This is a genomic window from Bacillus sp. MMSF_3328 (assembly GCF_030733525.1).
In the GTDB taxonomy this organism is placed as follows: Bacteria; Bacillota; Bacilli; order Bacillales; family Cytobacillaceae; genus Bacillus_AB; species Bacillus_AB infantis.
Map to the genome: position 1 here is coordinate 57,672 of NZ_JASHIV010000010.1, position 109,249 is coordinate 166,920.

The window sequence follows — 109,249 nt, forward strand, 5'->3', positions numbered from 1 at the left end:
CAGCTCTTCCATTGCCTGCTTCACGGCGGCCGTATCGATTGGTTCTTTTGGTGAATCTACTGTCAGGGATGCGGTTTTGCCGTTTTCAGTGAGAAATTGGATTTCCAGTGTTTTAGCCATCATCTCACCTCCTTTCCCGATTCATTTTTATTAGGCGATTACATCAAAGCTGTCGTTTCTTTGAACAGAGTTGACAGGATGTTCGCTTAGAGATCCGAACGCCTGGGCTGCCTGGTGAAGCTGGTCAGCGGTAGCTGAGTTTTTTACATTGGACAATGTCTTGGACTTGTAAATCGGATCGCCTTTTTCGTTCATTCCTGTTTCGAAGTAGATTCGAAGGCTGGTAGCTGTTGCAACTGTTTGTGCCATCGTGCATCACCTCCTTTCACCTTCTATATATAGATTTGCCGGCGAAAAGGACATGGGTGATGATAAATTTTTCAGAAAAAGTTCGTCTGTGATGTGTGTGAAAGAGAGTTTCAAACGCTTAAGAAGAGGGAATCTCAAAATTCAAAAATAATGATAGAGGCAGGCGTAATGGCCGGGGAAGCCGTCGAAGAAAATGAATTTGTCTGCGAGTCTAAAAAAATATAAGATATGTGAGATCGCTATCGAATTCTAGAAGCCCTGATGAATGGAGTGGAAGGCACGCAGACTCCTGCGGGATTGCAGCGGCAAAGCTGAGACCCCGCAGGAGGTACGACGAGGAGGCTCAGCGCCGCCCCGCGGAAAGCGAAGTGCCTGGAACGCAAATCAGCAGCCCCCTTTAATGAATATAACCCATTGCTATTTTGCACCTAAGCTGCTGGACGTTGATCAAGGATTGATCATTATACAAAAGACTTACAATTTATAAATTTTAAAACAAAAAAAGCCGGGCTACCGGCTTTTTAGGCAAATCTCGATTTTCTCAGCCTAGAATCCAAAACGAAATTGCCGAATGGGATAAAAGCTACAGCCAATGCACTTGCGACCCATATAAAGGACCAGCGGACCTTAAAGGTCACATAGGCGATGATGAACAGGTATGTAACAAACAAAAATCCATGCAGGGAACCTACTACAGTAACGGCTTCCGGAAATCCGGCAAAATACTTCAAAGGCATCGCGATAAACAGCAGGACCAGCAGCGAGCCTCCCTCAAGAAACCCCATGATGCGAAAGCGTCCTATCGGTGTGTTCATGGTCAATCCTCCCCTTTCCAATCAAGGTCAAAGCCCTTTCATTGCTATCATATAGGCTTGCTTACAAAAAATCCAGTGGCTCTTGAACCACTCCTGTTATTCTATGCTTTTCACCAGTTCGGAGCTTAAATGCCTGGCAAACACGCCTAGATGAGCAGGCTCTGATATATCATGATGAAACAGGGGAATATGGATATTCTTCATAGCAGAGAACACCTTTGTGATCTCATTAAGATGCTGATTTTCATTTTCTCTTCTCATCTTCATGAAACGGCCGTCTGCTTCTTCCGGTATCACTTTATTGACTATGACTGCCTCCGTATGAAGTCCATGGCCAGCCAGGACCTTGACCGCTTTTTCTGTTTCGAGGATTGGAAGGCGCTCGGCATTCAGCACAAACAGGCAGGCTGCCGACTGGCTGTCCAAGAGGATTTCCCGCACTTTGGCAAACTTATTTTTGCGGCTGAGAAGCTTTTCGTATATGGGATCCTCAACTGGTTCCCCGTCATTCATCCATTGGGCGAAGTTATCGTTATTTTTCTTTCTTCTTTGAAGCAGCCCATCTATCCAGGCACTCATCAGCTCAGGAAGTGTCAGCAGCCGGATTGTATGTCCTGTCGGGGCAGTATCAAACACAATGGTATCGTAGGCGGCCATTTCATCAAGCAGCAGGGAAGTGATCCGGTCGAATACGGCCGCTTCATCGGCGCCTGGAGAAGATGCGGCCAAATCGATCTGGCGGTATACCTCTTCAGCCATAGACGCTTTGACCAAGCCTTTGAGATTGCCTTTTACCTCTTCAATATATCTTTTAGCTTCTCTCTCAGAATTAATTTCAAGAATATCGAGGTTCTGGCTGACATTCATGATACCCTGACCCGGCTTAAGATGGAACAGGTCCCCAGTATTATGGGCAGGATCCGTTGAAACGAGCAGAACTTTTTTTCCTTTTTCTGAAAGCAGCAGGGCAAGCGCCGCAGAACAGGTGCTTTTCCCTACTCCCCCTTTTCCTCCGACAAAATAAACCTTCTTATCCAGTATCAGTTTCATAGCCTCCTTTTCAGCAGCAGCGGATTCCGTCAAGCGGGGACTTTTCCATCCCCATCCGGAGATGCCACTCATGGAATTTCTCGATGATATGCGGATAAAGCTCCAGCGTGTAATAAAAAGCTGGATTGGGCAGCCCCGCCATTTCCGAGAAGCATAAAAGAATGAATAAATCCTCTTCATCCCTGAGCTCCCTCACAATTTCGGCCCGATGTGGGAGCCTCAGCACCTCATCATAAAAAGCAGCAGCCTTTTTCAGCTGTGACAGCAAGTCCATCACTTTCGCCTCCTCTCAGTCAGAAAAAGCAATGGCCGGCAATGCCGGCCAGGCTTTAGAAATGATGGGTTGTGTCTGCTGGCGGGGCATCCCTCCTGAAAGCTGCAAATGCTTCCAGGATGATCCAGAAAACAAACACAAGGATCAGCCCTCCCAAAATAAACAGAAGCATATTGGCGTCTGCTGTACCTAATCCTGACCAGTCAAATACAACCTGCTTGATCATCGCCCACAGAGTCATAATGAATACAAAAACCATCGGTATAAAAGTAACGAGGAAATTCCTTCCCTGGCGCTTCAGCCAGATGCTGATCAGCAAAAGGCTGACTCCTGCCAGAAGCTGATTGCTTGTTCCGAAGAGCGGCCATAGCAGATACCCGCCTGAACCAAATCCATTCGGACCCTTAGGAAGCAGCACCAGCGCTGCACTTGCAACAACAGCTGCCGATGTGGCGACATGGGCTTTTGTGAGCGGCTTGAAATTGTATTCTTCGCCTATTTCCGCAATGATATAGCGCATCAGCCGGACTGATGTATCAAGCGTTGTCGCAGCAAAACTGACGACAATGACAGAAACAATCGTCTTTGCAATATCAGCAGGGATCCAGACGCCGGTTGCCAGCTGGGCCGCTCCATTGATGAATGACCCGAGCCCTCCTGAGCTTGCAGCGGCAAAGCTGCTGTAAGCAGCCGTGAAGTCACCCTGTGAGGCGAATAAGGTAATGACAGCGATGATGGAGATTAAGGCAAGTGCCCCTTCCCCTACTGCCCCAAGGTAGCCTACAAACCTGGCATCAGTTTCTTTATCAAGCTGCTTGGAAGAAGTACCGGAGGAAACTAGCCCGTGAAAGCCTGAAATCGCACCGCAGGCAATCGTGATGAATAATAGCGGCAGCCAGGAAGGGTCCGCAGCGCTCGCATTAATAGCAGGTGCTGTCACCTTCGGCTGCAGGAATACAAGTCCCGCATACATGATGACAAGGCCGACGACAAGCTGATGGGAGTTGATATAGTCCCGAGGCTGCAGCAGCTTCCATACCGGGAGAATTGAAGCGATATAGCAATACACCATTAAAATGACGATCCAGATAAAAAATGACATGGCAACGCCGTCAAGGCCAAAAAGGACCTCAGCTTCCGCTCCGCCAAAGTATTTCGGCAAATCGATCTGCAGGGCAGGCACCATGCTCGCAAGTACGGCGGTTCCGTACATGACAACGAGGGCAATGATGGAGGGAATAAGCATTTCTTTTTTCCGCTTGTATACGGCATACCCGATCCAGATGGCGAGGGGTATTTCGATGAACACTGGCAGGACGCTCGCAGGAAACTGGATGAACAGGTTTGAAATAACCCAGGCAAATACAGCATTCACCATAAGGACTAAAATTAAGATAATGAATAAGAACATCATTTTTGCTCTTTTGCCTATTAATTTGCTTGTGATGGTTCCAATTGACTGCCCTTTATTCCGGACAGAGAGTACGAGTGTGCCGAAATCGTGGATTCCTGCTGCAAAAACAGTCCCGAGAATGACCCACAAAAAGGCAGGCAGCCACCCCCAATATACTGCAATAGCGGGACCCACAATCGGGGCAGCCCCTGCAACTGATGTAAAATGATGGCCCCAAAGGACAAATTTATTGGTGGGCACAAAGTCAACCCCATCCTGGTATTGATGAGCAGGAGTGACATAGTTGGGATCAAGTCTGTAAATCTTTTCTGCCACCCATTTTGAGTAATACCTGTAGCCTGCCGCAAAAACAAGCATGCCGATAACAGCCAGCCAAATCGAATTCAATTCTATAACCTCCTTTTATCACCTGGTATCAATTACATCATAATGAAAGCGCCTTCTTATAGTCAATATATTCCGAATATTTTTATAGATTCACTCATTATTGATGCTTACGGCATACGGCAATAAAACAGGCAAAAAATCACAGCAGGCATAGGATGTACCATTAGCAGCATATCTTACCGGCATTCGCATACCATGAAGGAGGTGGCTATTTTGGACTTGCTTCAATTTCTGAACCAGAAATATATCATGCTTGTGCCGGCGCTATGGGTCATTGGATTGGCTTTGAAGCACACACCCTGGGTTCCTGACTGGACCATCATCTGGATTCTTTTGCTGCTGTCAGTCGGCTTTGGGGCGTTTGCCTTTGGCTTTTCCATCAACGGGATCCTGAACGGCGTTATTGCTGCAGGGGTCGCTGTGCTTGGACATCAAATGTACAAGCAGTCATTTCTCGGCAAACCTGCAAACAGGAAAAAAGACAAGCATAAAGACTAAGGGGAGGCTTGCTGTTTTTTAGATATGATCAGTGAATACCGGAGACATGCTGCTCTTTTGATTTCAAAAAAAAAACACCATAAAAGCATTCAGCTTTCATGGTGCCCGTCTATAAAGACGGCAGCTCAGCACCTGCAGCAGCAGATACTGAAATATACGGAGGAGATCTTCCCTAACAATATATTTCAATTCTTCGGAAAAAGTGTGGACAAATCATCTCAACGTTTTCATTAATTTTCGGTTGTTATTCAGCAAAACGGCTTATAATTAGAGAAATGGGGGTAAAAATGGAACAGCACCGTAGAGACATAAGAGGTGATGCTATGGAATGGAGAGGTTTATTCATCAATAACCCGGACAGGCAGATAGAAATATCCATTTACCCTGCAGGGAACACGAAAGATGGAGAGGAAGGGTATGTTGCCATGGCCAGGGAACAGATCCGGCAAATTACCGTCCAGGAGTTCTCAAAAAGCCGGCTGAAGGCTGTAAGGATGGCATTATCCCTTCTTGAAGATGAAATCCTATTGCATTTAAAATACGACCAGGACAATACTCCGCAATAATCAGGCAAGAAGAAGGGAAACAGGCTGCAGCGCTCTGATTCCCGCTTTTTGTTTTCAGTCCTCTTCCCCGTCTGTTTCCTTCAGCTCCAGGTGGAATTCCCCGATAGCATCTTCCTCGTACAGATTCGTTAAAGAGGTATAATATTTATCGATCATTCCCCGAAACTCCAATGCATCCTCAGGCACCGATACATCAAAATACAGATCATATAACAGGGTAGTGATATCATGATATTCCTGATGGCTCACTTTGAAGTCAAAAGAGAGATGAATGGCCTGCTCCCCTTTTTCAGCCAGTGTTTCCTCTTTATAGTTGTATACATCAATCCGGTTCCCATTCAGGATTACCTGCTTGGCCATGAACGAATTCCTCCTTTTTCTTATTCATCTTGAAACGGACAAGATTGGCTTATTTTTATTTAAGAATTCTTGGTTAAATGAATCGTACACCTTTATTTACAGGAATTCAAACAACTTGATTTCCAAAAAAAAAGAGCTCCAAAGGGGAAGCTCTTTCTCATTCGTCTTCTTCTGGCGTATTCATATGTTCTTCTTCATCTATCAGGTAAGTCCAGTCGCTTTTTATCATATTGTCCCAGAGTTTTTCAATGATTTTCATGGATGAATCCCTCTCTTCGGTGAATTGTTACTACATAATTACCCGATTTTTGGAAGAGATAACATCCAATTTATAGAAATAATCAAGTTCTCTTCTTAATGACATCTGCATACTGCTTGGAGGTCCGGACCTCAACGGTCAGCTGTCCGTTTGCCATGACAGTTTTCAGCAGGAACGGGGCCCCGGCTTTATTCTGAAATCGGAAATCCTTGCCGCCGTAGGAAACAGTGGCATCCCTGCCGACGGGCACATAACCGACCGTAACAGAATGATGGTGCTTCTCTACATAGTCTACCCCCACCTGATCGACTGCATTGAAGAGGGTTGACGAAGTCTGGCAGATTCCGCCGCCTATGCCCATGACCAGTTTTCCATTGATAGCCTCCTGAGCCGGCTGATAGCCATGTGCCTCATCGCTTGGCCCTACTGTTGTGTTAAAGGAGAAATAATCGTCGACGCCCACAATCACATTTTGAATTGCCTGGGCAGACAACTCGATATTCTTAGTCCTTCCTGCTACAGAACTATTAAACTTGGTTGTATAAGAGGCAACCACCACTTCGCTTAAATGGGCAGCGTCCTCCGGCTTATAGCCGCTTTCGGAAACGATGAGCGGCAGTTCAACATTTCCCCCCTCAGCAGAAGCCTCAATCACCTTTGCGGTCAGCTCCGCTTCTTCGAGGATCGTCCTTGGATTCCCTTTTACAATCCCACCGTTCGCATCGATCCGGTCAGGGAACATCCTTTTGTCATAGCCGGGACTTGCATCTGTCCCTCTTGCCAGGCCCTTCGCCCATTGGCTGATTTGCTGCTTATACTTTTCCAGATCATTTTCATAGCCCATTTCCTCGGGTTTAAACGTCTTAATGATTGCTTTCGTGTTCGGATCTATCACCTGGACCACTACCGGTTCTTTTGCTTCTTCAGCCAGTTTTTCCTGTTCCTGCTTTTCTTTCTCCTTCTGAAGCTGGCTTTCGGGTTCATTCACATTTTCCTTTAGGTTCTCCTCTTTGGATGCCTGGTCCGCACACCCGCCCAAAACTGCCAAACTGCCAATCAACAAAGCTGCCATCCATCTTCTGCTTTTTGTCATGAGTCCCCCAACCCTGTTTTTTATTTCCAAAAACCACAAACTTCTATCCTAAAAACAGCTTCCGCTTATCATCTTATTCTTCAATATTGAAGGTATTCCCGGTGCAGCTAGGAACTATCTACTATTTTACAATAAAATGGATTCTTTATAAAGAATTAGGGGAGTTGGGAATGAAAGGAAGCAGTTTAGCTGAACGAAAAACACTCCCCGGAGGAAGTGACCATTTTTACCTTAAGAGACCTTTTCCAATGCTTCTGCTGCTGAATTTCATTCTTAAATAGTCAGCACATCCTTCAATATCCGGTTCTTTTGTTCCTTCCATGAGAACCTGGATATACGGCTTTCGATCTTTAAGCAGCTTTGAGATCAGGCTATAGTTTAACAGGCCCTGTCCTGCCGGGACGATCTTCACCTGGTCCTCTTCGACAACGAAGTCTTTTGCATGGAAAATGACGATCTTTTCCCCAAGAAGTTCAATAGCTTCTGCTAACAGCTCATCCTGCCTATGATAGTTTTCAACCGTAATGAGGTTAGCGGGATCAAATATGACCTGGACATTATTTGAATCTACAAGGTCCAAGAGGCGTTTGAGCCTATCAGCTGAGTGGACTGGATGATTCACCCCTGCTTCTACACCGACAATTACACCGAATCTTTCAGCTTCAAGGGCGAGCTCGGCAACACTTTCCACTGCGTCCAAAAAGGGCTTTTCCTCAAAATTTCTTTCACTATAGCCCATTTCAGGAAGAACACTTCCAGTCTCGGTACCGACGATGCTGCAGCCAAAATCCCTTGCATACCGGATATGCTCTTTAAATTTCTCCAGTCCTTTTCGCCTCTCTGACAGGTCTGGGTGAATGAGATTAACATAACAGCCAAGTACGGCAATTTGGACGCCGGCATCTCCGAATGTCTTTGCGATGTAACGGGCAAGACCCGGCGAAAGGGTTCCCGGTGATGGATAAAGAGCAGGAAGTGATTTTCCCAGAGCAAGCTGAATACATGAAAACCCCTTGCGGCCAATTTCTTCTGCCAGCTCTTCCAATGAATCTTTTTCAATATCGTGGGCTCTGATTCCAAGGTTCATCTTAGTCTCCTCCTAATAAGAAAGCCGCACTCTTGTACGGCTTCTTTCATATATTCTCTTATCGTACGAGCCAGCCTCCATCCACCGCTAAAAGATGTCCGTTCATATAGCTGGAAGCGTCACTTGCCAGGAACACAACGGCCCCCATCAGGTCGGCAGCCTGCCCCCATTTCCCTGCAGGAATCCGTGAAAGAATTTCTGCATTCCTCTTTTCATCAGACCTGATTGCAGCTGTATTATCTGTCGCAATATAGCCAGGTGCAATCGCGTTTACCTGGATATTGGATTCTGCCAGCTCATTTGCAAACGCCTTTGTCAGACCTGCCACTGCATGCTTGCTTGCCGTATAGGAAGGGACGAATTTTCCTCCCTGGAAAGACAGCATGCTCGCAATATTAATGATTTTCCCGGATTTCTGTTCAGCCATTACTTTTGCTGCCTCCTGGCTGAGCAGATAAAGTGAATTCAAATTAACTTCCAATACAGCATCCCAGTCTTCTTCTTTATACTCAAGAAGCGGGGCACGGCGGATCGTACCTGCATTATTGACAAGGATATCAATTTTTCCGTATTCATTCAGACAGGCGTCTACTGCTTCTTTAATCTTTGTTCGATTGCTAAGGTCTGCCTGGAAGAATACCGCCTTCTGCCCTGTTTCTTCTATTAATTTCTCAGTTTCCTGCCAATCGCCGCTTCTGGAAATGACAAACAGGTCGGCCCCTGCCTTGGCAAGCGCTGCCGCATATGCCTGGCCAAGGCCTTTGTTTCCGCCTGTTACGATTGCAGTCTTGCCGGCAAGGCTGAACATATCCATTGAAAAAGAACTTAGTGCCTCTGTCATACGAAATCCTCCGTTTCTATCAGTCTCTTATCGCAATTCTTCCATTTTGACATGGTCCATATCGGTATAAGTGATATTCTCTCCGCACATTCCCCAGATGAAGGTATAATTGCTTGTTGCCGTGCCGGTATGGATGGACCAGCTCGGGGAGATGGCAGCCTGTTCGTTCTTCATAACAAGATGCCTTGTTTCATCAGGCCTTCCCATGAAGTGGAACACACGGGTATCTTCCTCCATATCGAAATAGAGATATACCTCCATTCTCCGCTCATGGGTATGGCACGGCATCGTATTCCAGACGCTTCCCGCAGACAGCATCGTTAAGCCCATCTGCAGCTGGCAGCTCTCACAGACATTTGGATGGACATACTGATAGATTTTCCGCTCATTCAAGGTGCCCGGCTCACCCATTTCCAGCGGCTTGATTTCATTGATATCAATTTTGACCGTCGGATACTGGTGATGGGCAGGGGTGGAGTTGATATAGAATTTGGCTGGCTGTGCGGCATTTTTGGAACGGAAAAGCACTTCCCTGGTCCCTTTTCCAACATATAATCCGTCCCTGGCCCGCATATCATATTCTGTGCCATCAAGGATGACCGTGCCGTCCCCGCCAATATTGATGATGCCGAGCTCACGCCGCTCCAGGAAATAATCGACGCCCAATTCCTTGTCCAGCTTGATGGTCAGTTCATTCTCGGAAGGTGTAACACCGCCAAAGATCATCCGGTCATTATGTGTATATGTCAGGCGGACCTGCCCTGATTCAAACAGTGTTTCCACCAGGAACTCTCTTCTTAAATCATCGGTCGTATACTTTTTCATATCCTTGGGATGAATCGCATAGCGTGTTTCCATTGTGCATTCTCCTTTTCAATCATTATTTTCAGCGGAGTATTTTTCCTGGTTCACTTCCCGCCAAAGCTAAAACTTCTTCCTTTGTAAATGAATTGCTGTCTCCATGGACTGTGTGTTTAAGGGCTGAAGCCGCTGTTGCGAAATCTGCCGTCATCTGAGAATCCCACCCCTCCAGCACACCAGCAAGAATCCCGGCCATAAAGGCATCTCCTCCGCCAACCCTGTCCACGATAGGCTCTATATGGTGGACTTTAGACTGAAAAAGCCGGCTTCCAGTGTACAGATTCCCCTGAAGCGTATTGCTTGTGGCTGATTTGATTTTCCGGAAGGTAGAGCAGATATACCGGATGCCGGGATATGAAGCAGCCAGTTTACGATAATAGGTTTGCACCCTTTCCGTTTGTGAAAGAGAGCTATCTGCAGGTTCCATCCCCAAGAGATGGATGCTGTCCAATTCCCCGCATGAACAGATGTCTGCATATGGAAGCAGTTTCTTTAAGGCTTCCCCGGCTTCTGACTGGCTCCAGAGCTTTCCGCGGTAATTGAAGTCAAGGCTTGTCAGCACTCCATATTCCTTAGCTTTCTTGAAAGCGAGGAGTGCAAGCTCCCTGAGCTCAGGAGATAGGGCAAGTGTGATTCCGCTTACATGAAAAAGTGTAGCTTCGCGCAGCATGCCGTCCAAGTCTACTTCTTCAGGCACCAGTTCTGAGAAGCTCGAATGCTTGCGGTCATAGGTGACCTTGGCGCTTCGTTCCCCTGTCCCTGATTCCAAATAGTAGGTGCCGAGGCGGTCTCCGCCTTTTAAAAGGAAGTCTGTCCGGACGCCATTTGCTTTTAAATGCCTTTCTGCCCCTTGGCCTAGAGGATTGTCAGGCACCTTGCCTGCAAAAAATGATTCATAGCCAAAGTTGGCCATAGAGACGGCCACATTGGCTTCTGCACCGCCATAGTGGACGGTAAGACCTGCTGCCTGGGAAAGCCTTACGCCATCTTCTGTTGAAAATCGCAGCATAATCTCTCCCAGCGTAACAATCTTCATCATTGCAGCCCCTCTTTCCTTGCTTCTTTGACAATTTTTATATATTCTGCAGACATTTCGGTAATTTTTTCATAGTTTCCTGTTTTGGCAGGCGCCGCCAGGTTCCCGCCAATCCCTACTGCCACACAGCCGTTTCTGATCCATTCCCCCGCATTTTCCAGGCTGACTCCACCGGTCGGCATGATATTAGCCTGAGGAAGCGGTGACTTGACCGCTTTAATGAAGTCCGGCCCAAAGGCATTGCCAGGGAATAGCTTGATAATATCTGCCCCGTATTCCAGCGCTTCCTTCATTTCTGTGATCGTCATGCAGCCGGGCATATAGGGCACCTGATAAAGGTTGCACAGTTTAGCAGTCTCTCTGTCAAAGGCAGGACTGACGATGAATTCAGCGCCGGCGAGCATGGCAATCCTCGCTGTCGCCGCATCCAGGACAGTTCCGGCCCCCAGAACGGCACGCGAGTCATCTGCAAAATATCCCGACAATTCCTTTAAAACAGCTTCAGCTCCATCAATGGTAAAAGTGATTTCAATCCCGGCAATTCCACCCTTTACACAGGCTTCTGAGATTTTAACGGCCTCTTCCCTTGAGTCGGCCCTGACAACCGCTACCACTCCGGAATCAATCAATCGATTCAATATGTTCAGCTTCTTCATAATTGCCTCCCCGGCAGAAATTGATCTGCATGTCCCGCCTATAAAGTGACTCCGCTCTTAAAAATCGAAATTTCCCTGAAATCGTTTTTCTCGTTATTGACCAATTCCCCGCTTGCCACACTGATGATATAGTTTGTGAACTGCTGCAGTACTTCATCAGCGGAAATTTCTTCTTCAAGGAGTGTGCCTGCATTGAAATCGATCCAATGTGGCTTTGTTTCATAAAGCTGGGTATTGGTCGAGATTTTCATCGTCGGTACAAAAGTTCCGAACGGGGTTCCCCTGCCTGTGGTGAACAGGACAATATGGCAGCCTGCTGCGGCCAGTGCAGTGGAAGCAATCAGATCATTCCCTGGCGCGCTGAGAAGGTTCAGCCCTTTTTTACGGAGAGTACCGCCGTATGGCAGGACATCAACCACCTTGGATGTTCCGGCTTTCTGGGTGCAGCCAAGAGACTTATCCTCAAGAGTGGTGATCCCTCCCGCTTTATTGCCTGGTGATGGATTCTCATAGACAGGCTGCTTATGTTCAAGGAAATAGCCTTTAAAATCATTGATCAGGCTGACCACCTTTTCAAAAACCTCTTCGTTTTCCGCCCTTTCCATAAGGATGGTCTCTGCACCGAACATTTCCGGCACTTCAGTCAATACGGTCGTACCGCCCTGGGCGATCAGATAATCAGAAAAGCGGCCGAGCAGAGGGTTGGCGGTTATGCCCGAGAACCCGTCAGATCCCCCGCACTTCAGGCCGATGTTCAATTCAGAGAGCGGAATATCCTCTCTTTTATCATCCTTGGCTGCTTCATAGATTTCTTTCACAAGGTGAAATCCAGCTTCAATCTCATCTGAAACTTCCTGGGATACGAGGAATTTAACCCGGCTTTCATCAACTGTTCCCAGAGATTTCCTGAATTCCTCCATCTCATTGTTCTCACAGCCAAGACCTAAAACGAGCACGCCGCCTGCATTGGGGTGATGGACCGCATCAAGAAGGATTTGCTTCGTATTTTCATGATCATCCCCCAGCTGGGAGCAGCCATAGCTGTGCTTTAGAACCAGGGCTTGGTCAAATGGATTTTGGTCACCGGCATGCTTTTCAAAGCGGCTGATGATTTTCTCAGCAATTCCATTCACACAGCCGACCGTCGGGACAATCCACAATTCATTGCGGATACCGGCTTTGCCGTTTTTGCGCCGGTAGCCCTTGAAGGTTCTTTGCTCATTACGGAAAGGGCTATCTGTAAAAGCCGGAGAATAGCTATATTCCTCCTGGCCAGATAGATTCGTTTTCGTATTATGAGTATGGACAAGCTCTCCCGGAAGGATGACTGCTGTTGCATGCCCGATTGGATAGCCGTACTTTACGATATTTTCATTCTCATTAATCCCGGCTGCTGCAATTTTGTGCCCGCGGCGGATATCCTCGCGCAAAATGATGGATTGGCCATCCACTGTTAATTCAGCGCCAGCTTTCAGGTCTTTTAGTGCGAGAATAATATTGTCTGCCGGATTGATTTTAAGAAAATCTCTCATTCTAGTTCCCCCCTAGCCAGGACAGGCTTTTCGATTACGCGCTGAAGCGCTTTCTCAATGCCTGTTTCTTCTATTTCCCTGAGATATCCAGCCACTGCTTCCTTAAGGCCTGCAATCCCGGTGAGATCCCTGCCCCAAAGCTTTTGTTCTTTCAGAAAGTTAGCCGACAGCTGCTCTATCCCAATCTGCTTTTTCTCAAAGCTTCGCCATTCCGATTGAAGGATTTCGAGTACCGTACTGCTGTCTTCCACATCCATTTTCTTGTATAAATACAATAGGCAACATAAGGAAAAGACGATTTTTGCCGGCAGTTTTCCTTCTTCTTTTATATAATCAAGCAGGGCCGGCAGGTTTCTGGCAGAAAATTTCGACACTGAGTTCAAGGAAATGCTCTTTAGGTAATGCTTGATATAAGGGTTGGCAAAACGGTTCATTACCTCTTCTGCATACTGCTCCAGCTCTTTTCTGTCCCCATCAAGTGCCGGAAGGATTTCCTCTTCGATCAGCTTTTTTATAAAAAGACCCACCTCAGGATGTTTCACAGATTCTTCAACTGTTTCAAGCCCGGAAAGGAGTGCCAGGGGCGTCATTGCCGTATGAGCACCGTTTAATATCCTTACTTTCCTTGTACGAAAAGGAGTGATGTCATCAGTGATGACAAGATTCAGTCCAGTCCCTTCAGCAGGCAGCTCATCTTTTAGCCAGGACGGCCCCTCTATAGCCCAGAGATGATAATGCTCCCCTGTTACAAGGAGTTCGTCTTCATAACCAAGCTCTTCTGTTTTCTCCTCCAGGCTATCCTTCGGGAAACCCGGGACAATCCGGTCCACCAGTGTTGAGCAGAACACATTGGCATGATCAATCCAGCTTTTGAAATCCTCGCTAAGATTCCATGAATCTGCGTATTGGAGAATAATTCCCTTCAATTTTCCGCCATTTTCTTCAACCAATTCACACGGAAGGATGATGCAACCATATTTTTCATCGCCCTTAAAGGCCAGGTAGCGATGGTATAAAAAACCTGCCAGCTTTCCGGTAAACCCCTTCTGCGGACGGTCCTCCAGCCTGTCATCGGGATCAAAGACCATTCCAGCCTCGGTTGCATTGCTGATGATGAATCTGAGCTCCTTCTGTCCGGCAAGCCTGATAAATTCCTCATAATCTGTTTGAAGATTGATTCCCCTGCTGATTGAATCGATCACCATATGTTCCTTTACAGGGACCCCTTCCTTCAGCCCTTCAAGATAAAGGGTGTACAGCCCATCCTGCCGGTTAAGCCGTTCAATTTTACTGGACCCTCGGGGCTGTACGACAACCGCACTTCCATTGAACCCTTTTTTCTCATTTAAAATTTGAATCTGCCAGTCTGCGAAACCCCTTAAAAAGTTCCCTTCGCCAAATTGAAGGATTCTTTCAGGGAATATCCTTTTGGCATGTGTTTTACTGCTCAGGCGCTCCATATCCTTCCTCCCTTATATTCAATCCTGCACACGTTAACATTTTTACCAGGAGCCCGCTGGCTTCGGGCTGTACTAGCTAATCCTTTTCACAGAGCTTCTAATGATGAGCTCAGTGTTAACAAATATTTTTTCCGCCTCAAGCCCTCCTTGAACAAGAGAGAGCATTTTTTTCGCACCCAGCAGGCTGATTTGCTCTACAGGCCTCTTCACGGTGGATAGCGGTGGAGTCGTGTATTGTGAATAACCGATATCATCAAAGCCGATAACAGATAGATCATCAGGCACTTTCAGACCTTTTTCAAATGCACAGTTCATGGCACCAATCGCCATATCATCATTAGAGCAGAAAACGGCAGTCGGCGGGTCCTTAAGGGATAAAAGCTGCTCCATGGCCAGAAAGCCGCTTTCCATATCATAATTGCCTTTCACTGCATAACTGCTTTTCACGGATATCCCGTGATCTATCAATGCCTGCAAATAGCCGTCCTTGCGCATTTGGGAGGATTTGAAACTTGAAGTTCCTTCAATAATTGCAATATCCCTATGGCCGTTTTCAATAAGGTATTCCACTGCCTGTTTGGAGCCTTCTGCATCATTAGAGCATATATTATATACACTTTCTTCTTCTATATCCCTGTTCAGTACAATAAGGGGGATCTCCTTTTGCAGCACATGGTAGATAAAAGGATTATCGCGGATACTTTGGCTCATAAGAATGATTCCATCAAACCGCTGCCTGTTGATGCTTGTAAAATCCTGATAATCATCGATCCCTCGAATGAACAGATTATAATCCTGTGAAATAGCTCCGTTAACTCCCTTGATTGTATCCGCAAGAAAGCTGGCCGACGTCCCAGTTATAAAGCTTGTCAGAAACAGACCGATTGTATGCGATTTCTGCATAACCAGGCTCTTGGCGTTTACATTCGGCGAATAGTTAAGCTGGGCAGCAATTTCGAGAATTTTCCTCTTTGTCGGCTCTTTGATCATAGGACTGTTGTTTAATGCACGCGATACTGTTGTATGCGATACATTGGCAATTCTTGCAATATCTTTAATTGTTACCATATATAAACCTTCCTTTTTAACCAATCAATGCTATTTATCCTTTTATTATAACCTGCCCTGCCCGCCGGCTCCAAGCCGGGACATGATCACGGCTTATTTAACAGCAGCTGCGTGCTGTTTTTCAGCCTCCTGGAATTGAAAATATTCTTCCGCATTATAATAGGAGATCCCTTTGATAATCCGGCTGAGCAGTTCCTTGTCATTTGGAATTTCACCATTTTCGACCCATTCACCGATCAGACTGCAGACAACCCTGCGGAAATATTCATGCCTGGTGTATGAAAGGAAGCTTCTTGAATCGGTAAGCATTCCGATGAACCTGCTGAAGAGCCCCATATTTGCCAAGGCTTTCATCTGATCGAGCATCCCATCCCTCGTATCATTGAACCACCAGGCAGTCCCAAATTGAATTTTCCCCGGTATGCTGCCGTCCTGGAAGCTGTTGATGATGCTGGCAAGAATATGGTTGTCACCCGGATTCAGTGAATACAGGATCGTTTTTGGCAGCCCTCCTGCCTGATCTAAAGAATCAAGCAGACTGACGAGCGGCTTTGCAATCTTGTCATCATTAATAGAGTCGTAGCCAGTATCAGGGCCCAGGGTCTGGAACATCTTCGTATTATTATTGCGGTGGGCATTCATATGGTATTGCATAGCCCATCCCAGGCTGGCATAAAGCTTGCCCAGATGAATAAGCGTATAGGTTTTATACTGCTTTTCCTCTTTCTCGGATACAGTGCCACCTGAAAGCTTTTTAGCAAAAATTTGTGAAACCTCTTCAAATGCTGCTTCTTCATATACAACCTGATCAAGCGCATGGTCGGAAACCCGGCCGCCGAGGGAGTGGAAGAAATGGACTCTTGAATCCAATGCTTCAAGAAGGCTTGCATAGCTGTCAACCGTAATCCCGCTCGCTGCCTCAAGCCGTTCTATCCATTCTTTGTAGCCATGGCGGTTGATTTCCAGACCTTTATCAGGCCTGAATCCTGGTACGACCAGTACCGGAAAGTCCTCCTCCTTTGAAAGAAGCTTGTGATATTCAAGCGAATCGGCCGGATCGTCGGTCGTGCAGATGACCCGGACATTTGATTTCCTGATGATCTCCCGTACTCTGAAATCATCTGTTGCGAGCTGCTTATTGACCTTATGCCAAATGTCTGGTGCAGACTTTTCATTTAAGATGTCATAGATGCCAAAAAAGCGCTGAAGCTCCAGGTGAGTCCAATTGTACAGCGGATTTCCTATTGTCATCGGCACTGTCCTCGCCCAGGCAAGAAACTTATCATAATCGTCTGCATCACCGGTTATATACTTTTCATCAATCCCATTGGCCCGCATTACCCTCCATTTGTAATGGTCCCCATACAGCCAGGCTTCTGTAATATTCTTGAACTTTTTATTTTCATAAATTTCCTTTGGGCTGATGTGGCAATGGTAATCGATGATCGGCAAATCCTTTGCTTGCTCATGATATAAAAATGCAGCCGTTTCATTTTTCAGGAGAAAATTCTCGCCCATAAACTTTTCCATATGAATCACCCTCCGTTATTTGTTAACGTTAACAATTTTCTATAAATTCAGTCTAACAAATTTAGAAAGTTCTGTAAACGACTTTTGTTAACGTTAACATTTTTTATTCTGCCAGCTCCTTTCCTTAATTAAAAAGATACTTTGTACTGGTAAACAGTCATTTAAACTATTTGTTTAGATTGTTGCCTGAAAAGCAACGCACTCTTTTTAAAAAAGGCTTTGTTAAACATTGTTGTAGCCCAAAATCAACAAGGTACACTCACACAGCCAAAAAAATAAAGAGCCCCGGTAATATTTATCCCCGGAACCCCCCATAAATTTAAATAGCAGAACAACAGCTATATTAATTGCCTTATTCTGCAGTAAGAATTTCTTCAATCTGCTGGAGGCTGTCTTCTTTCAGCTTTACGCCTGATGCCTTTACATTTTCCTCAAGCTGCTCAGGGCGGCTTGCCCCGACAAGGGCGCTTGCTACGTTTGGCTGTCTGAGGATCCAGGCAAGGGCGAGCTGGGATAAGGTAAGATCCTCTTGCTGCGCAATCTTTTCCAGGCTCTCTGCTTTTTCAAGATTACGATCGTTCAGGACACCGTAAAGAGTGCCCAGGTCCTTTTGAGAGGCACGGCTTCCTTCTGGAGGTGCTTCCCCTTTTTTATATTTGCCTGTCAGCACGCCTTGGGCAAGCGGTGAGAACACAACCTGGCCGATTCCATGCTTTTCGCTGACAGGTATGATTTCTTTTTCAATGTTCCGATGCAGCATGCTGTAATTCGGCTGGTTTACAACAATCCGGTCCCAAAGCCTTTTATCTGCAAGATGAACAGCTTCGGTCATCTGCTCTGCCGTCCATTCGCTTACACCTGCATACAAGATCTTTCCTTGCCTGATCAGATCATCAAGAGCTCGCAGGGTTTCTTCAAGAGGGGTTTCCGGGTGAAATCGGTGGCAATAATAAATGTCGATATAATCAAGCCCGAGCCGCTTCAGGCTTGCATCCGCCTGCTCCATGATATGCTTGCGCGAAAGCCCTGAATCATTGGGCCCGTCCCCCATCTTGCCAAAAACCTTCGTTGCAAGAACATAGGAACTCCTGTCATATTTGGCAAGTGTTTTTCCAACGACCTTTTCTGCCTCTCCGCGCATATACACATTCGCCGTATCAAAAAAATTGATGCCGAGCTCATATGCTTTATCTATAGAAGATGATGCCTTCTGCTCCTCTACATACCCTCCATAGGTGAGCCAGCTGCCGAGGCTGATCTCGCTGACCTTAAGGCCGGTATTTCCAAGACGCCGGTATTCCATGATCATTAGCTCCTTTATTTATGTATTGATAGAGTTTTTTGAAAACTCTATGTATTTTAGTCTATCACCCTTAAAGAAAATTTTCTTTTTAGATGCTCAGAAGATCTTTCATCTTATAGGATTGAGCTCAAAATGTGATTCTTCCAGCTTCATAACTTTGATTTCCGGATGCCTCTCCTTCACTTTCCCCGCAAGAGTCTCTACCCCCAAAATTTCTGTGAAGGTATGGCTGCCTACAAGGAGATTCATTCCGGAAAATTGTGCGTATTGAATGGTATATAAAGAAGCTTCGCCAGTAATATAAGTATCGCACCCGCCATCAAGAGCAAGCTTCAGGTAATCGGTAGAATGGCCGGCTCCTGTCATGATCCCCACCCTCTTGACTTCTTTGCAGTTATTTCTCCAGCGTCTCACCGGTTCATTCAATAGGCGGCTGAGCTTAAATGCCAATTCCTCAAAACCTAAAGGCTCCTTGAATTCACCGATGCCCGGAATGTCGCCATTATCAAAAATAGAATATTGGATGATCTCGTCAATGCCGATTTTCTCCATTAATGAGGTACATGTCCCAAAACGGATATAATCCAGGGGACCATGAATCCAGAAGTGGCTGATCTCATGCTTTTGCAATTTGTTCCTGCATTCTTCATTAAGCCCGTAAATGAAATCCCAGGCGTCATGATGGGTGATAATTAAATCAACCTGACTCCGGACGGCATGTTCGATGGTTTCCAATGATAGATTCGTAGCATAGCCAACGGTTCTGATTTCCTTATCTGTGCTGTTCGTGAAGCCATAATCGTCTTCAAAATTTTTTAAAAGCTCTTTGCCGAATAATTCTTCTATAGTCAAAGTAAACTGGTCGATATCCAATTTTATCCACCTCGTTTTTTCACATTTTAACACAAACCTTTACTGTATTATTAGAAATTTCAAGTATCCCATTACCCTGGGCTTCAATTACACCTTACTGCCTAACTGACAGTCTTATATCTATGCGTCTTAGAATGGAGCTTATAAATAGGAGCATTCACCACAATAAAAGGAAAAAGCAGAATAAAAACCACTATACTAAATAATGATTATTCTTCTACATTTATAATTACTATATAATTTAATTGCGGCAAGTGTATGTAACTGTTCTTTTACAAACGATTAATTTAGGAGGAATACCTTTTGATTTATTCATTGTGGACAGGAAAGATTCCTTTTCTGGAGTCTGGAGATGAGGATCGCAAGCCTGTTCTTGCTTTCTATCCTGCAAGTAATAATACAGGCAGAAGTTCAGTGATTGTATGTCCTGGAGGGGGGTATCACCATAGAGCTGATCATGAGGGAGAACCGGTTGCAAAATGGCTAAACTCTCTTGGCATTTCAGCATTTGTACTGCATTACCGAGTAGCTCCCTACAGGCATCCAGTTCCTTTAGCAGATGTGCAGCGGGCTATACGCTTTGTCAGGCACCACTCTGAAAAGTGGAATATCGATAAGCAAAAGATAGGAGTTCTGGGGTTTTCGGCTGGCGGACATTTAGCAGCCTGCGCCTCGACTTTGTCACATCTGCGTACAACAAAAGAAGAGGATAACATTGACTTAGAGAACTGCCATCCGGATTTAGCTATTTTAAGCTATCCGGTCATATCATTATTAGAGCATTATCATGAAGGATCGATGACTAATCTTCTGGGAGACGAGCCCAATGAGGAGATCAGGGCTTTATTATCCTGCGAACGTGAAGGTGCTAAAACTTTGCCGCCGCCAACCTTTATATGGCATACGTCTGATGATGCAGCTGTTCCTGTTGAAAACAGCCTATTATATGTCTCATTATTGAGCAAATTAAAAGTGCCATATGAGTTACATGTTTTTCCGCATGGGATGCATGGCCTAGGACTTGCCAGCGATAACCCTGCTGCAGGCAAATGGACTGAGCTTTGTGCTGTATGGCTCGCTCAGCGTGCATTCTGCCAATAATTTAATTCAACAGAGTGAAGACCGGTTTCTGGGGTTGCTTTCTAATTCTCCTTTTCAATGCACAGCATTTGTGTTTAAACATTCTATTAAAAAGGGGGCAGTCATTTTCAGACTGCACCCTTTTCTCTATTCCGGATTCCACCCTTTTAACACAGTCTCGATGTTGGCTGCTTCAGCTTCTTCATCTGTAAGCTGAGGCCTATCGGGATTTGAGCCAGGTCCTTCATTCATATATTCATAGAATCTTGCATCTTTGGCACTGAAGCCTGACATGTCAGTCCAGCCATCCGGATGAATGTGGGCACCCAAATAATTATTTTTAAATATGACGCTTGCTATGGCCTCCGGATCCCCGCCAGGGTGCCAGGGCCTTCCAAGATAGACCGTTCCTTTGGCCGCTGAGCTTGTAAATCGATTGTTTAAAAACAGGAATCCATATGGCTCATTTATATGGGTACTTGCAGCTGATATATATCCGTTTTCTGCAGAAGACCCTCTATTCAAAGAAAAGATCTCACATTCTTTGAAAACTGCTCTTGCCCCTCCAAAAATAAAATCAATATCACCTTCAATATAACACCGGCTAAAATACTGAGACCCCTCTTTTAGGTAAAGTGTATCTTGATTTCCCAGAAACCGCACCTGGTAAAATTCCATTCTCTCACCGCTGGCATAAACAGCTACCGCCTGTGTCTCTTCTTCCAAGCGTTTTGGATTGAATGAGTTTTCAAAGGTAAGGTTTCTGGCTGTAAAATCCCCCGCATAAAGGAATACACTTGCGCTATTGCGTGTTCCAATGATACCGCCATCGGGGGACATTATTTTTGCATGGTTATCATAAGTGAGGATTGTGTTCTCGACACTTTCTCCAATTAGCGTCACAAATGGTTTATTTGCCGGAACTACGATTCGTTCCTTATATACTCCGTTCTTAATAAAGATTTCCACTTTATTTTTATTATCAGCCGGTATAGCATCAATCGCTTCTTGAACGGTCTGATAAGCACCTTTCCCGTCTTTGGCTACAGTCATTTTTAATGGTTTAGTTACACTTTCTTTAAAAGTCATTATCTTACCACTCCCTTTCCTAAACGCTCCCATTCCGCATATTTAACGCCAATTTTCAGGAAGTAAATTTTAGGCCGTTGGATACCCAAATTAATACTTTGCAAAGCGAAATTCTTTATGATAGCTTCAGTTCTGGTCTTTTACTTAGTAATTTTGAGATTTACTTATGAAAATAAGAAAAAACACGAAATAACTGATCCCGCTGATACAGCCTAATATATTCATTTCTTTTCTAGTGCTTTGTAAGTGTCCTTAATCATTTTAATTAGACTTCTTTAGCCCGCAGTGCTGTAAGGCAGACCCAATTTTGGCCAGCCTTTCAAAGATCCAAAAATGTTCTCAAGCTTATACTCTTTAACTTGCTCATCTGTTAGAAATTTTGCCCAGCTTACCCGTTTGTCCATACAGCCGCCCGGGCCGCTGCTGTTATACTCAGCATAAAACGCTGTGTTCTCCGCTTGGGGTTTATCCCAATTATGCCAGCCTTCAGCTTTAATATGCTCACCCATCCATGTATTGATAAAGACTGTTTTGGCATAATCACGCCAAGGCCTGCCCAAGTAGACCGTACGGGCTGCCGCCTTACTTAATAAGGTGCAATTGATAAAAACATAGCCATATTCCTGGTCAAAAGGGGTGGATGCAGCTGTGATATAGCCATTTACATCTGTTCGGTTTAAATCTAAACTATGAATTTCGCAATCTTCAAAAACAGAAGTTGCAGAACCAAAAATGAAATCCACATCGCCCTCTATGCAGCAGTGCTTAAAATAGCTGCGGCAATGCCGTTTTTCCAATCCATCACGCGGCCCGCCGAACGAACTGCCTTCAATCGGCTTTGGCGGAAGAGGTGCAGTAAACACAGTATCCTGCCTGGCTAAAAAAGCACAATTGTGAAACTCAGTCTGATCAGCATCCACATACATGGCCACCGCCTGTCCAACCTCACTGCCTTTGCCTGCATTATTTTCGAAAGTGATATTTTCAGCCAAAAACCTATCACCGGTAACAATGCAGGAATAAGACCCGAATGTACCCATTTTTTTGCTGTCATCTTCCAATTTATTCGCATAATCATTAAAAGTGATTTTTACCAGATCCCGGTGTGTTCCGATCAGGGATACTGACGGCTTATTGATATCGAGCTTTTCCTTGTACACACCATCTTTTATATAAATATTTATCCGGCTGCTGTTACCTTTCGGAATACTGTCTATAGCTTCTTGAATCGTTAAAAATTGACCTGTTCCGTCTTGTGCAACAATCATTCGTATCACCCTATAAGTATTTTTAGAAAAGGCATTAAACAAAAAACAGGAACAGTCCTTCCTTCAGATAAAAGGAAGGACCGCATATTAAAGCTCGTTATCACTTGTTTGATTTTTCATAGGCTTCTTCGTATTCTTTCTTCATTTGGTCTCCGCCTGATTCTTTCCATCTTTTAACCTCAGCTTTAAATCCTTTGTCATCTATTTCACCCATGATGTATTTTATCGTAGCATCAATGATCAGCTTTTGAAGCTCAGTACCCCTCTCACTGGCAGTTGGTGACTCAAGTGGAACAGACGGGTCCATGACTGCAAATTCGTCATTTTCTGAAATCATTTCATTTACCAATTGCTTATCAGGATCAGCGTCAGTTAGTTTATAAGTAATTTCACTTGGTCGGGAGCCTGAAAAGCCTTGAACCTCTTTTTGCCACAGTTCATTATCCAAAATGGTATAGGCATCTTTATCATCAATTGTATAGTGGGTTTCCTTTATACCGCCCGTCATCAGCATGAAAACGTCTTCATTTATTAGATCGTTAACAAATTGGAGAACTGCTTTTAATTCCTCTTCTGTTTTCACTGCTGATTTAGGGAACGCCAGCAATCCGTTAACACCGTTACCTTCGGACCAGATTCTGTATTCACCGTCCGGGCCGGCAATTTTATTCTGGGGAACGATTGCCACATTATTATTGATTCCCTCAGCCAGGTTTTTTAACTGTGTAATACTTATAAGACCTGCATAAATACCTGCTTTGCCTTGTGCAAATTTCTGCAACTGGTCATCTTTTGAAGTTACGGCAAAGTCTTGATCAAGATAACCATTTTTGTATAGTTCTCTTGAATATTTCATCGTTTCCATATATTCATCTGTTTCATGCTCTGGTGTAAATTTTCCATTGTCGTCCACTGCCCAGCCATTTGGTACACCAAAGTAAGAAGCAAGTGTTTTAAAGCTGCCGTATCTCAGCTCATTCCGGTCACTCCAGCCAAAAGTATCCTTTTTGCCATTCCCATCAGGGTCATCCTCAGTAAACGCTCTCGCCACTTCAAACAACTCATCCAGGTTCTCAGGAACCTTCATGCCAAGATTATCAAGCCAGTCTTTTCGGATTAGCACACCGCCGCGGGCGAAATCCTTTTGAAATGGAACACCGTATAGATTTCCTTCGATAGAAGCTGCTGTTCGGCGATCCTCAGAGATTTTCTTTAAATTAGGATAATCATCGAGGTATTTGCTCACTTCCCAAAATACACCTGATTTCAACGCCTGTCTGACTGATGAATTTGTTACAAGAGTAGATGGCAAAGAAATGATATCGTCCAATTCCCCGGAAGCAATGGATGCAATCAGCCGCTCATCTTTAGTCGCATCTGGAATCCAATTAAATGTAAGATTGGTATTTGTAGCTTCTTCAATTTTCTTCTCTATCACATCGTTTGGAGCTGTTGCTACATAAAGGATCGGGCTCCAGCTGATATTAGCTTTTCCGTCCGCGTCAACAGCTGCTTTTGTACTGCTTGCCTCATCTTCCTTGCTGCAAGCACCCAGAATGAGTGATGAGGCCAATATCGTGCCCGCTGCTAAGACTTTTCCAAACTTTTTGGGTTTCACCATGTTTACATCCTCCTAGATAATATAAAATTTATTGGGAAAAGCAAAAGTTAATTTAATGGCTAAGTTTCTTGCTTAGAGAAGGCGCGTTAGCCTCACCACCTCCTTCAATGGGATTAGCATCTGCCTGCAATTCTATTCTCTTAAATACCTGAATTGCCATCCACATGATGGTGTATGCCCCTAAACTAATTCCGAAGAGAACAACCGTTATTGGAATAAACATTAAAAGAATAAAATAAATCACAGCGAGAGCAGCAAATAACATCAATGTATACTGCAGATATGATATGCCGAACAGCAGGGAACACTTCAGCTTCAGCGTGACACTCTTCCAATCATAGTGAACTAAAACAGGAAAGATGTAGGTTAATGAAATGAAGTAAAGTACACCGATTACAATCAGCAGACCTCTTAATACCTGCGACTCTACATACAGCAAGTCAACGTAAAGAATCAATCCTCCTGCTGTGTAAAGAAGGCCGATTGCTGAAGCTTCTTTAAAACCTGTCCTGTATGCGTGATAAAATGCCTTAAAAATGGAAAAATCCTTGTTTCCTCTAATCCATTGCCTTAGTACGGTAAACATTGCGTAAGAAGCAGGTCCAATCCCCAATACTACTAATCCCAGAAAGGTGAATAAAAACCATAGCATCTGGATATAAACCAGCTTGAGTAGAATGATGCAAAAGTTATTGAAGCGTTCTCCAATCCTGCTCATAAGCTCCTCGGGACCTCCCCTATGAATATTTTAATGTTAATACAGTCCTTCTTCGCCGAATTTTTTTGCTAACCGGTTCGCTCCAACAACGAGAATTAGACCGACAAGCCCTTTAAATAATCCTACAGCGGTACTGAAGCTTAACTGTCCGTTCTTCATGCCTGCTGTGTATACATAAGTATCGAATATTTCCATTGCTTCTCTGTTGATTGAATTTAATAGCAGGTAAACATGTTCAAACCCTAAATCCAAAGTTTGGCCAATTTTTAGGATCAGCATAATAATAATAATTGGCCGGATAGCAGGTAATGTAATGTGCCAAATTTGACGGAGCCGGCTCGCACCATCCATTTTGGCTGCTTCATATAAACCTGGATCCACTGCCGTTACAGCTGCTAAGTAAATGATGGTGGACCAGCCCATTTCTTTCCATATGATTTGAAGGATATAAATAATCCTTGACCATGTGCCATCAGTCAGAAAAGGTATTTTCTCTCCGCCCATACCAGCAATCAATGCATTGATTGCTCCGCCGTCCTGCGCTAAAAATACATAACAAATGGAAACTATGATAACCCAGCTCATAAAGTGCGGGATATAAATAATCGTTTGAACCCCGCTTTTTAAATATTTATTTTTCACCTCATTTAACATAAGAGCCAAAACGATTGGTATTGGAAAGAAAATGAATAAGTTTAATGCAAATAGCAATAGTGTATTCCCAAGCAGCATAAAGAATGTAGGTTCCGTAAATAACCGTTCAAAGTGTTTGAAGCCAACCCATGGACTATTAGCTATGCCTAAGAATGGCTGATAGTCCTGGAAGGCGATAATGATTCCTCCCATTGGAAGGTATTTGAAAATAATAAAGTATATGATACCGGGGATCATCATTAAATACAGCCACTTATTTCTCACAATAGCAGCGAAAGTCTTCTTCCTGGATTTTTTGACTGCTTTCTTATTGAGATCCGGTAAAATACTTTGCTGATCCTCTGCAACAGTAGCGGACTCTCTCATCGGAAATTCCTCCTTCATTAAATATTTTTTTATTAAGTTTTTATAGCTTTTGTGTTTCGGAGTACAATTTAAAGGTATAAAAAAACTGGTATAACGTCTACAATCATTCAGTTAGATTAAGCTCAGAGCCCTGATTTGAAAGCGCTTTCTGATATCAATCATATAAAATGATTATCTATTTATGTAAATGAGTATGTACTTTAGAATTCTTGAAGAGTGATAAAAGAACTCAATGTATGTACTTCCCCCCCATATTACCAGGTGGATGGAAAATGATTATGGACATACTATTTTTCAGGTTGATATAGTTAACTCAAGAAAATATTAACTTCATTATGGAGGGATTCTCAAATGCACGACAAATCTTTTGGGAATCGCATATTTGACTTTGTTAACCATGCGATCCTATTACTCATCGCCTTAGCCTGCCTTATTCCCTTTATTAACGTGATTGCCAGCTCGTTCGCAACGACAGAAGAGATGGTGGCTAAAGATTTCATCTTGTTCCCTACTACTTTTTCACTGAGTGCCTATGAGTATATCTTTTCAACACCAACGATTTTTAAAAGTATGACTGTATCGATCCTAGTAACATTAGTCGGAACATTTGTCAGTATGGTTTTAACAGCTTTTATGGCCTATTCATTGTCACGAAGGTATTTAACAGGAAGAAGTGCAATTAATTTTCTTGTAGTGTTTACAATGTTATTTAGCGGGGGGATGATTCCTACCTATCTAGTAGTAAAGAGCCTGGGTTTAATCGACTCTTACTGGTCTTTAATTTTGCCAATAGCGATTAATGCATTTAATCTTATTATCATGAGAAACTTTTTTTCAGCCATTCCAGATAGCCTGGAAGAATCAGCAAAAGTGGATGGATGCAACGACTTAATGATCTTCTTTAAAATCATGCTTCCATTATCGCTTCCCTCGATTGCCACCATTTCCCTGTTCTACGCGGTGGCGTATTGGAATCAGTATACAAATGCTATTCTTTATCTGACTGATTCTAATAAGTGGCCAGTTCAAGTTTTACTCCGACAAATTGTTATCGTATCAAGCGGTATGCAGGCAGACTCTTCTGCAGTAGATGTTGTCCCCCCTGCTCAAACCGTTAAGATGGCTGTTATAACTGTTGCAACAGTTCCAATGCTTATCGTTTATCCTTTCCTGCAGAAATATTTCGTTAAAGGAGCAATGGTTGGTTCTGTTAAGGCTTAAGAACTTTTCCATGGGGTTTCCTGAAATTTCCAATGAAATAAGAAGTATAAATACAAAAAAAGTAGCTGTTACAGTAACGGGTTCCGTTCTAGGGTGCTACCATTATAATTAGCAGTACATTTAGAGAGTGAAATCGCAAAGATTTTGCTCTCTTATTTTTGCTTTTGCATCCCGTTTAAAACAACGGGATCTAAATCTGAAGTTGGTACTCCGGCACAACGATTGGGTTTAACAGAGAAGGTTTTCACTTTAAAAGATATAATCTATTTGAGATGATTATTTTAGCAAAGACCCTGTTAAATAAAATGAGAGGTGCATTAATTTGGAAAGGAAAAATCTAAAGATATTCACCAAAATCTCATTCATAATAGCAATAGTTACAATTATTGTTATTCCTATATCCATATACACACCGATACCAAAAGTGTTTGGATTACTCGTATTTCTCATTTCCTTGATTGGCATCCCTTTTAGCATTATTTCAATGTTTAGCAGAGAAAAATTAGCTAAAAGAATTTTTGCTTTGATTGTAAATCTGTTACCAATAAGCCTTTTTATTTACGCTTTAATTATGGAATTTACAGATGAATTTCTTCGAACCGCACCTTAGACGAAATAAAGAAAACGGCAGCGTAATGGCTGCCGTTTTACTGTTTAAATAACCTGTTATTGTATTGTTTTTTTGACGCTTTATCTTTTTTTGCACCTCGTAGCGGAACCCGTTACAGTTTCAGCTGCTTTTTTTTGCTTTAATATTAATCTGGTTCATACATTCAGATTCCTCCAGCCAAACATAGGCCATTTCAATTTCAAGTGCCATATTAATAGGCTGGCGCTCTTCCGGGGCCAGCCTCCTGGGTTTATTCACGATTCTCTTTCAATACCTGCTGTGCATTTTTCTTTGAAACAAACCCAAGCTCTTTCCAGGCTGTTTCTGTAGACCAGGGTTTGTCCGCATTATCTGACACACCGTAATAGGTGCCATTTTTAACAGTCGACTGGATGGCGAGATCAAACAGCTGTACAGCATCTTCATGTGATAAAAGAGTTCTATGCAGCCTGTCATCTTCCTTTACGGCTTCCTTTTCATCTGGAAGAACGCTTCCGATCCTTAAATTGATCACTGAAAGGCGATTGTTTTCGTTCCGGGCCATGATTCGCCCGATGCCTTCAGATGCATATTTTAAAACACCGTACAACCCTATGGATATAGGAAAATCCTGCGGTGTGATCTCTCTGCCCAAAGAAGAATAGCCATCCTTTTCATAATAATCAGCTGCATGATTGCTGCTTGCAAATACGACTTTGGGAATTCCGAGAGAATCGGCAGCATGGAGGATATAAAATGAAGCGATAAAATGGATGCTGGTCATCATGTGGAATTCCTTTAGATTCTCCAGATCATTGTCTGTCTTGATTGTCAGCAGATTAACAAGCACATCCGTATCCTTTGGGATGTTTTCCACAAGGTCCTCATAATCGGCTGCATCTGTTTGAATAAACTCTGCTGTCTGTTCAGGTTTTTTTTTATCAAGAATGACGATATCGTATTTGGAGCTAAGACCGTTATATAAGACCGTGCCAATCGTACCCGAACCGCCAACAAGGGTGATTTTCTTTCTCATCATTTTCTCCTCCTGCTCATGTAAACGCTGTAATTTTTATTTAAATTACCCTTCCATACATTCGTTATTCCTATTTGCAGAAAATCTTTGCTAGCTTATGAGCGGGCAGAGAGGCGGATGCTGTACTAAAAGATTTGTAAAATAGAGAAACAGACAGTATGCTCCGGATGTTACTGGCAAAAAAAAGGCCGGAATAGTTTATTCCGATACCCTTTCTTTATAAGCCCTTCATACTCAGGCTGGCAAAGATCGATTGAACCAAGTCCGAAGTGTATGTCATTCTATTGAAATCGTTTTTTTATGTTCACAGATGATCTATTAAAAAAGCTTTCCATAATTCTCTCATTTCCTTCGTTTCCTGATGTCCACCTGTCAAAATCCGTCCTTCCCAATTCCCGGGAACCTGCCGCTTTTCATAAGAATCCTTAAGGCTGCTGTTCAAAAATACAGCTCCTTCCGCTGGACACAGGCGGTCGTCTTTGCCGATTACGCTAAGGCGCGATCTCGGTAAAATCAACTCCTGGACTGCTAAAGTTGAAAAATGCTTCAGCAGACCCGGAACATAATAATAGAAGCCATGATGATCAAGTCCGCGTTTTTCCATCAGTGTTTCGATATGCACCTGTGCTGCAATGTCAACTGAAACTTTGATCCTTTCGTCCAGTGCAGAGAGCCACCAGCTCATCAGTCCGCCCATCGACATCCCGATGGCGGCAAGGCGTTCTCCATCCACATCCGGGCGGCCCTGAAGATAATCAATCAGGGACATGCTGTCAAAGACCCTCATCCCCCACAATGTTTGGCCCTTCAGCAGCATCTCCTTGACCAATTCGCTTTCCTGCTTTCCTCTTCTTTCATTGAATCCCCACATATCTATGGCACAGACGGCAAATCCCAGCCCCGTGATCTCTTCAATAAAAGAGTGTTCAACCAGGTAAGGGCTGCCTGTCAGCAGCTCGTCTTTACCGTTCTCAAAATTCCCGCCATGAGAATGGCAGTAAATGACGGCAGGCAAAGGGGCAGAGGCATTAAGAGGCTTTGCAAAATAGGCCGGCACTGTTTCCAGGCCATTCAGGCTCAGCATCAATGTCTCCAGTACATAACCCTGCCTTTTCTCAATCATCAGCACCTGGTGCTCATGATTTTCTGGAACAGAGCGGTCACCCAGCAGGCTCAGAAGCTTCCGGCGTTTATCTGCAGCTGTCATTTTGCCGTCACTTCCCTGACCAGCTCTTCACCTTCCTTTGTGTTCCTTGATTTGCAGGAGATGACTTCAACATCCTCGCTGTGTTCTATATGGAAGGCTGACCCTTCATGATTTTCAATCGTCACCCGGCTGAACAGGACATCCTTCGCAAAGCCGACGTAAAAGCCGCGGTTCGCCATATCCTCAATCCCGGCCATCATGGCAGGCTTGCCGGGTACGGCATTTTTCGCAAGTGAAATATCAATCTGGCTGAAAGTAATATCGGTTGCATATTGTTCTGCCAGGCCGTAAATGTATCCGGCTGACGCCTGCACATTCCTCGCTGTAATATTGGCAAAATGGAGGCGGCGGAACATAGGGGTTTCAGCAGTAACGGGATATGGATTTTTGTCCCAAACATATTGATCTTTCCCGCGCGGTCCGCAGAAATAGTAGAGATTGATAATGAATGGGCAGATGACCCCCTCCATCACAATATTGTCGACACGGACATCCTCTACAACTCCGCCGCGGCCGCGCCTTGATTTAAAGCGGATTCCCCTGTCTGTATCCTGGAATACGCAGTTGCTGATTGTCACATTGCGGATATCCCCGCTCATTTCACTGCCGAATACGACAGCTCCATGGCCATGGACCATCGTACAATTGGTAATTGTGATATTTTCACAGGCGACTCTTTCTTCGGTATCCTCTGTGCCTGACTTTATGGCAATGCAGTCATCACCGACATCAATATGGCAATTGCTGATCCTCACATTTCTGCACGATTCCGGGTCTATTCCATCTGTATTTGGAGAGTCGGCTGGATTCAGGATTGAAACATTATCTACGGTTATGTCCTGGCAGCAGATTGGATTAACGGTCCAGCTTGGGGAGTTGATCAGGCGTACATCACGCAGTGTAATATGCTCACAGTGGTCAAAGCTGATCAGCTTCGGACGCGGATATTTCAGTTCCTCCCTGCGGTTCCTGAAAACATCCCACCACTCCATTCCATTACCGTCAATCGTGCCAAATCCTGTTACAGCAATATTCCTGGCTCCTTCTGCAAACAGGCACGATGCGTATACCTCACGCTTGACACCCTCCCAGCGCGATGTTACTACTGGATAATCCTCCTGCTTGTCGGAAAACTTTAAATGAGCGCCATTCTCCAGGTGAAGTTCAATATTATCTTTAAGGAATAATGGGCCAGTGAGGAACTCGCCGGCTGGAATCACCACCTTGCCGCCGCCATTCTGATAGGCTTCATCAATGGCCTTTTGGATGCCTTCGGTTGCAAGTCCAGCATTCCCTTTTAAATATTCGCTAATATGATAGACTGCCATGATCAACGCTCCTGTTCATCAAATATTCAAACTCAGCCGCCGCCTGCAAAAATGCCCCAAGCCCTTTCTGGTCGTTGCAGGTAACCGGCTCACTAATATAATAGGCGTATGTCCCGTCCCTCTTATCTGGTCCTCCGAGACCTGCCACCTGGCAGTTTTTGTTCAAATTTACCCAGCCTTCTTTTGTCAAAAGAACAAATTCATCCAGCAGACCTTGATGGGATTTTTGCAGCTGCGATTCCCACTTCTCCCTATGGAGGACCCCCTGCCGGATTCCCCGGGCAATTGCACAGACAATCATGCTGCTGCAGGATGATTCGAGATAGTTTCCTTTTTCATTTGGCTTATTGACAACCTGATGCCACACACCGCTTTCTTCATCCTGATAGTTGAGCAGCGCTTCAAGAGTATTTTCAAGCACTTTGACAAGAAAGCCCCTGCCTGGAGTGACCTCTGGAATCACCTCCAGTACATCAGTGAGCGCAAGCAGATACCAGCCCATGGAACGGCCCCAGAAATTGGCCGATAGACCCGTTTCTTTATCTGCCCAAGGCTGCTCCTTTTTCTCATCCCACGCGTGATAAAGCAGTCCGGTTTTTTCATCTAATAAATGGCTGAAGCTTATCTTGAATTGGCTGATGATATCTTCAAGCCCTTCTCCATCCATAAATGCCCTCTGGTATTCCGCATAAAAAGGGGCACCCATATATAATCCATCAAGCCATATTTGATAGGGATAGATCTTTTTATGCCAAAAAGCGCCTTCTGAGGTGCGCGGATGTGTTTCCAGCTGCCTGCGGAGTAGATCGGCTGCTTTTTTGTACTTCTCATTTCCAGTTTCACGATATAACACAAATAGCATCTTCCCGTTGTTGATATGGTCAATATTGTAATCTTCCATCTCATACCGGCTGATGGAGCCGTCTTCATTGATGAAGTGATCCATATTCTCTTTTATAAACTGAAAATACTTCCGGTCTCCGGTACTCTTCCATACGAGATGGAATCCTTTTAGAACCACACCATAATCATATGCCCATTTGCCATTATAGCCCTTGTCCTCGAACAATAAAGGAGTTCTTTCCATAATGGAATCGGCTGTCCTGACAGACCAATTTCTATCCTGCACTTGTAAAATCCCTCCACTTTCAATTTAAGTTTGAATTGGGAGAGAGGTTTTGAGCCTCCCATCCCCATTTTCCAACTGCGTTGCGGTTGCTTTTATTCATTTGATTACCTGCCAGGCAGCCTTTTTGGGAGAGTGCTCCCTTCTGGCTTAATGGCACTTAATGCTTTAAGGATACTAAAAACAAGAAAATTCCGTATATAATCATTTTGTGATTACGCTTACAAAGGCTGGTATATCGATGATTTAAGAAATAATAGCGTAAAAATGATACTTTTAAACTGGAAAACTGTTTATGTCTATCAGTTGGTATTAAAGGGGGATTTATATTCCTATAGGCAGACAGATTGGATTGCATATCCTTTTGTCCAGAATTTTTCTACAGTGATAAATGGTTAGCTTAGTAAGCATAGCTGTATAACAAAAGCTTCTTCACAGGGAAGAAGCTTTTGCATTGTTTCATTATTGGCGGTATTCTTTTCGATAGTCCCCGGGAGTCTTGCCCACTTTCTTTTTGAAGAAACGGATAAAATTCTGTGAGTTGCGGTATTGCAGCTTCTCGGCTATCTCTTTAATTGTCATGTCCGTTTCCTTCAGCCACATCTGCGCCATTTGGAGCCGGTAATTCATTAAATAATCCACAAAATTCTCCCCATATTCCTTCTTAAACACATTACTTAAATAATTCGGGTTGTAATGAAGCCTGTCAGCAATGATGTCGAGGGAGATTTCCTGATCAAATTCACTTTGGATAATATAGACAATTTTATCGGATATGTTTTTGAAGCCCTGTTCTGTATTGCTCTGCGTACTGATGATGACCGGCTGAATCAGCTGCTGGTAAAGCATGTCTTTGATTATTTGCGGATAATAGGCATGCATGGCAGTCTGGTAGAGCTTCTTAATATTTTCGAATATATTCGACTCTGCTCCAAGCAGCTGTCCTAATTGGACAAGATCATTAATCACCCTGATTAGAGTGACACCCAGACTGATCGGGTTTTTGTTCAGTCTGAAAATTTCATCGATAAGCAAACCTGTCAGATTCCGAACCTCTTCCTCCCTGCCTGAGCGGATTGCGCTCATCAATTCATTGTGCAATTCAATCGGAAATTTGGAAATCGAAGCATCATTCAGCATTGAGGAAATGTCGTGGTAAAATATGATGCTTTCAGGCCCGACATTTACACGGTAATGTAGCGATTCTTTTGCCAGATCCACTGCTTTTTTGCTGTCGATCAATGAATGATACACAGGGCTGACCCCAACGCTCACAACCAGATTGAGCGTTTCCTTTACTTTTTCCTGGATTTCCTCGTAATACATCATAATTCGCCTTTCGGCTTCCTGTTCATTGTCACAGGCAAAGATCATCGCTTGCATCTCATCATTAAGAACAATCGGGATCAGCCTTTCCTCCTTCGGGACGATCTCGCGGACTATATGATTGATTGCCAGCAGAAAGATATCTTTATCTGCATTCTGCTCGCCGTCCATTTGGTCAATTTGGATAAGGCCGGTATAAAAGACCTTGTCTGTTCCAAAATGGTAGTCAAACTGCTCAAGCCTGTGCTGGATATCCTTTTCAGCAATTCGCTTCCTAAACAGACTCAGAACAAATAACGTTTCAAGCTCCGGCTTTTGCTTTGATAAGCTTTCAGTGAGCAATTCATTCTGATCGACGATCCTATCAACAGAGGCAGCCAGGAAGGAAAGCTCATTTTGCTTACGGCTGATGCCGCCCTGCGACAATCTTTCCTGGATTTTTTTGATTGGCCTTGAATAAGAGTCTGCCAAAAGGTAGGATGTTCCGCCGACAAGAAGGATTAAGATGACAGAAGCAAGAATCAGCCCCATCCTAGTATTGTGGATGATGCTTCCGATTTCGTTTTCGTTGATTTCCACAAGGTACAGCCAATGGTTATAATCTGCCTCAAGGAAAACATAAGTTTTTCCGTTGTCAGCTTTAAAGACGTCCGCTTTCTCCTCTGCTGCTTCGGCAGCCGCTTTCACCTCATCAAAGCTTGTTTCCGTCAGGCTGCTCCCCTTGTTCACACTGGAATATAAGAGCTTATCCTGGCTGTTATAAATTTCAACCGCATTATCTTGTTCCCCGACAATTTGATCAATGCTCCTTCTCGGGATATTGGCAATTCCCAGGGCAAATTTCTCGCGCTGATAAAATGGTAGTGTCATGACCATTTCTATGCCTTCTTCCGTCGGCTTCCAGAAGAGATTCCGGTCATTTTCATTTATGTATTGTTCCTTATACGCGTTATATTCTTCAGGGGTCAGCTTCTTTAAAGATTCATTAACGATTCCCCATTTTTCCGCCAGGCTGATGAGCCTGTATTTGCTGCCCTCAATTCCCATCATCTCTATATAGCTCATTTCTTTGATGATATCCTGGTATACCTCAAAGTCCCTGCCTGAAAGCGGTCTTGTGAAAACTTCCTTAAAGCTTGCTGTAGAGCTGTAGGCGGTATAGCCATATTCAATGGTCCTGACCTTCTGCTCGACATTATGCAGAATTTGTTTGGTGTAGCTTTCCTTATCCTTTAGAAAGCTTTCCTCAACTGAATTGTAAGTCGAGTTATAGATAAAAATGCTGAAGCCTGCCACTAGACCTATCCCCAATAAAAAGAATGGGATAAACAGCTTGTAAAACACTCTGCCATTCCTCAAAATGTTCAACTCCTTGTTTTCCGCCATATCATAAATGAAAGCGTTATCAACAATCTATAAATGAATCAAACGAAATGATTAGATGCCTGCTTCAATTTGTTTGACTTTCTGATAGCCCTTTTTATATAATGTGAGCGTTAACATAAATATACAGAAATTTCGAACTTATCCGTCATTAAATAGATAATAGCATAATATGATCTATTAATATAGTGGCTTTTTCAACTTCCCTTAAAGATGTTAACGTTAACATAACGGCGGACAGATAAATTTACCTGAAAGAGAGTGCACAATTATGGACCCAAAAACCACCATATTTATCGCCGGCGACTCAACTGCCGCTGTCAAATTGCCTGAGAAGCGGCCGGAAACGGGCTGGGGAGAAGCATTTGTACAATACCTCAATCGTCATGCTGTGCTAGATAACCGGGCCATCAATGGCAGAAGCACAAAATCGTTTATCAAACAGGGCCACCTGACTTCTATTGAGAGCAGCATTATGCCTGGCGATTACCTGATCATCCAGTTTGGACATAACGACCAGAAAACAGAGGATCCTGAGCGCGGAACCCGCCCCTATGGGGACTATCAGGAATACCTTTTGGAGTATGTGGAAACTGCCAGAAGAAATCAAGCTCATCCTGTGCTCTTCACCCCTGTCACAAGAAGAAAGTTTGACGGAACCAATACCATTGATGAGCTTTCAGTCGGGGATTTCCCTGAAGCCATGAAGCAGTTTGCCGAAAAAAATCAGGTTCCGCTCCTGGACATTCACAAAGCTACACGAAACTTTTTTAACAGCATGGGACAGGACGAGTCAGCCTTATATTTCATGCATCTGGCTCCGGGTGAATCCCCAAATTATCCAGATGGCCTTGAAGATAATACCCATTTCAATGAAAAAGGCGCCGAGGCAGTAGCGCATTTAATTGCTGAAGAGATTAAAAAAAGCGATCTGCCGCTAAAAGACCTGCTGAATTAGCAGCTTTCATGGGGCATCAAGGAGAGGAATGCTTTGGAGGACTCATTTATACAAAATATTTATAAACAAAATCAGCAGAATTCACTGAAAGTGCTGATTGGTCTGTATAAAGGCCATGCGATAAAGCTGTTTTATTCTGCCGTCCTATTCACAATCAAGCATATCCCTGCCTGGGTCATGCCCATCGCCATTGCCAATGTCATCAATGCAGCAACCAATCACGGGGGAAACGGCATCCGCACCATCTATATCAATGCCATCGTGATGATCGTCCTTGTGCTGCAGAATATCCTATCAAACTATTATCATACAAAGCTGCACAGCTATGCGATCCGCAGCGTTGAATCCGGCCTGCGGGCTTCGCTCATCAAAAAACTGCAGGAACTCTCCATCCCCTACCAGAAGGAAATGCAGTCAGGCCGGCTGCAGTCGAAAATCATGCGGGACGTTGAAGCGGTCCAAACTCTTTCCTCCCAGGTTTTTGTGAGCCTGCTGAATATATTTATCAATCTAATCGTAGCTCTTGCCATCACGCTCTACAACAGCCCTGTTGTCTTCCTGTTTTTTATCCTTACTGTTCCAATTTCCGCACTTATCATTGTTATTTTCAGGAAAAAAATAAAACACTCGAATTCAGAATTCAGGCAGGAAATGGAAGAAACCTCTGCCCGGGTCATTGAAATGATTGAGCTTGTCCCGATTGCAAGGGCGCATGCCTTGGAGAAGCAGGAGGTCAATCGCCTTAACCACCGCTTTCAGCAGATTCTTTTAAAAGGCTTTCACCTGGATATCATCCAATCCTTATTCGGTTCAGTCAGCTGGGCTAGCTTTCAGATTTTCCAGATCATCTGCCTGGTGTTCACCGGCATCCTTGCCTATCGCGGCTCTATCACACCAGGAGAGGTCGTTATGTACCAGACCTATTTTACAACAGTGGTGAACTCGGTTTCCGGCATGATTACCTTGATCCCGACGATTGCTAAGGGGCTTGAGTCAGTCAAATCCATCGGCGAAATATTGACTGCAGGAGAGGTTGAAAACTATGAAAATAAACCAAAGCTAAAGAAGGTGCACGGCAGCTTTTCCATTCAGTCTGTGAGCTACAGGTACCCAGGCGCCTATGAAAATACCTTGCAGGACATCACGATTGAAGTCAAACCGGGTGAAACCATTGCCTTTGTAGGCGAATCCGGCTCCGGCAAATCAACGATTCTCAATCTGCTGATTGGCTTTATTCAGCCGAGCGAAGGAAAAATCCTTCTGGACGGTCATGATATGGCAGAGATTGATCTAAGGTCGTTCCGCAATCATCTCGCGGTTGTCCCGCAATCAACGATTCTTTTTTCAGGGACCATCAGGCAAAATGTGACTTACGGCAAGCTGTCTGTCACAGAAGATGAGCTGAAAAGAGTACTGATAGCCGCAAATCTGTGGGAGGTAGTAAAAAAACTCCCGGACGGATTGGACACCCGGATAGGCGAGCATGGGGATAAGCTCTCGGGCGGACAGCGGCAAAGGATCTCCATCGCCAGAGCACTGATCCGGAATCCTGAGGTCATCATTCTGGATGAAGCAACCTCTGCCCTTGACAGCCATTCCGAGAAAAAAATCCAGGAGGCATTGGACACCTTGACCAGAGGCCGCACTACTTTTATCGTGGCTCACCGATTCTCTACCATCCGAAACGCTGACAAAATCGCCGTCATCCAGGATGGCCGATGTATAGAATTTGGCACCTATGAGGAGCTGATGCATCAGCAAGGGAGCTTTTATGAGTTGAAGCAGCTGCAGATGTAAAATTTTTTATGGGAATAATGCTCTTAATACATGGGATGCTTTTTTAGTGATAGTCATGCATCAATTGGCTCTCTTTCTATACATGAGTGGCTTCTTTTGATGGCGGTCATGCATTGATTGGGCTTCTTTCTATACATGAGTAGCTTCTCTTGATTGCAGTCGTACATTGATTGGACCCTTTCTATACATGAACAGCTTCTTTTGTATGCCATCATGCACCGACTGCTCTCTTACTATCTATCAGAGTGACTCAGTGCAAATCTTACTGCCTTTGAAGCATGTATAAAGGTTGTGTCGAATAAAGGCAGCCGGCAGTCTTCCTGGCTGATCAACAGGGGAATCTCCGTGCATCCGAGTATGATTCCCTGGGCGCCTTTCTTTTCCAGACGATGAATGATATCGAGATAAGCAGCCTTTGAGTCTTCCTTGAATTTACCCCTGCATAATTCCTCAAAAATCACCTCATGAACCCGTTCCCGGTCACCTTCCTCTGGAACGAGAACCTCAATGCCATGTTCCTCAAGGATTTTTTTATAAAAAGTCTGCTCCATTGTGAATTTGGTGCCGAGCAGGCCAACTGCCTCTATGCCTTGCTTTTTAATCTCCTCAACCACGCATTCTACAATATGTATGACGGGAATCCTGCAGGCTTTTTGAAGATCTTCTGCCATCAGATGCATAGTATTGGTGCAAATAACGATGCAGTCTGCACCTCCCGTTTCAAGGAACCTTGCTGCTTCAATCATTTTTTCAGTTGCCTTTTCCCAGTTCCCGCTTCTTTGCAGGGCAGCAATTTCTTCAAAATCAAAAGAGTAAAGCAGGCAGCGGGCTGAATGGATCCCGCCCAGTTTTTCCTGGACAAGGCGGTTGATATATGAATAATACACGCTTGTCGATTCCCAGCTCATTCCCCCGATTAATCCAATTGTTTTCATTTCGATCATCCTCCTTATGGTACTGTAAAGATATCATGATATACTGGATGAAAATAGAGCCACAATTAGATGACTTTTATAGTACCAGTTGACAGATTGGAGAGAAGATTATGTGGTTTCAAATTGTTCGGGAAGGCCCAAAGTCGTTGACTCAGCAAATTTATGAGAAGCTGAGATCATATATTTTAAATGGGGAATTGCAGGAAGGCGAAAAGGTTCCGTCAACACGCGAGCTTTCAGCCTCTTTGCAGGTCTCCCGAAATATTACTCTGGAAGTCTATGACCAGCTGGCATCAGAAGGATACTTGGAGGTTCGGCCAAAGTCAGGGACATACATAGCTGCTGGTGCAGCCTTTCTCCGGCCAGAAATGGCCCATCGGCGGAAAGAAAAGGAGAAAGTGAACGATGCCTTAGAGAATATGATAGACTTCAAAGCTTCTACACCGGCCATGGATCATTTCCCCAGAAAAGTATGGGGCAAGCTGGCAAAGGATGTATGCTTAGATGCTGATGAACAGGCATTTGGCTATCTTGATTCTTCAGGTCTGCAGGAGCTTAGGGAAGAATTGTCCAGATACCTGTTTCATACACGCGGCGTGAACTGTACGGCAGACAATATTGTCATTACAAGCGGTGCAACACAAGGGCTCTCGCTTATAACCGGACTGCTGGTCAAAAATAAGCAATCGATAGCCGTTGAAGATCCTGTTACGGATGAAATGAGGAATATTTTCACCTATCATGGAGCCGTTTTGGACCCTATCCCTGTAGACGAAAAAGGCCTTAAGCCCGAACATCTTCCTGAGGATGAGCCTCCAGGCTTTATTTTTACACTTCCATCACATCAATTTCCGCTGGGCAGTACATTGACCATCCAAAGAAGGATCCAGCTGATCGAGTATGCGAGGAAACATAGCACTTATATAGTTGAAGATGATTATGACAGCGAGTTCACTTATGAAGGTTCTCAGGTCCACAGCATTCAGGGACTAGATCCTGAGAGGGTCATTTATGTCGGGACCTTCAGCAAGATCCTTTCGCCTGGACTCAGGATCGGCTATGCTGTCCTGCCCGCTGATTTACGGGCGGATTTTAAGAAGCTTAAATGGTATTCCGACCGCCATCACTCAGGTATAGAGCAACTGATCCTTGCGCGTTTTTTAAAAGACGGCCACTTTGACAAGCATATAAGGAAGATGAAAAGAATTTACAGGCAGCGGAGGCAGGCTTTGGTGGACAGCTTGAAAGAACACTTTCCTGACTGCCGTATCTGGGGGCATGCTGCTGGTATGCATCTGGTTGCTGAATTCCCTTCCACTGTTTTTGAAGGGGAACTGCTGGAATGGATCTTCAGTCATTCTGTTCGTGTGAATCCGGTAGAGCAGTACAGCATCATCAAAGGAAACCATAAGAATAAGATTGTGCTGGGGTATGGGAGCTTGACGCCTGATAGGATAGAAGAAGGGATTGCGAGGCTGAAAAAAGCAATTAGGAGCTTCCCGGAAAAGTGAAAAAAGGGGAGAGCAAACGATAAAGTCTGCTCCCCCCTTTTATTATGCTTTAAATCGTGAAATCATTTCCTGCAATTCCTCTGCCAATCGGGCAAGGGATTGTGTTGCATTTGATGCGTCTTCTGAATAAGCAAGCTGCTGCTGGCTTGCAGCTGCTGCGTTTTCAGAGCTTTCAAGCGTCTCTTGGGAGCCTGCCGCTATTCCTTCAATTGTATCGTGGACTCCTTCAAACTCGTCCGTCAAATACCTGGTGGCTGCAGCCGCCTCTTGAATTTGAGAGGTTACCTGCTCAATCTGCGCAAGAATCCTATTAAAATTAGAGACTGTTTCTTCCGAGAGGCTGATGCCTGCAGAGACATTTTCTTTTACCAGACGGATATCCCGAACCGTCCCGCTTGACTCGGCTTGAATCTTTGCCACCAGCTTATGGATCTGCTCGGCCGAAGCATTGGTCTCATCTGCCAGCTTTCTGACTTCTTCGGCAACGACCGCAAAACCTTTTCCTTGCTCGCCAGCCCTTGCCGCTTCAATCGCTGCATTAAGGGCTAAAAGGTTCGTCTGCCCCGAGATATCAGCAATCAGCGAGGAAATCTTTTGTATCTCCCCGGCGCTAGAAACCAGTGAAGATACCCCTTCCCCAGCCCGATCGACTGACTGGCTGATGGAGTTCATTTGCGATAGCATTTCTTTGACGGAAGAAGCCCCATCCTCCGCCTGCTCCCTTACTTCTGATGAAACCTCTGCTGCTTTATCTGTATTGGCAGCTACAGTTTTCAGGCCGCCAAGGGAATCTGCTACAGATTTTAGGCTGCTGGCAGTCATTTCCGTTTGTCTATGGTTATGAGTGGATATAGTCTGCATTGTTTCTGCTATATGCCCTGACGCCGCTTTTGACTGCTCCGCACTTGCAGAGAGCTCTTCAGATGCAGCAGCCACTTGTTCAGAGGACGAGCCTATGTGGGTAATCATCCCTCTAAGCGAACCTACAAAAGCATTAAAAGAGTGGGCAAGCTGGCCGAATTCATTCTTGCCCTTTACATCCACCGATTGTGTTAAGTCGGCATCTCCTGATGCAATATTATTTAATTGCCTGTTGAGTGCCCCTAATGGAATGAGTATGGACCGGAGCAGCATGAAGCTTAAAATGCCGCCTGCCACCGATGCTGCAACTGCCAGGAAGATAAGGATATCCTTACTTCCCTCAGAATTTTCTTCTTTAATTTTATTAATCTGTTCAAGTTCTTTATTCAGCACAGAAACAAGTTCATTCACAGCCGGGTCGAGCACATCCTTTCTGAGCATGCGTTCTTCTCCGAAATGAAGGTCCCTGGCTGCCTCCGGATCAGTCTCATAAAGCCCAATGACTTTTTGATTGATATCCCAAAACAGGTTGAAGCTGGACTCCATTTTCTCGACCTGCTCAAGATTCTTTTTTTCAAGCGCTTTGCCCTCTGCCTGCCTGATCAGGGACTGGACATCCTCAGCCTTCTCATTCATACTCACTGCATACTGCTTATCGCCCGTCATAATCAAAGCTCTTTCATCGTTTGAAATCCCGGCGAGGCGGTATTGGATTTTTATGATATCTTTTTGAAAATCCATTTTATCCTGAAGCAGGTCAGTTCTTTTTACCTGTGCGTTAATTACATAGATTGAAAAACTGCCAAGCAGGATAATTGACCCTACCAGGATTGAAATAGTTGTGATTAACCGCGTTTTAATTTTCACTAGTTTCCTCCAAATACATTATATTAAGGATAATTTCTTAACCTTAATATCGTCATTGGAACAAGGTTTTTTAGAGTGAACAGCCAAATAAAAACAAGGATATATTTGGAAATAAAAAATATAATCAGTATAAAACGCATCTTTAAAACTATTTTAAAATAATTTAATGCAACTCTTTTCTGAACCCCGTCAATCCCCGCCACTAATGCTCTTTTTCCTTTCAGGAAGGATCCAATTCATTCTCCCGAAAAATAAAAGCTCCCCCTAATTGGAGGAGCAAGTCTGCTAATTCCCGTACCAATATTTATTCGCTGCAATCTGTGAATTATGCTGGGAGTGCCAGTAGTCGACGGAATAAGAATAGTCGTAGTTCATGATGCAGCGTATCCCGCTTCCCTGTGCATCATGCCCGAGGCCAAAATTATGGGAGAATTCATGCTGTGCCGCTTTGGCAGTATTGGCTGTCCCTTGGTCCAGGTTCACACTGATCGCGCTGCCAGATGGAGCTGCCTGGTACACATAGGCGATTCCACCCGCATCAAATGCAGCATCTCTAGTAAAACCGGCAACGAAATCATAGCCTCTTCCATCCCAGTCCCTTTGAAGGTCGCTGAGGATCTGCGAGCTGTTTGATCCCTGCGAGCTCCAGCTTGCGACCGCCTGGACAACAAAATCAACGCCGTGGTCCCTATTAAAAGCATTATCCGCGGTTTCTATAATATTTTGGATCCGGGTCTGCCAATCGCTATAGGCGCTCCGGTATTCTTCATCTGCCACCGCAAGGACCGTCACTTTCCTGGCTCCCGTATCCTGAGGTGAGGCCTTTCCGTTCTGTGTATTTTTGTTAGACTTCATAATACCAGTCACAGTCCCCTTTTCATTGAGGATGCTGACTGAAGTATCTCTTTCAACAACGGCTTCATCTTCAAGATCCTTGAAATCCGCTGCTTTCGGCAAGGAATCGCCCATGTATTGTAAGGCGTCTGTCGGATGCTCATGATGGTGCTCCCCGGAACCGGCATAAGCACTAGAGCTGATTACAAGGGTGCTGAGCAATGATAATGATAAGACCTTCAACTGTTTTTTCATAGATATACCTCCTTGAATTTTAATACAAAGGAGATATTCTTCTATTTCTTCCAGTTTCCTCTCATTATTGAATTGGGAAATCAATGATAGGACAATGGAAAGAATACCTGCAGTTTTATAGTAGAAAGAATCGGTTTCTAAAAAAAGAGAAACAAAAAAATATTAGGATTTTACTAATTTTATGAAAGGTGTCATTAAAAAGTTGGGAAAACTCCTTTTTTTGAGGCTTTTTTGGTCAAAGATAAATTACTTGAGAATAAGAAGGAGGACTTTTTCACTGAAATAAAAATTGGCCTCCGGAAGGAAGAAATTCTTCCTCCAAAGACCTCTTCCTTAAAATGCCGTCCACCCGGCATCACCAGTATTGACAGTCCTATTCACAAAGCTGGAATCTTCCCATGTCAGGAACAGAGCAATTTGAGCCATTTCATCAGGCTTGCCTACACGCGGATTGACAGCCAATCCGGGATAAATCCGGCTCATTCCGAACGGACTGACATTGGTCATGGAGCTGCTGATATTGGTTTCAACGCTGCCCGGTGCAACCGCATTGCAGCGGATGCCTTCATTCGCATACATAATGCCTGTATTTTTTGTGATGCCAATGACTGCATGCAGTATAGGCTGCAATTTCCCACAGGCCGCCTGCTGAGGCTACATTGATGATGACGCCTGACTTTTTCTCCAAGAGACCTTATATGGCTTTAACAGGTTTGTTTTTTGATGGCGGAGAAATGAAAACCTTCCCTTAATCCAGAAACAATGCATCACCGACATCCACATACATTGCTTTCCCTGTAACAGCATCTATTGAACGGATATGGCCCACTGTTTCTGGGAATGAAGGCGTGTAAGAGAGGGAATAGACAGATTTCCCGGTTTCATCATAATCCCTCGTGAACATCTTTTCCATCTTGACAAATTCTCGGTATATATCTTTTGCTTCCTGAAGGCTGATGGCAGGTTCGGCCGGCAAATGCCTATATAGCTCATCAGGCAGACTATCAAGATGAAAATGAGTGACTTTCCCGGAAAACTTCCCGACTTCAATTACCGTCGCATGCTGCCCCGCCCTAATTCCCTTGTAATACAGGTGAAAATAAAAGGTGTAGGCAGGCTCCTGTTCAATAAAATCCTTATCCCGGCCATCCAGGTCTGTTTCTTCTCTCTCTTCTTCAAGGTTCTCCGGCTGATCCTCTTCCTCGTCTATGTTAACCTCCAGCCGGAATCTTTCATGGGCATCAGGATACAGCTTGAACATAAGCTCAACTGCCTTTTTCCTGGCAGCTTCCTGCCCGATCTCTTCCCCGCCGCCGGCATGCAGCTCCCCGCTTACAGCACTCAGAAGCATACCAGACATTTGTTCAAAGGATAGCTTCAGAACATGGTGATCTGCCTCTTCCATTTCAAAAGAATACGACCCGGCATCTTCCTTAGTCCAAACCTCGACCTTCTTGCCTTCATTCTCCCTTGTTTCCATGAGCTTGTAATCCTGGTTAATCCCGAACAAACCATAAATGGTTTCATTACTGTGCTCAACACTAGAGATCGCCATATCAGCAGCAGGCTCCGCCCAGATGGGATTATAATCAGATCCATCAATCGGGAGCTCCGTGAACGGCTCAATAATCTCATAGGCAAGATGGTATAGATGATCCCCATTCTTGAAAATCTCTTTGTCAAAATGCGCAATACAAAGCTCAAATTTTACTCCCTGGAGATATTTCTCCAATGCCTCTTTCTCGGAAACTGCTTCTTCTGAGTACTTGACTTCATACTCCTCCCCGCTGCAGTGAAAACGCATCACCTGGCCGGCAGTCGAAACGGAAACAGTAAATCCTGTACTATGTAAAAATAACCCGTACTTTTCATCTCTTTTTTCATAAACAGCCCAATAAGGATTTCCCAGATCGAGGACTGCAGAAAGCTCAAACTCCTTCTGATCCTGATAAATGGCTCCAATGAACCCTTCTGCAATATCTGCAATCTCTTCTTTGGAAAGATTCCCTGCACGAGGTTCCCCCTCTATTTCAAAATGGATAAGCTTGCCGTTTTCACCCAGTGAATAGCTCCCAATTATTTCTGAAGTAGCTGAATCCAGAAGATCATAAATCTGTTCCTCATTTTCCGCCAACCTATTGATTATGCCCGGCGGAACAAATGTCAGCAGTTTTTCCCATACTTCACTCACCCTTAACCCACCTTTCACGCTATTTATCTTCAAATATCATACCATCTAATAACCTTCAAAAATGTGGCAGAATAGGAAAAAGACCCATTGGATTTGTCAATGGATCCTGCTATTTTACACCTTAATGATGTCCCTCATGACTGCCGGAAGGCGCCTCTCCTTCCTTCATCAGCTCCTCCAGCTCGGCTTCGGTAAGCTCCCCGACAACAAATTGCTTTTGCGGCATGATGAGCGAGCCGGCGCTGCTGGCATGCACTTTAATTATATAGACGCCATCCTGTTCAAACTTTTTGGTAAGCTGATAAACACCTTCTCCTTCATCAGCAGCTTCTTCCATTGGAAAATGAACGCTGCCGTCCCGCTTCCAGATTTCAAAATGGACATAATCTGCACCTGCCACTTTTTCTCCGTTCTGTGTAAGCACTGCCCGGATTGGCACATCTTCACCTGCAGCAAATGAGTCAGGGAGCATGATTTCTGCCTGAAGCGGCTGCTCTATTTTATATAATTCCTCCGCATTATCATCAAGGGAGCAGCCGCCAAGCAGCACTCCCATTACGATTAAAAATAAAACTCTTTTCACAATAAGACTCCCTTATGCATTCATGAATTTTTTGACAGCTGGAATCCGCCTGATGATGAGCCAGTCCACAAGCCAGACCGCAATGAGCGACAGGCCGACAAGCGGAAAAATGATCCCCAGTGCAATCAATATAAGCAGGAACATCTTCATTTTTAATGCTGAAGGACCTGCAGGGGCGCCCATCCCTTTTTTCGGCTTCCGCTTCAGCCAGAGATACAGTCCGCTAGCGGCGACAAGAATGATGCCAAGACAAATGAACAGGCTCATCAGCTGATTGATCAGTCCAAACTGGGTGCCTTTATGGAGGGTGATCCCCCAGGCTACCAGCTTCCCGATAAAGCCGTAATTGTCATAACGGTAATCGGCAAGCACTGCACCAGAATACTGATCCAGATGGATGGTGGCTTCATCCTGGGCCTTTGCCGGAAATGCAGAGAGTGTAAAAACGCCTTCCTTCGTTGAAGGGAAAATGATTGTATAGCCCGGATCGATGCCTTCATACTGGGCAATCGTGACTGCATCATTGATGGAAAGCGGGATAAAGCCTTCCACTTCCGATTTTGGGACCTCGAGGTTCTCGGCTGCCCAAGGTACTTCTGCAATGTCTTTTGTCAATATTTCCGATTCAGGAGCACTCCCGGTCCAGACGGAAGGCGGGTATCCTTCCCCTGTGTTCGTGGCCCAGTTCTGGAAGTTCACTCCCCAGAAGCCTGACCAGGGCAGGCCGGTCATGATTAAGAAAAGCATTCCTGCTGTCACCCAAAATGCAGGCACAGCGTGCAGATCTCTTCTGAAAACTCTTTTTCCCTTATTCAAACGGGGTAGCAGCACGCCTGCCAGCCCTTTTGTTTTCCTCGGAAACCATAAATATAGGCCCGTAACAATCAGGACAACCGCCCAGCAGGCAGCCAATTCGACAACCCGGTCGCCAAGGGTTCCTGCCATCAATTCTCCATGGATTTCCTCAATTTTATCCATGATCCGGTCCTCATTGTTCAATGTTCCCAATGACTTTCCTGTATAAGGATCAATAAATACGGTAAGTGACTCTTCCCCATTCATGATGCTTACTTCACTGGAACGGGGGTCTCCCTCTCCAGGCCGGTATTTCGATATAAAAGCATCAGGATACAGCCTCTTAACTTCTTCAAGCTGTTCTGAAGGAAGAATGCGATCCCCCTGCGGCTGGACTTCATAATATTCCTTGTAGATCACCTGTTCAATCTGCGGCTTGAACAGGTAGACCGATCCTGTCACTGCCAGAATGATCAGGAACGGTGCAAAAATAATGCCGGCATAAAAATGCCATCGCCAAACCGTTTTATAGAGGGAGCCCTCCGGTTTCATTTTTTTCTCCATAGAAGCTGTATTCCTTTCATCTTGAAAATCTCTTAATCTGCTGCTCGAAAAATACTATAAAGGGCAAATGTGAGGGATGAATGAAGTTTTTGCAGTGAAAGAACTAAATTGGCCAATGAAATGTGAACATTTCCGCCTTTTGCCTGCTGAATTGGTACAAGCAGTTTTTAAAAGAGCGAATAACATATTCATAAGACATTGATTTAGGAGAGATAGCATGTGCACGAATATATCATTTCCACGGTCAGGAAAAAATTGCCCTCTGATTTCAGGCAGGACCTGGGATTGGGCTGAACGGTATCCCACAAAGGTAACCTTTGTCCCCAGAGGCCAATCTTTTCCTGCGATAGAAAGGCCTGAAGAAATAAAATGGGAAAACGAGCTTGCTTTTGTCGGGGTGAGCTATCAGCCTGCCGATGGCCGGATAGTCATATTTTATGATGGAATAAATGAGGCTGGCCTTTCAGCTTCAGGTTTATCGCTATTTTGCAGTGAATATCCAGAGCCGGAACCCGGCAAACAGCTGCTTTATAATAACAATCTGGTTTCCTATGTACTAAGCAGCTTCAGAACAGTAGAAGAAGCTGAAATCGGACTGTCACAGCTAAGCATCACAAGAGCAGTCCCTGATGTATCAAGAAACCTTCACTATATCATCAGTGACGCTTCAGGCAGCCATTTAGTTGTCGAATTTATTGATGGAAAAATGAAAACCTATACAACAAGTCTGGGCGTTTTGACGAATGACCCTCCGTATGAGTGGCATCTTGCCAATTTAAGTTTATATGAGCAACTGAGTCTGACGGATAAGCAGAATTCTCTCTGCGGCGTCGAACTGGGCGGAAGCGGCCAGCTTGGAATCCCGGGTGACCCTACCCCGCAATCCCGTTTTGTCCGGGCAGAATTCTTCAGCAAAACGAGGTTTTATCCAAGGAATATCCAGCAGAGTATTGGAGAAGCCAGGCAAATCTTACAGACTTTATCAGTACCAGCAGGGACTGTTTACCTGAGAGAATATCCCGGCATCTACAGCTGGACCCAATGGAGTGTGATACGAGACCATACGAACAGAAGCTATTATTTTTACACAGATTTCAACAGTAATCTATATGCTATCCATTTAAACGAGCTGGACCTGAATTCACAAGAGCTAAAACAGATTGATATCCGCCAGCCCGACTGGCATCAGGACCTTTCAGGGAAGCTCTGCTGATTTTTCGTTATGAAAAAAAGAGGCAGCCCCTGCTGTGAAAAAATCAGTCCAGGGCAGCCTCTTCATTTATGTTGATAGAGTTATATTGATCTGCCGCAGCATTTTTTGTACTTTTTCCCGCTTCCGCAAGGACAGGGGTCATTTCTGCCCACTTTTGCGTCGGCATTAGTGTCTTTATCGGCAGCCGGCAGCGGCTTTAACTGCTTTTTCTCCATGCTGCTAAGCTCCAGGGAGGTATAGCCTTTGAGGAACCATTCCCTTGTGCTGTTCATCAGTTCCACCACTATGTCCATCAGTGCCTGCAGTTTCTCAACACTGTCGAACTTAAACATGCTTGTTAAGTATTTCATCAGATCTTCAGGTGTATCGCCTACCCTTGTAGCAAAAACACACTCTTCGGCGACCTGGTCTGCATCTTCCTTCGAGATTTCGAAGTGCTGCGCCAGGAATTGGACGAGCTGCATATAGCTTTTATTTCTTTCCACAAAAGCAGGCTCACCAGCGGCCAGCAGCTGCTGTTTGGTAAAAGGATAGTATGATAGGCTCTTCCTTGCCTGATGCTCCTGGATCACTCGTTTAGCATCAAACACCCTTTTATTAGAATAGCCATCTTTGCTGCTCTGGAATTCTGTGCGATAGGAGTTGGCTTCGTCAATAATGCTCTTATAATCTTTGAACTGTATAGGATGTTTTAAGTATTTTTCGAGGAACTCTTTAAGCTGTAGAGCTGACAGTGTTCCGTAATAATACAGAAGCCCGCCTGTAAGCCTGATCCATTCTGTGTTTTTGCTGACGGCAGATCTGATATGTATATGGTTTTTTAATTCCGTTACTTTTTCAACCAATTCATGTGGCAAAGCAAGTACCGGCTCACCTTTAATAACGCCGCTGTAAATAAGGCCGGTTCCGCGGAAGTATTCAATCTGCTGCGCCTCAAGATCTGGAGCTGGCATCATTCCGCCTCTTTCGGCAATATCCAGCAGCAGTTGAAATCTTTCGCTGTCCCAGCTAAGAGGAATGCTTTCAAGGCTTTCAGCAATTTTCTCCTCGAGCAGGATAATCAGCTCAGCCTTTTTCAGGCTGCTCGCATTTTTTATGGACAGATTTCTTCTTATTTGATCAAGTTCACCCTTCGTGAAACTGCTCAGCCCTTTATTCAGTGTAAAAGGAACGCTGAGTTCACTCCAATGCTTCTTGAATTGTTTGATATCCTGGCTTTTCTTCAAATCTTTCAATCCGTCCAGGATATTATTTTTCTGTTTTTCAAGTACTGCATTTCCGCTCATGTATATGTACTCCTTTCTCTCTTATTCATTCACAATCAATCATCGATTTTTCATTCATGAATACATGTACATTTCCAATCTACTATTATACACATAAGAGCCGGCAGGGATAAAATGAATCAAAATAGAAAATAGTCCGTCAATAAGGATATTCCTTGATTTAGAGGGATATCAGGGATCATGCTGTCAAAAATTAACGTCTCGTATAGGCGGTAAGTAGAGAACGGTCCTCTTGTACCTGAATAAGGGAATCAGTGACAGGCTGAAAAAATAAGAGGAGAAACTCCCCCTATTTTCAAAAGAACTCTAAAAATAGCCAAAATAGACGGAGAAATTCCGGCTATCGACTCAAATAACAGGAAAATAGGTGACTTCGCTCCTCTTAACCGGAATTTCTCCGCTTATTTACACCCACTCGTGCCATATTCAGCAGCCTAACCGGAAAATCTCCGCTTATTTTAAGGCTTGCTGTTTTGGGTCGGTCTTCCATAACTTCTCTCCCAGGTTTGATGTATATGACATACTGACTTGCCGTGTTTGTGACATAAGAAAAAGGGTCTCCCCTCTATTTAAGGAAAGACCACATAACTTTTTAAATTAAATACTTTAAAGACACTTAATATCCTTAATTAGATAAAAAAATATCTGGTTATTCCGTTTTCTGTGCCATTAGCATGTATAGAGATGCTGCTGGAAAGGATTTCTCAGTTACTTTAAATCCTGCTTCTATCATTTCACGCTCCATTCCTTCCATGGAAATTCTCGGCGCTTTCCCAGAACTTTTCTTTGGTTCAAGTTCCAGACATATTAGATAACCTTCTTTTTTCAGTACATTTTTCATTTGCTGCAATAGCGGTGCAAGCGGCTCAATTTCATGCAGGACCAGAGAAGCGATAATGATATCAATAGAACTGTCTTTTAAAGGAAGTGCCTCCATACTCCCCAGTACCGGGACAATATTTGTCACCTTTTCCTCCAAAGCTTTCTCACTTATGATTTCCAGCATAGCCGCGTCGATATCCAGCGCATATACGCTGCCCTTAATCCTTTTCGCTGCAGGGATGGAAAAATAACCGGTACCGGCGCCAAAATCCAGCATGCTATCATTTTCCTTTAAAGGAATCATGTTCAGTAATTGTTCGGGAGATAATACCTTTCTCCGCTCGGGGCTTTCCAAATATGATACTTTTCCTTTCTCGTGCTTGCCATGCGAGTGATGGAACATATAAATCCTCCTATTTTTGACTTCTATTTTTCCTGGCTGTATCTCTCTTCTATAAGAGCTGCATTCACAGCAATGGCAGCCATACTGCCTTCCGCTGCCGCAATGATTAACTGGGAAGCACCGGCAATTCGCGTATCCCCGCAGGCATACAGCCCTTCTGTGTTCGTGCGCTGCCAACTGTCAGTTGTAATCCCTCCCTGCTCATTCAGTGTGTAGCCGAGTGAATCAAAAGAAGCAGCCTGTTTCCATTCCGAGGCAATAAACCCTCCTTCACGAAGCACTGAAGTTCCATCTTCAAGCTGGATTTTTTCCAGCAGGCCCTCTTTTCCAATGAGTGAGGAAATCTTCTTTTCGTTAATACCGATGCCATTATTTTTGAGTAATGCTTTTTCTTCGAGCGAAAGGACTTTCCTGCCGTTCGTAAAAATAATTAAATCATTCGTCCAGTTAGACACAACTTTAGCCATATGAAACGCCGCCTGCTGCTCTTCAGCGATCACTGCCAGCGGCCGATCTCTTAATTCCCAGCCATCACAGTAAGGACAGCCGAACAGGCTCTTGCCATAGAACTCTTTCGCCTTTGGAATATCTGGAAGATTTTCCTTAAAGCCTGTGGCGATTATAATTTTTTTGGCCCTATATACTTCCGCGTTTTCTGTCTCTATTTGAAACAAATTGTTTTCTTTATTTATACGATGCACCCGCTGCCGTTCAAGCCTCACGTTCGGGTACTTGCTTAATTCTCCTTGAGCAATCTTTTTGAATTCCTGCGGATGTATACCATCCCTTGTGATAAACCCATGGGACTTAGAAGTTACCGCATTTCTCGGTTTGTTGTCATCAAAAAGGATCGTTTTACGTCTTGATCTTCCGAGCACTAAAGCAGCATTCAACCCAGCCGGGCCTCCGCCAATCACCGCGCAGTCTAATACCATTTTGTTCACTCCCTCAATGAATTTAGATATTTTCTTATTTCCGTTGTGATTCTGCCTCTTTAGCGATATCGATTAGAAGCTTTGATGCCAGTTCACTTTTCATATTTTCCTCTGCCTGTCTCATGACGTTCTCAATCAAGCAGCCTTCATGGTGAATGGAGCAATCGAATAAGCTAGTCTCCCCTTCAATCGCGTGGATGACATCCAAAAAGGATATTTCATGTTTTTTTCTGGAAATTTTATAGCCTCCCTTTGCACCAGGAGTTGATTCGATCAAGCCCGCTTTCGCAAGTTTGGTTAAAACCTTAGAAAGGTACGTCGGGGAAAGGTGCTGCATTTCTGCTAATTCCTGTACTCCCACTGTGCCCTCCCCAGGCTCCAGCATTAGATGGACCATCGTATGAAGAGCATAGTTTGTCGCGTTTGAATATTTCATAATAACCTCCTTGAACAAAAAAGATATTAAAGACTCTTAATATCTTTAATTAAGTCGAGTTTATCACTTGAGGTAAAGGAAGTCAACGAGATGTTTTTAAAAATCCTAAAATTTAACCTGGTCATATCTATAGTTGCCGGGCGCATTCTTTACTAACCTGCGTGCTAACCATACATAAATTACATAAAGTGTTGAAAAATATTAGAACTAACATTTTGAGGTGAAAGATATATGTCATTCAAGGAAGGACTGACCCAGTCAGAAAAAGCTTACAATCAATTTTTATTTTGAGGACTTTAAATATTCTTATAGTAAGGAATAAGAAGTGATAAGAAACAGTTTTAGCTAATAACTCATTCTTTTTCTTTTATCTTATCAAAGCTATCCAGTTTTATAATGCTGTGTGCGGCATAATAAAGAAAAAGAAAAATAAAAAAGTCATACAAAGTTGACCAATTTTTGGGGTTATAGAAGTCAATGGCATTGAAAAGATTCATCCCTCCAAATGCAGCAAGCGCAGAAAAAATTACACCTTTTAGAAACGAGTTCATATTTGGCTTAATCTGCAATGTAAACATAATACCTACAGGTGCTAAAGAAAAGTGATAGGGTAAAAATAAAAAAGGAGCTAATGGGATGATGACCATCGGATAAGACCAAAGCCCGGTTGATAAAGCAGCGAGGTCGATTGTTAGTGACAAAATGATCGTCAATAATCCGCCTAAAAGCAAACGTCCAGTGCTTTCCCTTTTTCTTAGTAAAAACCAAAGTATCCATGGGATTATAAAGAGTCCGATACCGACCCACCATTGCCAAGTAAATAGTAAATCCTCCAGCAAAATCTCCGCAAAAAGGGAATTGCAAGACCAAATCATAAGCGATTTGGTCTGTTAAGTAATATGGCCTTTCAAATTTTTCTCCCTACCAACTACTTTATACTGGCCGGGAGCTGAAATTAATTAGGTTCTTTGCCGTTCATCACTATATCCTCTTGGCAGTCTGATGATAAAAGCTGTCCTTCCCGGGCTGCTCTTTGCTTCAATTGTTCCTCCATGCAGCTCAATGATGCTCTTTGTTATAGCCAAACCAAGCCCGGACCCTCCAGTAAAATGCGATCTGGATTTTTCTACCCGGAAAAACCTCTCAAAAATATGAGGCAGTTCAGCCCCCGGGATGGCAGGCCCATAATTGGCAACCTGTATCTCGACATTATGGCCTGTGCCTCCAAGGATGATATCCAGATACTTTCCTTCTCTGCCATACCGGACAGCGTTTTGGATCAGGTTCTCAAAGACCCGGATCAGCTTCCCTCCATCCCCTAGTACAATAGGGGTTTCATCTCCTTCAAGGAACTGCCTCCACTCCATCCCGGCGCCCTCCAGCTGCACACGGGATTGAACCGCAAGCTGATTCATCAATTCCTCCAAATCGATCGGATGCTTTTCAGAGAGTGCCTGCTGGTTCTGCATGTATGTGTATTCGAAAATGTCTTCTATCAAGGAATGCAAACCTGCTGTCTTATCAGTGATGACTTGAATATAATGGCGCAGCTCCACCTCATCCTGATACCGGTCTTCATTGATTAAATTTAAATAGCCGATGATTGAAGTGAGCGGAGAGCGCAGATCATGGGCCACATTTGTCACCAGCTCATTTTTCAGCTGTTCTGCTTTTCTTACTTCTACAATAGCCTGCTCCGACTTAGTGAAGATCTCCTGAATCCCTTCAGCCAGCCTGCTGAATTCGCCATTGCCGGATAATACAGCTGAGCCCTTTTCAAAAGCCAGCTGCTGCACCTCTTCTGTCAGCTTTTTCACATAATAGCTGAGGTACCTTTTTCTTTCGTACAGGTAAAAAAGCAGCAGGAACCCTATCATGAGGATTGCATAAAAAACGAGAAGCACCAATGACCTTCCGTAAGATAAAAGGAACAGCAGGCTTTCAGCAAATCTCGAATTGTCCTCGATATACCAGACAGCCGGCAATAGGAGGGCGGCAACAGCCAGTGCAAGGAAGAAAGAGAGGATGATATAGATCGCAATCTTCCATTTTGGAATGAACCTGAGGATATGCTTAAGATTATCTTTCAATTTTATACCCCACTCCCCATACCGTGTGAATGATTTTTTCGCCTGGTAAAGCTGCTTCAAGCTTTTCGCGCAGATTGCTTATATGGACCATAACTGTCTTATTGGACCCTTCACCTGGTTCATTCCATACACTTTCAAATATTTCTTCAGAAGAAAAAACACGGCCCTGGTTTCTTGCCAGCAGATAAAGGATCTCAAACTCAATGGAAGTCAGTTTTATGCTATTTCCTTCCGCCAGCACATGATGCTTTTGTTTATCGATTGCAAGCGGGCCGATTTGCAGAACAGCATTGCCCTTTTCTGGCTGGGAGTAGTTTGCTCTCCTGAGAAGAGCCTTCACTCTTGCTGTGAGCTCAAGCGGATTAAATGGCTTACTCATATAGTCATCGGCACCAGTCATCAGACCCACGATTTTGTCCATATCCTCTACCTTTGCACTCACCATCAGAATAGGCACCTGGCTGCTCTTCCTCACCTGCGTGCAAAAAGACAGCCCGTCCATCTCAGGCATCATAATATCCAGAATGATCAAATCCGGCTGGCTTTTGCCGAAGCTGTTCAATGCCTCAACCCCATTGCCAGCTTTACTGACCTCATACCCTTCATTCTTTAAGTACACCTCAATCAGCTCAGTAATATGCTGATCATCATCAACAATCAATATTCTCGTCAATGACTGACTCTCCCTTCTTTTCATGCAGCTGAAACTGCTTCAGCAGACCGCCAATAAAATTTATCTTGAACAAGCTTTTCACTATGAAAAATCCAACTATTGCTCCTGCTGTATTTGCCAGCAGATCATTTACATCCGTGCTTCTGCCGCTTCCAAGCGTAACCCTGATCAGCAGCTGAACCAATTCAAAAGCAAGACTCAATGCAAAGCCAAACTTTGCAGCGTCTTTTAAGGAAACCATTCTCCTGTTCAGGAACGGAAGGTACATCCCGAATGGCACAAGCATAAGTACATTCAGCATAAAAGTCGTTATATCAATTGTCAGCACAGGTATAAAGTTCACAGTCTGATACCACTTTGTCTGATTCGCATACTTTCCTATATTCACCTCTATCGGGAAAAACACAAGATGGATCACGCAAAGCAAGTATATTCCAAATGACAATAAAACAACGTATTGAGCTATGGTCACCTTCCTTTCTTTACGCTTTCCCCAGACCGCCAGGACCAGAAGCCCCATTAAATAGAGCGGGCCAAGCACATACCATGATTCAATAGCGAACATAATCGATTTTTCCATTATCTTTCCTCCTAATCATTCTCTTAACAAAACTCAGTATAGGAGGAAATGTTAAAGAAATTTTAAAGAAAGAATTAAGGATGACTAAATTATTCAGGATTTAATGGGTCTGTCTGCGGATTGCTTGCACATATAGAAAAGCCCCGCAATTTTGCAGGGTTTTTAAAAATCAGATACTCCTTCAGTTGGATGCCTGTATACAGATTACTCTTTCATTTTAATCCAGTACAGGCGTCTTCTTCCCCTCCGCCCAATCTTGAATAAACTCTTTCTGCCTTGGATTTAAATTGCCTGGCAGGCCGTTCTTCTCAAAATACCGATGCTCCCTGCTTTCGTCTCCCGTTTGCTTTAAGGTCCCGCTGAAAGAGCTGGTTTTGAATATAATCTGGACACTGAATACCCTGTCTTTATTGGGATATTCAACAAAGCATTTTTCCCCTGAGTAAATCCCGAACAGCTCAAGCTCCTGAACCTCAAGTCCTGTTTCTTCAAAGGTTTCTCTTTTAGCTGTCTTCTCAAATGTTTCGCCCAGCTCCATCACTCCGCCGGGTATGCACCAATTATCTTCGTCTGTACGGTGCTGAAGGAGGATTTTTCCCTCGTTCTCAATGATCATGCCGCAGCCGACAGTGAACAGCGTTTCGTGTCCAATCCATTTTCGCATTGTTTTTATATAATCCATTTCCCTTCCCACTTTCCTTCTCATTTAAATAGAAAAAAGAACCTCTAATCTTATCATGATTAAAGGTTCTAGTTGATTTTGAAGTTGACATAATAATTTTCTAGGAAACCAGTTCTTTTTTCCTTAAGCCAAGTGTCTCGGCTGTTGAAGTCTGGATCTCATGGAAAAGTGCTGGATTGCTGGCCAGCGACACACCGAATGACGGAATCATTTCTTTGATTTTCGGCTGCCATTTCTGCATATGCTCAGGGAAGCATTTCTCTAGCACTTCAAGCATGACCTGTACGGCAGTTGATGCACCTGGAGATGCGCCGAGCAAGGCAGCAACCGAGCCATCAGAGGCACTTACAACCTCTGTACCAAATTGCAGCGTTCCTTTGCCGCCTGCTTCTGTGTCCTTGATGACCTGAACACGCTGGCCGGCAACTACTGTATCCCAATCACCGCTCTTGGCATTCGGGATGAACTCGCGCAGTTCCTGGATCCGCTTTTCATGCGACAGCAGTACCTGCTCGATCAAATACTTCGTCAAAGGGAATTCCTTCATTCCTGCTGCCAGCATGGTAAAGACATTATTCGGTTTAACAGAACCAATTAGATCGAAATTGGAACCAGTTTTCAGGAACTTAGGCGAGAATCCGGCAAAAGGCCCGAACAGCAGGGACTTCTTGTTATCAATATACCTTGTATCAAGATGCGGAACCGACATTGGCGGCGCTCCGACCTTTGCTTTCCCGTATACCTTGGCATGGTGCCTGGCAATGACCTCCGGGTTATTGCAGACAAGGAAAAGTCCGCTGACAGGGAAGCCGCCAATACGCTTCGACTCAGGAATCCCGGTTTTCTGCAGCAGCGGCAGACTGCCGCCCCCGCCACCGATGAACACGAACTTGGCAGTATGGTGTTCCACAGCACCGCTCTCAAGATTCTTTACCTTCACGTCCCACAAGCCCTGGCTGTTGCGCTTGATATCCTTTACCGTATGCTTGTAATTCATTTTTACATTTTGCTTTTTTAAATAGTCGAACAGCATCCTTGTCAAAGCACCGAAGTTCACATCAGTACCGGAATCAATTTTCGTGGCGGCGATCGGTTCGGTTGATTTCCGGTCCTCCATGATAAGAGGAATCCATTCCTTCAATTTCCTTGGATCACTTGAGAATTCCATGCCCTGAAACAGCGGGACACCTGAAAGCGCTTTAAATCGTTTTTGCAGGAATTCTACATTTTTCTCACCTTCCACAAGGCTCATATGCGGTATAGGCATGATGAATTCCTGAGGATTGTGGATAAGGTCCTTTTTGACTAAATAAGACCAAAACTGGCGCGACAGCTGGAATTGTTCGTTAATATTAATCGCTTTCTTTATATCGATAGAGCCATCCGGCTTCTCTGGCGTATAATTCAGCTCGCACAAGGCAGCATGGCCTGTACCCGCATTATTCCACTCATTCGAGCTTTCTTCCCCTGCACCCGCAAGCTTCTCAAAAACCTTGATCTCCCACTCAGGAGCAAGCTCCTTCAGAAAAGAACCCAATGTTGCGCTCATGATCCCGGCACCAATTAAGATTACGTCTGTTGCTTTCTGTACGCTGCTCATAATACGTTCTTTGCCTCCTATATGTGAAAAAAGATTGTGCGCTATTTCACCTAGAAATTCACTTTTCCGTTTCAAATAAAACCCTTTCATATTCTATTATAATGATTTATTGGGTAATTTATCTACTATTATCTGATAATTATATATTATTTTTCGTTTGGAAAAAAGTGCAAAGGTTCACTTTATACTGGAAAAATCAAAAATTCTGTACTTTTATCATTATATCAGGATTGGAAATTTATATATATTATATTCCTATATTAAAATAAAAAGTAAGCGTTAACAAGTTCAGCGCATCAATAATAAAAAATAAAAAGCGTGATAAACAGCTTCTGCTGAGGCAGAATTTGTTCATACGCTCTCGAAAAGTTAAAAATAAATTAATCACGCCAATTAGGAATTCTGCTCCAAAAAATCCCTGACCAGTGTCAAGTATTTCTCATTCTCTTCATGTTGCGGAGAATGACCGCTATTTTCAAATATTTTAAGGTGGGAATTTGGAACTTCTTTTGCAATTAGTTCGGAACAAATGACAGGGGTGATCCAATCATGTCTACCGACGGTCACCAATGTAGGAACAATTATGTTTTGAAGATGTGGAACCAAGTTAAAATCTGGTTTATTGTACTGAAACGCAAAATTATGGGTTTCATACCGATAATAGATGGATTCCATTCTTTCTTTTACTGCTTCCTCATCAAATTCGACAGTGTAGAGCGGCTGGATTGCAGTGAACATTTCTTTTAGTTCCTTATTTGACTCGACTTTTCCATCAAATAAACGCCGAATTCCCTCTTCGTTTATCCCAGGCAGATCACTTTCAAGTGCCTGGTTTACGGATAGATGATCAAATTCACTATTTGCAGCTGTATCCCGCAGAAGCACATGTGTTACATTTTCTGGATACCGGATTGCATATTCAAGGGCGAGAAATCCACCGTAGGAACCCCCAAGTATTTTTATTGGTCCGCCAATCAACGTTTTTCTCATTTCTTCTATATCAGCAGTCCATTGCTCATGGGTAAAGGGCGGATTCCCCTCTGATCTCCCAGACCCCCTCATATCCATAAAAATCAATTTATATTTGTCTCCAAGCGGGGAAAAGGCTTTGATATCACCTCTGCAGTCCCCCAGTCCAGGTGCACCATGAATGAAGAAAATAGGGTCGCCTTCCCGGTTCCCATGAACCTCATAATATAACTCGTTTCCGTTTATATTCTTATACATATGCCTTTTCCTCCTATCGTTTTACATATTTTGGATCTAAGGCGTCACGAAGACCGTCTCCAAGAAAATTATAAGCCAGTACTACTATGGTAATCGCGGCCCCGGGTAAAATGCCAAGGACAGGAGCTGTCCAAATGTATTGCTGTGAATTCTGCAGCATGTTCCCCCAAGTCGGTGTTGGCGGCTGGATTCCCAGCCCCAAATAACTGATGGCGCTTTCGGTCAAGATTGCAGCAGCGATGGTTAACGTACCTGAAACAATGATTGATGGGATTATTTGCGGTATGATATATTTTGTCAGGATCCTTACAGGAGTTGCCCCCGATGCATTTGCTGCTTCAACAAATTCGTATTCCTTCCATTTAAGTGTCTCCCCATAGACCACTCTTGCAATTTCCATCCAGCTGCATAAAGCTATCACTACCACAACCATGACAGGCGTAGTCCCAAGGACAGTAAGTGCCACTAAAACAAAGAAGAAATTAGGGATAGCCATCATTGCCTCAGTTATTCTCATTAGGATTGCTTCTGCAGCCTTTCCGAAAAAACCTGCACACGCACCGACAAGTGTACCTATTATCAGTGCAAATAGCATGGCAGCCAATCCGACCAGCAGGGTCACCTGACCACCATGAAGCATACGGGAGAACACATCACGCCCCAAGTCATCTGTACCAAAGGGATGCATTATGGACCAGCTTGTCAAAGCCCCTGCTTCCTGTAATTCCTCAGGGTTTACAGGCCAAACAAATGGCCCTATGAAAACAAACAGATGGAGAATAATCAAAAACCATAAAGAGAAAAAAGCAACTTTATTTTGAAATATTCTGCTCAGAAGTGTTTGCTTTCTTTTTACTCCCTTTGTGCCCGCTGCTTTTGTGTACTCAGTCTGAGTAGATATTTCCACTTTATTTCACCTCCACCTTTATACATTGCTTACTCTCGGATCAACTTTTGAATAGACAAGGTCAACTATGAGATTACTTAAAATCACGATCAATGTAATTACAACTGTTACCCCCATAACCAATGGGTAATCTCTCCCTCTGGCAGCCTCCAGAATTAGTGTCCCGATTCCAGTCCATCCAAATATAGCTTCTGTGATAACTGCCCCGCTCAAGAGTCTTGGGATCAATACTCCAATTATCGTAATAACCGGAATCAGCGCATTTCTTAACGCATGAATATATAAAACAATTGATTCTTTCGCCCCTTTCGCCCGAACCGTGCGAATATAATTCTGGGAAATCACCTCAAGCATGGAAGATCTGGTGAAACGGACGATGTTTGGCAAGACAGTGGTGGTCAGAATCAGAACGGGCATAATCAGATGAGATATCCATCCCCATAAGTCAAAATCTGCACCTCTGGCACCTACTCCTGAAGATGGCAGCCATCCAAGCTTGATTGAGAGGAGCAGAATCAACATAAGGCCAAGCCAAAACGCCGGCACTGAAAGCCCTATTACACTCATAAAATTGATAACATGATCTTGAGCTTTTCCCCGTTTAATCGCTGATACCACCCCAAGCAATATTCCCAGGATTACGGAAATAATAATGGTGAATAATGTAAGCTCGAGTGTATATGGCAGGCGTTCTGCTATCCTTTTTAAGACCGGTTCACTGGATGTAAAAGAAATGCCTAAGTCACCCTGCAGAGCATCTTTGATCCATTCGAGATAGCGGATATGGACCGGCTGATCCAAACCTAATTTTACTGCCATTGCCTGTCGCTCTTCCTGGGTTGCTTCCATCCTCATTGTGCTTGCTGGTCCACCTGGTGCAAGGTTTATCAGAAAGAACGTTATAAGAGTTACTATCAGCAGCAGTATAAGACTTTGCCCAAAGCGATTGATCAAGAACCGCAGCATTTGCCCCTCCTCCTTTCAATATGGAATAGAAGTGTGCTAGTTATGCACACTTCTATTCTCAAGAATCCTATTCCTCAAGGTACCACTCATGGATATAATGAAGTGCATCACCAAAAGCCAGGTCCGGAACACCTTTCAGTTTGTCCATACGAACTTGGGCTTCTTGCGGGTACCATAGGAAGATATAAGGCAGCTCCTCTGCCATCAGCTTTTGTGCTTCGATATAAATCTTTTTGCGCTCTTCCACATTACTTGCCTCTGCACCGGCATCCAGGAGCTTATCCAACTCTTCATTTTGATAGGCTGGAATATTATTTCCTTTGATGTTAGCAGAATGCATATAGGCCGATAAATCAGGATCTGCCGGGTATCTCCACCAGTTCAGGCTCATCTCATAATCTCGATTTACCACTACATCCTGGATCATGGTGTTCCATTCCATGGCATTCAGCTTTACATCAAGGCCAATCTTAGTTAAGTACTGCTGGACCATTTGGGAAATCGATTCTAAATCTCCCTGAACCCCAATATCAAAGCTGATCGATAAAGGTTCACCTTCTTTATCCACTTTTCCATCGCCATCAGTATCTTTCCAGCCTGCTTCTGCAAGTAATTCTTTTGCTTTCTCAGGATCATACTCGTATCTTGTGACGTCATCTGTATAGTAATCTTTCAAAGCAGGAGCAATTCCAGCATCCGCGATTGTGCCATACCCCTTTAAGACTGTATCAATAATATTTTGACGGTCTATCCCATGAAGGATAGCCTGCCTTATTCGCTTATCCTGAAACTTCTCCAATTCCTGGTTCAGAATAATCCAGAAAAAACGGGGTGTTTCTCTTCCACTGACACTGACTCCCTCTGCTTTTTCAATCCTTTCAATAGCTGCAAGATCGTCAAGAGCAAAGATGGATAATTCGCCGCTTAATATCTGGGCGACATGAGTGTTTGCATCTGGCAGAACCTTATATTCAACTTCATCCAGAAGCGCTTGATCACCGTAGAAATCTTCATTTCGTTCCAAAACGATACTTTGCCCGGAGGTATAGCTTTTCAATTTGAACGCACCAGTTCCAACCGGTTTTTCTTTGTTGAAAGATGTTAAATCCCAGGGGTCTTCCCCTTCAAAGATATGCTTCGGAATAATTTCTGTATTAAAGCTTAAGTATGCCGGCAAAGCTGCTGCCGGGCTTTCAAGTAAAAACTTTACTGTATAGTCATCAACTGCCTGTACTTCTTTCAGCTTTTTAAAGTAAGAGGAATTATTAGCGCCTAATTCCTTATTCAGCACGATTTCATTGAAGGTGTAAGCAACATCCTCAGCCGTGAATTTTTCTCCATCATGCCAAAGCACATCGTCTCTTAAATGAAATGTCCACTCGAGCCCATCCTCAGATGTATCCCATTCCTTCGCTAGATCAGGAGAAGGTGACAAATCTTTTCCTGGCTGAGTCAACCCTGAAAATAAAACCCTGTTTACCACATTGGATTCCGCATAAGCGTTTGGATGCCAAGGGTTAAACGTTGGATCAGCAACAATGGGAATAGATACTTTGCCGCCTTTTTTTGGACCGCTCTCCGAATTGTCGGTATCTTTTCCTTTTTCGGTACCAGATGAAGCACTTTCTCCACCATAGGAGCATCCCGCCAGAAGAAAAAAGGAGAGCAAAAGGATAAATATAGATTTCCACTTCCTATTTCCCATATCATCAACCCCCTTAGAAAATATTATTTAGCCCATGTAGCTTCCAAGACTCTAAATATATTGCCTCCAGCAACTTTGCGAATGTCTTCCCTGTTGTAGCCTTTCTTCACAAGCCATCTAATGATGTTCGGGAAACACTCTGCAGGATTTTCAAGCCCCTTCACATATTCGACTTTTTTCATGTTGGGCATTTGAGCGCTTTTAATGGATAGTTGGCCGGATAAGAGATCGTGAGTTCCTACGTGGTCTCCGAATAAAGTATCAGGCCCAAATGCAACATGATCGATTCCTGCTAGATTAGCCGTATATTCAAAATGCTCCATAAAAGACTCGATATTATGTTCCGGATGGTTATGTGTAATAGTGGAATGTGGAGCAGCTTCAATCGCAATTACTCCGCCTTTTTCTGCGCAGGCCTTTATGACAGAATCAGGCTTAAGCCTTTTTGTATCCCAAAGAGCCCGAGCCCCGGCATGATTAATGGTGACTGGCTTCTCACTTGTTTCAATCGTATCTAGGGAAGTTTTATCTCCGGCATGTGAAACATCAATAGTAATGCCAAGTTTATTCATCCGGCGAACAGCCTGTTTCCCAAATACAGTCAGACCCCCGTCATTCGGCTCCCTCAATCCAGCGCCAAGCTGGTTTGCTTCTGAATATACAATCCCCATCGTCCGTATGCCAAAACCATAAAGAACATCTAATCTATCAAGCTCGTTCTCGATCATGGTTGAAGATTCAAGTGCTCCTACAAAAGCAATCTTGCCTTCCTTCTTCGCGCGGTATAGATCGGAGATGCTCTCAGCTTTTATGACCATATCCTGGTGGGCAATATCACTGAATCTTATTCCTAAGTCATGAATTACATCGGACCATTTCCAGCCAGCCTGCGATGTAATCATTGCAGTGCCATCCATGAAATTCTCAAAAATGACATCCAATCCTGACACACTTAAAGCTTGATACCCTGTCCAATCACGGCCCTGCCGTCTAAATTCATAGAATTCCTGCAGATTCTCAGGCATTACAAAAGTGTGTTCATGCATAGAAACAATATATTCTTCTTCAAGAATTTGCTGCACTTTCTCTTCTTCGTCTGGTGAAACCGGATAAACAAAGGGGTCCACCCGGTCATTTTCTTTTGAAAGTTTATACTCTTTGTAGTCGATACCTGGCTCTAAATATTGAAAAGATTTATAGCCATTATATACTTTTTTGTTTCCTTGCTTGATTATCTGGGACATGCAATCATACTCCTTTTGTTTTAATATTCTGAATTTAGTCTTTTTAGATCTCTAAGAATCTTCTGGATTTTGCAGTGTCAAGTGACTGGATTGCTTGTTTGAGTGTTTGACCGTTTTCTAAGGGGTAATGACAAGCGGCAAAATGGCTGTCTCTGACTTCTCGCAGTTGAGGAACTTCTTCGATGCATTTATTTGCTGCTAATGGACATCTTGTTCTAAAGCGGCATCCTGATGGCGGGTCAGCTGGGGACGGGACCTCTCCTTTTAAAACAATCCGTTCTTTCTTAAGATGCGGATCAGCTTCAGGGACGGTAGATAGCAATGCTGCGGTGTAGGGGTGTGCAGGGCTGTCAAAAATTTGGTCTGTCTCTGAAATTTCGACTAATTTCCCAAGATACATGACACCCACTCGGTCTGATATGTGTCGGACGACGTTTAGTCCATGTGCAATGAATAATAGTGTCAAGCCTAATTCTTTTTTTAGCTTCATTAACAGATTTAAAATTTGTGATTGAACAGAAACATCCAGGGCAGATACGGGTTCGTCCGCGACAACAAACTCAGGATTCAATGCAAGTGCCCGGGCAATACCAACTCTTTGGCGCTGGCCGCCTGAAAATTCATGGGGATAGCTGTGTATCCTGCTCGAATCAAGTCCGACCATATCAAGCATTTCCTTTACTTTCTGTTCTTTTTCTTTTCCTTTGGCTATTCCATGAATGTCATACATTTCCCCAATGATTTCCCCAATGGTAAACCTTGGATTTAAAGATCCAAACGGATCCTGATAAATGATCTGCATTTCTCTCCTAAGCTTTCTAAGTTCATGATTTTTATAGAGCAGAATATTTGAATCCTTAAAATACACTTGGCCATCGGTCGGCTCCTGCAGTCTAAGAATGTTTCTTCCGAGTGTGGATTTCCCACAGCCGGATTCTCCCACAAGACCTAAGGTTTCACCTTTGAAAATACTTAAGGATACGTCATCAACTGCCTTTAGGATCTTTTTGTTTTTGCTGAAATAACCACCACCTTTAATGTTAAAATGTTTTTTTAGATTTTCGATTCGAATAAGTTCCTTGCCGTTATTGCGGGGTTCCAATTTTAACACCTCCTTCTTCGGCTCCATTAAGCAATTTATTTTCAATCAGATAGTCTGTGTGCCAGCAGGCAACCTGCCTTCCACTTCTGTTTTCTAGCTCAGGCTCCTCATGATGGCATTTTTCTGTAGCAAAAGGGCATCTCGGTGCAAACCTGCAGCCAGGAGGAATTTCATTCAGGCTAGGAATCGAACCTTTGATTGAGTACAATTGGACACCCCGAGCCCCGTCCATTTTTGGTACAGAGTCGAGCAGTCCTTTTGAATAGGGATGAAGCGGCTGATTAAATAACTCCTTTGTTTCAGAGATTTCCATTATTTTTCCGGCATACATAATGATGATCCGGTTTGCCATTTCAGCCGCTACTCCAATATCATGTGTGATTAGCAATATGGACATATTTCTTTCTTTTCTCAACTTCCTAAGAAGCTCAAGGATTTGCGCTTCTATAGTAACATCCAAGGCTGTAGTCGGTTCATCTGCTATTAATAGCTCAGGTTCAGAAGCCAGCGCAATAGCAATCATGACCCTTTGCCTCATCCCGCCGGACAATTCATGGGAATATTGTTTTAACCTTGCCTTTGGATCCGAAATACCTACAAGCCTTATTAATTCTTCGGCTTTCTCCAGTGCTGCGTTTTTACTTACTGGCTGATGGAAAAGGATTGCTTCCGTTATTTGTCTCCCTATAGTGAACACGGGATTAAGTGCGGTAAGTGGTTCCTGGAAGATCATAGCGATTTTTGAACCTCTGATTTTTCTCATTTCTTCATTGCTTTTCTGTGTCAGCTCTTCTCCATAAAATTTTATTTGCCCATTCAGGATTTCTCCGTTTTCATACTCCACAAGGCGCATGATACTCATGGAAGTTACACTCTTACCACTGCCTGACTCACCGACGATGCAAATGGTTTCTCCAGGAAACATGTTAAACGAAACACCATCGACAGCCCGTACATATCCATTCTTCCCTTGGTAGCCAGTAACAAGATCCTTTACTTCTAGAATCTTATCCAAGATATCTCTCCTTTCAATCAAGTTAATTGTTTAATGATGCTGTTCCTTTTAGAAGGGAAGAAGATCTTGCTGAAAATAGATTCCATATTCGTGACATGCTCCCTCATAATTTGGAAGATGCTGTCTGCCTTATCTTCTGACAAACGATAGCTCGGCCCTGCAACTGATAGGGATCCGATTATCTGCCTTTTATTATCGAATAAGGGAACTGCTATTGCAGCCACTTCCTCAAAGGTTTCACCTGATGTATAAAACCAACCCTGCTCCTTGATGCTTTCCATCGTATGAAGAAAGGACTCCCTGCTGCCAATCTGCCTTGCTCCTGCCTTAACGCCTTTTTCTATAATTTCGTATTGGCTCTCAACCGGAAGATAGGCAAGAATTACTTTATGCGAAGCACCTATGTATAAAGGACTTCTTTTTCCCACCGATTCAGAAAACCTGACACTTTGTTCACTTTCAACAATTTTGACAAATAAACCCTGACTGTCATCAAGTATTGTCAAGACAACACTTTCTCCCGTCTCCAAAGCTAGCCTCTTCATAATTGGCTGGATCATTTCAGAAATTTTTATGTTTTCCTCCACCACATTGCCAAGCTCAATAAATTTGATCCCAAGCTCATATTTATGAGTTTCTGGATTATTAACAATAAAACCCTGTTCCTCAAATGTGCTCAAAATGCGATGTACGATTGTGTGGCTCATATTTAAATGCCTGGATAATTCTCTTAATCCCCATGCGGGGGTATCAAGAGAAAATGCACTAAGAATCTCCAGTGCTTTATTTACTGTCTTAGAACTCATTCAATTTCACAACCTTTTTTGGTTCTATTATAGAACCACTATATCATTTTTTGTAACTTTTTTAAATAATAATAACACGGCGAAAAATTTTGTAAAGTGATTTTTTTGTTATTTTTTTATTTTTCAGAAAATATAAAGCGGTTTATATTTAATACAACAGAAAAAACACACTACCTTGGCTAAACTTATGGCAGTGTGTTTTATGTCACAGTTGTTTATTAAATTTAAAAAACGTGGAAAATATCACCCGGAATAAACAGCCTCACAAGTCCCTGCCTTCGGTTCATAATAACAATGATTCTTGAACTGGCCGGCAAAAGGCTGATCATACCAAGTGGGAGGACAAGGGGCATACGGATTAAAATACCAGAGAGCATACTTCCCCGGATGCTGTCTCCAATAATCAAGGTTCTGCTTGGCTAATCTTCTCTCCGCTTCCCTTGCCCTTTGATAAAACACATTGCCCTTTTGAACGGCTTCAAAAGAATAATTTCCGCCCTGCACCTGAAAGATGACATCCCGAACAGATCTCAAATCCTTAAAATCCAAACAATTGGCTAAAAGACGGTTCACAATCACATTTCCCACATACAGCATCCCCTGCTTGCCTTCCCCTTCAGCCTCTGCCCGCATCATCCTGGCCATCAGATCCACGTCGGCACTTCGGTAATTCACTCGTGGCATATATCTCACCTCCATGACAGTGTATGATGGGGAGGCCTGTTTGAATGTTAGTGATTGTGGAATGGGGATGTCCTTTTTATAATCGGTACGAAAAAAAGCGAACAGCATCCATAAGCTGTTCGCTAAATATTTTATCCCCAAATTTCCTTAGAAATATCTACAATATACTTCAGCTTAGCCCACTGCTCTTCCTCTGTCAGGATATTGCCGTGATGGGTAGAAGCGAATCCGCATTGAGGGCTGATGCATAATTGCTCCAGCGGCAGATATTTGGTTGCTTCTTCTACACGTGCTTTAATGTTCTCCTTGTCTTCCAAAGTGCCATGCTTGGACGTGAATACACCCAGCACCACCAGCGGGCCGCCATTTGGAACGAACTCCAGAGGACCGAAATCGCCGGAACGGTCATCATCGTATTCCAGGAAAAATCCGTTCACCTTCTCTTTTGCAAACAATACAGGTGCAATCTTGGCATAGCTGCCTTCGAATGCCCATTTAGAGCGGTAATTCCCGCGGCAAAGGTGAGTGGTTACAGTCAGATCCTCCGGCTTATCCTCCAGCACACCGTTCACAACTCTTAATGCCAGGCTGATTAATTCCTCACGTGAATAGCCGCTGTCATTGAATGGAATTTCCGGTGCATTCAGGCCGGCGATGTACACATCATCAAATTGAAGGTAGCGGCAGCCTGCATCATAGAAGGCTTTGATGCTATCCTTGTAAGTCTGGATGATATCATTCGCATAATCTTCAACGTCCGGATAGATATCAAGGTTGCGGATGCCTGCGTTAAATAATTGGTTAGGGCTTGGGATGGTCTGCTTTGCAATCGCACGGTCACCGACAATTTCTTTAAATTCGATAAAGTCTTTAATATGCGGATGATCTTGGTTAAACGTAATTTTTCCTGTGACCCTCACATCATATCTTTCCGTTTCTTCCCCTTTGAAGGCAAAGCCATGATCCGGCACATAGCCCTCCACCCCATTCAAATGTTCAAGGAAATCGGTATGCCAGAACCGGCGGCGGAATTCCCCATCGGTGACAGCCTGAAGGCCGACCTCAATTTGCTTGTCCACAATCTTCTTGATTTCTTCTGTCTCAATAGCATGCAGCTCCTGGGCTGAAATCGTGCCTTCCTGGAACTCCTTCCTGCTCTTATGGATCCTCTCCGGGCGCAATAAGCTTCCTACATGATCTGCTCTGAATGGAGCTTTAACAAGTGTCTTAGTCATAATGAACTCCCTCTCCCCATATATCCAAGGCTTATAAAAATGCTGCCCTGGAACTTGGCTTGTTTTCATTAAAGTAAGTGTAGCACAGGGAAGTTCTTATAACGTAACACAATGTCGCTATGCTTTGTTATAGCTTAAAGCTATAACCCGCCAAGCTCTTCTTTTATGCTTTCTTTTAAATATTGAATATAAATATTCGCAAGCGGGCTGTTGGTCACATTTTTATGCGTGATATAACCCACATTAATCTTCTCATCCACCTTTAAGGGAATGGCTATGATATCCTTGCTGTTTAATTTATGGCTAATGACACCTGTTGAAATGGTATAGCCGTCCAGCCCGATCAGCAGATTAAACAGAGTGGCCCGATCCGTCACCCGGATATTCTTCGGCCTGGAAAGGGTGCTGAGAATCTCCTCGGAAAAATAGAAGGAATTATAGTCTCCCTGCTCATAAGAGAGATATGGATACGGATCCAAATCAGATAAAGTGACATAATCCCTTTCTGCAAGCGGATTTGTGGAGCTGATAAAAATATGGGGATCTGCCTCAAACAGCTCATGAAACTCCAGACTTCCTTCCCTCAGAAACTTATATATCACATTTCTATTGAATTCATTCACATACAAAATCCCGATCTCACTGCGCAGATTCTTCACATCGTCAATGATTTCATAGGTCTTCGTTTCCCGCAGGCTGAATTCATATTCCTCCGGATCATATTCTTTTAACAGGCGGACAAACGCACTGACCGCAAAGGCATAGTGCTGGGCAGAAACAGAAAAGTGCTGCTGCGGGGACCGTGCATTCGTATAACGGTTTTCAAGAAGCTCCGCCTGCTCAACCACCTGCCTGGCATAGCCAAGAAACTCTGATCCTTCAGGAGTGATGATAATCCCCTTATTGGACCGCGAAAAAATCGTGATTCCCACTTCCTCTTCCAGCTCTTTCAGTGCATTCGAAAGGCTGGGCTGGCTGATAAACAGCCTTTGTGCCGCTTTGTTAATCGAACGGCTTCTGGCTACTTCGATTACGTATTTTAGCTGTTGTAGTGTCATGGCTACTTCCTTTACGAAGAGTTTTTTTGCTTTAAAGCTGCTAAATAGTATATGTGGTGCAGAATTCTCCATAATTTCTAGCTGGTTTTGAGAAGATTATAAGGCAATCTACAGCAATAATCCATTAAATCCTTCTGGCGCTTACACACTTCTGATCCAGGTGTTGAAGCAAAAAGAAAGAATCCAGCCCCAGCAGCCAGATTCTTATGTATCCTATGCTTCTACCTTATTAAAAAACTGCGGCAAATGTTCTTTGTGGGCTTCAAGCATTTCGTCGACAATTTGCTTTGCCAGCTTGTCAGATGCAACTAAAGGATTGATCGTCAGTGCCAGGACAGCTTTATCATAATCTCCTGTGACAGCAGATTCTGCAGCGACTCGTTCAAAAGATTTGATCTGCTGGACCAATCCGCGGACCGGCACAGGGAGGTCACCCATGACAATAGGTCTAGGGCCGTCCTTTGTAATAATACAGCTTACCTCGACTGCTGAATCATCCGGAATGCTCGCTATCGCTCCGTTATTCACAGTATTCACAGGCTGGATATCGCGTTTATCATTGTTCATAGATGAAATCAAACGGACAGCTGCATCAGAATAGTATGCGCCTCCGCGTTTCTCAAGCTGCGGCGGCTTAATGTCCAGGTTGGGATTCTTATAAAGCTCAAAAAGCTCATTTTCGAGTTTTTGAACCACTTCTGCGCGAGTACCTTCCATTTCTGAATTTTTCAAGTCCTTTTCAACCATTTCTCTCGTTTTATAATAATACAAATGGTACGGGCATGGAAGAACGTTTAAGGCTTTGAGAAAAGATGGTTCCCATCCAATTCCCTGAACATTCTTTACAAAGCTGCTATTCTGCGGATCAGTGAGAAGGTCTATTACTTTTCCTTTTACACTCTCCCCATCCAGGTATACATCAAGGCCATATACCATGTGATTCAATCCGGCAAAATCGATACGGATACGGGAATGTTCCACATCAAGCAGTTTAGCGATTCCCATTTCCATTCCTATAGGTACATTGCAGAGGCCGACTACCTTTTTGATATTAGAATAGCGGAGCACCGCTTCCGTTACCATTCCAGCAGGATTTGTAAAGTTAATCAGCCAGGCATCAGGACACAATTCCTCCATATCTCTGCAAATATCCAAAATAACCGGTATAGTCCGCAAGCCCTTGAATAATCCACCAGGACCGTTTGTTTCTTGTCCCAGCACCCCATATTTTAAAGGGATTCTCTCATCCTTTGCCCGTGCATCCAATAAACCTACCCGAAATTGAGTCGTTACAAAATTGGCATCCTTCAAAGCTTGTTTACGATCAAGAGTCAGGTGAACCTCGATTGGGAGGCCTGCCTTCTGAACCATCCGTTTAGCGAGGTTCCCCACTATTTCAAGCTTCTCTTTCCCGGCTTCCACATCAACCAGCCAAAGTTCACTTACTGGCAGCTCATGATATCTCTTAATAAAGCCTTCAACTAACTCAGGGGTATAACTTGACCCCCCGCCAATGGTAGCTATTTTTAAACCTTTTTTCATGCATTCACACCTCCGGATAGATTTACGTGCTCATACAAGTCTACAAATTCGCCTGCCATGTCTTTTATCGTAATCGCATTCATAAGATGGTCTTGAGCATGCACCATTAACAAAGTAATCTCTGTACTTTCTCCTCTCACTTCCCTTTGGATCAGAGACGTTTGGATGAGATGCGCGCTATTCAGCTCATTAGCAGCTTCTTCAATTTTTTTTCTTGCCCCAGCTATATCCCCGCTCTTGGCAGCAGCAATTGCTTCCATGGCAGAGCTTTTCCCATTGCCGCCGTGAAGGATGATCTGAAAGATTGTCTCTTCGATGCCAGCCATAAAGAAAACATCCCTTTCTTCTATGATTTATTTATAAAAGACACGTTCTACCTATTTCATGTGCAAGAAGGGAACCTATGAAGCTATCCCTTTTGACCGTTGATCAGATCAATAGCTGCCTTTAAAACTTCCGGTCCATTGCACATTCCATAATGAACAGGATTAATAGAATCTACTGGTATATTTTTTTCCTCGCATAGCTTTTTCATTTGAGGCATCAAGTAACGCACCTGCGGACCAAGGAGCAATACATCTGCATTATCAATATGCCGTTTAACTGCATCTGCCCCTTCCGCCCAAATCTTTGCCTCAATGCCCTGGCTTTTAGCTGCTGTTTCCATTTTAGTCACCAATAAGCTTGTAGACATTCCTGCTGCGCAGCATAGCAAAATATTCATCCTCTTATTCCTCCCTGATTTGTTTATCTTGCAAAAAATGTCCTCCATAAAATTCATTAATTCTTTTTTTATCACTGAAATTCATCTAAACAGGTTCCGGACCATGCCAGTCCAGGAACCTGTTCATCCCTTTCAAACCACGGACTTAATAGAAACCTCCCTAAAGGATATAAGGTCTATGCCCTTGTCAGTAATGGCCGTTTGAACAGCAGGGTCGGTTAATATGGTTAGTTCTCTGACACGCTGCAAAGCATATGAACTGCCAGCATAGACCTGTTCATCAACAAAAGCAGGATGTGTCATTAACTCTGCAGTTTCATAAGGACGTGCTTTATCAAGCAGTTCGAGCAAATACTCTGTCGTCAGCTGATCTCCATAAAATTCATGATTAAAATATTGGACAGGCTGCAATGGGTTTGGATCTGAACTTACTTTTCTAATAGGCAATTGATTTTCCCTGGCTATTTTTTCTACAGCGGGATAAACATTTGGAAGTGAATGCACATGATGATGGCTGTCGATATGAGTGGGTATTATGCCAAAAGAAATGAACTTTTCAAATTGGCTTCTTAATTCAAGTTCAATTTCCTCTGGAATTCCATCCTCCTCTATTGCCGATATCCTGTTAAATTCTCCTTGGCTATTTACAAGCGAGGCCGCTTCATTGCTTACCGGCCTTCCGCAGGTCAACACGAAATGGATTCCCACTCCAAGGCCAGGGTTATTCTTCGCCAGGCCGGCAGCATGTTCTGCTCCAGGCATATTTGCCATTAATGTGGTTGAGGTAACCACACCATTTTGAAAGGCTTCAATGATTCCCAGATTAACTCCTTTTGAATAGCCGAAATCATCGGCATTGATGATTAACTTAGTCATTACTTCAGCTCCTTACATGCTTGCAACTTTTTTATTGGCATCGACTGGAGGCTGAAAACCGCCTTCTTCAACGAGCTTTTGTTTATCCCAGATGCGGAAGAAAGGATAATAGATGGTAAACGCTAAGGCAAAGTTTATTAATTGCAGGACAGCACCTGACATTTTTCCTCCTGCTGCCAAATATCCCCCGATAATCGGAGGCATTGTCCATGGAACCGCAATGCCTGCCGGTTTTGCGACCAGCCCTGTACTCATGCCAATATAGGTGGTTAAGACCATTACAAGCGGTGTTAGTACAAACGGAACGATCAAAATAGGGTTCATCACAATTGGCATTCCAAATACGACAGGTTCGTTAATATTGAATAGTCCCGGCCCGATAGCTAAACGGCCTAATTGCTTCATTTGCTTGCTTCGTGCCCTCAAAATCATCGCAAGCACCAATGCTAACGTTGCGCCGCTTCCTCCTATATATACAAAGATATCGAAAAATTGCTGTGTGAATATATTCGGCAAAGTTTCGCCCCCCTGGAACGCAAGGCGGTTGGCATCCATTGCTGAGAGCCAAATTGGCCCCATTACTCCTCCAACAATGGAAGCTCCATGTAATCCACAGGACCATAACAGCTGTACAAGAAATACTGCAACCAGGCTGCCAATCAAACTTCCGCCCAGAATGCCAAGTGGTTTTCCAAGCACTTCGCCAATGATATTATGCAAGCTCTGAAAATCCGTCTGCTCTACCAGCAGGCGAAGAACCCAAATGACCGTGATAACAATAAAACCTGGAATGAGTGCAACGAATGATTTGCTGACAGCAGGCGGTACGCCATCAGGCATTTTTATAATGATATTTTTTTGGATGATAAATCGGTATATTTCCGTTGAGAGCATGGCAATAAGCATCGCTACAAAAAGTCCCTTGCTTCCCATTAAAGCGGCCGGGATCGCTCCTCCTACAAGTACTGCTTCTGATGCTCCGTCTGGCGTAAAGGAGACCTGGTACGGTGTTGCCAAAAGAAATGCCGCAACAGAAATTGCACCTGCAGACAGCGCATCCACTCCATATTTTTCAGCAAGGCGGTAAGCTATGCCAAAGGCGGCAATCAAGGCCATAATATCGAAGGTCGCACCCACTGGATACATCAGCTTTGTCAGCCATTGATCACCGAATGTATTTGCCATGAAGTCGTCATAGCCGGGAATAGGCAAGAAACCCAGAATCAGGAATAATGAACCGACAATAATCAGCGGCATCGTCAGGATAATTCCATCACGGAGTGCCTGAAGATGGCGCTGGCCCGCTACCCTGCCTGCCACAGGCATCACCTTATTTTCAAGGAAATCATTCATTTTGCTCATTAAACTCACTCCCCCTATTTATTTACTAATTTTTCTGCAAAGCTTAATACTTCGGTCCCATTGCATGTGCCATAGTGAACGATATTAATTACGTCAACCGGGATCTTTTTTTCTTCACCCAGCTTCTTCAATTGAGGAAGCATAAAACGCACTTGAGGGCCTAGAAGCAGCACATCCGCCCTGTCAATATGATGGTGCACCGCATCACTTGAAACAGCCCAAATGGTATATTCTTTATCTTGTTCTCTTGCACTTTTCTCCATCTTTGTAACTAATAGACTTGTAGACATCCCGGCTGAACAGCACAGCAATATGTTCACTTTATCACCCCTCTTTTAAGTGGAATCTCCTTGCTCGTACCTTAATATTAAATTGAAAACGCTTCCATTAACACATACACTTTTTCCGTTGAGCAACGGAAATTTTTTATTAGACAATTCTGACTATTTCAGATTTCCTTCAGCTGAAGTAATTTTTTTAAACTTTATCTTCTTCGTCATTTCGTTTGTTTACAAACTTAAAAACACCATGCCAAGTTGACTGGCATGGTGGAACTGCATTTATTTTTTTTTGCTTAGAAAAACAGAGATAAACTCTTTATAGGTTTCACATTTCAATAAATGGTGTACCAGAGTGCTGTCCTCTACCACTTCTATCAGGAGCTTGTACATATTGACCAAGTCTTCTTTACTGTTTTTTCTTACACATAGCAAACAAACAAATTGAACCCGCTTATCATCCCAGTCGACAGGTTTCTGAAGTGTGCATATAGCCCAGAATGTTTCATCCGTTCGCGGCATAATCGGATGAGGTATGGCAACCAGGTTTCCAAAGCAAGTTGGAGAAACTTCCTCCCTTTCCAAAACAGCAGGCAAGAAGTGTTCATCAGTCAAACCCAGACCTGTTAACTCACTTGCTAAAAACTCTAATACTTCTTCCTTTGTTTCAAATTCCTTCTGCAGGAAAACCAGCTCTTTTCTTGTATAAGCGAAAGACTGTCCGGTATAATCATCCAGTACTCTTTCAATCTTTAATAAATCAGTTCCCCCAAGTATGGTGTTTACCTGAATGACCGGGACTGGAAGTTCTGAGGAAATGGGAACTGTACTGACAATAAAATCGATCGTGTCCAGCGGGATTTCATTTATTTTATAATATTCTGTTGTTCCTGCCAGCTCCAGCCTGGAACCAAATTGGGACTCCAGCTTGTGGTATAAAAGCCGGGCACTGCCGACTCCTGAAGCACAGACAATCAGACAGCGTTTGACTGAATGGTTTGCTTTGACTCTCTCCATCGCCGCACCAAAGTGAAGAGCCAGATAGGCGACCTCGCTTTCACCAATTTGGTATCCATATTCTTCTTTGATACAAATTCCAGCCAGGACGCCTGCCTGAAAGGCTACCGGATAGTTAGCTTTTATCGCATCCAGCATCGGGTTCCGGATATTCATGCCGAATCGGAACCGATTTAATGCGGGCTTAAGATGCAAACACATGCTAACAAACAATTCTTTATCATTTTTAATGCCCAGCTTTAGCTTTTGTTCAATCATAATCAGGATTTTTTTTGCCAGATTAAAGACTTCCTCATCAACAAGACTGCGTATTTCTGTTTCATTCAAATGAAAATGAGCAATCATTCTGATCCCCATTAAATGAATGGCTATATAGGCAATTTCCGACTCTGGAAACTCTACGAAAAGATGTTTATTTATTTCCTGGACTATTTCAGAAGCTACTATATACTCCTTTTGGTTTATGATTTCATGCATGTCTTTCGGGAATATCATTACATATTTTTCACATCGTATTCTGCAGCAGGCAATGGCAATATGAGTGATCAAATTATTCAGGCCCATGTCGGAAAGTGATATACCGCTTACCCTGACTTGATCAAGAATAATTTTTCGGATCAGCTGGACTTCTTCTTTTGGAAGAATGGACATGCGGCTTTCAAATAGGTCAAGGACCGTTTTTTCCCGATTGTAAATATACTGGGACATGCAAAAGCGAAGTTTAACTTCATCTCCCTTTAACTTGAGACCATAATTCGGCCGCTTCTCAACTGTAATAGCATACTGCTGTAAAATCCTTTTGGCCTCTCTTAAATCATTTTGAATGGAAGATTTGCTGATGAATAATTCTTCAGCCAGGTCATCCAGTTTCACATATTTATCAGCAAAAAGTAGCCGCTTGATCAGAAACTGGACACGATCTTCCGGAAGGTTCGGTATATGCCCGCTTTTTAATGAATCTTCTCCTGCAACTTGAGCCAGCAAATTTTGAAATTTGGCATCATCCCCAACAGTCAATTTATATCCAGTTCCGCGGACCGATTTAATTTCAGCGCCATTTTCAGCAAGCAGCATATTTAACTCTTTTATTGAATTCCTGATTGTACGGGAAGTAACCTGTATGATATTTGCCAAGTACTCGCTTGTGATTACATCATCTGTTTCTATTAAAGCTTTTAGAATACTGCTCATTCGGGTATTCAGCATTCTAATCTTCCCCCCACCAACAGTATTTTTTATCTATTTTGTAATTCTTTAGAACTATTGTTATAAGTAAACATCTGGAAGTTATTTTCCAGGATCCAAATACTTGTCATTAAAAATGCTTAGTTATCTAAATTATCAGAAATATATTAAGTTAATACCATTTTAATAGAAAAAAGTTTAATTTGGGCACTTTCACAAAAAAAATTGGGGTAAACAGACCATTAACCCGTCACCCGGCAAAATAAATAGGGAGCTGCTCAGAGCAGTCTCCCTATAAGTGCAATCAATCAAAACAATTTTAGTATTATGGCAAAAATGGCGCAAAATACACCAATAAATCCTGTTGCTTATTATAAGCAAAATATGTACACGGCTGCTGCCCAATTGGTGATGGAAAAATAACCTTCCCGCAAAGTGGGCAATTGCCTTTTAGTCTAAATTGATGTTTTACTCCTATTGGGAAAGGATGGCTATCATTGCCAAGCAGGAAAACAAAAGCCTTGCCATCCACTTCAAAATTGATTTCAAATCCCTTAAAACCAGATGATCTTGTGATATTGTAATTCGCTATTTCAAACTCCACTTATCTCATCCGCCCCCCTGAGAAGTACTTTTATCCATAACTTCCAGAAACTTTCGTTTCTAAGGGATTTTGAGTCCGGAAGTATAGTTATAGATCATTCAGGATTAATAATATGCTCTAACCTCAACTGTACACGTTCAGCAATCAGATAGTACTTTGAATAGTGGACAGGCAGATCCTGTTCACCATAAATCACTTTATCCACCAGGACAAGTAAATTGAAATTATTCACTTTTAAGTGTGTTTGCAATTCTTCGTCTGGATAGACAAATTCCAGGTTTTTGCGGACTCTTTTAAACTTAACAGCATACTCATCATGAATAATAGCAAAAGTAGAACTTTCTGGCGTTATTTTTTCTTCGATGCCTGGATAAAGATCAACAGGCAAATAGGCGTAATCTACGCTTAGCGCCTGGTCATTGCGGTAGACTTTCCGCACAAGTTCAATATACTCCTTATACCGGCTGTTAAAAATCTTGTCTAAATCCGGATTGCTTTTGATTTTCTGGATGGAAATGATATCTTTCGTTATCGTGTCATTTTCGGTTGTTAATCCTTCGGTAAAACCCTGCAGGTCCAATAAATGAATTTCTTTTCTTGGGGCACTTACAAAAGTGCCCTTGCCTCTGACAATTGTAAGTGTACCTTCGTCAACTAATTCCTTGATGGCGCGTCTGATAGATATGCGGCTGGCTTTGAATAAATCTCCCAATTCTTTCTCGGTGGGGATTCGATCTCCCTCTTTTAGTCCATGGCTTTTAATATAGTGCATCAGTCCGGTCATGATCTCTTCGTATAAATAAAGCTGATCTCGATTTAGATTGTCTTTTTCCATTGTCAACGCCTCAATATCTCAATTTTACAATAATTATACATGAATCCGCCCGTAAATAAAAAGAATCACATGTTTGCGGGATACCCAAATCCCCCATATTCCTGGCATGTCTTTTCAGCAGAACGGGTTCCTTTTTCAAGAGCCTTTTCTACATCGCCGCTCATGGCATATTCAGTCAGAAAGCCTGCAATCAAGCTGTCTCCTGCCCCCATTGTATCAACAACATTAATTTTCCTCAGTTTCTGCTTATAGATATTCTCTTGATGGACGAATACAGCCGGCTCTCCTCCCCTCGTCAGACCTATAATCTCAAAACCGAACGGGGCAAGTTCTGCAATAAATCCATTTAGTTCTGCTTCAGATAATTCTGCAGCTGAGAAAAAGGCATAAGTGATAGATGGAGCTATTGATGAAATATATTCCAGGTCTTTCCGGTTTGAAAAATCATACGAAACTTTAATCTCTTTAGCGATCTTTGCCAGTTCGCTTTCCATCGACGAATAGCAGCTCACATGGCAAACATCAAATTGCTTGATATAATCAATTTCCTCCGGAATCAGCTGAATTTTGAACCGGTGCTGGACAGTGTCTTTAGGCCCTCCCACAAACACCCGGTCATTGTCCTCCGTCAGCGCGACTTTGGGCTGGCCTGTGATGCCAATAGCATCCCTGGAAAACTGAAAGTCGACCCCCTCCTGCTGAAGTGCATGCTTTATATGCCGGGCAGGTTCATCTGTTGCAAATATCCCAATATAGCCGACACGGCTAGCACCGTTCCGCTTGGCATTTACAGCGACATTCACACAATTGCCGCCAGGAAAATATTCGTTCCGGTCCAAATAGCAGTCTACAACATTGTCACCCACAGCCATTAATTTCATCGTCATTATCCTTTCACCGAGCCTTCTGCAAGGCCTCGTACTAAATATTTTTGGAGAGCAATCAATAATAGAACCATTGGGACTGATGCTATGACCATGCCTGATAACAGGACACCCCAATCCGTTCGCAATGCATCCCGGAAGACCATCAGCCCTGATGGAATCGTCTTCAGTTCGCTGGAATTAATAAATACTGTTGCAAATAAGAACTCGTTCCAAGCATAAAAGGCGTTAATAATAACAGAAGTTATCACAATCGGAATGGACAGCGGCAAGTATATCCTCCAATAGATTCCAACCTCACTGCAGCCATCGATCAAGGCAGATTCTGACAGCTCATGAGGTATGGTAATGAAGAAAGCGCGGATCAGTATAATGGTAAGGGGCAATCGATAAGCGACATACGTCAGGATTAAAGCCCATCTTGTATCGATTAGATTAAACAGGGATAAAATCTCAAATAAAGGAATGAGAGCCACCTGTGGATTCATCATTAAACCGCCAATGATGAATAGAAGAGCTGCATCTATCCAGCGGCTGCGGTATCTGGCCAGAACAAAGGCTGCCATTGTACCTGTCATAACTGTAAGCAGAATGGAAAAGCCAGTAACATAAGCACTGTTCAAAAAGTAATTTTGAATCCCTTTTTCCCATGCTAATGCATAATTTTCAAAGTGCCATTCGCTGGGGAGCGCCCAAACATTTGAATAAATCTCCTTATAGCTTTTAAATGAAGAGATCACCATCCAAAAAAGCGGGTAGAGGATCATGATGGCGAAAATGAGTAATCCCAGGAAAACCAAATTTCTGGAAAGCCGCGTTTTACGAGTCAGCTGCCTTTTTTTTACGGCCGGGAAAGTTAACTCTTGGGTTTGAAGATTTACTATTTTCATCATCAATCTTCCTTTCCTGTTTTAGACACTTTAATCTGAATTAAAGCAAAGATTGCCGACAGCAGAAACATGGTTGTGGCGATTGAAGAAGCATAGCCCATATTGTCTTTGAAGAATCCATTCTGATACATATGAACCGCCAATGTCATCGAGCTGTTCCCTGGCCCCCCATTAGTCAGGATATAGGGCTCATTAAAGACCAGGATGGAGCCAGTAACGGTAATCAGCAGATTGACAAACATCGTTTCCTTAACCTGGGGAAGAGTAATGTGAAAAAACTGGCGTATTTTTCCTGCGCCATCTATATGGGATGCCTCATATAAGTCATGAGGGATCTTTTGAATGGCTACAATGAAAAGCATTGTAATTAAACCGATACTCTGCCATTGGGACATGGCAATAACGCTATAAATAGCCGTTGTCGAATTGCCAAGCCATGGTTTTCCAAGATCGCCGAGTCCAATTAACTCGAGGAAGCTATTTAACAATCCAATTTGCGGATTATATACAAAACCAAACAGCAGGGCGATAACAGAAATGGAGATCATCACAGGGATAAAGTAGATGATTCTGAGGGCTGGAGCGACTCTGCGAAACAACTTATCTTCAAGAATACTTGCCAGGATGAAGGCAAAGAATATTTGAAAAATCACTGAAATAACTCCATATTTCACATTGTTCCATAATGCGATTCCGACTACTTCATCTTCAAATAATTGCTTTATATGACTCATGCCCACAAAGGATTTTGAATCTGAAAATACGTTGAAATCAAAGAAGCTGTTATAAAAGTTCTGAATGAGTGGTATGTAGATGAAAATGCCCAGGAATAGTACAGTTGGCAAAAGAAAGAGAATTGGCGTCAAAGACATTTTTCTTAATTTCATACTTATTACCCACTTTCCCGATAATTAGAAAGCCCTGACACCCGAATGTCAGGGCCATCCTCTGTTACTCGCTCTTTTTCGCTGCTTCTTTTTGAACCTCTTTCATAATATCTTCCGGCGTTTTTTGTTTCGTAGCCAGTTCCTGGCCGCCGCGCATAAAGATGTCGGCAATCGTAATATCAACGGCATTGTCAAACCATGGTACTGTCGATGCTGCATCCAGCACTATTTGATAGGCTTCATAGCTGGTAGGACTTGTGTTTTCCTCAGTCACGCCATTCTTTACAGCATTCAGCTGGCCATCTGTTTTCGTAAATTCCTGAGCCGTTTCCTCGGAAGTCAGGAATTTCAAAAATTCAACCGCTTCTTTAGGAGCATCCTTGCTAAGCATCCAGCCTTCAGGCGCACCAGTCAGCGAATCAGCCCGTCCTGCCCCATCCGTAACTTCCGGAAAGTTGAAAAATCCAATGTCTACATCGCCAATGTCCTGAACCAATCCTACTTCAGCAAATTGCATATACAAAATTGGCACTTCTCCAGCAGCAAACATATTTCTGGCAGCTTCATGGTCAATAGCGGTAGATACATCTCCCATAAAACCAGTCAGCTCCTGGAATATTTCTAAACCGCGGATATATCCTTCATCTGTGTATGGTGTATCACTTTCCAGATTATAGTCTGCCTCCCGCACTTCAGGATCTACTACTCTATCAAAAATGGTACCCAAGTAGTGTGAGATAGCCCAGGCATTCGTCAGCCCTTCGACAACAGGCGTTTCATAACCCGCAGACTTTAATTGCTCTAATACATCCACCAGTTCATCGTATGTTTTTGGAACCTTAATATTATTTTCCTCAAAGATCTCCTTATTGTAGAAGAAGGCTTTTCCATCTACTGTAAAAGGAATGCCGTATGTGCTGTCATCAAAAGTAAATCCGGCATATTGGGACTCAAGAATACTGCCGCTCCACTCTGTGTCTTCATTCATGATGTCATTAAGTTCCTTAATCCGGCCGGAACTTACCAGATTTTCAGCGAAAGAGTCTGACCAGGAAGAGAAAATATCCGGAAGGCCATCATTTGATACTAAAACCCGTATCTTTTCTTTATAAGAATCATTCAAGACAGAATCTACATTAATAGTGACACCTGGATGCGATTCCTCAAACTCTTTGATTTTTTGATCATAGAATGATTTTCTTGGTTCATTTGGCCAGCGGTGGAAGAAATCAATAACTACATCATCGCCATTCGATTTTGAGCCTGAGTCAACAGATGAGTTACATCCTGCCATAATACCGGCCGCGATAATGCCGACTAAAAGAATGCTGAACATTTTTTTCATATGATCGCCTCATTGATATAGTTATTTTTAAAGATTTTACACCAATTCCAATAGAATTAATACTCCATTTTCCACATGTATCTTCTTACTGAAAGAGGATGTCCTGTATGTTCTGCCAGGCCATCAGCATAAAGCCTCATGACGGGACCTGTTAAGGCCGGGCCAAAGTACTCCTTCAAATCCTCATCGACTCCGCTGTAATCAAATTTAGAAGCATCTACTACTTCTACTTTCTCACTGTACTTAGTTACGAAATCCAGTGCCCGCTCATCCAGTGGCCTGCTTGGGCCTTCACCCGCGATCAGAAGGAATGGAACATCAAAGTCTGTAATTTCAAATGGGCCATGGAAATACTCTCCGGAATGAATAGCATTTGAATGAATCCACAGCATTTCCATCAGCAGGCAGCTGGTGAAGGAATAGGCATGGTGGATATAAGCCCCGCTTGCCATCGTATAGATGGTCTTCTCCCTCTTATTGCGTTTGCCGAATTCAAAAGCGGCTTCTTTAAACAGCTGCTGGTTCTTCTCGATCAAATCTCCCAGATTGCTTAACTGTTCAATTCCTCTATCATACTTTTCGTCACCAGTAAATGTCTTTAACAGCTTGAAAATAAATGTGTAATAAATACCGATTTCACCGTCAATGGCATCTGATCCATCTTTGTAATTGTAGTGAAGGACATATTCTGCTTCTTTGCAGAGCGGAGATTCAACTTCCATAGAGATGGCGACAGTCAGTGCGCCTTTACCCCGGGCATATGTAGCTGCTTTAACTGTTTCTGGCGTAGTCCCTGAATGTGAGCGCAGGATAACCAGGCTGTTTTCATTTAGTGCTTTAGGATTTAAATGGACAAATTCATTAGAAGTATAAACAAAGCTCGGTTTCCCCGTATCTTTTGTGATGAAATAATCTCCAAAAGATAGAGACGCCATCGATCCGCCGCAGGCTACGAAAAATACATTCTGAATATTTTTGTTCTCAATGGCTTCAATGGCTAATTGGATTTGATTAGTATGTTCCTGTTTCATTACTCCCCCCTCCTTACTATTGTTTTTGATTGGCGATTTAGAAACTGATTGTGTCATACTAGCACCTCCGGTTTTTTATGATGTCCTATAACATCATATTGATAATTATAGTACGTCATATGATGTTATGGGTCAACTGTATATTTGAAATTTTCTGTATACTTTTATATACAAATTACGACAAGCTTTTTATCATATTGTAGGATTTTTATTGATTATGTCATTAATTGAAAAAAAGATGCCTGCCGCTTCCCTTTTGTCATAGTCGACAAAACGGGAAGCGGCAGACACCATGTCATGAGGTTCTATATAGCTATTCTTCTAATAGCTTATCCATGAATTCATATGCTTCTTCACATTCAATTGAATCGCCATCATATTTCCCAACTCTTGTGCCTCTGGAAAAATACCCTGATTTTCCGTTCCGGCTGGGACATTCATCAAGTGTCTCTAACATTCTGTTCCTATATTCCTCTTCAGTTTCCTGTTCCCAGAAGAAATAATAGTATATTTTTGTACCTAGCCCGATTAAAGCCAGGAAAACCAGCATCAAGACGAGATTTTTTTGCATCCTTCAAACCCTTCTCTGCGCATTTCTAGAGATGTCATTTCTTTTTCATCCGTCGAAAATTTTCCTCTGGATTCATCTCAGTAAATTTCACGTGATGACTCCTGAGCTCCACCGGAAAAAAACAAGACCTCAACATCAGTTGAAGTCTCAGCCTGTTTAGGTGCTGCTGATGAAATGAACCTGTACTCCCCAGTCACTTTGTTTCATATGCTTAAATCTTTTATTCTATCGTCCCCTCAAACCCATCAAGCAGCGTTCGCACATCTTCCGTAGTATCTGTGTTCATCAATTGATTCCTTAATTCACCCGCACCCCGGAACCCTTTCACATAAATCTTGAAAAAGCGGTGAAGAGCCCTGAACGGACGTGCTTCCAGTTCTTTCGAATATTTATCATGAAGATCCAGGTGCAATCTCAAGAGATCAAGCAGTTCCTTAGGAGTATGATCTTTCGGCTCTTTTTCAAAGGCAAATGGATTTTTAAAAATACCGCGCCCAATCATCACACCATCCACACCATATTGATCAACCAGCTGCTGGCCGGCTTGACGGTCAAGAATATCCCCGTTGATGGTCAAAAGAGTATCCGGAGCCACACGGTCACGAAGCTTCTTGATTTCCGGGATCAGCTCCCAGTGTGCATCTACTTCACTCATTTCCTTGCGAGTTCGAAGATGGATCGAAAGATTAGCGATATCCTGTTCCAGTATGTGTGTGAGCCAGTCCTGCCACTCGTCCACCTCTGTGTAGCCAAGCCTTGTCTTCACACTGACAGGCAAGCCGCCCGCTTTTGCTGCCTGCACAATCTCTGCAGCCACATCAGGACGGAGAATCAGGCCGCTGCCCTTTCCTCTCTGGGCTACATTAGGGACCGGACATCCCATGTTGATATCAATGCCGCGGAAACCCTGCTCCGCCACACCAATACTCGTCTGCCGGAAAAACTCTGGCTTGTCTCCCCAAATATGAGCAACCATCGGCTGCTCATCTTCGGTAAAAGTCAACCGCCCGCGCACGCTCTGGTTTCCCTCCGGATGGCAATAGCTTTCTGTATTCGTAAACTCGGTAAAAAACACATCAGGCCGAGCGGCTTCGCTCACGACATGGCGGAACACAACATCCGTCACATCTTCCATTGGTGCAAGTATAAAAAATGGCCGTGGCAATTCACGCCAGAAATTGTTGGTCATGTTGACATTCAAATCCTTTCATTATGGGATATTCTATCATACTTTCATCCCAGAACTTAGGCAAAAGTTTTTGCTCCATATACACTTATAGCATGATTGGGCAAGGTATATCAAACTAAAGTAAATTTTGAATATTTCCAACTAGGCTAAGTTGAAGCAAAAAAGGAGATTGGCCCCTTATATTGGCCAATCCCCAACCAAAAATTAATACTTATTATAGCGCCTCATCATCAACCGTATCCAAATAAGCCTCAATCTCACCAATCACCGACTTCACACACCCATCTTCAAACGGAGAAATCAAGTTCGCCTCTTTGACAAGTCCTGTGAATGACTGGCTTCCGCCCTGCTTGCATAAGTGCAGGTAATCCTTCCAGGCTTCTTCGATATTTTCCTGCGTACGCTTCCAGAATTGCAGTGCACAGATTTGTGCCAGTGTGTAATCAATATAATAGAAAGGAACTTTGTAAATATGTCCCTGCTGCTGCCAGAAGCCGCCATTTTCCAAGAAGTCATTTCCTTCATAGTCGCGATGCGGCAGGTACTTCTTCTCGATTTCTCTCCAAGCCTGCTTGCGCTGGGCTGGAGTTGCCTCCGGGTTGCTATACACAAAATGCTGGAATTCATCGACTGCTACACCATAAGGAATAAACAGAACCGCTTCGCTTAAATGAGAGAACTTGTATTTATCCGTATCTTCCCCGAAGAAGAGGTCCATCCATGGCCAGGCAAAGAATTCCATGCTCATGGAGTGGATTTCACATGCCTCCAGCGTAGGGAACCCGTACTCTGGCACTTCAAATCCCCGGCTTTCAAATACCTGGAAAGCATGCCCCACTTCATGCTTTAATACACGAACATCGCCTTTGGTTCCGTTAAAGTTCGTGAAAATATATGGTGACTTATGCTGGCTGATATAGGTGCAGTATCCGCCGCCAGCTTTACCAGCTTTGCTTAACAGGTCCATCAGGTTGTTTTCCACCATATAAGTGTAAAACTCGTTCGTTTCCGGGGACATTTCCTCGTACATTTTCTTCGCCTGATCGACAATCCACTCCGCATCTCCCTTAGGATCAGGATTTCCTGTCTTAAAGCTGAAGCTGTCATCGTAATACCTGAATGTATCGACGCCGATACGTTCCTGCTGCCTTTGTTTGAGTTTGGTGGCTAATGGAACGATATACTCTTTCACCTGGTCACGGAACTTTGCCACCATTTCAGCATCATAATCAGTACGGGAAAGCCTGGCATAAGCTAACTCTGTAAAAGAAGAGAATCCCAGCTTCTTGGCAATACGGGTACGCACTTTTACAAGCTTGTCGTATAAATCATCCAACTGATCCGCATGCTCAATGAAGAAGCTGTACTTCGCTTCATTGGATTCCTTCCTCACGCTCCGGTCAGGTGACTGGTGGTAAGGAACTAACTGGGCAAGATTTTTCACTTCCCCATCAAACGGAATCTTAGCCGAAGCAAGCAGATCCACATACTCACTAACCAGCCTGTTTTCTTCCTGCATCTCCTTCAGCACATCAGGAGAAAACGTCTTTAACTGACTGTCCGCCAATAGGAATAACTGTTTCCCCCACTTATCCTCCAGCTGAGAGCGGAATTTTGAAGCTGTAAGGGCCTCATAAAAATTTGTGATTAGACCCTTGTAGGCTGGTCCCACTTCATTGAAAAAATCCTTTTCTTTCTTATAAAACTCATCTGTTGTATCAATCGTCTGACGGATCTGCACAATCTGCCTCATGCTGTCAAACTCAGAACGCAGCTCATTGATTTCTTTCATTACGGCGTCCTGGACTTCAAAGGACTCCGCAGATTGGAACTTCTCTAATAATTGATTAAAATTTCTTTCTGCCTCTTCCATATTAGGTCTTGTGTATGGGTAGTCATTAAAATTCATCAAAGATCCTCCTTATGTAGTAAAAATATCATACGTACATATTTCGGCAGAATGAGACAAATTCCTTTTAAATCCGAAAAAAACTTTCGCTTTTCGAAATATAATTTCGCTGCTGTTGTTCCAAACCATCAAGAATGGCTAAGGAAGCGGGATTTAAGCCATCTTCAAAAGAAATGCGCACTTTTGCCATTATTATTTTTTGCCTCTTCTAACCTTCACCGAGCAGAAGTTCTCCAGTATAGACATAATCAGCTGTACCTTCTTAATTCTTCTCAGACTCCTTAATCTGAACATCATTTACCTTAGCGGATTTGTTTGTTGAGCCAAGGGACCTGACCCCTTGGCTCTTTTTAACATGATTCATAAATAAGAGAATACGATAGATATGAGCACAAAGAAAAGCGAAATAGGAATTGGGGGATTGTATGATCCAGATATCAGGGGTACCTTTTCAAATTCAAGAAAATGGCCAGCTTGGAAGTGTTGAGAAGACGATCCTGCAGCAGATGCAGTCTGCACCAGGTTTGTATTCTTTTAATTCCGAGTATGAATTATTTTTTGAGCTTACAGTGCGGAAGAACATCATTCAAAGCGCGAAAGAAATGGACAAAAGTCAGGCTGTGTTTGCAAGCTTTGAATATGCCCGCTGCAATCCCAGGTACTGGCAATTAACAAGAGCAGGCGGATTTCTTTTAAGGCCTGATGTGCGGCCGGCTGATGCAATTATAGATATTTTTCGAGAGGGTTCATTCTATGCATTTGAATGCGCGACAGCTATTCCAATCATCTATTACCACGCCATATTGAATAGTATCGGCAGCAAAGGGTTTAATTCACTGTTTCAGAATCTGTATCTTTACAGCTGGCATACAGATACAGACCTGGGCATCATCACCTTTTACTCTGATCAATTTATACCTGGAGACGTCCTGTACGTAAATAATCCTGACTTTGATCGAAAAACACCGCATTTCAGGGGTGTTAATGCTGTGCTCCTTGAGGATGGCAGGCTGTTTGGACACGGATTTAATATTAGAACATCAGAAGAAATGATTCGGCTCCTTAATGAGACGAGAAAACCGGACAGTCAGCAATCAGCATATATAACAAAATTGGTGACCAGGCCTTCTTTCAAATATTTATTAAGAGCGGCAGGCTGGCAGAGGAACAGCGCAGCGTACAAACCACAGCGTCCAATCGTGCATCATAACAAAAGCTCCATTTCATATGTACACTATCTTTATTATTCAATCTAATAGCCGGTCAGATCAAATCACCCGGACATTCGCCCATTTTTTTATAGACGGGCTCCAAACTCACCTTCGAGAGTACTATATAGAGAAATTCATTACTCGAGGGAGGTATGATAAATGTATTCAAATCTAAACGCCCCGCCTGCTCTTAGTGCAAATGTTCCTCCAAACGTTGCTCCAAATGCCGCTCCAATGCCTGCCTATACATCCCCAGCATATGATTATGGAGCTCCATATCCTGCATATAGCTACAGCTGCCCTAGTCACCGGAACGATTTTTTCTTAATTGTAGTTCTGTTTATTTTACTTATCATTGTGGGGGCAAGCTTTTACTGCGATAAAAAATGCTAACTTCAGTGCTTATTGCAAAGAATAAGTGAAAATAATGATCAACCTAGGGACTTGGGGAACTCCTCAAGCCTTATTTTTATATAAGAAAAACATTAAACTCATATTCTATTAGGCGTTCATCGTTCTTACTATCAAAATAACAAAATAAATCGCCATTGCCTGCGTCTGAAAGATTATCAAATGGATATAAATATCTCTATAATCTTTAAAATTTCTATAAAATAGACTGTCCTTAGTAATTTGGTAAGCTAGCCAAACCAAAGGACAATTCCAGTTGTCAAACAAACCATTTGTTTCATTAAATAAGGCAGTTAATTCTTCTGGTAATTCAACATTTAATTCTTATTGAATTTGAGCAATCTCAAATTTCGATCCGTCTTTTTACTATTCTGCCGGTAATATGGGGCTGTTAATTTCCGTTCCAGGCACTTCGCTTTCCGCGGGGCGACGCTGAGCCTCCTCCCGCTGCGCGCTGCGGGGTCTCAGCATTGCCGCTGCTTTCCCACAGGAGTCTACGTGCCTTGCACTTCAATTAACAGGATTTTTTTAACTTTGTGTGAGTTTAACATGAGTTATGTTGATGTGGGGTCAGGCACCTATTTTTTGTTTTCTTCCTGCATTTCCTACAGGACATCAGGAGAAAAACGTCTTTAATTGACTGTCCGCCAATAAGAAAATCTGTTTCCCCACTTATCCTTCAACTGAGAGCAAAATTTAGAAGCTGTAAGGGCCTCATAAAAGTTTGTGATTAGACCCTTGTAGGCTGGCCTCACTTCATTGAAAAATCCCCTTTCTTTCTAATAAAACTCATCCGTTGTATCAATCGTCTGGCGGATTTGAACAATCTGCCTCATGCTGTCAAACTCAAAACGCAGCTCCTTGATTTCTTTCATTACGGCGTCTTGGACTTCAAAGGACTCAGCAGATTGAAACATCTTGTATTTTAAAAAATGGCACTACGTATGGAACTTTAGCCAATAAAAAAACCGATTCCCCCACAATAATTGGAAATCGGCTGCGCTTTACTAGATTTCGGAAATTTAGCTTTCTTTTATGAATGAGTAGATTCTCCGCCGTCCACATGCAGCACTTGGCCGGTGACAAAGCGTGAATCATCGGATGCCAAATATACATATGTTGGAGCTAATTCAAATGGATGGGCCACACGCTGCATAGGATTAAAGGCTCCGTATACCGCCACTTGGTCTGACGAAAAGCTCGCAGCGATAAGCGGCGTCCAGATCCGTCCGGGCGCTACTGCATTAACGCGGATTCCCTTTTTCACTACGTTTTTGGCCAGTGCCCGGGTAAATCCTACGTTGGCGCCTTTTGTAGCAGTATAATCAATCATTTGTTTTTCGCCAACATAAGTCACAACAGATGAAGTTTGGATGATCGAGCTTCCCGGTTTCATATATGGAAGCGCTGCTCTTGTTGTATAGAAGTGAGAATAGATATTTACCTTAAATGTGTCATCGAATTGCTGGTCCGTAATGTCAGTCAAGCTCTTCTGCTGGAACTGGATCCCCACATGGTTACAGAGTATATCCAGGCGGCCGAATGTCCTTACCGTTTGCTCTACAATGGCGACACATTGCCGTTTATCCCGCAAGTCGCCAGGCATTAATAAACAGCGCTGGCCAAGTTGTTCAACCCTCATTCTGGTGCGGTTTGCATCCTCATGTTCATTTAAATAAGCAATGGCTACGTCAGCACCTTCCTTGGCAAACGCAATCGCTACCGCAGCCCCAATACCGCTGTCACCCCCAGTAATGAGCGCAACCTTCCCCTTTAATTTTCCGCTTCCCTTATAATTGGGATTTTCAATGATCGGCCGGGGCACCATTAACCCTTCCACACCAGGATGGAAAAGCTGGCGTTGTTCAGGTAAATTTAATGGTATTTCCTCATATTGAATGATTTTTCCATAATTAGGATACATCGGGTATGGGTGTTCCACTTTATTGGCATCAAATGCTTGCTGCAGCTGCTGGATCTCCTGCAGCTTCTTTTGCTCCTTCAGGCCCATCATGTTACTCTGCTGATATTTCCCCATCATATCTCCGTATTGATATTGCCCTATCCCATTACCAGCATGCTGGCCCATTTGCGGCATAACATATTGGGGCATTTGATTGGTTTGCTGCATTGGAGGCATTGGGTACTGTGGCATCTGATTGGTTTGCTGCATCTGATACATTTGAGGTTGATACATTTGAGGTTGATACATTTGCGATTGATTCATTTCCGGCATTTGATCCATCATATCCATTTGATCCGTGAATTCGATGTCTTGCATCTGATCCACTTGCGGCATTTCGCGATTCTGATTTTCTTGACTCATAGGAAACCTCCTGGTTTTAAAACTTTATGTTTAACCTATGTTGGGCGTCTGAACGAAGTGCCTGTTTTCCAATAAAGTAAAATCCTCTTTCTATCGGCTCAGGTGTTTGTTCATGACCGTTTTAAGAAAGTGGTACATGCTCCATATCCAATTAGTATGAATAAGGTAAAAAGTAAGAAAAAATGTTAAGGAGGCAGCCATTTGAATTTCGAGTTTAGTCCTGAAGTAAAATTATTGCTGGTCAATCATTCAGATCAAAAAGTAAGGATGGATTATATTAACCATTCCTGGCCAATGCCGGAAATAGGTTGGAGACCGCCTTATTATACTAATCCCTGGTATGGTTTTAACTACTCTATTATCTAATATTCAAATTTGGGCGTCATAACGTTTCATTAAAAGAAAATGCCTGTATCTTCAATTAGATTCATGGATACAGGCTTTTTTTAATAGCTATTTTTTCTTTTCTATTTACTGAAAACAGACTTTTTACTTCACTACATAAAATTGAAGAAAAATACAATATATTCATCATTGGGAATATTCAAATAAAGATACTGAATTCATCATTATCCCCCTCGCTTTTTTGCTTATTCTAATAAATACTGTGCATTTCATTTCTCCTTAAATCTTCTTTTTTCCTCCTGCACTTTTAACTAAAAAATTCCCTAAAAAAATCGGGATAATTTGCTGTAAATTTTGAAACTATATCTTTGTACAAGTCAATAAGGAGGCAACCAGAATGGACGTTCAAAAATTAGCCGATCATGAGTCATTGGATCTGCATGAAGTTATTAACTTTAAAACCCTTTGCTTAGCGAAATCAAAGCTAATGCAAGGTCTGGTATTTGATCAGGATTTGAGGGAATTAATGAAAAAAGATGTTGAACAATCTATCCAATCGCTTGGAGAATTACAGGCGATTTATCAGCGTGCACCTTTTGAGGCTCCTGTTCCCCAAAACCGGCCCACACCAATAGTAAATTGAAAAGGAGGCAACTTCATTGAATAATGACTATTTAGACCCTATAAACTCATTACATGTACCTGAGCTGGCTGATACCACATTTGCCATGGACTTCCTCCTTCGTGCTAAAGAAGGGGTGCGTAATATTGCTGTCGCATTAACAGAGTCGGCATCACCTGATGTTAGAACCCTCTTACGAAACCAATTAATGCAAGGTATTACCATGCACCAGGAAATTACAGACCTGATGGTTAGCAAAAAATGGTTCCACCCACACGAACTAAGTGAACAGTATAAACTAGATCAGCTCTCTGCCAACAATACACTGATGATTGGCAAAATGAATCTGTTCCCTGTTGAAACCAATAGAAAAGGTATGTTTGACCGGACACCTGATGAACAATAACACTGGAGGCTGTATAACATGAAGGCAGTAACATATCAGGGCATTAAAAATGTTGTAGTCAAAGAAGTTCCAGATCCAAAGATCGAAAAACCAGATGATATGATAATTAAAGTAACGAGTACAGCAATATGCGGATCTGATTTACATTTGATTCATGGAATGATTCCAAACATGCAGGAAGACTATATTATCGGTCATGAACCAATGGGAATTGTTGAAGAGGTTGGACCAAATGTGACGAAAGTAAAAAAAGGGGATCGTGTTATCATTCCTTTTAACATTGCCTGCGGGGAATGTATGTATTGTAAAAACCATTTGGAAAGCCAATGTGACAATTCTAATGATAATGGCGATATGGGTGCGTATTTCGGATATTCTGGTACAACTGGCGGCTATCCAGGCGGACAAGCAGAGTATTTAAGAGTGCCGTTTGCCAACTTTACTCATTTCAAAATTCCTGAGACTTGTGAAGAACCAGATGAAAAGTTATCCGTTATTGCCGATGCGATGACTACTGGTTTTTGGAGCGTCGACAATGCAGGCGTAAAAAGTGGAGATACAGTTATTGTATTAGGATGCGGTCCGGTTGGTCTTTTTGCTCAAAAATTCTGCTGGTTAAAAGGTGCAAAGCGTGTCATTGCGGTAGATTATGTCGACTATCGTCTGCAGCATGCCAAACGTACCAACAAAGTTGAAATTGTTAATTTTGAACAATTTGAAAATGCGGGAATGCATTTGAAAGAAATGACAAAGGGCGGCGCTGATGTTGTCATTGATGCAGTTGGTATGGACGGTAAAATGACTGATATGGAATTCCTTGCGAGTGGAATGAAGCTTCAAGGGGGAGCATTAAGTGCGTTTATCATGGCTTCACAAGCAGTGCGTAAAGGCGGGACCATTCAAGTTACGGGCGTTTACGGCGGCAGATATAATGGTTTCCCTTTTGGAGATATTATGCAGCGAAATATCAATATCCGCTCCGGACAGGCTCCTGTCATCCACTATATGCCATACATGTTTGAATTGGTCTCGACTGGCAAGATTGACCCAAGCGATGTAGTAAGTCATGTCCTTCCTCTCAGCGAAGCAAAACATGGATATGAGATATTTGACACAAAAATGGATGAATGTATTAAAGTAGTGCTGAAACCTTAAGGGAGGAGGAATAAAAATGAACTACGCCTTGCATGAAGTTCTTGAGGTTCATGAGATGGCTGCATTTAAGACCAATTGCCTAACAAAGTCCAAAACGATGAAAGCGTTGGTTACAGACCCTCAATTAAAAAATATTATGCTGCAGGACATTGATGTATCTACGAGACAATTACAAGAATATGCTTCTATCCTTTCGAATGCTAAGCAGTAAATTAGGAGGTGGATGAAAATGAATCCAATCATTGAAAATTTAACTGGCATGAATGCATTATCAGATCAAGTGGTTGCAATGGATCTGCTCATTTCAGCTAAAAGCGGAGTGAGAAATTATGCCATGGCAGTTACGGAGTCAGGAACACCGGAAATTAAAGAAATACTCACCCGCCATTTAGTGGAAGCTCTTGATATGCATGAACAAATATCCACTTATATGGCAGCAAAAGGATGGTATCATGCTTATGATACAAACGAACAGATCAGTTTGGATTTAACTAATATTGATACTGCATTGAACTTACCGACATTATAAAAAATTCAGGGAACAGTTTAACACTTTTGACAGGCCAAGTATTTTTGAAAACATTGCCTGGTGACATCATAAGGGTATACAAAGAAGAAGCCTTCCCACTTTAAAATATTCATGAACATAAAAACCGGCCATTTCTATTAAGAATGGCCGGTTTAATTTTGTTTGTTTATCTTGTCTGGGAGATTTCATTAACTATTTCAGTTAATGCCTCTTTGACAGGTGTGGCAGGACGTCCCAGAACCTTTTCGAAATCGTTGCTTTCAACTTCCAGAGAGCCGCTGCGAATGCTTTCCTGAATGCCTACCAGGAGCGGGATGATGAATTCAGGGAGACCTGCATCTTTCATGATAGCCGCATAGGCAGTGTCATCCACCTGCTGCACATTGACATCTTTCCCAAGGACATTCCCCAGTTCGGATACAAGTTCTTCCTGGGTCAATAATTTCCCTGACAGTTCGTAGATTGTGTTTTCGTGACCACTACCAGAGAGGACTGCAGCAGCAGCTTCTGCATAATCCTGCTGCGTTGCCCAGCCTACTCTGCCATTACCTGCTGATGTAACCCATGGTGCCCCAGCCAAAACAGCCTGGATGGTTGGAATTTCATTCTCGAGGTACCAGTTATTGCGGAGAAATGAATAAGGGATCCCTGTTTTCTTGATGGCTGCTTCAGTGGCAACATGAGGCGGAGCCATTAGATTGGTGCTTTCAGAAGCTTTGGCTATACTTGTATAAGCTATAAATTTAACACCGGCGCGCTCCGCAGCAGCGACCGCGTTTCCATGCTGGCGGATTCTTGTTTCATTGTCCCCATCAGCAGAAATGATTAACAAGCGGTCAATCCCGGCAAAAGCTGTATCCAATGTTTCCGGGCTGTCAAAATCACCCTTACGGACGTCTACTCCGCGAGCTTCTAATCCTGCAGCTTTTTCAGGATTACGGACACTGACAGCCACTTGCTCAGCTGGAACAGTTTTTAATAAAGAATCCACAATTTTTGTTCCAAGTTTTCCTGTGGCGCCTGTCACTAATAATTTCATAATAAAGTCCTCCTAGTTTCACTTTACGGTTGTAACCAATTTAATTACCTGTAATCATTATAATTACAAGAGAGTGTCAAGTCAACATAAACGGTTTGCCCTTTGTTATTCTTCATGATTTTAAGGTATAATAAACCTGTAATCGAATTAATTACAAACGGAAGGGATGCTTTATGTCCATCAGCAGTAGATTTTCTGTAGGAATTCATATATTGTCGTTGATTGAGTTTAATAAGGACGGGATTAGCTCTTCCGATTTTCTGGCCTCTAGCGTTAACACGAACCCTGCTGTAATCAGGAAACTTATGGGGATGTTAAAGAAAGCAGGATTGGTAGAGGTGCACCCAGGAATCGCAGGAGCCAAGCTTGCCAGGGAAATGTCGGAAATTACACTCCTTGACGTATACAAGGCTGTTAATGTTGTACAAGATAATGAGTTGTTTGGAATGCATGAAAATCCTAATCCCGACTGTCCGGTGGGAAGGCACATCCAAAACACAATTGAGCCGATATTTTCAGCTGCACAGTTAGCAATGGAGAAAGTATTGGGTAACGTGCTGCTCGAGGATGTTGTTAAGGATATTGGTGAAAAATCAAATATCGACTGTTAATATAAAGGCATTCATATAGAATGTCTTTTAATTTTTTCCCAAGTTTGGCCGAAAGTAAGTGAACGAAAAAGCACTTTGTCCATTTGGTCCTGCAGCTGAATCACTCCTCACTAAGTTAAGGGAGAATGGCAGATAGGAGAAAAAAAGTGCCTGCCGCTTCCCAGCCTTGCAAGGAACTTACAGACACTCATCCTGCCGAATCGACATTTCTTCTTTTGCGTTATCTAATGGAATCAACAAGCTGCCTCATGGAGTTTATCTGAGAAGAAAGTTCTATAAACCATTCCTCGTCTCCTGTAGAAAGCGCCAAATCAATCAGAAAACGAATTTGCTCTTTGTTTGATACTTTCGTTTCCGGCAATTTCTTCACATCTTTGCTCTGCATTAGAATAGTTTTCCCAACAGCCATATCATTATCAGATGTAACGGCTGTTACTTTCAGAGCCCCACCCTGGGCAGCAAGAGATTCTATATAACCCATTAGCAGCTCCCCATCGATTGACTTTCCCTTTACCCAATCCCCTGCTTTTAAAATGGGATCTTTATGTGCAGTCATTCTTTATTCACCTCTCTAAATTTTTCGGCTAAACCGCGAGTAACTATAACTTTTAGGCTTGATTGCTGATGTCCTCCTTTTTACCTTTCGCTATGTGTGATTTCTGCCAGAAGCTCGTATGATCGCAGGCGGGCTTTGTGATCGTACACTTGGGCAATGGTCATGATTTCATCTGCCTGGCTCTCTTCCAAAAATGTATGCAGCTTTTCCTTTACCGTCTGCCTGCTGCCGACAATCGATGAGCCTAATTGCTGCTCGAGTGCCTTTAACTGGTAGCTGCCGGCCACTTCGGATATGTCATCTACCGGTGGTTGAAGCGGTATAAGACTGCCGCTCATCAGATTCAAAAATTGCTGCTGTATGGTGGTAAAAAGGCGCTTTGCCTCTTTATCGGTTTCTGCTGTAATGATATTCAATGCCACTATCGCATACGGCTTATCGAGAACATTCGAAGGCTTAAACGCTTTGCGATAGATCTGCAGTGCACCCAGAGTGTTAAGCGGCGAAAAATGGGCGGCAAACGCGAATGGCAAACCCAGTTCTCCGGCCAGCTGCGCACTGAAGCCGCTTGAACCCAGCAGCCAGATTGGAATATTCAAACCTTCACCCGGAATAGCTTTTATAGGGTTCCCTTGTGCCAGGGATGGATCAAAGTAACCTCGGAGTTCCGCTAATTGCTCAGGAAAGTCATCTCCTGTGCTTCTCAAGTCGCGTCTCAATGCGCGAGCGGTCCCCTGATCTGTACCAGGTGCCCGTCCCAGACCAAGGTCAATTCGCCCCGGGTATAATGATTCAAGAGTGCCAAACTGCTCAGCAATTACCAGCGGGGCATGATTCGGAAGCATGATTCCACCTGAACCAATCCTGATTTTTGATGTACCGGCTGCCACATGGGACATCACAACAGAAGTGGCGGAGCTGGCTATAAACGGCATATTATGGTGTTCTGCCAGCCAAAAACGGTTGTAGCCAAGTTTCTCAGCAAGCTGTGCGAGTTCCAATGTATGGCGGAAAGAGTCAGCAGGAGTACTTCCGGCTGTTATCGGCGAAAGATCAAGCACAGAGAATGGAATTTCGTTTAGTTTATTTGCATGTTTAGACATAAGTTCATCTTCTTTCCTTATCAAATATTTTTAAAAACTAATCTATTACTGGAATTTCATGAGTCGGAAAGTAAGGCAGCACAAACTCTCCAAGCTCCTGGATGACTTCCTCGGGAGGGCGCCTTGAAAAATACAATACAAAAGCCAGGTGATTGACACCAATGGATTGAAATTGATACAGAATTTCCAATAAGTGCTTGCGCCCTGCACGAAATCCTAACGGAATCGGAACAGGAGATAAATCGGGATTTTCCGATAAATCGATAAATAAAGTCTGGGTGAAAGGCTTAAACACTCCAGGGGCGTGAATTTCCGACAACTCGCGATAATCTTTAATCAATTGAGTTTGCTGTGGCATGTTCCTCGAGTATTGGATCCAGCCGTCCCCATTCTGTGCGATCCATTCAATCGATTGATTTGTAAATCCTGTCACCATGGTCGGAATCGCTGAAAAAGGTTTGGGAAACATTCTCATATCGGTTCCATCGATCATGCCTGAATCACTGCTGATGGTCGGATTCTCCTCCTTTAACAGCCGTTCAAGGAATGCATAATTCTTTTTAAACAGATTTCCACTTTCGAGCTTGGAGATTCCTAGGGCTGTGAAATCTTTATCCCTGTCTCCTGAGGCCACTCCCATGATCAGGCGTTCGGGAAACAGCCGGTCAATAGATGAGGCTTCCTTTGCCACCCGGACAGGATGGCGCAGCGGGAGGACCACACTCGCCGTCCCAAGTGCAATATTCCTGGTATGGGCCGCAAGATAGGTCAAATAAATCCATATATCATACATTTGCCCATTATCATCAATATTCAAATTCTGAATCGTAACGTCCCGAAGCCACAATGCCGCGAAACCATGGTTTTCAATTTTGCGGGCAAGCGGCAGCTGATTTTCCATAATCGGATATTTCGACATCCTTGCCGTCGGAATCGTGAAACCAAGCGTCATTTTATCCTGCTGGTACAATCTGTTAAATGCTCGATGCTGTAATAAACTCACTTCAATTCTCCTTAAATTTTTGTACCAATGTATTTTTCGAACTTTTTAATTGTCTCCTCATTACGGCGATAATATGTCCATTGTCCAATTCGCTTCATTTCAACCAGTCCGCTTTGCAGCAGAATCGATAAATACTGTGAAGTTGTGGATTGCGAAATCCCGGCCTTACTTCTGATATCCCCTACGCAAACCCCGCCTTTAAATCCTTCATCAGCAATAATATGGGCTTGCAGTGAAAAATGACTCTCGGGATCTTTTAACATTTGAAGAATGCTCACCCTCGTCTGGTTTGACAATGCCTTAAAAATTTCAACGGCTTGTTCATCATTTAAGCGTTCCAATTCCTGCTTCAATGTCATTTGCCTCTTTCTATATTGATTATCACTATCTCAATGGAAGCTGGATAGAGATCTGAAAGCGTCACGCCAAATCGGCAATTCGCGATATTCATATATTACCTATCTGTTCTGCGCAAAGCAAAAGATTTGTTTCGAAGGAGCTACGGAAAAAATCTCCTATCTTAAAATAAGACAACAAAAAAACCTGCAAATAACAGGTTTTTCCGACGGTTTCGCCACTCCATCTTAGTTGATACAGGTCTAAAATATGGTTCCTGTATTCCTAATAATGCTGAATAGCATCTAAATGACCTGCTGCCTGTGAAAGAAGTAGACCCTCATGGTTAAAAGGCTGGAGCAGATAATTCCTCAATATACATCCGAAGTAAACTATAAGGTTTTTCCCGTAAATCTCTTCCATAATGAAATCTGGCCTGCCGATGCAATTGGTTTACAATGACATATAAGTATCCATCAGGGCCAATTGAAAAAGTATCCGGCCATAATATTCTTGGATCATGTGCGATGGTTTCTATTGCTCCATTCGGAAATATCTTACGGATACTGTTATTTTCATAGTCCCCGGCATAAACGATTCCTTTTGCATCGGTAATCATTCCATCAGATGCCCCTTTTTCACCCAAATATTCCACATGATAAGGTAAATCCGTGTCCGGCAGCGTTCTGTCCCTGAGGGCTTCTGTTGAGATCGAGAACAAATGACGGCTGCTTAGAGGAGCAAAATATACTATCTTTCCATCGGGAGAAATCGCAAGACTATCAGACGCCAATCTAAATGGTGAAGTTGAACCGTCTTTGTTTCGGTTCATTAAGATTTGGCCTTCTACTTTCGGTATAAAATAGGGATCAGGCGAAGTTGAATGGGCTCCATTTAACCGTCTAAATGCGTTTCCATTTGCTAAATCTACGACGATAATAGCTCCTGGCCCTCTTGATGAAGAATCCGTTATATAGGCATAACCTGCTTTTCCAACACGAAAATCAAATCGTACATCATTCAGATAAGTCGTTGGCAGGACAACATCATCTGTAAAGGTATATACCCTTCTAATCGTATTGGTTTTTAAATCAACAGCCACTAATTTTGCCCCGCCTTTAATGGGTACAGAAAAATTAGGTGCTCCTGTATCCAGTACCCAAAGTGTGCCCAAACCATCCGCAACTACACTTTGGACACTGATGAAAGTCATTGTGACATTCCCGGGGTTAACCAAATTGGTTTGTAAATTAGGATAAGGCTGCAATTGATCCCCAACAATTTCAGCCACCGTAAATTCAACATCGTCTCCCCATTTCGGAAAGCAAACGAAAATACGGCCATTTTCTGAAACCGTAACACCTGTAGGCATAGGCCCATAAAATGCATACACCAATTCTAAATTACCGAAATATTTTTCACTGGGTAATATAGGTTTCATAATATCCTCCTCAGACCTCAAACGGGATATAACCTATATATGATGTAATTCTTTTCTAGTGCATGTTTCTTGGTAAGTATCTATATGTAAGGCGGTTTAATTGATTGTTAAAAAATTTCCAGTTTCGGGGCAAAAAGAATTCAATGAGCAGGAAGCAAGAGTATTTCGGAAAGCCCCGGACATACGCTATATTATAGGCGCCTTCCTATGCTTAACCCTTTCCTTCTGAACAAACCCCTGGAGAATTAAGTAAAATGAAAACAGCAGCAAGAGGTATGCAGCTAGCGGAAAAAGGATGACCCAGGGAGAATAATAGAAAGCCGATCTAAATTGGCCAATGAGCCCGGCCCATTCCTTTGTCATAGAGATATAGATAACTGGATCTATCCGGACAAATGTCCCGCCGAGAAATATACTGAATATGCCCAGTTGCCCAATTAAATAAAGGACCAGTATTACTTCATTCACAAAGATAATCATGAGCTGGCCTTTCAGTGCAGGTAGAATATGAGTTTTAGCAATGTGCCACCGGCTCCCGCCTATCGTTTGAGATGCTAAAACATAAAGATTGGTTTTTAATTCTGCTGTTTTGGCAAATACGACATTGTACACTCCATTAATTCCAAGAATCACTATAAGGGTCCCAGTGAGAAGGATTAAGGAGTTTTCGCCCAATACTGGAACAAAATTCAAGCGGATGAGAACAAAATAGACAAAAATAAAGACAGGAAATCCGCTTAAAAGATTGGGAATCTTTTTCCTTTCTTTCCTGCCAGTAAACGACCTGCTGCTGACAGCAAAATAAAGCCCAAACGCACCACCTATTATGGAACGCAAAAAAGCACAGATTAATACAGTGAAAAAAGTATACTTGGCTCCATATAAAAGGAGGGATAAAATGTCATAGCCCCATTGATCTGTGCCAAACAGGTGATTTTCGGATGGAGGATATGGAGGTGCTATTAATTTATTTCCTGATTCTGTTTTTACGTACTGAACATCGGAAAGCTCGTCTACTCCATAGGGGGTCATATAAGGACCTATTAATGAAAGGATGAAGAAGAAGATAAGCAGCAGTATGCCTGCTTTTAATTTCAGATTCCATTTACCCACGCAATAACACCTTCTCTATTCCGAAAATAATGAACTTCATCGTAAATAGCACAGCGATATAAAGGATAAAAAAAGAAAGCAGGGAAATGACTACAAGGTTATACTGGTAGCCAAAGTTCACCGGATATTCGAATAGGATTTCAGTTAACCCCCTTGTATTATAAAGATGCTCGATAATAAAAAGATTGGCTGTCGTTATCCCCACAATCTTATAGATATCAGCCTTTAAAAAAGGAAGTACGTTGCTGGTCACATGGTAGAGATAAATCTGTCTTTTCGTAAGTCCCTTGGAAACAGCTGTTAGTATGTAATCTTCAGAAGCCACCTCAAAAGTGCGGTCGTTTAAGGAACGGACTAAATACAAAAGGGGCAGGATCGTTAACGTCAAAACGGGCAGTAAAATGGCCGGTTCCTCGAGCGATAACGAAGCAACCTTTGCAACGCGCATACCAGTTTGTTTATAAATATAGGTAACAGAAAGCTGAAGCATTAAAACTAAAATGAAATCCGGTATAAACCCCACAAATCCTAATATTGAGTTTACCCACTTTTCACTTTTCTTCCATAGCCATATACCAAAAATAAAGGAAAATACAATAACAATAGCTAATGAGACTGAGACATAGACATATGAGACAATAAAAAAGCTCAATAGGTCAAAAAGCAAAAATCTCCTTCTGTCCCCCTGCATGTAATAGTAGGACTCACCTGTAAATAGACCTTTTATGAAAGCAAGTACCTCGCCTGGAATATTTGAAGGAAGAAAAATGACCTTCCCATCCAAGTTATATAGATATAATGGCAGTGCAGCAACCAGCAACAGAACAAGGAATCCTGCAATTTGTGTTAGTATGCTTCTAATATAATACATGGATTATCCTTCCTTTAGCTTGCTTAATTTTGCAGGTGAGTTAACGGCGGTCAGTGCCGATTAATTTCTTATTAGTATGAAAGATAAGACCGTTTGAGGGTACCCTGATAATCTTCTTTCTTTTCAACTGAGATTTATAAAAATTTACAAGGGTGGCGGTATCATGGGGCTGTTCATTTCCGTTCCAGGCACTTCGCTTTCCGCGGGCGACGCTAAGCCTCCTCCCGCTGCGCGCTGCGGGGTCTCAGCATTGCCGCTGCTTTCCCGCTGGAGTCTGCGTGCCTTGCACTCCAATAAACAGGGTTTTTTATACTTTGTGTGAGTTTAAATTCGGTTATGTAAATCACTTGTTGATTAAGATTATAACGCTTCATACGGGAGGAATGAACTACTTAATCATTTTCCCAATACCAAAAATAGTAAATTTAAAGTAAGATTGGTTAGCAGGAAAAAAAATCCACGATAATAATGGAGAATTTCAACTAGGCTGGTGATTGTATTTGGGAGAACAATATAAGTTCAATGTATTATCCAACTCAATGTTGGAGCTTAATGGAGTATATGAAACAAGGTGTAAAGACGTATGAATAAGAGAGTAAGCATAATAGTAATTGCTTTAGGGACTCAGTCCTTGCAATCGAGCATTGTTTTCTTAACACTGGCTTGGTATTTCACTAATATAACGAATTCTCCTTTGGTATTCGGATCACTCATGGCTTTCCGTTACATACCGGGCATATTATTAACTACTTTAAGCGGAATTGCCATTGATCGTATGAAGAAGATACCTTTAGGACTGTGGTCAAGCATCTGGCACCTTTTTTCTCTTTTGCTTTTGCTGGTGGTGGGATGGTTAAAAATTGATCCATCCGGGGCTAATTATTGGATATATGCAGGAGTCGTCATATTCATAGGGATCTCATCCGCTGTTCTCACTCCCCTAGAAAGAACTCTGGTACCGATATTATGCAATCCTGGAGAATTAAAGTCCGTTAATAGTGTGATAACTGTTGTCACACAAGTGTCCAATTTATTGGGAACCAGCGCGGCCGGGATACTTCTGCTGACAGGCGGTTTTTCCCTATCCATGATTGTGGCTGTTATCCTGTCATTTTTTTCTGTCCTTTGCTATATCGTTCTGTTAGTTAAAGTAAAGATTCCTCACACTTCTAATCAAAATAAGAGTGTGATGACTGCCTTTAAGACAACTGTCAGAGATCTGAAAGAGCAAAAATGGATTTTCATTGCTATTTCTTCAGCTGTATTTACCAATATGTCATTCGTTATGATCATGGATGTTCTTTTGCCAATTCTATTTTCTTATTTGAAAATTAATGGCTCAGCTGCTCTAGGAATGTGCTTCACTGCCATTGGCGCTGGCACCTTAATAGGGGCAGCTTTAACCTACAAATTCAAACAGATAAATTTTAATACCTCTATATTTTTATACATAGGATCAGCACTAGCGGCCATTATGGGCGGCTATTTCTTAGATTCAATCGTATTCAGTTTAATAGCTTTTGGCTTATTCGGATTGCTCGCTGCACCAATAACGATTATTTTCCAAACAACTCTGCAGGAAGCGATACCGGTTAACATTTTAGGAAGCGCAATGGGGGTATTATCTTCAGGAGCCACTATAGCGCAGCCAATTGGTGTTTTATTGGGAGGAGTTCTTTTATTAAAGCTTGATGGAGCTACTGTACTTACATTAACATGCGCATTTTCCATTATTGCGGTTTTAATCGGATGGTGGAGGTTAAGATTGCAGCAGATTCAATCGCAAAATAGTTTTGAGCATGACATACAGAAAGTGAACTCGCCTTCAGCGTAGGCGGGTTTATTTATTTTTAGATTGCATTCAGTAAAGGACAAATCAATTAAGAGCAACAGTGTATTTGTCAATGTGTAATGATGCAGGGTAACGTATTTCGCTCTGTTCCTTCACTGCTAGTCCATAAATGCTGTCAGCTGCTCAGTCGAATATAGCCGCTTACAGATCCCGTTCAATTCCTGTCAACTCCATTGTATCTGGTAAAAGTCTTTGCCTCTCATAATCCATGAAGCGGTCAGCAACAGCAGCGATTTTTGCTCTCAGGACTTCTTAAGAGATGCTGTTGTTGTTGTTTTTATTCTTTCTATTCTTTCTTTATTTCTTTTCTCTATTGTGTATTCAGGTTCGATTCACGAGTCCTTCATGACCGATTCACTTTCGGGCGAAAAAAAAATTCTGGTCTGTTTTAGGCTGTACCTCGGCAGCACTTGCCTCTTCCATTTCAGCCAGCTTTCGACCATTTTTATACTTCCCCACCCCAAAAACCGTAAACAAAAAACCATGCGGAAACAGCTCCGCCGTTTTCAGACCGAGCTTTTTCAGCCGCTTTATTGAACGCTGAATCTGCGAATGACTATTATAATCCCTCTTCTTCACGTAAAAAAACCATATGCCCTCCCGCAGTAAATGAATAGAATTGACACACTGCCCCGTAATCAGCATAATCTTCCCACACGGCACCCCCTCCTTCAACTTCGCATCACTCTTCAGCAGCAAATATAACCACAAGCCCTCCACATGATGTAAAACAACACTCCACCGAACCAGACTTTTAAACTGAGTCCACCCTTTGATCTGCATATGCATTCCTAATCACTCCTATATGTTTGTTCATCTCTTATATATGGATTTGAAGAGGAAATGGACATGGTGTGAGAAAAAATTTTCTTGCTCCACAGAGGCAGGTCACCTAGCTAATCTCTATTTTAGGTTCATACTCACTTAAAATCTCGTAAATAATTTCTGACGTAGCAAACATATGATGCTGAATATGCGGGTACTCCTTACTTCCTGGACCAGGTAAGGTATCATACCACTGCAAAAAGTCGGAGTTCTCCACCGCTTTATACAATGACCAAGGAGATGTGCGGGAACCTAATCCCCTTTCTCTTGCATCTGCAGTAAGATGAGAAATATCCCCTCTTATAAAATCATCAGTAAAGCGGCTTGCCCAAACAACACTTCCATTAATATTTTTATCGTATATAAACTTTATTTTAGTTCCTTTGATGTCCTCAAAGATTAATGTAAGATTATTAGATAAAATTATTTCGACGTACTCCATTTCACCCATTATCTTATTATGAGGTCTCCATACTTCAAGTTTCATTTCTTTCAAGTTTATCACTCCAAATATCTAATTTTATCTTTGCCACGCCGTCGCGGTCTCCAACCATTTCTTGCCCGGACAAATTTGTCCCTTCTACTAAGCTCTGATGCAGGAATGGTGCCTGATCCCACACACTTAAAGCTTTAATAAATGTGGGGTCAGGTACCTATTTTTTTAATGGGTGGGTGGGGTATCAAATAACTGATTCCCTTTCATTTGCAGTAAATCCGTCAATTTTAGGACAACTAGCACCGTCAATTTCCTGATAAAGTAGAACGTCATTAACACTTTAAACTATAAAGAACAGGGGATATAAACGGCAAGAAAAATAAGTGGGAGTTATCCATATTAATACAGTTATTAATCACTATCGGGTTAATACTTTTAAATTAATCCCCGTAGATAGGTGGTATTCTCTACCCAGAACTGACCATTTAGTAAGATAAAATTCCTTACCAGTTTTATCATTCTTTGGTAAGATTTATATAGTTATAATAAAAAATTTTAAGGGTGATAAATTTGGGGAAATATAATTTAGATAGTGGAGAAGTAAAATATATTCCAATATCCGAACCAATTAAAGTGACTTTTCATGGAGCTAATATTGAATTATGGGAAATCGCACTTGTAAATTTGAGTTTACATAGAATGATAAACAAAGTAGCTATTGACCTTATTGAAAAAGAATATGGCATAGAGTTTTTTTCAGAGAGAATAAATCCTGAATATGCTAACAAACATATTCTCACACACAAAATACCGAGGGTAATAAAAACAAAAGTTGAAAGGGTAGATAATGGATCGTTAATTCAATATATTCAATTGTTAGTAATAGATTTGAATGATTTTGCAACAAACCAACCCTTTAATGCTAGTGTTTTGGCATCACTTACAGCCACATTTATTTCTTCGCTTGGTAATGTCGTTTACAAAAGATATAAAGGTTCTAAAATTACTCCGAGTAAAAAATTAGAAAAAGAGACAATTATTGATGTTGGACCTAATATAAGGACTTTAGGAAATGATTTAGCAAAAACAGGCGAACCATTTACAATAGACGTTGAGAAACGTAATGATTCTGAATATAGAGTTACTATTGAATATGGAAAGAAAGAAGGACCAGAAGGGAAAAAAGAAGACTAATAATATTAGTATAGGTGAAGTTTTATTAATTCAGGTAATAAAGTAATCAATATCTTAATGTTGCTTTTTTTATTTAATAAGATACGGTTCCTCGATTTACATGGAATTTTTCAGCAATGGAAAGGAAAGTGAAGCCCTCATTACGTAGTTCAATCATTGTAGTAAAAGTTCATTGTTAACTTTCCAAGAAGGTACTTGACCCCATACACTTTAAAGCTTTAATAAACGTGGGGTCAGGCACCTATTTTTTAAATATCTAATTAAAGAATGGTTCCTGACCCCAAACACTTTACAGAAAGGGGGGGCAAATATTTTTTTGAATATAAAAGAAAACCTTCCTTCTTAGTAATAGTTGTTTCTTGATCGATTCAACTAATTAAACAAATTGTAGGAGGGTTTTCTTTTTTTATGTCTTTTTACAATTTTCAGGAGTTTGTTCAGCGGCCTATGACCGTCCCCCTGGCTCTAATTAATTTGGTTATTGCATGTTGAGCACGTTACTGTATGTTTTTGTCTTGTGGTTAAATGACTGTTCGCCCCCCTCTAAAATGGTAAGGATGTGCCGAATAATCACTCGATCACCTGGATATCCCTTTTTCACCAACCACCCATTTGTGTTATTTGATTCTAATATTATTACTTGTTCAGCATCAGCATTAGTTACAATAGTAGAGCTATGAGTAGAAATGATTACCTGTCTAGCGTTCTTTATCTTTTTTAAACTTTCTACTAAATTCTTATAAATATATTGATTGTCTAGATTATCCTCAGGTTGATCTATTACAAGTGGAGTACTATCTTGAGACATTTCACCAAAATTAAACAGGAAAGTAAGTATTGCTACTACTTTTTGTCCAAGCGACAATGTTTCAATCTCCATCATTTGAACGCTGTTTGATTGAACCGATTCTTTTGAATTGATATTAAATTGTAATGTGTAATCATCTTGTAAGTTCAAAAATCTGGATAAACTCACAATCATTTTATCTATATCTCTGAATACTCTTGCCTCAATACTGTTATAAACTTTCCTTAGATTATTACTACTGATTTCTTCATATCCTCCCATACTTCTGGTTGAAACGAAACTACTTATCTTTAAAACCTCTTCAAGCGCATTATGTTTTTTGTTTAGCAGTAAATCAATGAACTGTAAATAATTCATTTTTTTCACTATTGTATAAAGATATTTTTCAATATCGTCCCATCTTAAATAAGTATTAGCCACATGTGATTTACCACTTATATCCAGAATATTTAAATATTCAGCTGGATCCAAACTTGTTGTAGAACTAGTAACTTGAATCAATTTTGTGTTTATTTTATTAAACTCTTCAATAACAGTGTAAACTTGTTTGTTTCTTTCAGCTAAATCTTTAATGATATTATTAATCTCAAGTCTTAATATCTTTCTAAAATTATTTTTGTTAGATTGTTCTAGTCTAGATATATATTTATTTATTGAATTAAACTTACTACCATTTAATATTATTTCCCTTATAAAATCACTTACTTTACCAGAATTAATTTGTTCTATTATATTATTAATAGAAAAACTCTTTTTATACACTTCACTCAGTAAGTTATCTGTGTAATCCTGATTGAGCTTCGCAAACTTGATTTCTTCCTTACCCAAATTTGTTACTTTATACAAATCGACCCAATGCGGTGCTAAACTAATACCTTTTTCTGTTTCAACACCTTCTTTAAATGCCTTTTCTAAGAAAAATGACTCAGTGTAACCAGTCATACCAATTTGGGGAATAAATTGTAAAATATAATCGTCGCCTTTGTAATAAAATAAAACATAGATAATTTTATTCCTAGAAATGAATTTAAGTTTATTCCTATCTTTAACTTCTAAGGTGAATACTGTCTCTAAAATATTTAAAACGGTACTTTTACCAACACCACGGCCACCAATTATACAATTTAAATCTCTAGAGAAATCCACTATAAATGGTGCACTTGGATCATCCTTACCACTTAGAAATCCACCTTCTTCCCCAGGCACTATATAAAGACCTTTTATAAATCTATCGTTATAAATTGGTTTATCTCTATATACACATACCTTGTGATCAATAAAAGCTTTTTTTAAAGAGTTATAATTAATAGAATTAAATTTTATCCATGAGTTCCGAGTGCCAACTTGGCTTAGCTCATGTGAGTCACCTTCATTAATAAAACAAAACTTATTTGCTGCATTTGAACAAAAGGCTTCAATCCTTTGTATTGTTTTTGTATTGCTATCAGAATTAGTTAAACCAATAACAAATAACATGTCAGAACCAAATAATGACCTTTTATATAGGTCCGTACCTAATAATTGATTTGAGTTAATATGAGCAATGTAAGCTATACCATTGGTGTCGCTTACTCTTTTAATCATATCTAAACAGGAAATATATGTACCATCTTCTTCAGAATGAATATATTTATCAACAAACTGTTGGACTATTAAATAATTATCCTCATTAAATATCGCAACTAAGTGTAACTGCTAGACTAAAGTGAACAGTTTTTGCTCGACAAAAATGAACACTTTTTCACCCATAATAACCTCCGTTA

At 42.7% G+C, this 109,249-nt stretch carries 103 protein-coding genes and 2 pseudogenes (1 of these 105 running past the window's edge); 19 read left to right on the plus strand and 86 right to left on the minus strand.

Annotation, left to right across the window (positions count from 1 at the left end):
* From RBB45_RS16330 to RBB45_RS16355, 6 genes are all read right to left on the minus strand, one after another.
* A protein-coding gene (locus RBB45_RS16330) for a DUF2922 domain-containing protein (protein ID WP_094767324.1) crosses the window boundary here: on the minus strand, positions 1–120 show its 5' portion. 99 nt of this gene lie to the left of the window's left edge; the window shows 120 of its 219 coding nt (coding positions 1–120); the start codon lies at positions 118–120; the stop codon falls past the left edge of the window.
* A 30-nt stretch (positions 121–150) separates the two neighbouring features.
* Positions 151–369, minus strand: a complete 219-nt coding sequence (locus RBB45_RS16335; RefSeq protein WP_094767325.1) for a DUF1659 domain-containing protein — start codon at positions 367–369, stop codon at positions 151–153.
* A 521-nt stretch (positions 370–890) separates the two neighbouring features.
* Complete coding sequence (locus tag RBB45_RS16340) at positions 891–1,184, minus strand: DUF3817 domain-containing protein (RefSeq protein WP_022543779.1); 294 nt, start codon at positions 1,182–1,184, stop codon at positions 891–893.
* A 96-nt stretch (positions 1,185–1,280) separates the two neighbouring features.
* Positions 1,281–2,234: an ArsA family ATPase gene (locus tag RBB45_RS16345; RefSeq protein ID WP_306009962.1), complete on the minus strand. Its 954-nt coding sequence runs from the start codon at positions 2,232–2,234 to the stop codon at positions 1,281–1,283.
* 10 nt (positions 2,235–2,244) lie between these two features.
* Positions 2,245–2,508, minus strand: a complete 264-nt coding sequence (locus RBB45_RS16350; protein ID WP_009791053.1) for a cory-CC-star protein — start codon at positions 2,506–2,508, stop codon at positions 2,245–2,247.
* Positions 2,509–2,563: 55 nt separating this feature from the next.
* The gene (locus tag RBB45_RS16355; protein WP_224951807.1) at positions 2,564–4,309 is read right to left on the minus strand and encodes a carbon starvation CstA family protein; all 1,746 of its coding nucleotides are present in this window, start codon (positions 4,307–4,309) and stop codon (positions 2,564–2,566) included.
* Positions 4,310–4,513: 204 nt separating this feature from the next.
* On the opposite strand from RBB45_RS16355, the gene RBB45_RS16360 reads away from it, so the two are divergent.
* Positions 4,514–4,807: a phage holin family protein gene (locus tag RBB45_RS16360; protein WP_371931605.1), complete on the plus strand. Its 294-nt coding sequence runs from the start codon at positions 4,514–4,516 to the stop codon at positions 4,805–4,807.
* A 323-nt stretch (positions 4,808–5,130) separates the two neighbouring features.
* On the plus strand, positions 5,131–5,373 hold the full coding sequence (locus tag RBB45_RS16365) for a hypothetical protein (RefSeq protein WP_094767328.1): 243 nt from the start codon (positions 5,131–5,133) through the stop codon (positions 5,371–5,373).
* A gap of 54 nt (positions 5,374–5,427) precedes the next feature.
* Here the strand turns inward: RBB45_RS16365 and RBB45_RS16370 are convergent, their stop codons facing one another.
* The 13 genes from RBB45_RS16370 to RBB45_RS16430 all read right to left on the minus strand — a co-directional run bounded on the left by RBB45_RS16370 (position 5,428) and on the right by RBB45_RS16430 (position 19,332).
* Positions 5,428–5,733, minus strand: a complete 306-nt coding sequence (locus RBB45_RS16370) for a DUF3219 family protein (protein ID WP_101547593.1) — start codon at positions 5,731–5,733, stop codon at positions 5,428–5,430.
* A gap of 341 nt (positions 5,734–6,074) precedes the next feature.
* Positions 6,075–7,085 carry a VanW family protein gene (locus RBB45_RS16375; protein WP_224951806.1) on the minus strand — a complete coding sequence of 337 codons (1,011 nt, stop codon included), beginning with the start codon at positions 7,083–7,085 and terminating at the stop codon, positions 6,075–6,077.
* A 226-nt stretch (positions 7,086–7,311) separates the two neighbouring features.
* Positions 7,312–8,172 carry a sugar phosphate isomerase/epimerase family protein gene (locus tag RBB45_RS16380; RefSeq protein WP_224951805.1) on the minus strand — a complete coding sequence of 287 codons (861 nt, stop codon included), beginning with the start codon at positions 8,170–8,172 and terminating at the stop codon, positions 7,312–7,314.
* Between the two features lie 58 nt (positions 8,173–8,230).
* Positions 8,231–9,013: a 2-dehydro-3-deoxy-D-gluconate 5-dehydrogenase KduD gene (kduD, locus tag RBB45_RS16385; RefSeq protein WP_022543774.1), complete on the minus strand. Its 783-nt coding sequence runs from the start codon at positions 9,011–9,013 to the stop codon at positions 8,231–8,233.
* 27 nt (positions 9,014–9,040) lie between these two features.
* Complete coding sequence (gene kduI / locus RBB45_RS16390; protein ID WP_306009963.1) at positions 9,041–9,871, minus strand: 5-dehydro-4-deoxy-D-glucuronate isomerase; 831 nt, start codon at positions 9,869–9,871, stop codon at positions 9,041–9,043.
* A 28-nt stretch (positions 9,872–9,899) separates the two neighbouring features.
* Entirely contained in the window at positions 9,900–10,913 is a 1,014-nt protein-coding gene (locus RBB45_RS16395) for a sugar kinase (RefSeq protein ID WP_009791041.1), read from the minus strand.
* Positions 10,910–11,566 (minus strand): bifunctional 4-hydroxy-2-oxoglutarate aldolase/2-dehydro-3-deoxy-phosphogluconate aldolase, encoded by a 657-nt coding sequence (locus tag RBB45_RS16400; RefSeq protein WP_306009964.1) that lies wholly within the window; start codon positions 11,564–11,566, stop codon positions 10,910–10,912. Before RBB45_RS16400 ends, RBB45_RS16395 begins: the two co-directional genes overlap by 4 nt.
* A 38-nt stretch (positions 11,567–11,604) precedes the next feature.
* A complete protein-coding gene (locus tag RBB45_RS16405) occupies positions 11,605–13,098 on the minus strand; it encodes a UxaA family hydrolase (RefSeq protein ID WP_306009965.1) in 1,494 nt (497 codons plus the stop codon).
* Complete coding sequence (locus RBB45_RS16410; protein WP_306009966.1) at positions 13,095–14,558, minus strand: tagaturonate reductase; 1,464 nt, start codon at positions 14,556–14,558, stop codon at positions 13,095–13,097. The genes RBB45_RS16405 and RBB45_RS16410 overlap by 4 nt, the downstream gene beginning before the upstream one ends.
* A 72-nt stretch (positions 14,559–14,630) precedes the next feature.
* Positions 14,631–15,626: a LacI family DNA-binding transcriptional regulator gene (locus RBB45_RS16415; RefSeq protein WP_224951798.1), complete on the minus strand. Its 996-nt coding sequence runs from the start codon at positions 15,624–15,626 to the stop codon at positions 14,631–14,633.
* Between the two features lie 93 nt (positions 15,627–15,719).
* Positions 15,720–17,156 carry a glucuronate isomerase gene (gene uxaC / locus RBB45_RS16420; protein WP_306009967.1) on the minus strand — a complete coding sequence of 479 codons (1,437 nt, stop codon included), beginning with the start codon at positions 17,154–17,156 and terminating at the stop codon, positions 15,720–15,722.
* 352 nt (positions 17,157–17,508) lie between these two features.
* Positions 17,509–18,459, minus strand: coding sequence for an aldo/keto reductase family protein (locus RBB45_RS16425; protein ID WP_022543771.1), 951 nt, complete (start codon positions 18,457–18,459; stop codon positions 17,509–17,511).
* 108 nt (positions 18,460–18,567) lie between these two features.
* A complete protein-coding gene (locus RBB45_RS16430; protein ID WP_306009968.1) occupies positions 18,568–19,332 on the minus strand; it encodes a Nif3-like dinuclear metal center hexameric protein in 765 nt (254 codons plus the stop codon).
* Between the two features lie 303 nt (positions 19,333–19,635).
* On the opposite strand from RBB45_RS16430, the gene RBB45_RS16435 reads away from it, so the two are divergent.
* Complete coding sequence (locus RBB45_RS16435; RefSeq protein ID WP_224951793.1) at positions 19,636–20,433, plus strand: alpha/beta hydrolase; 798 nt, start codon at positions 19,636–19,638, stop codon at positions 20,431–20,433.
* A 126-nt stretch (positions 20,434–20,559) separates the two neighbouring features.
* Here RBB45_RS16435 and RBB45_RS16440 read toward each other — a convergent pair whose 3' ends face one another.
* The 5 genes from RBB45_RS16440 to RBB45_RS16460 all read right to left on the minus strand — a co-directional run bounded on the left by RBB45_RS16440 (position 20,560) and on the right by RBB45_RS16460 (position 26,128).
* Complete coding sequence (locus RBB45_RS16440; RefSeq protein WP_022543769.1) at positions 20,560–21,501, minus strand: pectinesterase family protein; 942 nt, start codon at positions 21,499–21,501, stop codon at positions 20,560–20,562.
* A 275-nt stretch (positions 21,502–21,776) separates the two neighbouring features.
* Entirely contained in the window at positions 21,777–22,769 is a 993-nt protein-coding gene (locus RBB45_RS16445; RefSeq protein WP_224951791.1) for a pectinesterase family protein, read from the minus strand.
* A gap of 100 nt (positions 22,770–22,869) precedes the next feature.
* Positions 22,870–24,390: an extracellular solute-binding protein gene (locus RBB45_RS16450; protein ID WP_224951789.1), complete on the minus strand. Its 1,521-nt coding sequence runs from the start codon at positions 24,388–24,390 to the stop codon at positions 22,870–22,872.
* A 52-nt stretch (positions 24,391–24,442) separates the two neighbouring features.
* Positions 24,443–25,108, minus strand: coding sequence for a YesL family protein (locus RBB45_RS16455; RefSeq protein WP_224951787.1), 666 nt, complete (start codon positions 25,106–25,108; stop codon positions 24,443–24,445).
* A gap of 36 nt (positions 25,109–25,144) precedes the next feature.
* Entirely contained in the window at positions 25,145–26,128 is a 984-nt protein-coding gene (locus tag RBB45_RS16460; protein ID WP_022543768.1) for an ABC transporter permease, read from the minus strand.
* A 351-nt stretch (positions 26,129–26,479) separates the two neighbouring features.
* On the opposite strand from RBB45_RS16460, the gene RBB45_RS16465 reads away from it, so the two are divergent.
* Complete coding sequence (locus tag RBB45_RS16465) at positions 26,480–27,349, plus strand: carbohydrate ABC transporter permease (RefSeq protein ID WP_009791026.1); 870 nt, start codon at positions 26,480–26,482, stop codon at positions 27,347–27,349.
* Between the two features lie 322 nt (positions 27,350–27,671).
* The gene (locus RBB45_RS26360; protein WP_022543767.1) at positions 27,672–27,959 is read left to right on the plus strand and encodes a hypothetical protein; all 288 of its coding nucleotides are present in this window, start codon (positions 27,672–27,674) and stop codon (positions 27,957–27,959) included.
* A gap of 250 nt (positions 27,960–28,209) precedes the next feature.
* Here the strand turns inward: RBB45_RS26360 and RBB45_RS16470 are convergent, their stop codons facing one another.
* From RBB45_RS16470 to RBB45_RS16490, 5 genes are all read right to left on the minus strand, one after another.
* Positions 28,210–28,977: an NAD-dependent epimerase/dehydratase family protein gene (locus RBB45_RS16470; protein ID WP_224951785.1), complete on the minus strand. Its 768-nt coding sequence runs from the start codon at positions 28,975–28,977 to the stop codon at positions 28,210–28,212.
* 301 nt (positions 28,978–29,278) lie between these two features.
* A complete protein-coding gene (locus RBB45_RS16475) occupies positions 29,279–30,181 on the minus strand; it encodes a dienelactone hydrolase family protein (RefSeq protein ID WP_224951783.1) in 903 nt (300 codons plus the stop codon).
* On the minus strand, positions 30,178–31,509 hold the full coding sequence (locus tag RBB45_RS16480; RefSeq protein ID WP_306009969.1) for a glycoside hydrolase family 28 protein: 1,332 nt from the start codon (positions 31,507–31,509) through the stop codon (positions 30,178–30,180). Before RBB45_RS16480 ends, RBB45_RS16475 begins: the two co-directional genes overlap by 4 nt.
* Positions 31,490–32,638, minus strand: coding sequence for a glycoside hydrolase family 88/105 protein (locus RBB45_RS16485; RefSeq protein ID WP_022543765.1), 1,149 nt, complete (start codon positions 32,636–32,638; stop codon positions 31,490–31,492). The genes RBB45_RS16480 and RBB45_RS16485 overlap by 20 nt, the downstream gene beginning before the upstream one ends.
* Before the next feature lie 459 nt (positions 32,639–33,097).
* On the minus strand, positions 33,098–35,320 hold the full coding sequence (locus RBB45_RS16490; protein ID WP_306009970.1) for a helix-turn-helix transcriptional regulator: 2,223 nt from the start codon (positions 35,318–35,320) through the stop codon (positions 33,098–33,100).
* Between the two features lie 295 nt (positions 35,321–35,615).
* Between RBB45_RS16490 and RBB45_RS16495 the strand changes: the two genes are divergently transcribed.
* The gene (locus RBB45_RS16495; protein ID WP_009791017.1) at positions 35,616–36,302 is read left to right on the plus strand and encodes a rhamnogalacturonan acetylesterase; all 687 of its coding nucleotides are present in this window, start codon (positions 35,616–35,618) and stop codon (positions 36,300–36,302) included.
* 33 nt (positions 36,303–36,335) lie between these two features.
* Positions 36,336–38,099 carry an ABC transporter ATP-binding protein gene (locus RBB45_RS16500; protein ID WP_224951778.1) on the plus strand — a complete coding sequence of 588 codons (1,764 nt, stop codon included), beginning with the start codon at positions 36,336–36,338 and terminating at the stop codon, positions 38,097–38,099.
* A gap of 233 nt (positions 38,100–38,332) precedes the next feature.
* Here the strand turns inward: RBB45_RS16500 and RBB45_RS16505 are convergent, their stop codons facing one another.
* Positions 38,333–39,034 carry an aspartate/glutamate racemase family protein gene (locus RBB45_RS16505; protein WP_224951776.1) on the minus strand — a complete coding sequence of 234 codons (702 nt, stop codon included), beginning with the start codon at positions 39,032–39,034 and terminating at the stop codon, positions 38,333–38,335.
* A 107-nt stretch (positions 39,035–39,141) separates the two neighbouring features.
* Between RBB45_RS16505 and pdxR the strand changes: the two genes are divergently transcribed.
* Positions 39,142–40,545, plus strand: a complete 1,404-nt coding sequence (gene pdxR / locus RBB45_RS16510) for a MocR-like pyridoxine biosynthesis transcription factor PdxR (RefSeq protein ID WP_371931606.1) — start codon at positions 39,142–39,144, stop codon at positions 40,543–40,545.
* Positions 40,546–40,587: 42 nt separating this feature from the next.
* On the opposite strand, the gene RBB45_RS16515 is transcribed toward pdxR, so the two are convergent.
* The 6 genes and pseudogenes from RBB45_RS16515 to RBB45_RS16540 all read right to left on the minus strand — a co-directional run bounded on the left by RBB45_RS16515 (position 40,588) and on the right by RBB45_RS16540 (position 47,483).
* Positions 40,588–42,273, minus strand: coding sequence for a methyl-accepting chemotaxis protein (locus RBB45_RS16515; RefSeq protein WP_306009972.1), 1,686 nt, complete (start codon positions 42,271–42,273; stop codon positions 40,588–40,590).
* A gap of 285 nt (positions 42,274–42,558) precedes the next feature.
* Positions 42,559–43,362, minus strand: a complete 804-nt coding sequence (locus RBB45_RS16520) for a zinc-dependent metalloprotease (protein ID WP_022543762.1) — start codon at positions 43,360–43,362, stop codon at positions 42,559–42,561.
* A gap of 333 nt (positions 43,363–43,695) precedes the next feature.
* Positions 43,696–44,050, minus strand: a pseudogene (locus RBB45_RS16525) (SDR family oxidoreductase); the annotation flags it as partial.
* Between the two features lie 60 nt (positions 44,051–44,110).
* The gene (locus RBB45_RS16530; RefSeq protein WP_224951773.1) at positions 44,111–45,553 is read right to left on the minus strand and encodes a YcdB/YcdC domain-containing protein; all 1,443 of its coding nucleotides are present in this window, start codon (positions 45,551–45,553) and stop codon (positions 44,111–44,113) included.
* A 121-nt stretch (positions 45,554–45,674) separates the two neighbouring features.
* Positions 45,675–46,136: a FixH family protein gene (locus RBB45_RS16535; protein ID WP_306009973.1), complete on the minus strand. Its 462-nt coding sequence runs from the start codon at positions 46,134–46,136 to the stop codon at positions 45,675–45,677.
* 12 nt (positions 46,137–46,148) lie between these two features.
* The gene (locus RBB45_RS16540) at positions 46,149–47,483 is read right to left on the minus strand and encodes a PepSY-associated TM helix domain-containing protein (protein ID WP_224951771.1); all 1,335 of its coding nucleotides are present in this window, start codon (positions 47,481–47,483) and stop codon (positions 46,149–46,151) included.
* A 229-nt stretch (positions 47,484–47,712) separates the two neighbouring features.
* On the opposite strand from RBB45_RS16540, the gene RBB45_RS16545 reads away from it, so the two are divergent.
* On the plus strand, positions 47,713–48,708 hold the full coding sequence (locus tag RBB45_RS16545) for a linear amide C-N hydrolase (RefSeq protein ID WP_224951770.1): 996 nt from the start codon (positions 47,713–47,715) through the stop codon (positions 48,706–48,708).
* Positions 48,709–48,788: 80 nt separating this feature from the next.
* Here RBB45_RS16545 and RBB45_RS16550 read toward each other — a convergent pair whose 3' ends face one another.
* The 38 genes from RBB45_RS16550 to RBB45_RS16735 all read right to left on the minus strand — a co-directional run bounded on the left by RBB45_RS16550 (position 48,789) and on the right by RBB45_RS16735 (position 87,293).
* Entirely contained in the window at positions 48,789–49,994 is a 1,206-nt protein-coding gene (locus tag RBB45_RS16550) for a YecA family protein (RefSeq protein WP_094767339.1), read from the minus strand.
* A 649-nt stretch (positions 49,995–50,643) separates the two neighbouring features.
* On the minus strand, positions 50,644–51,219 hold the full coding sequence (locus RBB45_RS16555; RefSeq protein ID WP_306009974.1) for a class I SAM-dependent methyltransferase: 576 nt from the start codon (positions 51,217–51,219) through the stop codon (positions 50,644–50,646).
* A 23-nt stretch (positions 51,220–51,242) separates the two neighbouring features.
* Positions 51,243–52,154 carry an NAD(P)/FAD-dependent oxidoreductase gene (locus tag RBB45_RS16560; RefSeq protein ID WP_224951768.1) on the minus strand — a complete coding sequence of 304 codons (912 nt, stop codon included), beginning with the start codon at positions 52,152–52,154 and terminating at the stop codon, positions 51,243–51,245.
* 34 nt (positions 52,155–52,188) lie between these two features.
* The gene (locus tag RBB45_RS16565; RefSeq protein ID WP_009791002.1) at positions 52,189–52,590 is read right to left on the minus strand and encodes an Rrf2 family transcriptional regulator; all 402 of its coding nucleotides are present in this window, start codon (positions 52,588–52,590) and stop codon (positions 52,189–52,191) included.
* A 353-nt stretch (positions 52,591–52,943) separates the two neighbouring features.
* A complete protein-coding gene (locus RBB45_RS16570; RefSeq protein WP_306009975.1) occupies positions 52,944–53,429 on the minus strand; it encodes a CBO0543 family protein in 486 nt (161 codons plus the stop codon).
* Positions 53,430–53,549: 120 nt separating this feature from the next.
* Positions 53,550–54,680 (minus strand): sensor histidine kinase, encoded by a 1,131-nt coding sequence (locus RBB45_RS16575; RefSeq protein WP_224951764.1) that lies wholly within the window; start codon positions 54,678–54,680, stop codon positions 53,550–53,552.
* Positions 54,670–55,353, minus strand: a complete 684-nt coding sequence (locus RBB45_RS16580; protein ID WP_306009976.1) for a response regulator transcription factor — start codon at positions 55,351–55,353, stop codon at positions 54,670–54,672. Before RBB45_RS16580 ends, RBB45_RS16575 begins: the two co-directional genes overlap by 11 nt.
* Positions 55,331–55,933, minus strand: coding sequence for a VanZ family protein (locus tag RBB45_RS16585; protein ID WP_224951762.1), 603 nt, complete (start codon positions 55,931–55,933; stop codon positions 55,331–55,333). Before RBB45_RS16585 ends, RBB45_RS16580 begins: the two co-directional genes overlap by 23 nt.
* Positions 55,934–56,150: 217 nt before the next feature.
* A complete protein-coding gene (locus RBB45_RS16590) occupies positions 56,151–56,615 on the minus strand; it encodes an NUDIX hydrolase (RefSeq protein WP_187445454.1) in 465 nt (154 codons plus the stop codon).
* 100 nt (positions 56,616–56,715) lie between these two features.
* Positions 56,716–58,305 (minus strand): malate:quinone oxidoreductase, encoded by a 1,590-nt coding sequence (locus RBB45_RS16595; protein WP_263625680.1) that lies wholly within the window; start codon positions 58,303–58,305, stop codon positions 56,716–56,718.
* 303 nt (positions 58,306–58,608) lie between these two features.
* On the minus strand, positions 58,609–59,442 hold the full coding sequence (locus RBB45_RS16600; RefSeq protein ID WP_224951758.1) for an alpha/beta fold hydrolase: 834 nt from the start codon (positions 59,440–59,442) through the stop codon (positions 58,609–58,611).
* Positions 59,443–59,455: 13 nt separating this feature from the next.
* Entirely contained in the window at positions 59,456–60,349 is an 894-nt protein-coding gene (locus tag RBB45_RS16605) for an ABC transporter permease (RefSeq protein ID WP_224951756.1), read from the minus strand.
* Between the two features lie 18 nt (positions 60,350–60,367).
* Positions 60,368–61,315, minus strand: coding sequence for an ABC transporter permease (locus RBB45_RS16610; RefSeq protein ID WP_224951754.1), 948 nt, complete (start codon positions 61,313–61,315; stop codon positions 60,368–60,370).
* Between the two features lie 67 nt (positions 61,316–61,382).
* The gene (locus RBB45_RS16615; RefSeq protein ID WP_306009977.1) at positions 61,383–63,020 is read right to left on the minus strand and encodes an ABC transporter substrate-binding protein; all 1,638 of its coding nucleotides are present in this window, start codon (positions 63,018–63,020) and stop codon (positions 61,383–61,385) included.
* Between the two features lie 23 nt (positions 63,021–63,043).
* Positions 63,044–64,264 carry a dipeptidase gene (locus tag RBB45_RS16620; protein ID WP_224951750.1) on the minus strand — a complete coding sequence of 407 codons (1,221 nt, stop codon included), beginning with the start codon at positions 64,262–64,264 and terminating at the stop codon, positions 63,044–63,046.
* Positions 64,265–64,307: 43 nt separating this feature from the next.
* Positions 64,308–65,393 (minus strand): ABC transporter ATP-binding protein, encoded by a 1,086-nt coding sequence (locus RBB45_RS16625; protein WP_224951748.1) that lies wholly within the window; start codon positions 65,391–65,393, stop codon positions 64,308–64,310.
* Positions 65,350–66,381, minus strand: coding sequence for an ABC transporter ATP-binding protein (locus RBB45_RS16630; RefSeq protein WP_306009978.1), 1,032 nt, complete (start codon positions 66,379–66,381; stop codon positions 65,350–65,352). The genes RBB45_RS16625 and RBB45_RS16630 overlap by 44 nt, the downstream gene beginning before the upstream one ends.
* A gap of 17 nt (positions 66,382–66,398) precedes the next feature.
* Complete coding sequence (locus RBB45_RS16635) at positions 66,399–67,187, minus strand: IclR family transcriptional regulator (RefSeq protein WP_224951744.1); 789 nt, start codon at positions 67,185–67,187, stop codon at positions 66,399–66,401.
* A 243-nt stretch (positions 67,188–67,430) separates the two neighbouring features.
* Complete coding sequence (locus tag RBB45_RS16640; protein ID WP_022543758.1) at positions 67,431–67,871, minus strand: cell wall hydrolase; 441 nt, start codon at positions 67,869–67,871, stop codon at positions 67,431–67,433.
* A 131-nt stretch (positions 67,872–68,002) separates the two neighbouring features.
* Positions 68,003–69,106, minus strand: a complete 1,104-nt coding sequence (locus RBB45_RS16645; protein ID WP_129612328.1) for a 5-methyltetrahydropteroyltriglutamate--homocysteine S-methyltransferase — start codon at positions 69,104–69,106, stop codon at positions 68,003–68,005.
* Positions 69,107–69,246: 140 nt separating this feature from the next.
* Positions 69,247–70,164 carry a LysR family transcriptional regulator gene (locus RBB45_RS16650; RefSeq protein WP_101547562.1) on the minus strand — a complete coding sequence of 306 codons (918 nt, stop codon included), beginning with the start codon at positions 70,162–70,164 and terminating at the stop codon, positions 69,247–69,249.
* Positions 70,165–70,377: 213 nt separating this feature from the next.
* Entirely contained in the window at positions 70,378–71,706 is a 1,329-nt protein-coding gene (locus RBB45_RS16655) for a 6-phospho-beta-glucosidase (protein ID WP_306009979.1), read from the minus strand.
* The gene (locus tag RBB45_RS16660) at positions 71,703–72,032 is read right to left on the minus strand and encodes a PTS sugar transporter subunit IIA (protein ID WP_101547560.1); all 330 of its coding nucleotides are present in this window, start codon (positions 72,030–72,032) and stop codon (positions 71,703–71,705) included. The genes RBB45_RS16655 and RBB45_RS16660 overlap by 4 nt, the downstream gene beginning before the upstream one ends.
* A gap of 83 nt (positions 72,033–72,115) precedes the next feature.
* Entirely contained in the window at positions 72,116–72,430 is a 315-nt protein-coding gene (locus RBB45_RS16665; protein ID WP_022543756.1) for a PTS sugar transporter subunit IIB, read from the minus strand.
* 132 nt (positions 72,431–72,562) lie between these two features.
* A complete protein-coding gene (gene chbG / locus RBB45_RS16670; RefSeq protein ID WP_148950305.1) occupies positions 72,563–73,306 on the minus strand; it encodes a chitin disaccharide deacetylase in 744 nt (247 codons plus the stop codon).
* A gap of 12 nt (positions 73,307–73,318) precedes the next feature.
* Positions 73,319–74,668, minus strand: coding sequence for a PTS cellobiose transporter subunit IIC (gene celB / locus RBB45_RS16675; protein WP_009790987.1), 1,350 nt, complete (start codon positions 74,666–74,668; stop codon positions 73,319–73,321).
* A gap of 14 nt (positions 74,669–74,682) precedes the next feature.
* Positions 74,683–74,988 (minus strand): PTS sugar transporter subunit IIB, encoded by a 306-nt coding sequence (locus tag RBB45_RS16680; protein WP_022543755.1) that lies wholly within the window; start codon positions 74,986–74,988, stop codon positions 74,683–74,685.
* A 240-nt stretch (positions 74,989–75,228) separates the two neighbouring features.
* Positions 75,229–77,169, minus strand: coding sequence for a BglG family transcription antiterminator (locus tag RBB45_RS16685; protein WP_306009980.1), 1,941 nt, complete (start codon positions 77,167–77,169; stop codon positions 75,229–75,231).
* A 304-nt stretch (positions 77,170–77,473) separates the two neighbouring features.
* The gene (locus tag RBB45_RS16690; RefSeq protein ID WP_141195006.1) at positions 77,474–77,752 is read right to left on the minus strand and encodes a hypothetical protein; all 279 of its coding nucleotides are present in this window, start codon (positions 77,750–77,752) and stop codon (positions 77,474–77,476) included.
* A gap of 94 nt (positions 77,753–77,846) precedes the next feature.
* Complete coding sequence (locus RBB45_RS16695) at positions 77,847–78,587, minus strand: GntR family transcriptional regulator (protein WP_094767352.1); 741 nt, start codon at positions 78,585–78,587, stop codon at positions 77,847–77,849.
* 65 nt (positions 78,588–78,652) lie between these two features.
* Positions 78,653–79,474, minus strand: coding sequence for a PfkB family carbohydrate kinase (locus RBB45_RS16700; RefSeq protein WP_148950302.1), 822 nt, complete (start codon positions 79,472–79,474; stop codon positions 78,653–78,655).
* Positions 79,474–80,364 (minus strand): carbohydrate ABC transporter permease, encoded by an 891-nt coding sequence (locus tag RBB45_RS16705; RefSeq protein ID WP_306009981.1) that lies wholly within the window; start codon positions 80,362–80,364, stop codon positions 79,474–79,476. The genes RBB45_RS16700 and RBB45_RS16705 overlap by 1 nt, the downstream gene beginning before the upstream one ends.
* Positions 80,364–81,248, minus strand: coding sequence for a carbohydrate ABC transporter permease (locus tag RBB45_RS16710; RefSeq protein ID WP_248138001.1), 885 nt, complete (start codon positions 81,246–81,248; stop codon positions 80,364–80,366). Before RBB45_RS16710 ends, RBB45_RS16705 begins: the two co-directional genes overlap by 1 nt.
* Before the next feature lie 64 nt (positions 81,249–81,312).
* On the minus strand, positions 81,313–82,593 hold the full coding sequence (locus RBB45_RS16715; protein ID WP_306009982.1) for an ABC transporter substrate-binding protein: 1,281 nt from the start codon (positions 82,591–82,593) through the stop codon (positions 81,313–81,315).
* Between the two features lie 56 nt (positions 82,594–82,649).
* Entirely contained in the window at positions 82,650–83,624 is a 975-nt protein-coding gene (locus tag RBB45_RS16720; protein ID WP_094767357.1) for an SIS domain-containing protein, read from the minus strand.
* A 313-nt stretch (positions 83,625–83,937) separates the two neighbouring features.
* Positions 83,938–84,195: a hypothetical protein gene (locus RBB45_RS16725; protein ID WP_009790976.1), complete on the minus strand. Its 258-nt coding sequence runs from the start codon at positions 84,193–84,195 to the stop codon at positions 83,938–83,940.
* 220 nt (positions 84,196–84,415) lie between these two features.
* Positions 84,416–85,384 (minus strand): tRNA dihydrouridine synthase, encoded by a 969-nt coding sequence (locus RBB45_RS16730; RefSeq protein WP_101547552.1) that lies wholly within the window; start codon positions 85,382–85,384, stop codon positions 84,416–84,418.
* A 214-nt stretch (positions 85,385–85,598) separates the two neighbouring features.
* A complete protein-coding gene (locus RBB45_RS16735) occupies positions 85,599–87,293 on the minus strand; it encodes a M3 family oligoendopeptidase (protein WP_306009984.1) in 1,695 nt (564 codons plus the stop codon).
* 425 nt (positions 87,294–87,718) lie between these two features.
* On the opposite strand from RBB45_RS16735, the gene RBB45_RS16740 reads away from it, so the two are divergent.
* Both RBB45_RS16740 and RBB45_RS16745 read left to right on the plus strand, forming a co-directional pair.
* The gene (locus tag RBB45_RS16740; protein ID WP_306009985.1) at positions 87,719–88,549 is read left to right on the plus strand and encodes a protein-glutamine gamma-glutamyltransferase; all 831 of its coding nucleotides are present in this window, start codon (positions 87,719–87,721) and stop codon (positions 88,547–88,549) included.
* A 189-nt stretch (positions 88,550–88,738) separates the two neighbouring features.
* The gene (locus RBB45_RS16745; RefSeq protein WP_148950342.1) at positions 88,739–88,897 is read left to right on the plus strand and encodes a YjcZ family sporulation protein; all 159 of its coding nucleotides are present in this window, start codon (positions 88,739–88,741) and stop codon (positions 88,895–88,897) included.
* A gap of 1,051 nt (positions 88,898–89,948) precedes the next feature.
* Here the strand turns inward: RBB45_RS16745 and RBB45_RS16750 are convergent.
* A complete protein-coding gene (locus tag RBB45_RS16750; protein ID WP_371931607.1) occupies positions 89,949–90,929 on the minus strand; it encodes an SDR family oxidoreductase in 981 nt (326 codons plus the stop codon).
* Positions 90,930–91,983: 1,054 nt separating this feature from the next.
* Here RBB45_RS16750 and RBB45_RS16755 point away from each other — a divergent pair.
* The 5 genes from RBB45_RS16755 to RBB45_RS16775 are packed head-to-tail and all read left to right on the plus strand — an operon-like array spanning position 91,984 to position 94,298.
* Positions 91,984–92,229, plus strand: coding sequence for a spore gernimation protein GerQ (locus RBB45_RS16755; RefSeq protein ID WP_094767369.1), 246 nt, complete (start codon positions 91,984–91,986; stop codon positions 92,227–92,229).
* Between the two features lie 16 nt (positions 92,230–92,245).
* The gene (locus RBB45_RS16760; protein ID WP_094767370.1) at positions 92,246–92,614 is read left to right on the plus strand and encodes a spore coat protein; all 369 of its coding nucleotides are present in this window, start codon (positions 92,246–92,248) and stop codon (positions 92,612–92,614) included.
* An 18-nt stretch (positions 92,615–92,632) separates the two neighbouring features.
* Complete coding sequence (locus tag RBB45_RS16765) at positions 92,633–93,769, plus strand: zinc-dependent alcohol dehydrogenase (protein WP_094767371.1); 1,137 nt, start codon at positions 92,633–92,635, stop codon at positions 93,767–93,769.
* Positions 93,770–93,785: 16 nt separating this feature from the next.
* Complete coding sequence (locus RBB45_RS16770; protein WP_306009987.1) at positions 93,786–93,980, plus strand: hypothetical protein; 195 nt, start codon at positions 93,786–93,788, stop codon at positions 93,978–93,980.
* Positions 93,981–93,998: 18 nt separating this feature from the next.
* Positions 93,999–94,298: a spore coat protein gene (locus tag RBB45_RS16775; protein ID WP_094767373.1), complete on the plus strand. Its 300-nt coding sequence runs from the start codon at positions 93,999–94,001 to the stop codon at positions 94,296–94,298.
* Positions 94,299–94,464: 166 nt separating this feature from the next.
* On the opposite strand, the gene RBB45_RS16780 is transcribed toward RBB45_RS16775, so the two are convergent.
* Positions 94,465–95,337, minus strand: coding sequence for an SDR family oxidoreductase (locus RBB45_RS16780; RefSeq protein WP_306009988.1), 873 nt, complete (start codon positions 95,335–95,337; stop codon positions 94,465–94,467).
* Between the two features lie 173 nt (positions 95,338–95,510).
* On the opposite strand from RBB45_RS16780, the gene RBB45_RS16785 reads away from it, so the two are divergent.
* Positions 95,511–95,948, plus strand: a complete 438-nt coding sequence (locus tag RBB45_RS16785; protein WP_101547548.1) for an Rrf2 family transcriptional regulator — start codon at positions 95,511–95,513, stop codon at positions 95,946–95,948.
* Between the two features lie 220 nt (positions 95,949–96,168).
* Here the strand turns inward: RBB45_RS16785 and RBB45_RS16790 are convergent, their stop codons facing one another.
* The 7 genes from RBB45_RS16790 to RBB45_RS16820 form a co-directional block, all read right to left on the minus strand.
* A complete protein-coding gene (locus RBB45_RS16790) occupies positions 96,169–96,504 on the minus strand; it encodes an IDEAL domain-containing protein (RefSeq protein ID WP_094767376.1) in 336 nt (111 codons plus the stop codon).
* Between the two features lie 80 nt (positions 96,505–96,584).
* Complete coding sequence (locus tag RBB45_RS16795) at positions 96,585–97,607, minus strand: LLM class flavin-dependent oxidoreductase (RefSeq protein ID WP_148950293.1); 1,023 nt, start codon at positions 97,605–97,607, stop codon at positions 96,585–96,587.
* Between the two features lie 37 nt (positions 97,608–97,644).
* Positions 97,645–98,610: a TIGR03571 family LLM class oxidoreductase gene (locus RBB45_RS16800; protein ID WP_306009989.1), complete on the minus strand. Its 966-nt coding sequence runs from the start codon at positions 98,608–98,610 to the stop codon at positions 97,645–97,647.
* Positions 98,611–98,621: 11 nt separating this feature from the next.
* On the minus strand, positions 98,622–98,873 hold the full coding sequence (locus tag RBB45_RS16805; protein WP_249276775.1) for an ArsR/SmtB family transcription factor: 252 nt from the start codon (positions 98,871–98,873) through the stop codon (positions 98,622–98,624).
* A gap of 419 nt (positions 98,874–99,292) precedes the next feature.
* Complete coding sequence (locus tag RBB45_RS16810; RefSeq protein WP_306009991.1) at positions 99,293–100,387, minus strand: L-dopachrome tautomerase-related protein; 1,095 nt, start codon at positions 100,385–100,387, stop codon at positions 99,293–99,295.
* 186 nt (positions 100,388–100,573) lie between these two features.
* A complete protein-coding gene (locus RBB45_RS16815) occupies positions 100,574–101,500 on the minus strand; it encodes a peptide ABC transporter permease (RefSeq protein ID WP_306009992.1) in 927 nt (308 codons plus the stop codon).
* Positions 101,493–102,371 (minus strand): ABC transporter permease family protein, encoded by an 879-nt coding sequence (locus RBB45_RS16820; protein ID WP_306009993.1) that lies wholly within the window; start codon positions 102,369–102,371, stop codon positions 101,493–101,495. The genes RBB45_RS16815 and RBB45_RS16820 overlap by 8 nt, the downstream gene beginning before the upstream one ends.
* A gap of 583 nt (positions 102,372–102,954) precedes the next feature.
* Between RBB45_RS16820 and RBB45_RS16825 the strand changes: the two genes are divergently transcribed.
* On the plus strand, positions 102,955–104,205 hold the full coding sequence (locus RBB45_RS16825; RefSeq protein WP_306009994.1) for an MFS transporter: 1,251 nt from the start codon (positions 102,955–102,957) through the stop codon (positions 104,203–104,205).
* Positions 104,206–104,577: 372 nt separating this feature from the next.
* Here RBB45_RS16825 and RBB45_RS16830 read toward each other — a convergent pair whose 3' ends face one another.
* Both RBB45_RS16830 and RBB45_RS16835 read right to left on the minus strand, forming a co-directional pair.
* Positions 104,578–105,012: a hypothetical protein gene (locus RBB45_RS16830; protein ID WP_306009995.1), complete on the minus strand. Its 435-nt coding sequence runs from the start codon at positions 105,010–105,012 to the stop codon at positions 104,578–104,580.
* 103 nt (positions 105,013–105,115) lie between these two features.
* Positions 105,116–105,544 carry a hypothetical protein gene (locus RBB45_RS16835; RefSeq protein WP_306009996.1) on the minus strand — a complete coding sequence of 143 codons (429 nt, stop codon included), beginning with the start codon at positions 105,542–105,544 and terminating at the stop codon, positions 105,116–105,118.
* A gap of 510 nt (positions 105,545–106,054) precedes the next feature.
* On the opposite strand from RBB45_RS16835, the gene RBB45_RS16840 reads away from it, so the two are divergent.
* Complete coding sequence (locus tag RBB45_RS16840) at positions 106,055–106,678, plus strand: hypothetical protein (RefSeq protein WP_306009997.1); 624 nt, start codon at positions 106,055–106,057, stop codon at positions 106,676–106,678.
* Between the two features lie 478 nt (positions 106,679–107,156).
* Here the strand turns inward: RBB45_RS16840 and RBB45_RS16845 are convergent.
* Positions 107,157–109,175: pseudogene (locus RBB45_RS16845) on the minus strand (Spaf_1101 family AAA-like ATPase); the annotation flags it as partial.
* Between the last annotated feature and the right edge of the window lie 74 nt (positions 109,176–109,249).

Excerpts from the sequence above, each read along its gene's own strand:
- RBB45_RS16520 (WP_022543762.1), bottom strand. The coding sequence starts at position 43,362 with ATGAAAAAACAGTTGAAGGTCTTATCATTATCATTGCTCAGCACCCTT.
- RBB45_RS16560 (WP_224951768.1), bottom strand. The coding sequence starts at position 52,154 with ATGGTATTAGACTGCGCGGTGATTGGCGGAGGCCCGGCTGGGTTGAAT.
- RBB45_RS16805 (WP_249276775.1), bottom strand. The coding sequence starts at position 98,873 with ATGTTAAAAGATCCCGAGAGTCATTTTTCACTGCAAGCCCATATTATT.
- RBB45_RS16590 (WP_187445454.1), bottom strand. The coding sequence starts at position 56,615 with ATGGATTATATAAAAACAATGCGAAAATGGATTGGACACGAAACGCTG.
- RBB45_RS16780 (WP_306009988.1), bottom strand. The coding sequence starts at position 95,337 with ATGAAATTATTAGTGACAGGCGCCACAGGAAAACTTGGAACAAAAATT.
- RBB45_RS16620 (WP_224951750.1), bottom strand. The coding sequence starts at position 64,264 with ATGTCCCAGATAATCAAGCAAGGAAACAAAAAAGTATATAATGGCTAT.
- RBB45_RS16750 (WP_371931607.1), bottom strand. The coding sequence starts at position 90,929 with ATGATGGGCCTGAAGGAGCAAAAGAAGCTGCAGGAGATCCAGCAGCTG.
- RBB45_RS16335 (WP_094767325.1), bottom strand. The coding sequence starts at position 369 with ATGGCACAAACAGTTGCAACAGCTACCAGCCTTCGAATCTACTTCGAA.
- RBB45_RS16790 (WP_094767376.1), bottom strand. The coding sequence starts at position 96,504 with ATGACTGCACATAAAGATCCCATTTTAAAAGCAGGGGATTGGGTAAAG.
- RBB45_RS16645 (WP_129612328.1), bottom strand. The coding sequence starts at position 69,106 with ATGACTAAGACACTTGTTAAAGCTCCATTCAGAGCAGATCATGTAGGA.
- RBB45_RS16395 (WP_009791041.1), bottom strand. The coding sequence starts at position 10,913 with ATGATGAAGATTGTTACGCTGGGAGAGATTATGCTGCGATTTTCAACA.
- RBB45_RS16365 (WP_094767328.1), top strand. The coding sequence starts at position 5,131 with ATGGAATGGAGAGGTTTATTCATCAATAACCCGGACAGGCAGATAGAA.
- RBB45_RS16665 (WP_022543756.1), bottom strand. The coding sequence starts at position 72,430 with ATGAATATTTTGCTATGCTGCGCAGCAGGAATGTCTACAAGCTTATTG.
- RBB45_RS16345 (WP_306009962.1), bottom strand. The coding sequence starts at position 2,234 with ATGAAACTGATACTGGATAAGAAGGTTTATTTTGTCGGAGGAAAAGGG.
- RBB45_RS16660 (WP_101547560.1), bottom strand. The coding sequence starts at position 72,032 with ATGGCTGGCATCGAAGAGACAATCTTTCAGATCATCCTTCACGGCGGC.
- RBB45_RS16785 (WP_101547548.1), top strand. The coding sequence starts at position 95,511 with ATGTCCATCAGCAGTAGATTTTCTGTAGGAATTCATATATTGTCGTTG.
- kduD (WP_022543774.1), bottom strand. The coding sequence starts at position 9,013 with ATGACAGAGGCACTAAGTTCTTTTTCAATGGATATGTTCAGCCTTGCC.
- RBB45_RS16550 (WP_094767339.1), bottom strand. The coding sequence starts at position 49,994 with ATGAGCGGAAATGCAGTACTTGAAAAACAGAAAAATAATATCCTGGAC.
- RBB45_RS16655 (WP_306009979.1), bottom strand. The coding sequence starts at position 71,706 with ATGAAAAAAGGTTTAAAAATAGCTACCATTGGCGGGGGGTCAAGTTAT.
- RBB45_RS16740 (WP_306009985.1), top strand. The coding sequence starts at position 87,719 with ATGATCCAGATATCAGGGGTACCTTTTCAAATTCAAGAAAATGGCCAG.
- RBB45_RS16695 (WP_094767352.1), bottom strand. The coding sequence starts at position 78,587 with ATGGAAAAAGACAATCTAAATCGAGATCAGCTTTATTTATACGAAGAG.
- RBB45_RS16585 (WP_224951762.1), bottom strand. The coding sequence starts at position 55,933 with ATGGAAAAATCGATTATGTTCGCTATTGAATCATGGTATGTGCTTGGC.
- RBB45_RS16555 (WP_306009974.1), bottom strand. The coding sequence starts at position 51,219 with ATGTTCCATCACTCGCATGGCAAGCACGAGAAAGGAAAAGTATCATAT.
- RBB45_RS16720 (WP_094767357.1), bottom strand. The coding sequence starts at position 83,624 with ATGAAACAGGAACATACTAATCAAATCCAATTAGCCATTGAAGCCATT.
- RBB45_RS16460 (WP_022543768.1), bottom strand. The coding sequence starts at position 26,128 with ATGAGAGAGTCCGCTACTGTTGCAGAGGATCAGCAAAGTATTTTACCG.
- RBB45_RS16700 (WP_148950302.1), bottom strand. The coding sequence starts at position 79,474 with ATGACGATGAAATTAATGGCTGTGGGTGACAATGTTGTAGACTGCTAT.
- RBB45_RS16400 (WP_306009964.1), bottom strand. The coding sequence starts at position 11,566 with ATGAAGAAGCTGAACATATTGAATCGATTGATTGATTCCGGAGTGGTA.
- RBB45_RS16410 (WP_306009966.1), bottom strand. The coding sequence starts at position 14,558 with ATGGAGCGCCTGAGCAGTAAAACACATGCCAAAAGGATATTCCCTGAA.
- RBB45_RS16830 (WP_306009995.1), bottom strand. The coding sequence starts at position 105,012 with ATGCATATGCAGATCAAAGGGTGGACTCAGTTTAAAAGTCTGGTTCGG.
- RBB45_RS16635 (WP_224951744.1), bottom strand. The coding sequence starts at position 67,187 with ATGAGTTCTAAGACAGTAAATAAAGCACTGGAGATTCTTAGTGCATTT.
- RBB45_RS16735 (WP_306009984.1), bottom strand. The coding sequence starts at position 87,293 with ATGAATTTTAATGACTACCCATACACAAGACCTAATATGGAAGAGGCA.
- RBB45_RS16455 (WP_224951787.1), bottom strand. The coding sequence starts at position 25,108 with ATGAGCAGGATTGGAGAACGCTTCAATAACTTTTGCATCATTCTACTC.
- RBB45_RS16595 (WP_263625680.1), bottom strand. The coding sequence starts at position 58,305 with ATGAAAGGGTTTTATTTGAAACGGAAAAGTGAATTTCTAGGTGAAATA.
- kduI (WP_306009963.1), bottom strand. The coding sequence starts at position 9,871 with ATGGAAACACGCTATGCGATTCATCCCAAGGATATGAAAAAGTATACG.
- RBB45_RS16625 (WP_224951748.1), bottom strand. The coding sequence starts at position 65,393 with ATGGAGCCGAAGAAGGAGGTGTTAAAATTGGAACCCCGCAATAACGGC.
- RBB45_RS16540 (WP_224951771.1), bottom strand. The coding sequence starts at position 47,483 with ATGAAACCGGAGGGCTCCCTCTATAAAACGGTTTGGCGATGGCATTTT.
- RBB45_RS16610 (WP_224951754.1), bottom strand. The coding sequence starts at position 61,315 with ATGCTGCGGTTCTTGATCAATCGCTTTGGGCAAAGTCTTATACTGCTG.
- RBB45_RS16480 (WP_306009969.1), bottom strand. The coding sequence starts at position 31,509 with ATGGCAGTCTATCATATTAGCGAATATTTAAAAGGGAATGCTGGACTT.
- RBB45_RS16775 (WP_094767373.1), top strand. The coding sequence starts at position 93,999 with ATGAATCCAATCATTGAAAATTTAACTGGCATGAATGCATTATCAGAT.
- RBB45_RS16795 (WP_148950293.1), bottom strand. The coding sequence starts at position 97,607 with ATGTCTAAACATGCAAATAAACTAAACGAAATTCCATTCTCTGTGCTT.
- RBB45_RS16820 (WP_306009993.1), bottom strand. The coding sequence starts at position 102,371 with ATGTATTATATTAGAAGCATACTAACACAAATTGCAGGATTCCTTGTT.
- RBB45_RS16600 (WP_224951758.1), bottom strand. The coding sequence starts at position 59,442 with ATGTATAAGAATATAAACGGAAACGAGTTATATTATGAGGTTCATGGG.
- RBB45_RS16370 (WP_101547593.1), bottom strand. The coding sequence starts at position 5,733 with ATGGCCAAGCAGGTAATCCTGAATGGGAACCGGATTGATGTATACAAC.
- RBB45_RS16440 (WP_022543769.1), bottom strand. The coding sequence starts at position 21,501 with ATGACTTTTAAAGAAAGTGTAACTAAACCATTAAAAATGACTGTAGCC.
- RBB45_RS16405 (WP_306009965.1), bottom strand. The coding sequence starts at position 13,098 with ATGAGAGATTTTCTTAAAATCAATCCGGCAGACAATATTATTCTCGCA.
- RBB45_RS16640 (WP_022543758.1), bottom strand. The coding sequence starts at position 67,871 with ATGCCACGAGTGAATTACCGAAGTGCCGACGTGGATCTGATGGCCAGG.
- RBB45_RS16350 (WP_009791053.1), bottom strand. The coding sequence starts at position 2,508 with ATGGACTTGCTGTCACAGCTGAAAAAGGCTGCTGCTTTTTATGATGAG.
- RBB45_RS16770 (WP_306009987.1), top strand. The coding sequence starts at position 93,786 with ATGAACTACGCCTTGCATGAAGTTCTTGAGGTTCATGAGATGGCTGCA.
- celB (WP_009790987.1), bottom strand. The coding sequence starts at position 74,668 with ATGAGCAAAATGAATGATTTCCTTGAAAATAAGGTGATGCCTGTGGCA.
- RBB45_RS16705 (WP_306009981.1), bottom strand. The coding sequence starts at position 80,364 with ATGATGAAAATAGTAAATCTTCAAACCCAAGAGTTAACTTTCCCGGCC.
- RBB45_RS16615 (WP_306009977.1), bottom strand. The coding sequence starts at position 63,020 with ATGGGAAATAGGAAGTGGAAATCTATATTTATCCTTTTGCTCTCCTTT.
- RBB45_RS16340 (WP_022543779.1), bottom strand. The coding sequence starts at position 1,184 with ATGAACACACCGATAGGACGCTTTCGCATCATGGGGTTTCTTGAGGGA.
- RBB45_RS16470 (WP_224951785.1), bottom strand. The coding sequence starts at position 28,977 with ATGATGAGAAAGAAAATCACCCTTGTTGGCGGTTCGGGTACGATTGGC.
- RBB45_RS16425 (WP_022543771.1), bottom strand. The coding sequence starts at position 18,459 with ATGGAATACCGGCGTCTTGGAAATACCGGCCTTAAGGTCAGCGAGATC.
- RBB45_RS16810 (WP_306009991.1), bottom strand. The coding sequence starts at position 100,387 with ATGAAACCTATATTACCCAGTGAAAAATATTTCGGTAATTTAGAATTG.
- RBB45_RS16725 (WP_009790976.1), bottom strand. The coding sequence starts at position 84,195 with ATGCAAAAAAATCTCGTCTTGATGCTGGTTTTCCTGGCTTTAATCGGG.
- RBB45_RS16765 (WP_094767371.1), top strand. The coding sequence starts at position 92,633 with ATGAAGGCAGTAACATATCAGGGCATTAAAAATGTTGTAGTCAAAGAA.
- RBB45_RS16505 (WP_224951776.1), bottom strand. The coding sequence starts at position 39,034 with ATGAAAACAATTGGATTAATCGGGGGAATGAGCTGGGAATCGACAAGC.
- RBB45_RS16755 (WP_094767369.1), top strand. The coding sequence starts at position 91,984 with ATGGACGTTCAAAAATTAGCCGATCATGAGTCATTGGATCTGCATGAA.
- uxaC (WP_306009967.1), bottom strand. The coding sequence starts at position 17,156 with ATGGAAAAGTTTATGGGCGAGAATTTTCTCCTGAAAAATGAAACGGCT.
- RBB45_RS16710 (WP_248138001.1), bottom strand. The coding sequence starts at position 81,248 with ATGAAATTAAGAAAAATGTCTTTGACGCCAATTCTCTTTCTTTTGCCA.
- RBB45_RS16545 (WP_224951770.1), top strand. The coding sequence starts at position 47,713 with ATGTGCACGAATATATCATTTCCACGGTCAGGAAAAAATTGCCCTCTG.
- RBB45_RS16565 (WP_009791002.1), bottom strand. The coding sequence starts at position 52,590 with ATGAAATATTCAAACGCGACAAACTATGCTCTTCATACGATGGTCCAT.
- RBB45_RS16475 (WP_224951783.1), bottom strand. The coding sequence starts at position 30,181 with ATGACAGCTGCAGATAAACGCCGGAAGCTTCTGAGCCTGCTGGGTGAC.
- RBB45_RS16415 (WP_224951798.1), bottom strand. The coding sequence starts at position 15,626 with ATGGTAACAATTAAAGATATTGCAAGAATTGCCAATGTATCGCATACA.
- RBB45_RS16375 (WP_224951806.1), bottom strand. The coding sequence starts at position 7,085 with ATGACAAAAAGCAGAAGATGGATGGCAGCTTTGTTGATTGGCAGTTTG.
- RBB45_RS16450 (WP_224951789.1), bottom strand. The coding sequence starts at position 24,390 with ATGGTGAAACCCAAAAAGTTTGGAAAAGTCTTAGCAGCGGGCACGATA.
- chbG (WP_148950305.1), bottom strand. The coding sequence starts at position 73,306 with ATGACTAAGTTAATCATCAATGCCGATGATTTCGGCTATTCAAAAGGA.
- RBB45_RS16730 (WP_101547552.1), bottom strand. The coding sequence starts at position 85,384 with ATGACCAACAATTTCTGGCGTGAATTGCCACGGCCATTTTTTATACTT.
- RBB45_RS16685 (WP_306009980.1), bottom strand. The coding sequence starts at position 77,169 with ATGCTGAATACCCGAATGAGCAGTATTCTAAAAGCTTTAATAGAAACA.
- RBB45_RS16650 (WP_101547562.1), bottom strand. The coding sequence starts at position 70,164 with ATGACACTACAACAGCTAAAATACGTAATCGAAGTAGCCAGAAGCCGT.
- RBB45_RS16745 (WP_148950342.1), top strand. The coding sequence starts at position 88,739 with ATGCCTGCCTATACATCCCCAGCATATGATTATGGAGCTCCATATCCT.
- RBB45_RS16825 (WP_306009994.1), top strand. The coding sequence starts at position 102,955 with ATGAATAAGAGAGTAAGCATAATAGTAATTGCTTTAGGGACTCAGTCC.
- RBB45_RS16495 (WP_009791017.1), top strand. The coding sequence starts at position 35,616 with ATGGACCCAAAAACCACCATATTTATCGCCGGCGACTCAACTGCCGCT.
- RBB45_RS16465 (WP_009791026.1), top strand. The coding sequence starts at position 26,480 with ATGCACGACAAATCTTTTGGGAATCGCATATTTGACTTTGTTAACCAT.
- RBB45_RS16715 (WP_306009982.1), bottom strand. The coding sequence starts at position 82,593 with ATGAAAAAAATGTTCAGCATTCTTTTAGTCGGCATTATCGCGGCCGGT.
- RBB45_RS16445 (WP_224951791.1), bottom strand. The coding sequence starts at position 22,769 with ATGATTGTTGCACAAGACGGAACAGGTCAATTTTTAACGATTCAAGAA.
- RBB45_RS16380 (WP_224951805.1), bottom strand. The coding sequence starts at position 8,172 with ATGAACCTTGGAATCAGAGCCCACGATATTGAAAAAGATTCATTGGAA.